The 113,287-nt window shown below is 73.2% G+C and carries 103 protein-coding genes, 6 tRNA genes and 1 pseudogene (1 of these 110 cut by a window edge); 32 read left to right on the top strand and 78 right to left on the bottom strand.

Translation table 11 applies throughout. From position 1 onward, the window contains the following. The 15 genes from ABD249_RS08865 to ABD249_RS08795 form a co-directional block, all read right to left on the bottom strand. Positions 1–380: the beginning of a cystathionine beta-synthase gene (locus ABD249_RS08865; RefSeq protein WP_344342722.1), read on the bottom strand. Its footprint begins 991 nt before the window's first position; 380 of the gene's 1,371 nt are visible here — the first part of the coding sequence; it begins with the start codon at positions 378–380; its stop codon lies beyond the left edge, outside the window. 104 nt (positions 381–484) lie between these two features. Then, positions 485–1,582 carry a substrate-binding domain-containing protein gene (locus ABD249_RS08860; RefSeq protein WP_344342721.1) on the bottom strand — a complete coding sequence of 366 codons (1,098 nt, stop codon included), beginning with the start codon at positions 1,580–1,582 and terminating at the stop codon, positions 485–487. 26 nt (positions 1,583–1,608) lie between these two features. Further along, a complete protein-coding gene (mmsB, locus tag ABD249_RS08855; RefSeq protein ID WP_344343912.1) occupies positions 1,609–2,829 on the bottom strand; it encodes a multiple monosaccharide ABC transporter permease in 1,221 nt (406 codons plus the stop codon). A gap of 47 nt (positions 2,830–2,876) precedes the next feature. After that, a complete protein-coding gene (gene mmsA, locus ABD249_RS08850; protein ID WP_344342719.1) occupies positions 2,877–4,394 on the bottom strand; it encodes a multiple monosaccharide ABC transporter ATP-binding protein in 1,518 nt (505 codons plus the stop codon). 135 nt (positions 4,395–4,529) lie between these two features. Further along, the gene (locus tag ABD249_RS08845; protein ID WP_344342718.1) at positions 4,530–5,696 is read right to left on the bottom strand and encodes an ROK family transcriptional regulator; all 1,167 of its coding nucleotides are present in this window, start codon (positions 5,694–5,696) and stop codon (positions 4,530–4,532) included. Between the two features lie 50 nt (positions 5,697–5,746). Then, positions 5,747–7,624: an ABC transporter ATP-binding protein gene (locus tag ABD249_RS08840; protein WP_425546309.1), complete on the bottom strand. Its 1,878-nt coding sequence runs from the start codon at positions 7,622–7,624 to the stop codon at positions 5,747–5,749. A 159-nt stretch (positions 7,625–7,783) separates the two neighbouring features. Next, positions 7,784–9,235, bottom strand: a complete 1,452-nt coding sequence (locus ABD249_RS08835; RefSeq protein ID WP_344342716.1) for a cryptochrome/photolyase family protein — start codon at positions 9,233–9,235, stop codon at positions 7,784–7,786. A 135-nt stretch (positions 9,236–9,370) separates the two neighbouring features. Then, positions 9,371–10,621 carry a kynureninase gene (locus tag ABD249_RS08830; protein WP_344342715.1) on the bottom strand — a complete coding sequence of 417 codons (1,251 nt, stop codon included), beginning with the start codon at positions 10,619–10,621 and terminating at the stop codon, positions 9,371–9,373. 223 nt (positions 10,622–10,844) lie between these two features. Continuing rightward, complete coding sequence (locus ABD249_RS08825) at positions 10,845–11,462, bottom strand: DUF1684 domain-containing protein (RefSeq protein ID WP_344342714.1); 618 nt, start codon at positions 11,460–11,462, stop codon at positions 10,845–10,847. 97 nt (positions 11,463–11,559) lie between these two features. Further along, positions 11,560–11,943 (bottom strand): 50S ribosomal protein L7/L12, encoded by a 384-nt coding sequence (gene rplL, locus ABD249_RS08820; RefSeq protein ID WP_344342712.1) that lies wholly within the window; start codon positions 11,941–11,943, stop codon positions 11,560–11,562. Positions 11,944–11,973: 30 nt separating this feature from the next. Continuing rightward, positions 11,974–12,492, bottom strand: coding sequence for a 50S ribosomal protein L10 (gene rplJ / locus ABD249_RS08815; RefSeq protein ID WP_344342711.1), 519 nt, complete (start codon positions 12,490–12,492; stop codon positions 11,974–11,976). Positions 12,493–12,732: 240 nt separating this feature from the next. After that, positions 12,733–14,361, bottom strand: coding sequence for a hypothetical protein (locus ABD249_RS08810; RefSeq protein WP_344342709.1), 1,629 nt, complete (start codon positions 14,359–14,361; stop codon positions 12,733–12,735). Between the two features lie 295 nt (positions 14,362–14,656). Then, a complete protein-coding gene (locus tag ABD249_RS08805) occupies positions 14,657–17,842 on the bottom strand; it encodes an Ig-like domain-containing protein (RefSeq protein ID WP_344342708.1) in 3,186 nt (1,061 codons plus the stop codon). Between the two features lie 170 nt (positions 17,843–18,012). Further along, a complete protein-coding gene (locus tag ABD249_RS08800; RefSeq protein ID WP_344342706.1) occupies positions 18,013–19,545 on the bottom strand; it encodes a sensor histidine kinase in 1,533 nt (510 codons plus the stop codon). Then, the gene (locus ABD249_RS08795) at positions 19,542–20,285 is read right to left on the bottom strand and encodes a response regulator transcription factor (protein WP_344342705.1); all 744 of its coding nucleotides are present in this window, start codon (positions 20,283–20,285) and stop codon (positions 19,542–19,544) included. Before ABD249_RS08795 ends, ABD249_RS08800 begins: the two co-directional genes overlap by 4 nt. A 188-nt stretch (positions 20,286–20,473) precedes the next feature. On the opposite strand from ABD249_RS08795, the gene ABD249_RS08790 reads away from it, so the two are divergent. After that, a complete protein-coding gene (locus ABD249_RS08790; RefSeq protein ID WP_344342703.1) occupies positions 20,474–21,076 on the top strand; it encodes a YqaJ viral recombinase family protein in 603 nt (200 codons plus the stop codon). A 28-nt stretch (positions 21,077–21,104) separates the two neighbouring features. Then, entirely contained in the window at positions 21,105–21,845 is a 741-nt protein-coding gene (locus tag ABD249_RS08785) for an alpha/beta fold hydrolase (protein WP_344342702.1), read from the top strand. 7 nt (positions 21,846–21,852) lie between these two features. On the opposite strand, the gene ABD249_RS08780 is transcribed toward ABD249_RS08785, so the two are convergent. Next, positions 21,853–22,539, bottom strand: a complete 687-nt coding sequence (locus tag ABD249_RS08780) for a DUF998 domain-containing protein (RefSeq protein ID WP_344342701.1) — start codon at positions 22,537–22,539, stop codon at positions 21,853–21,855. A gap of 67 nt (positions 22,540–22,606) precedes the next feature. Between ABD249_RS08780 and ABD249_RS08775 the strand changes: the two genes are divergently transcribed. Further along, a complete protein-coding gene (locus ABD249_RS08775; RefSeq protein ID WP_344342699.1) occupies positions 22,607–23,572 on the top strand; it encodes an NADP-dependent oxidoreductase in 966 nt (321 codons plus the stop codon). 129 nt (positions 23,573–23,701) lie between these two features. On the opposite strand, the gene rplA is transcribed toward ABD249_RS08775, so the two are convergent. The 5 genes from rplA to ABD249_RS08750 form a co-directional block, all read right to left on the bottom strand. Continuing rightward, a complete protein-coding gene (gene rplA / locus ABD249_RS08770; protein ID WP_344342698.1) occupies positions 23,702–24,391 on the bottom strand; it encodes a 50S ribosomal protein L1 in 690 nt (229 codons plus the stop codon). An 82-nt stretch (positions 24,392–24,473) separates the two neighbouring features. Continuing rightward, positions 24,474–24,905, bottom strand: coding sequence for a 50S ribosomal protein L11 (rplK, locus tag ABD249_RS08765; protein ID WP_344342696.1), 432 nt, complete (start codon positions 24,903–24,905; stop codon positions 24,474–24,476). Positions 24,906–24,964: 59 nt separating this feature from the next. Further along, positions 24,965–25,681, bottom strand: a complete 717-nt coding sequence (gene nusG, locus ABD249_RS08760; RefSeq protein ID WP_425546325.1) for a transcription termination/antitermination protein NusG — start codon at positions 25,679–25,681, stop codon at positions 24,965–24,967. A 1-nt stretch (position 25,682) separates the two neighbouring features. Further along, positions 25,683–25,970, bottom strand: a complete 288-nt coding sequence (gene secE / locus ABD249_RS08755) for a preprotein translocase subunit SecE (protein ID WP_344342693.1) — start codon at positions 25,968–25,970, stop codon at positions 25,683–25,685. Between the two features lie 66 nt (positions 25,971–26,036). Continuing rightward, positions 26,037–26,109, bottom strand: a tRNA-Trp gene (locus tag ABD249_RS08750). Between the two features lie 239 nt (positions 26,110–26,348). On the opposite strand from ABD249_RS08750, the gene ABD249_RS08745 reads away from it, so the two are divergent. After that, complete coding sequence (locus tag ABD249_RS08745; protein ID WP_344342692.1) at positions 26,349–27,542, top strand: pyridoxal phosphate-dependent aminotransferase; 1,194 nt, start codon at positions 26,349–26,351, stop codon at positions 27,540–27,542. Positions 27,543–27,605: 63 nt separating this feature from the next. Here ABD249_RS08745 and ABD249_RS08740 read toward each other — a convergent pair whose 3' ends face one another. From ABD249_RS08740 to ABD249_RS08710, 7 genes are all read right to left on the bottom strand, one after another. Continuing rightward, the gene (locus tag ABD249_RS08740) at positions 27,606–28,064 is read right to left on the bottom strand and encodes an SRPBCC family protein (RefSeq protein WP_344342690.1); all 459 of its coding nucleotides are present in this window, start codon (positions 28,062–28,064) and stop codon (positions 27,606–27,608) included. A 58-nt stretch (positions 28,065–28,122) separates the two neighbouring features. Beyond that, positions 28,123–29,256, bottom strand: a complete 1,134-nt coding sequence (locus tag ABD249_RS08735; RefSeq protein WP_344342689.1) for a UDP-N-acetylmuramate dehydrogenase — start codon at positions 29,254–29,256, stop codon at positions 28,123–28,125. Continuing rightward, complete coding sequence (locus tag ABD249_RS08730) at positions 29,253–29,660, bottom strand: MaoC/PaaZ C-terminal domain-containing protein (RefSeq protein WP_344342687.1); 408 nt, start codon at positions 29,658–29,660, stop codon at positions 29,253–29,255. Before ABD249_RS08730 ends, ABD249_RS08735 begins: the two co-directional genes overlap by 4 nt. Then, positions 29,657–30,103: an FAS1-like dehydratase domain-containing protein gene (locus ABD249_RS08725; RefSeq protein ID WP_344342686.1), complete on the bottom strand. Its 447-nt coding sequence runs from the start codon at positions 30,101–30,103 to the stop codon at positions 29,657–29,659. Before ABD249_RS08725 ends, ABD249_RS08730 begins: the two co-directional genes overlap by 4 nt. Before the next feature lie 376 nt (positions 30,104–30,479). Beyond that, complete coding sequence (locus ABD249_RS08720; protein WP_344342684.1) at positions 30,480–30,758, bottom strand: hypothetical protein; 279 nt, start codon at positions 30,756–30,758, stop codon at positions 30,480–30,482. Positions 30,759–30,890: 132 nt separating this feature from the next. Then, positions 30,891–30,964 (bottom strand) — tRNA-Met (locus ABD249_RS08715). Between the two features lie 38 nt (positions 30,965–31,002). Continuing rightward, positions 31,003–31,074, bottom strand: a tRNA-Thr gene (locus ABD249_RS08710). 116 nt (positions 31,075–31,190) lie between these two features. Between ABD249_RS08710 and ABD249_RS08705 the strand changes: the two genes are divergently transcribed. Beyond that, positions 31,191–32,189, top strand: a complete 999-nt coding sequence (locus tag ABD249_RS08705) for an epimerase (RefSeq protein WP_344342682.1) — start codon at positions 31,191–31,193, stop codon at positions 32,187–32,189. Between the two features lie 337 nt (positions 32,190–32,526). Here the strand turns inward: ABD249_RS08705 and ABD249_RS08700 are convergent, their stop codons facing one another. The 5 genes from ABD249_RS08700 to ABD249_RS08680 all read right to left on the bottom strand — a co-directional run bounded on the left by ABD249_RS08700 (position 32,527) and on the right by ABD249_RS08680 (position 38,514). Continuing rightward, positions 32,527–33,477, bottom strand: a complete 951-nt coding sequence (locus ABD249_RS08700) for a sugar ABC transporter permease (RefSeq protein WP_425546308.1) — start codon at positions 33,475–33,477, stop codon at positions 32,527–32,529. Between the two features lie 13 nt (positions 33,478–33,490). After that, positions 33,491–35,032 carry an ABC transporter permease subunit gene (locus tag ABD249_RS08695; protein ID WP_425546324.1) on the bottom strand — a complete coding sequence of 514 codons (1,542 nt, stop codon included), beginning with the start codon at positions 35,030–35,032 and terminating at the stop codon, positions 33,491–33,493. A gap of 126 nt (positions 35,033–35,158) precedes the next feature. Then, positions 35,159–36,427 (bottom strand): sugar ABC transporter substrate-binding protein, encoded by a 1,269-nt coding sequence (locus ABD249_RS08690; protein WP_344342680.1) that lies wholly within the window; start codon positions 36,425–36,427, stop codon positions 35,159–35,161. A gap of 141 nt (positions 36,428–36,568) precedes the next feature. Then, the gene (locus ABD249_RS08685; RefSeq protein ID WP_344342678.1) at positions 36,569–38,155 is read right to left on the bottom strand and encodes a solute symporter family protein; all 1,587 of its coding nucleotides are present in this window, start codon (positions 38,153–38,155) and stop codon (positions 36,569–36,571) included. After that, entirely contained in the window at positions 38,152–38,514 is a 363-nt protein-coding gene (locus ABD249_RS08680; RefSeq protein ID WP_344342677.1) for a DUF485 domain-containing protein, read from the bottom strand. The genes ABD249_RS08685 and ABD249_RS08680 overlap by 4 nt, the downstream gene beginning before the upstream one ends. Positions 38,515–38,682: 168 nt before the next feature. On the opposite strand from ABD249_RS08680, the gene ABD249_RS08675 reads away from it, so the two are divergent. Beyond that, positions 38,683–40,311 carry a glycoside hydrolase family 13 protein gene (locus tag ABD249_RS08675; protein ID WP_344342675.1) on the top strand — a complete coding sequence of 543 codons (1,629 nt, stop codon included), beginning with the start codon at positions 38,683–38,685 and terminating at the stop codon, positions 40,309–40,311. 210 nt (positions 40,312–40,521) lie between these two features. Here the strand turns inward: ABD249_RS08675 and ABD249_RS08670 are convergent, their stop codons facing one another. From ABD249_RS08670 to ABD249_RS08655, 4 genes are all read right to left on the bottom strand, one after another. Further along, positions 40,522–42,219 (bottom strand): peptidoglycan DD-metalloendopeptidase family protein, encoded by a 1,698-nt coding sequence (locus tag ABD249_RS08670; protein WP_344342674.1) that lies wholly within the window; start codon positions 42,217–42,219, stop codon positions 40,522–40,524. Between the two features lie 258 nt (positions 42,220–42,477). Beyond that, a tRNA-OTHER gene (locus ABD249_RS08665) sits at positions 42,478–42,566 on the bottom strand. 47 nt (positions 42,567–42,613) lie between these two features. Continuing rightward, a tRNA-OTHER gene (locus ABD249_RS08660) sits at positions 42,614–42,702 on the bottom strand. Positions 42,703–42,749: 47 nt separating this feature from the next. Beyond that, positions 42,750–42,831 (bottom strand) — tRNA-Tyr (locus ABD249_RS08655). A gap of 112 nt (positions 42,832–42,943) precedes the next feature. On the opposite strand from ABD249_RS08655, the gene ABD249_RS08650 reads away from it, so the two are divergent. Both ABD249_RS08650 and ABD249_RS08645 read left to right on the top strand, forming a co-directional pair. Continuing rightward, a complete protein-coding gene (locus tag ABD249_RS08650) occupies positions 42,944–43,432 on the top strand; it encodes a YajQ family cyclic di-GMP-binding protein (RefSeq protein ID WP_344342673.1) in 489 nt (162 codons plus the stop codon). Then, entirely contained in the window at positions 43,432–44,898 is a 1,467-nt protein-coding gene (locus ABD249_RS08645) for a phospholipase D-like domain-containing protein (RefSeq protein WP_344342671.1), read from the top strand. Before ABD249_RS08650 ends, ABD249_RS08645 begins: the two co-directional genes overlap by 1 nt. Before the next feature lie 94 nt (positions 44,899–44,992). On the opposite strand, the gene ABD249_RS08640 is transcribed toward ABD249_RS08645, so the two are convergent. Further along, positions 44,993–48,451 (bottom strand): bifunctional proline dehydrogenase/L-glutamate gamma-semialdehyde dehydrogenase, encoded by a 3,459-nt coding sequence (locus ABD249_RS08640; protein WP_344342670.1) that lies wholly within the window; start codon positions 48,449–48,451, stop codon positions 44,993–44,995. A 123-nt stretch (positions 48,452–48,574) separates the two neighbouring features. On the opposite strand from ABD249_RS08640, the gene ABD249_RS08635 reads away from it, so the two are divergent. Beyond that, positions 48,575–49,486: a LysR family transcriptional regulator gene (locus ABD249_RS08635; RefSeq protein WP_344342669.1), complete on the top strand. Its 912-nt coding sequence runs from the start codon at positions 48,575–48,577 to the stop codon at positions 49,484–49,486. A 9-nt stretch (positions 49,487–49,495) separates the two neighbouring features. After that, positions 49,496–49,900 carry a DUF3151 domain-containing protein gene (locus ABD249_RS08630; protein ID WP_344342667.1) on the top strand — a complete coding sequence of 135 codons (405 nt, stop codon included), beginning with the start codon at positions 49,496–49,498 and terminating at the stop codon, positions 49,898–49,900. A 15-nt stretch (positions 49,901–49,915) separates the two neighbouring features. Here the strand turns inward: ABD249_RS08630 and ABD249_RS08625 are convergent, their stop codons facing one another. Next, complete coding sequence (locus ABD249_RS08625; protein WP_344342665.1) at positions 49,916–50,728, bottom strand: DeoR/GlpR family DNA-binding transcription regulator; 813 nt, start codon at positions 50,726–50,728, stop codon at positions 49,916–49,918. A 118-nt stretch (positions 50,729–50,846) separates the two neighbouring features. Here ABD249_RS08625 and galT point away from each other — a divergent pair, with 118 nt between their 5' ends. Genes galT through galE form a run of 3 tightly spaced genes read left to right on the top strand, consistent with a single transcriptional unit; the run spans position 50,847 to position 54,095 of the window. Then, a complete protein-coding gene (gene galT / locus ABD249_RS08620) occupies positions 50,847–51,980 on the top strand; it encodes a galactose-1-phosphate uridylyltransferase (RefSeq protein ID WP_344342663.1) in 1,134 nt (377 codons plus the stop codon). After that, on the top strand, positions 51,973–53,118 hold the full coding sequence (gene galK, locus ABD249_RS08615) for a galactokinase (RefSeq protein ID WP_344342661.1): 1,146 nt from the start codon (positions 51,973–51,975) through the stop codon (positions 53,116–53,118). The genes galT and galK overlap by 8 nt, the downstream gene beginning before the upstream one ends. Continuing rightward, positions 53,115–54,095 (top strand): UDP-glucose 4-epimerase GalE, encoded by a 981-nt coding sequence (gene galE / locus ABD249_RS08610; RefSeq protein ID WP_344342659.1) that lies wholly within the window; start codon positions 53,115–53,117, stop codon positions 54,093–54,095. The genes galK and galE overlap by 4 nt, the downstream gene beginning before the upstream one ends. 312 nt (positions 54,096–54,407) lie before the next feature. On the opposite strand, the gene ABD249_RS08605 is transcribed toward galE, so the two are convergent. From ABD249_RS08605 to ABD249_RS08585, 5 genes are all read right to left on the bottom strand, one after another. Next, complete coding sequence (locus tag ABD249_RS08605) at positions 54,408–58,352, bottom strand: RICIN domain-containing protein (protein WP_344342658.1); 3,945 nt, start codon at positions 58,350–58,352, stop codon at positions 54,408–54,410. Between the two features lie 64 nt (positions 58,353–58,416). Beyond that, positions 58,417–60,444, bottom strand: a complete 2,028-nt coding sequence (locus ABD249_RS08600; protein ID WP_344342656.1) for a beta-galactosidase — start codon at positions 60,442–60,444, stop codon at positions 58,417–58,419. Between the two features lie 86 nt (positions 60,445–60,530). Beyond that, a complete protein-coding gene (locus ABD249_RS08595; protein WP_344342654.1) occupies positions 60,531–61,835 on the bottom strand; it encodes an ABC transporter substrate-binding protein in 1,305 nt (434 codons plus the stop codon). 65 nt (positions 61,836–61,900) lie between these two features. Then, on the bottom strand, positions 61,901–62,845 hold the full coding sequence (locus ABD249_RS08590) for a carbohydrate ABC transporter permease (protein ID WP_425546307.1): 945 nt from the start codon (positions 62,843–62,845) through the stop codon (positions 61,901–61,903). After that, entirely contained in the window at positions 62,842–63,738 is an 897-nt protein-coding gene (locus tag ABD249_RS08585; protein WP_344342652.1) for a carbohydrate ABC transporter permease, read from the bottom strand. Before ABD249_RS08585 ends, ABD249_RS08590 begins: the two co-directional genes overlap by 4 nt. A gap of 164 nt (positions 63,739–63,902) precedes the next feature. Between ABD249_RS08585 and ABD249_RS08580 the strand changes: the two genes are divergently transcribed. Next, the gene (locus ABD249_RS08580) at positions 63,903–66,041 is read left to right on the top strand and encodes an alpha-galactosidase (RefSeq protein WP_344342650.1); all 2,139 of its coding nucleotides are present in this window, start codon (positions 63,903–63,905) and stop codon (positions 66,039–66,041) included. Positions 66,042–66,056: 15 nt separating this feature from the next. Here ABD249_RS08580 and ABD249_RS08575 read toward each other — a convergent pair whose 3' ends face one another. The 3 genes from ABD249_RS08575 to ABD249_RS08565 are packed head-to-tail and all read right to left on the bottom strand — an operon-like array spanning position 66,057 to position 69,221. Next, positions 66,057–67,424 (bottom strand): FAD-dependent oxidoreductase, encoded by a 1,368-nt coding sequence (locus ABD249_RS08575; protein ID WP_344342648.1) that lies wholly within the window; start codon positions 67,422–67,424, stop codon positions 66,057–66,059. 34 nt (positions 67,425–67,458) lie between these two features. Further along, positions 67,459–68,466: a polyprenyl synthetase family protein gene (locus ABD249_RS08570; protein WP_344342647.1), complete on the bottom strand. Its 1,008-nt coding sequence runs from the start codon at positions 68,464–68,466 to the stop codon at positions 67,459–67,461. Then, the gene (locus ABD249_RS08565; RefSeq protein WP_425546306.1) at positions 68,463–69,221 is read right to left on the bottom strand and encodes a class I SAM-dependent methyltransferase; all 759 of its coding nucleotides are present in this window, start codon (positions 69,219–69,221) and stop codon (positions 68,463–68,465) included. Before ABD249_RS08565 ends, ABD249_RS08570 begins: the two co-directional genes overlap by 4 nt. Before the next feature lie 70 nt (positions 69,222–69,291). Here ABD249_RS08565 and ABD249_RS08560 point away from each other — a divergent pair, with 70 nt between their 5' ends. After that, positions 69,292–70,539, top strand: coding sequence for an isochorismate synthase (locus ABD249_RS08560; RefSeq protein WP_344342644.1), 1,248 nt, complete (start codon positions 69,292–69,294; stop codon positions 70,537–70,539). A gap of 107 nt (positions 70,540–70,646) precedes the next feature. Here the strand turns inward: ABD249_RS08560 and ABD249_RS08555 are convergent, their stop codons facing one another. From ABD249_RS08555 to ABD249_RS08540, 4 genes and pseudogenes are all read right to left on the bottom strand, one after another. Next, on the bottom strand, positions 70,647–70,898 hold the full coding sequence (locus ABD249_RS08555; protein ID WP_344342643.1) for a DUF1272 domain-containing protein: 252 nt from the start codon (positions 70,896–70,898) through the stop codon (positions 70,647–70,649). A gap of 488 nt (positions 70,899–71,386) precedes the next feature. After that, positions 71,387–72,217, bottom strand: a pseudogene (locus ABD249_RS08550) (PPK2 family polyphosphate kinase); the annotation flags it as partial. Positions 72,218–72,226: 9 nt separating this feature from the next. Then, positions 72,227–73,879, bottom strand: a complete 1,653-nt coding sequence (gene menD / locus ABD249_RS08545; protein WP_344342642.1) for a 2-succinyl-5-enolpyruvyl-6-hydroxy-3-cyclohexene-1-carboxylic-acid synthase — start codon at positions 73,877–73,879, stop codon at positions 72,227–72,229. Further along, a complete protein-coding gene (locus tag ABD249_RS08540; protein ID WP_344342640.1) occupies positions 73,872–74,333 on the bottom strand; it encodes a PLD nuclease N-terminal domain-containing protein in 462 nt (153 codons plus the stop codon). The genes menD and ABD249_RS08540 overlap by 8 nt, the downstream gene beginning before the upstream one ends. Before the next feature lie 66 nt (positions 74,334–74,399). Between ABD249_RS08540 and ABD249_RS08535 the strand changes: the two genes are divergently transcribed. Continuing rightward, positions 74,400–74,801, top strand: a complete 402-nt coding sequence (locus ABD249_RS08535; RefSeq protein ID WP_344342639.1) for a DUF4229 domain-containing protein — start codon at positions 74,400–74,402, stop codon at positions 74,799–74,801. A 15-nt stretch (positions 74,802–74,816) separates the two neighbouring features. Here ABD249_RS08535 and ABD249_RS08530 read toward each other — a convergent pair whose 3' ends face one another. The 8 genes from ABD249_RS08530 to ABD249_RS08495 are packed head-to-tail and all read right to left on the bottom strand — an operon-like array spanning position 74,817 to position 81,778. Beyond that, the gene (locus ABD249_RS08530; protein ID WP_344342637.1) at positions 74,817–75,818 is read right to left on the bottom strand and encodes a 1,4-dihydroxy-2-naphthoate polyprenyltransferase; all 1,002 of its coding nucleotides are present in this window, start codon (positions 75,816–75,818) and stop codon (positions 74,817–74,819) included. A gap of 54 nt (positions 75,819–75,872) precedes the next feature. Then, positions 75,873–76,898 carry an AMP-binding protein gene (locus ABD249_RS08525; RefSeq protein WP_344342636.1) on the bottom strand — a complete coding sequence of 342 codons (1,026 nt, stop codon included), beginning with the start codon at positions 76,896–76,898 and terminating at the stop codon, positions 75,873–75,875. Between the two features lie 13 nt (positions 76,899–76,911). Further along, a complete protein-coding gene (locus ABD249_RS08520; RefSeq protein WP_344342634.1) occupies positions 76,912–77,817 on the bottom strand; it encodes a 1,4-dihydroxy-2-naphthoyl-CoA synthase in 906 nt (301 codons plus the stop codon). A gap of 56 nt (positions 77,818–77,873) precedes the next feature. Then, positions 77,874–78,980 (bottom strand): hypothetical protein, encoded by a 1,107-nt coding sequence (locus ABD249_RS08515; protein WP_344342633.1) that lies wholly within the window; start codon positions 78,978–78,980, stop codon positions 77,874–77,876. Then, entirely contained in the window at positions 78,977–80,092 is a 1,116-nt protein-coding gene (locus tag ABD249_RS08510) for a Cif family virulence factor (RefSeq protein WP_344342631.1), read from the bottom strand. The genes ABD249_RS08515 and ABD249_RS08510 overlap by 4 nt, the downstream gene beginning before the upstream one ends. Next, positions 80,089–81,054 carry a hypothetical protein gene (locus tag ABD249_RS08505; protein ID WP_344342630.1) on the bottom strand — a complete coding sequence of 322 codons (966 nt, stop codon included), beginning with the start codon at positions 81,052–81,054 and terminating at the stop codon, positions 80,089–80,091. The genes ABD249_RS08510 and ABD249_RS08505 overlap by 4 nt, the downstream gene beginning before the upstream one ends. A gap of 56 nt (positions 81,055–81,110) precedes the next feature. Continuing rightward, positions 81,111–81,443 (bottom strand): hypothetical protein, encoded by a 333-nt coding sequence (locus ABD249_RS08500; protein WP_344342629.1) that lies wholly within the window; start codon positions 81,441–81,443, stop codon positions 81,111–81,113. Then, positions 81,440–81,778 carry a hypothetical protein gene (locus ABD249_RS08495; RefSeq protein ID WP_344342627.1) on the bottom strand — a complete coding sequence of 113 codons (339 nt, stop codon included), beginning with the start codon at positions 81,776–81,778 and terminating at the stop codon, positions 81,440–81,442. The genes ABD249_RS08500 and ABD249_RS08495 overlap by 4 nt, the downstream gene beginning before the upstream one ends. A 122-nt stretch (positions 81,779–81,900) precedes the next feature. Between ABD249_RS08495 and ABD249_RS08490 the strand changes: the two genes are divergently transcribed. After that, positions 81,901–82,884, top strand: a complete 984-nt coding sequence (locus ABD249_RS08490) for an o-succinylbenzoate synthase (RefSeq protein ID WP_344342626.1) — start codon at positions 81,901–81,903, stop codon at positions 82,882–82,884. Positions 82,885–82,900: 16 nt separating this feature from the next. Here ABD249_RS08490 and ccsB read toward each other — a convergent pair whose 3' ends face one another. The 6 genes from ccsB to ABD249_RS08460 form a co-directional block, all read right to left on the bottom strand. After that, positions 82,901–83,842 carry a c-type cytochrome biogenesis protein CcsB gene (ccsB, locus tag ABD249_RS08485; protein WP_344342625.1) on the bottom strand — a complete coding sequence of 314 codons (942 nt, stop codon included), beginning with the start codon at positions 83,840–83,842 and terminating at the stop codon, positions 82,901–82,903. 9 nt (positions 83,843–83,851) lie between these two features. Further along, complete coding sequence (gene resB, locus ABD249_RS08480) at positions 83,852–85,609, bottom strand: cytochrome c biogenesis protein ResB (protein WP_344342623.1); 1,758 nt, start codon at positions 85,607–85,609, stop codon at positions 83,852–83,854. Next, entirely contained in the window at positions 85,590–86,321 is a 732-nt protein-coding gene (locus tag ABD249_RS08475; RefSeq protein ID WP_344342622.1) for a cytochrome c biogenesis CcdA family protein, read from the bottom strand. Before ABD249_RS08475 ends, resB begins: the two co-directional genes overlap by 20 nt. Continuing rightward, positions 86,318–86,902 (bottom strand): TlpA family protein disulfide reductase, encoded by a 585-nt coding sequence (locus tag ABD249_RS08470; protein ID WP_344342620.1) that lies wholly within the window; start codon positions 86,900–86,902, stop codon positions 86,318–86,320. The genes ABD249_RS08475 and ABD249_RS08470 overlap by 4 nt, the downstream gene beginning before the upstream one ends. Next, entirely contained in the window at positions 86,902–87,537 is a 636-nt protein-coding gene (locus ABD249_RS08465) for a histidine phosphatase family protein (protein WP_344342619.1), read from the bottom strand. Before ABD249_RS08465 ends, ABD249_RS08470 begins: the two co-directional genes overlap by 1 nt. 67 nt (positions 87,538–87,604) lie before the next feature. Next, positions 87,605–88,144 (bottom strand): GIY-YIG nuclease family protein, encoded by a 540-nt coding sequence (locus ABD249_RS08460; RefSeq protein ID WP_344342617.1) that lies wholly within the window; start codon positions 88,142–88,144, stop codon positions 87,605–87,607. Between the two features lie 145 nt (positions 88,145–88,289). Here ABD249_RS08460 and ABD249_RS08455 point away from each other — a divergent pair, with 145 nt between their 5' ends. Beyond that, positions 88,290–89,144, top strand: coding sequence for a CPBP family intramembrane glutamic endopeptidase (locus ABD249_RS08455; protein ID WP_344342616.1), 855 nt, complete (start codon positions 88,290–88,292; stop codon positions 89,142–89,144). Positions 89,145–89,153: 9 nt separating this feature from the next. On the opposite strand, the gene ABD249_RS08450 is transcribed toward ABD249_RS08455, so the two are convergent. Then, the gene (locus tag ABD249_RS08450; protein WP_344342615.1) at positions 89,154–89,465 is read right to left on the bottom strand and encodes a biopolymer transporter Tol; all 312 of its coding nucleotides are present in this window, start codon (positions 89,463–89,465) and stop codon (positions 89,154–89,156) included. A gap of 123 nt (positions 89,466–89,588) precedes the next feature. Between ABD249_RS08450 and aspS the strand changes: the two genes are divergently transcribed. Further along, positions 89,589–90,890 carry an aspartate--tRNA(Asn) ligase gene (aspS, locus tag ABD249_RS08445; protein ID WP_344342613.1) on the top strand — a complete coding sequence of 434 codons (1,302 nt, stop codon included), beginning with the start codon at positions 89,589–89,591 and terminating at the stop codon, positions 90,888–90,890. Positions 90,891–90,972: 82 nt separating this feature from the next. On the opposite strand, the gene ABD249_RS08440 is transcribed toward aspS, so the two are convergent. From ABD249_RS08440 to ABD249_RS08430, 3 genes are all read right to left on the bottom strand, one after another. Continuing rightward, positions 90,973–91,224 (bottom strand): glutaredoxin family protein, encoded by a 252-nt coding sequence (locus ABD249_RS08440; protein ID WP_344342612.1) that lies wholly within the window; start codon positions 91,222–91,224, stop codon positions 90,973–90,975. Between the two features lie 80 nt (positions 91,225–91,304). Next, positions 91,305–91,403, bottom strand: coding sequence for a 30S ribosomal protein bS22 (locus ABD249_RS08435; RefSeq protein ID WP_021011861.1), 99 nt, complete (start codon positions 91,401–91,403; stop codon positions 91,305–91,307). Positions 91,404–91,534: 131 nt separating this feature from the next. Then, positions 91,535–92,131 carry an ArsR/SmtB family transcription factor gene (locus tag ABD249_RS08430; RefSeq protein WP_344342603.1) on the bottom strand — a complete coding sequence of 199 codons (597 nt, stop codon included), beginning with the start codon at positions 92,129–92,131 and terminating at the stop codon, positions 91,535–91,537. A 146-nt stretch (positions 92,132–92,277) separates the two neighbouring features. On the opposite strand from ABD249_RS08430, the gene ABD249_RS08425 reads away from it, so the two are divergent. Next, a complete protein-coding gene (locus ABD249_RS08425) occupies positions 92,278–93,714 on the top strand; it encodes a TrkH family potassium uptake protein (RefSeq protein ID WP_344342601.1) in 1,437 nt (478 codons plus the stop codon). A 52-nt stretch (positions 93,715–93,766) separates the two neighbouring features. Here ABD249_RS08425 and ABD249_RS08420 read toward each other — a convergent pair whose 3' ends face one another. Continuing rightward, complete coding sequence (locus tag ABD249_RS08420) at positions 93,767–94,531, bottom strand: hypothetical protein (RefSeq protein WP_344342599.1); 765 nt, start codon at positions 94,529–94,531, stop codon at positions 93,767–93,769. A gap of 69 nt (positions 94,532–94,600) precedes the next feature. Here ABD249_RS08420 and ABD249_RS08415 point away from each other — a divergent pair, with 69 nt between their 5' ends. After that, a complete protein-coding gene (locus tag ABD249_RS08415; protein ID WP_344342597.1) occupies positions 94,601–95,272 on the top strand; it encodes a potassium channel family protein in 672 nt (223 codons plus the stop codon). Positions 95,273–95,282: 10 nt separating this feature from the next. Further along, on the top strand, positions 95,283–95,663 hold the full coding sequence (locus ABD249_RS08410; protein WP_344342595.1) for a YchJ family protein: 381 nt from the start codon (positions 95,283–95,285) through the stop codon (positions 95,661–95,663). 5 nt (positions 95,664–95,668) lie between these two features. Here the strand turns inward: ABD249_RS08410 and proC are convergent, their stop codons facing one another. Beyond that, on the bottom strand, positions 95,669–96,511 hold the full coding sequence (gene proC / locus ABD249_RS08405) for a pyrroline-5-carboxylate reductase (RefSeq protein WP_344342593.1): 843 nt from the start codon (positions 96,509–96,511) through the stop codon (positions 95,669–95,671). Between the two features lie 24 nt (positions 96,512–96,535). Here proC and ABD249_RS08400 point away from each other — a divergent pair, with 24 nt between their 5' ends. From ABD249_RS08400 to ABD249_RS08390, 3 genes are read left to right on the top strand one after another with little or no spacing between them, the layout of a single operon-like run. Next, positions 96,536–97,498: a cation diffusion facilitator family transporter gene (locus ABD249_RS08400; protein ID WP_344342591.1), complete on the top strand. Its 963-nt coding sequence runs from the start codon at positions 96,536–96,538 to the stop codon at positions 97,496–97,498. 8 nt (positions 97,499–97,506) lie between these two features. Beyond that, positions 97,507–97,947 (top strand): hypothetical protein, encoded by a 441-nt coding sequence (locus ABD249_RS08395; protein WP_344342589.1) that lies wholly within the window; start codon positions 97,507–97,509, stop codon positions 97,945–97,947. Between the two features lie 9 nt (positions 97,948–97,956). Then, on the top strand, positions 97,957–98,208 hold the full coding sequence (locus tag ABD249_RS08390; protein ID WP_344342587.1) for a hypothetical protein: 252 nt from the start codon (positions 97,957–97,959) through the stop codon (positions 98,206–98,208). A gap of 9 nt (positions 98,209–98,217) precedes the next feature. Here the strand turns inward: ABD249_RS08390 and tadA are convergent, their stop codons facing one another. Further along, complete coding sequence (tadA, locus tag ABD249_RS08385; protein ID WP_425546305.1) at positions 98,218–98,751, bottom strand: tRNA adenosine(34) deaminase TadA; 534 nt, start codon at positions 98,749–98,751, stop codon at positions 98,218–98,220. Between tadA and upp the strand changes: the two genes are divergently transcribed. From upp to ABD249_RS08360, 5 genes are all read left to right on the top strand, one after another. Beyond that, a complete protein-coding gene (upp, locus tag ABD249_RS08380) occupies positions 98,728–99,363 on the top strand; it encodes a uracil phosphoribosyltransferase (RefSeq protein ID WP_344342583.1) in 636 nt (211 codons plus the stop codon). The genes tadA and upp overlap by 24 nt on opposite strands. A gap of 516 nt (positions 99,364–99,879) precedes the next feature. Then, positions 99,880–100,596 carry a winged helix-turn-helix domain-containing protein gene (locus ABD249_RS08375; RefSeq protein ID WP_344342581.1) on the top strand — a complete coding sequence of 239 codons (717 nt, stop codon included), beginning with the start codon at positions 99,880–99,882 and terminating at the stop codon, positions 100,594–100,596. Positions 100,597–100,693: 97 nt separating this feature from the next. Continuing rightward, positions 100,694–101,743, top strand: a complete 1,050-nt coding sequence (locus ABD249_RS08370; protein WP_344342580.1) for an NAD(P)H-dependent flavin oxidoreductase — start codon at positions 100,694–100,696, stop codon at positions 101,741–101,743. Between the two features lie 287 nt (positions 101,744–102,030). Further along, positions 102,031–106,578 (top strand): ATP-dependent helicase, encoded by a 4,548-nt coding sequence (locus tag ABD249_RS08365; RefSeq protein WP_344342579.1) that lies wholly within the window; start codon positions 102,031–102,033, stop codon positions 106,576–106,578. A 22-nt stretch (positions 106,579–106,600) separates the two neighbouring features. Further along, positions 106,601–107,425, top strand: a complete 825-nt coding sequence (locus ABD249_RS08360) for a DNA-formamidopyrimidine glycosylase family protein (RefSeq protein WP_344342577.1) — start codon at positions 106,601–106,603, stop codon at positions 107,423–107,425. A gap of 10 nt (positions 107,426–107,435) precedes the next feature. Here the strand turns inward: ABD249_RS08360 and ABD249_RS08355 are convergent, their stop codons facing one another. Together ABD249_RS08355 and ABD249_RS08350 are read right to left on the bottom strand one after the other, a co-directional pair. Then, positions 107,436–107,753, bottom strand: coding sequence for a hypothetical protein (locus ABD249_RS08355; protein WP_344342576.1), 318 nt, complete (start codon positions 107,751–107,753; stop codon positions 107,436–107,438). Between the two features lie 31 nt (positions 107,754–107,784). Continuing rightward, entirely contained in the window at positions 107,785–108,570 is a 786-nt protein-coding gene (locus ABD249_RS08350) for an alpha/beta fold hydrolase (RefSeq protein ID WP_344342574.1), read from the bottom strand. Between the two features lie 62 nt (positions 108,571–108,632). On the opposite strand from ABD249_RS08350, the gene ABD249_RS08345 reads away from it, so the two are divergent. Further along, the gene (locus ABD249_RS08345; protein WP_344342573.1) at positions 108,633–109,292 is read left to right on the top strand and encodes a hypothetical protein; all 660 of its coding nucleotides are present in this window, start codon (positions 108,633–108,635) and stop codon (positions 109,290–109,292) included. Positions 109,293–109,338: 46 nt separating this feature from the next. Here the strand turns inward: ABD249_RS08345 and ABD249_RS08340 are convergent, their stop codons facing one another. Together ABD249_RS08340 and ABD249_RS08335 are read right to left on the bottom strand one after the other, a co-directional pair. Then, positions 109,339–110,217 carry a carbohydrate kinase family protein gene (locus ABD249_RS08340; RefSeq protein WP_344342572.1) on the bottom strand — a complete coding sequence of 293 codons (879 nt, stop codon included), beginning with the start codon at positions 110,215–110,217 and terminating at the stop codon, positions 109,339–109,341. Then, positions 110,214–111,110, bottom strand: a complete 897-nt coding sequence (locus tag ABD249_RS08335; protein WP_344342570.1) for a pseudouridine-5'-phosphate glycosidase — start codon at positions 111,108–111,110, stop codon at positions 110,214–110,216. Before ABD249_RS08335 ends, ABD249_RS08340 begins: the two co-directional genes overlap by 4 nt. Before the next feature lie 122 nt (positions 111,111–111,232). Here ABD249_RS08335 and ABD249_RS08330 point away from each other — a divergent pair, with 122 nt between their 5' ends. Beyond that, positions 111,233–111,922: a type 1 glutamine amidotransferase gene (locus tag ABD249_RS08330; protein WP_344342569.1), complete on the top strand. Its 690-nt coding sequence runs from the start codon at positions 111,233–111,235 to the stop codon at positions 111,920–111,922. A 28-nt stretch (positions 111,923–111,950) separates the two neighbouring features. Here ABD249_RS08330 and ABD249_RS08325 read toward each other — a convergent pair whose 3' ends face one another. Beyond that, positions 111,951–112,907 carry an asparaginase gene (locus ABD249_RS08325; protein WP_344342567.1) on the bottom strand — a complete coding sequence of 319 codons (957 nt, stop codon included), beginning with the start codon at positions 112,905–112,907 and terminating at the stop codon, positions 111,951–111,953. A gap of 34 nt (positions 112,908–112,941) precedes the next feature. Then, positions 112,942–113,287, bottom strand: a 346-nt coding sequence (locus ABD249_RS08320) for a methylated-DNA--[protein]-cysteine S-methyltransferase (RefSeq protein WP_344342566.1), incomplete at its 5' end; no start/stop codon positions are given.

Below are 113,287 nucleotides of genomic sequence, written 5' to 3'. Positions count from 1 at the left end.
GACTCGGGGCTGTCGGGGGCGACGGACGTGGGGGTGACAACGACCTCGGCGCCGTAGGCGCGCAGCACGGCGCGCTTGTCCTCGGAGACCTTGTCGGGGCAGACGAAGACGCAGCGGTAGCCGCGCTGCTGGGCGACCATCGCGAGCGCGACGCCCGTGTTGCCGCTCGTCGGCTCGACGATCGTGCCGCCGGGCTTGAGGAGCCCGTCGCGTTCGGCGGCCTCGATCATCCGCTGGGCGATGCGGTCCTTGCTCGAGCCGCCCGGGTTCACGTACTCGACCTTCACGAGCACCGTCGCGCGGATGCCCTCCGTGACGTGGTTGAGCCGCACGAGCGGCGTGTCCCCGATCGTGTCGAGGATGGTCTCTGCGAAGCGCATCGCTCCCCTTCCGTACCGATCCACGCTATCCCAGCGCCGAGCCGCATGACGAAGGCGGGCGGCCCCCTCGAGAGGGTGCCGCCCGCCGTTCGCTCAGGGGTGGACTACTGCTGCGTGAGCGGCTCGAGGTCCGGGTTGTCGGCGTACGCCTCGGCGGCGTTCTCCTGGGTGACGATCACCGGGTCGAGCAGGTTCGAGGGAACCTCCACGGCGCCGTTGTCGGCCTCGCCGGTCGTGGTGACCTCCTCGCCAGCCTGCAGCTGCGAGACCATGTCGATGGTCGCGGCCACGAGCGCGCGGGTGTCCTTGTAGATCGTCGAGTACTGCTCGCCGGCGACGATCGACTCGACCGAGGCGACCTCGGAGTCCTGGCCGGTGACGACCGGGACGGGGAAGCCGGCACCCGTGGCCGACGCGATGATCGCGCGGGCCAGGTTGTCGTTCGGCGACAGCACGCCGTGGAGCTCGACGCCCTGGTACGACGACGTGATGATCGTGTCCATGCGGTTCTGAGCGTTCTCGGCAGCCCAGTCCTCGGTCGCCGTCTGCTGCACGGTGGTCTGACCCGACACGACGTTGAGGGTGCCGTCGTCGATCGCCGGCTGCAGGACGCTCATCGCGCCGTCGAAGAAGACGGCCGAGTTCGAGTCGTCCGACGAGCCCGAGAAGAGCTCGACGTTCCACGGCGACTCGCCGGGGAAGTTCGCCTCGAGGCCCTCGAGCAGCGACTCCGCCTGCAGGACGCCGACGTTGAAGTTGTCGAACGCGACGTAGTAGTCGACGAGGTCCGAGTTCTGGATGAGGCGGTCGTAGGCGATGACCGTGATGTCGGCGGCGTCGGCCGCCTCGAGCTGCGTGGCGAGCTGGTTCGTGTCGGCGGCGCCGATCACGATGACCTCGACGCCGGCGTCGATCATCTGCTGGACCTGCTGCTGCTGGTCGCCCACGGCGTTCGACGAGCCGGCGTACTGCACGTCACCCGTGAAGCCCGCCTCCTCGAGGCCGTTCTCGAACAGGTCGCCCGCGAGCACCCAGTTCTCGGAGGTGCGGTCGGGCAGTGCGACGCCGATGGACGCGTCGGCCGCGAAGCCGGCAGCGTCGTCGCCGCCGCCCTCTGCACCGGGCTCGGTGCGGCCGCAGCCGGAGAGCGCGACGGTGACGGCAGCGATGCCGGCCAGCGCCACGATGGCGGTCTTCTTCATGGGTTCTCCTTGGGTGATGTGGTGCGTCAGGGAAGGTCGGAGGTGCGGTCGCGGCGGAGGCCGCGGAGCATGAGGCCGATGAACGAGAAGCGGCCCTGCTGCTTGTTGATGACGTCGATCGCCACGGCGATGAGGAGCACGAGGCCCTTGATGACCGGGATCCAGTCGGAGCCGACGCCGATGGCGAAGAGGCCGTTCGTCAGCACGGCCATGACGAGGCCACCGATGATGGAGCCCGCGACGGTGCCGATGCCGCCCGCGACGGCGGCGCCGCCGATGAACACGGCCGCGATGGCGTCGAGCTCCCAGCCGCCGCCGTCCGCGGGGCCGGAGGCCTGGGCGCGGGCGATCCACAGCATGCCGGCGATCGACGCGAGGACGGACATGTTCGCCATGACGAAGAAGTCGACCCAGCGCGAGCGGACGCCCGAGAGCTCGGCGGCACGGCGGTTGCCACCCACGGCGTAGACGTGGCGGCCGAGCGACGTGTTGCGCGTCACGAAGGCGTAGGCGAGCGCGATGAGGACGAAGAGGATGCCCGCGTTCGGGAAGCTCGTGCCCTCGCGGCCGCTCGCGAACAGCAGCGCGGCGACGACGATGACGACGGCGACGAGCGCGAGGCGCGTGATGGCGACCCACATCGGCGGGACGGGCGCGCCGAGGCGGATGCGCTTGGCGCGGCCGCGCAGCTCGAGCACGACGACCGCGACGACCGCGAGCGCGCCGAGCAGCAGCGTCATGTTGTTGTAGCCCGTGTACGGCCCGACCTCGGGGAGGTAGCCGGCGAGCAGGTTGACGAAGTCGCGCTCGACGGGGATGCCGCGCGACTGGCCGACGATCTGGTTGAGGCCGCGGAACATGAGCATGCCCGCGAGCGTCACGATGAACGCGGGGACGCCGATGAACGCGACCCAGAAGCCCTGCCAGGCGCCCACGAGCGCGCCGAGGCCGAGGCCGATGAGGATCGTCAGGTACCAGGGCAGTCCCCAGTCGTTCATCGCGATGGCCACGACGACGCCGACGAAGGCGGCGACCGATCCGACCGAGAGGTCGATGTGCCCCGCGATGATCACCATCACCATGCCGACGGCGAGGATCAGGATGTAGGACTGCGACTGGATGATGTTGATGAGGTTGTTCGACGAGAGCGTCGTCCCCTCCGTCGCGATCTGGAAGGCGATCACGATCACCACGAGGGCGCCGAGGATGCCGAACTCCTTCAGCGAGCCCCGCTTGCCGAGGAGCATGCTGAGGTCTCCGAGCCGGAATCGGCTGGACTGCTGCGTCGCGTCACTCACGCGTCGTCACCCTTCGTCGGCGCCATCCGGCGCATGAGCGTCTCCTGGTCGGCGTCCGCAGCACGGATCTCGCCCGTGATGCGCCCCTCGAAGATCGTGTAGATGCGGTCGGCGAGCCCGAGCAGCTCGGGCAGCTCGCTGGAGATGAGGATGACGCCCTTGCCTGCATCCGCCAGCTCGCGCACGATCTGGTAGATCTCGGTCTTCGCGCCGACGTCGATGCCGCGCGTGGGCTCGTCGAGGATCAGCAGGTCGGGGTCGGTGAACATCCACTTCGCCAGCACGACCTTCTGCTGGTTGCCGCCGGAGAGCGTGTCGACGCCCATCTCGACCGTCGGCGCCTTGATGCGCAGCTGCTGCCGGTAGGCCTCGGCGATCGAGGTCTCCTCGAGGCTGTCGACGACGCCGCCGTGCGCGATCTTGCCGAGCTTCGCCGACACGATCGAGCGCTTGATGGTGTCGAGGAGGTTGAGCCCGAGCGCCTTGCGGTCCTCGCTCACGTACGCGATGCCGTGGGAGATCGCCTCGGAGACGGAGCGCAGCTGGATCTCCTGGCCGTCCTTCAGCACCGTGCCGCCGAGCCACGTGCCGTACTGACGGCCGAAGATGCTCATCGCGAGCTCGGTGCGGCCGGCGCCCATGAGCCCGGCGAAGCCGACGACCTCGCCGCGACGGACCGTGAACGACGACTGCTTGGCGACGAGGCGCTCGGCGGTCAGCGGGTGCTGGACCGTCCAGTCGCGGACCTCGAAGAACACCTCGCCCGCCTGCCCGGCGCGGTCCGGGAAGCGGTTGCCGAGCGTGCGCCCGACCATGCCGCGGATGATGCGGTCCTCGTCGACGGCGCCGTCGCGGATGTCGAGGGTCTCGATGGCCTTGCCGTCGCGGATGATCGTGATGGCGTCGGAGACGGCCTCGATCTCGTTGAGCTTGTGGCTGATCATGATCGACGTGACGCCCTTGGAGCGCAGGCCGACGAGCAGGTCGAGCAGGTGGCGCGAGTCGCCCTCGTTGAGGGCTGCGGTGGGCTCGTCGAGGATGAGGAGCCGGACGTCCTTCTCGAGGGCCTTGGCGATCTCGACGAGCTGCTGCTTGCCGACGCCGATGTTCTTCACCTGCGTGTCGGGATCCTCGTCGAGGCCGACGCGTGCCAGCAGCTCGCGGGAGCGTGCACGGACCGTGTCCCAGTCGATGCCGAGGAAGCCGCGCGGCTCGTTGCCGAGGAAGATGTTCTCGGCGATCGAGAGCTCGGGGATGAGCGCGAGCTCCTGGTGGATGATGACGATGCCGGCACGCTCGGAGTCGTTGATGCGGCCGAAGGCCACCGGCTCGCCCTGGTAGACGATCTCGCCGTCGAACGAGCCGTGCGGGTAGACGCCCGACAGCACCTTCATGAGCGTCGACTTGCCCGCGCCGTTCTCGCCGCAGATCGCGTGGATCGTGCCCTTCGCGACCTCGAGGGTCACGTCGTCGAGCGCGCGCACCCCGGGGAACTCCTTGGTGATGTGGCGCATCGACAGGATGATCGGCCTCGCCTGCTCCACGCTCGCTCCCTCGCTGGTCCAGCACCGATGGCGGACCTCGGGACACGATACGAGCGCGGCCGCCTTGTCGTCAAGTCCTGAACGCAGTGGCCGCCAACCGTGTCGTCACATGAACGCGGTGACGCGGGCGCCGTCGCGGGCCAGCACGAGGGCGCCGAGCACCTCGGCGCGCTCGCCGAGCGACGACGCGACGATCTCGGTCGACTCCGCCAGCGCATGGATCGCGAAGCGGCGGAAGCCGTCGCGCACGGGGTCGAGCAGCAGGTCGCCGACCGCGACGAGCGGCCCGCCGACGACGATGACGGACGGTGCGAGGAGGTTCGCAGCGTTCGCGGTCGCGCGGCCGATGGCGGCGCCCGCGTCCTCGATGACGCGCCGCGTCACGGGGTCGCCGCCGAGCGCCCCCTCGACGATGTCGGCCGTCGTCACGGGCCTCCGCAGCGCCGCCGAGAGCTCCTGCGTCATGATGCGCACCGACGCGAGGGTCTCGAGGCAGCCGCGGTTGCCGCACACGCACAGCGGCCCCTGGGGGTCGACCTGCACGTGGCCGAGCTCGCCGGCGATGCCGATGCTGCCGCGGTGCAGGCGGCCGCCGAGCACGAGCCCCGTGCCGATGCCGGTGCCGACCTTGACGAACATGAGGTCGTCGACGCCGCGGTAGGCGCCTGCCGTGCGCTCGGCGATCGCGCCGAGATCCGCGTCGTTCGCGACCTCGACGGGCAGGCCGAGGGCCTCCGCGACGCGATCCTGCGACACCCCGACCCACTCGGGCAGGATCGTGTGCCCCGCGATCGTGCCCGTGCGCATGTCGATGGGCCCGGGCACGCCCACGCACGTGCCGGCGATCCGGCCGCGGTCGAGCCCGACCTCCTCGAGCAGCTCGTCGAGCCGCGTCGCCGCGACCGCGAGGCTCTCGGAGGCGTGATGGCCGGCCGGCAGCGCCACGGAGTCCTCGGCGAGCGGCTGGAGGTCGGTGCGCGCGATGGCGATGCGCACGTGGCGCCTGCCGAAGTCGACGCCGACGACCGTCGGCCCGTCCTGCGCCTCGAGGGTCACGAGCGTCGCGCGCCTCCCGCCGTGCACGGTGGGCGAGGTCGACACGGATCCGCGCTCGCGCAGGTCCTTCACGATGTTCGACACCGTGGCGTTCGCGAGCCCCGTGCGATCGGCCAGCTCGGACTGCGTCGCCGGCCCGTCGCGGAGGACGTCGGCGACGCGAGCCTCGTTCGCGGCTCGGAGCGCCCCCTGGGAGCCGGGGCGTCGCCTGGTCATGACTCGATGGTGTCGAGCGCACGCCTTGTTGTCAAGAAATGAACGCAATCTCAGGCGTTGGCGCGCTGCTCCGAATGCAATGCGGCGTAGGCGCCACCCTGTGCGAGCAGCTCGTCGTGCGTGCCTCGCTCTACGATGCGACCGTGGTCGAGCACGACGATGACGTCGGCGTCGCGGATCGTCGAGAGCCGGTGCGCGATCGCGACGACCGTGCGTCCGCGGGCGGCGGCGTCGAGCGCGTGCTGCACGATGCGCTCCGACACGGTGTCGAGCGCGCTCGTCGCCTCGTCGAGGATGAGCACCGCGGGATCCTTCAGCAGCACGCGCGCGATCGCGAGGCGCTGCTGCTCGCCGCCCGAGAGGCGGTAGCCGCGCTCCCCCACCACGGTGTCGAAGCCGAGCGGGAACGACTCGATCGTCTCGAGGATGTTGGCGCCGCGCGCCGCCTCCACGAGCTCGTCGTGCGTCGCCTCCGGCTTGGCGTAGCGGAGGTTCTCGGCGATCGTCGCGTGGAAGAGGTACGCGTCCTGGCTCACGATGCCGATGGCGTCGGTGAGCGACGACTGGTCGAGGTCGCGCACGTCGACGCCGGCGAAGCGCACGACGCCGCCCGTGGCCTCGTAGAGCCGCGGCACGAGGTAGCCGATGGTCGTCTTGCCCGCGCCCGAGGCGCCCACGAACGCGACGAACGTGCCCGGCTCGACCTCGAACGAGACGTGGTCGAGCGTGGGCGGCTCCGACTCCTGCGCGTCGGGGTAGCGGAACACGACGTCCTCGAAGGCGATGGCGCCCAGTCGGTCGGCGGGCACGGTCACCGCGTCCGGCCGGTCGACGATCTGCGGGCGGAGGTCGAGGTACTCGAAGATGCGCGCGAAGAGCGCGCCGGAGGTCTGGAGGTCGAGCGCGACGCGCAGCAGGCCCATGAGCGGCATGAGCAGGCGGGCCTGCACGGTCGTGAACGCCACGAGCGTGCCCGCCGTCACGTCCTGCGCGCCGCCCGTGATCAGGAAGGCGGCGATGACGTAGACCACGGCCGGCAGCACCGAGATGAAGATCGACACGACGGCGAAGAACGTCTGCCCCGACATCTGCTGCCGCACCTGCAGGTCGATCTGCGTCGCGTTCTCGTCGGCGTAGCGACGCGACTCGTCGCCCTGCCTGCCGAACGCCTTCGCGAGCAGGATGCCCGAGACCGACAGCGACTCCTGCGTGATCGCGGTCATCTCCGACAGCGACTCCTGCGTCTTCGTCGCGATGCGCGCGCGGATCTGCCCGACGCGACGCTGGGCGATGATGAGGATCGGCGTGAGCAGGATCGCGACGATCGTGAGCTGCCACGACAGGATGAGCATCGTCACGAGGCTCGAGATGACGGTGACGGTGTTGCCGACGACCGACGAGACCGTGTTCGACAGCACGTTGGCGACGCCGCCGACGTCGTTCTGCAGGCGCGACTGGATGACGCCGGTCTTCGTGCGTGTGAAGAACGCGAGCTCCATGCGCTGCAGGTGGTCGAAGAGCCGCGTGCGCAGCGCCCCCATGACGCGGTTGCCCACGCGAGCGGTCAGGAACGCCTGCCAGATGCCCAGCAGGCTCGAGAGCACCCAGAGCGCCACCATGGTGCCCACGAGCATCCACAGCAGCGACATGTCGACGCCGCCGGTCTCGGGGAAGAGGGCGCGGTCGAACACCTGCTGCGTCAGCAGCGGCGGGAAGACGCCGATCGCGGCGACGATGAGCACGAGCACGATCGTGAGCGCGATCTGCGGCTTGTGGGGCCGGAAGAGGTCGAGGATGCGGCCGAGCAGGTTCGGGATCTCGGGTGCGTCGGCGTTGGCCGCCCGCTGCGCCGCCTCGTCGCGGCCGGAGACCCGAGCCGCGCCTCGGTGGCCGCCCCCGCCGCCGCCCGGGCCGCCCATCATGCTCATGGGATCACGCTACGCCCGCTCCCGGCGCGCGAGCGCCGCGTCCGCCGACGGCGCACGGCCGCCGGCGCGCTCGTGGGTCGGCAGGATGTGCGCGTGCCCGTCGCGGCAGGGGGGCATGCGGCCTCGCCTGCGCGCTCCCGTGCACATTCCGCCGAGCGCTCAGCCGCCCTCGCGCTCGGCGCGCCGCTGCCGCATCTGCGCGAGCGGCCGCGACAGACGGTGGTTGCCGCGCAGCGCGCCCTCGTGCCGCTCGAGGAACGCCCAGTACGCGTCGGTCATCGCCGAGTCGCGTGCCGCGCGATCCGACGACCACCACCGCCCCATGCGCTGCAGGTACGCGCCGCCCGAGACGTACGGCTTCGTGCCGACGAGGCCGCCGTCGGCGTACTGGCTCATGCCCATGACGTTCGGCACCATGACCCACTCGTACGCGTCGACGAAGAGCGACAGGAACCAGCGGTTGACGGAGGCCGGCGCGTAGCCCTGCATGAGCATCCAGCTGCCGAGCACCATGAGGCGCTCGATGTGATGCGCGTACGCGAGGGCGTGCACGCGCTGCAGCACGACGCGCACGGGCTCGGGCAGCGTGAGCGGCACGTCGTCGAGCGTGTACCACCAGTCCTCGAGCTCGCGCGTGAGCTCGAGCGCGTTGGCGTGCTCGAGCTCGGGATGCGCGCGGTACATGCCGCGCATGTGCTCGCGCCAGCCGACGATCTGCCGCACGAACCCCTCGAGGGATGCGAGCGGCACCTCGTCGCCGCGCTCGAGCGCGGCGTCGACCACCTCGCCGGGCGTCAGGAGCCCGACGTTGAGCATCGGCGTCAGCACCGAGTGGAACAGCACGGGCTCGTCGCGGTGCATCGCATCCTCGAACCTGCCGAAGCTCGGGAGCCGCTCCTCGACGAACCGCTGCAGCCAGTGCAGGGCGCTGCGGCGCGTCACCGGCAGCCACAGGTCGCGCGCATCGCCCGGATGGCCCGGGAAGCGGACGCGGACCTCGTCGATCGTCGCGCGCGTGAGGTCGTCCCGACGCGGATCGGGCAGCGGAGGCACGTCGATGCCGCCGCGCGGCAGCGGCTCGCGGTTGTCGTGGTCGAAGTTCCAGCGACCGCCGACGGGGTCGGTGCCGTCCATGAGGATGCCGGTGCGCTGCCGCTGCCACCGATAGAAGTCCTCCATGCGCGACTGCGGATGCTCGGCGTACCACGCGTCGACCTCGGCCTCCGGGGTCAGGAAGGCGACGTCGGCCACGGGATCCGCCACGATGCCGAGCCGTTCGCAGAGCCGGCCGAGGCGGTCGTCGGTGCCGCGATCGGCGGCGCGCATCCACGACAGCTCCGTGACGCCGTGCCTGCGCACGAGCGTCTCGACCCCCTCCGCGAAGCCGAGGTCCTCGTCGACCGCGATGGTCGCGACGGCGACGCCGCGCGACTCGAGGTCGCGCACGTGATGCCGCATGGCGGCGAGCAGGAACGCGATCTTGATCTGGTGGTACGGCAGCCGCTCGAAGAGCGCCGCCGACTCGACGACGAGCACGAGGTCGGTCCGCGGGTCGTCGACGGCCGGGTGGCGCGCCAGCAGCTGCGTGCCGAGCACGAGCGCGGCCCTCATCCTCGATCGCCCGTCATGCCTCGATCCTGTCGTGCGCCCAGCACCGCCGCGACCGCTTGCGCGCTCGTCGATCGGGCGCCCGCTCCCGGCGGCTCGCGCCGCGACGCGCACGAGCGCGCCACGGACGACGGGCGGTCAGGTGACGCGACCCCGCTCGGTCGAGTACCCGTGATGCGCGCCGATCCCGACGATCGTGCGCAGCCGATCGAGGCCCGTCCAGACGTCCTCGAACGACGTCGTGAGCGCGGCGAGGCCGATGCGCAGCCGGTCGGGCGTGCGGAAGTCCGGCACGACGCCCGCGTCGATCCACGCCTGGCACGCCTGCCACGCCTCGGGATGCTCGAGCACGACGTGCGCGCCGCGCAGCGCGTCGTCGCGGGGGCTCGCGACGCGGAACCCAAGGGGCTCGAGCCACGCGTCGGCGAGCGCGACGACGTACGCGCCGAGCGCGGAGCCCTTCTCGCGCAGCGCCTGGACGCCTGCGGCCTCGATCGTGCGCACGCCCTCGCGCACGGCGACGATGCCGCGCACGTCCGGCGTGCCGGCGGCGATGCGGTCGATGCCGGCGACCGGGTCGAAGCCGGGCGCCATCGCGAACTGGTCGGTCTGCGCGAACCAGCCCTGGATGGGCGAGCGCATGGTCGGCAGGAGGTCGGCACGGACGTAGGAGAACGCCGGAGCGCCGGGGCCCGCGTTGAGGTACTTGTACGTGCAGCCGACCGCGAGGTCGGCGCCGGAGGCGGCGAGCGGCACCTCGACGGCGCCGGCCGAATGGCACAGGTCCCACAGCACGAGCGCGCCGACGTCGTGCGCGAGCGCCGTCAGCCCTGCGAGGTCGAGCAGCGCGCCCGACCGGTAGTGCACCTGGCTGAGGCAGACGAGCGCGACCGTGTCGTCGAGCAGGGGCACCAGGTGCTCGTCGCGCACGCCGTCGTCGATCGGCGCGTCGATGCGGACGAGCTCCATGCCGTGGTCGCGCGCGACGCCGTCGAGCACGTAGAGGTCGGTCGGGAAGGCGTCGGCCTCCACGAGGATGCGCGTGCGTCCCGGCCGCGCACGCACTGCGGCCACGGCGAGGCGGTACAGGCTCACGGTCGTCGAGTCGCCCACGTGCACCTGGCCGGCGTCGACGCCGAGCACGACGCGACCGAGCAGGTCTGCGGTCGAGCGCGCCTCCTCGAGCCACGCGGGCCACGAGCGGATGAGGCCGGCGCCCCACTGCTCGCGCACGACGTGGGCGAGCGCGTCCGGCGTCGCACGCGGCAGGCGTCCGAGCGAGTTCCCGTCGAGGTACACGACGTCGTCGTGGTGCACGAAGCGGTCGCGGTGGGCGGCGAGCGGGTCGGCGGCGTCGAGGGCGCGCGCGTGCTCGAGCGTGAGGTCCATGTCCACGATCCTGCCCCCTCGCGACCCCTCACCCCCACCCCGCTCCCGACCAGTCACCCCCACCCCGCTCCCGACCAGTCACCCCCACCCCGCTCCCTGAGGTGCGAGCGCAGCGAGCCTCGAAGGGCCTCGCGAGTCGATGCCCACCGCTGCGGCCGACGATGCGGCGGCCGCCCGTCCGTCCCCGGCAGGTCGCCGACCGGCTGCGGCCCGCCTCACGACGTCAGGAGCGCGCCATCCGCAGCGGATGCCGCTCCCCGACGGGGATGGGCACGTCGACGCGGTTGCCCGCCGGTGGCAGCGGGCACGCCCACGCCGGGTCGTACGCGCACGACGGCGCGTACGCGAAGTTCAGGTCGATCACCATCGTGCCGTCGCCGCCGCCGAGGTCGGCGCCCTTCGCGGTGTCGACGAGGTACCGCCCACCCCCGTACGTGCCGCCATCCATGCCGGCGAGCGCGTCGTGCACGGGCACGAAGAGGCCGCCGCCGTACGAGCGCAGCCGCCAGACGTCGAGCCTGCCGACGCCGGGGATCGTCACGGTCGCGCACCGTTCGAACGGCACGAGGCCGTCGGTGCCGGTCTCCACGTCCCACCGCTCGCCGTCGGACGGCTCGAGCGCGCACGTGAAGCGCCAGGCCGAGTCGTACGGCGCGACGTCGGCACCGATCGCGCGGTCGCGCTCGTCGGCGAGCACGGGCGATGCCGGATGCGTGGTCAGCAGCGCGTCGCGCTCGGTGCGCCACAGGTCGTGCCCCGCCTGCGGGGACGCGGCGGCGCGGACGGCGGCGTAGAGCGCGAAGACGCGTCGTCGCCAGTCGACGATGTCGAGGGGATCCACGACCCGAGGCTACGCGCCGCGTCGGCCCGCATGGCGGCCCGGCACGCACGAAGCCCCGCACCACGGATGGTGCGGGGCTTCGCGAGGAACGAGGTGACTACTTGACGGTCACCGTCGCGCCGGCCTCCTCGAGGTCGGACTTGGCCTTCTCGGCGTCGTCCTTCTTGACACCCTCGAGCACGTTGGCCGGGGCGCCGTCGACGAGGGCCTTGGCCTCGCCGAGGCCGAGGGACGTGAGCGAGCGCACGACCTTGATGACCTGGATCTTCGCGGCGCCGGCGGCCTCGAGGACGACGTCGAACTCCGTCTGCTCCTCGGCGACCTCGGCCTCGCCTGCAGCAGCGGGGGCTGCGGCAGCGGCGACGGGAGCGGCCGCGGTGACCTCGAAGGTCTCCTCGAACGCCTTGACGAACTCGCTCAGCTCGATGAGCGTGAGCTCCTTGAACTGCTCGAGCAGCTCCTCGGTGGACAGCTTTGCCATCGGTTCTTCTCCTGTGATTCAGCCACAGCCCTACTCGGCTGCGGACTCCTGCTTGACCCGCAGCGCCTCGACGGTGCGAACCGCCTGGGCCAGGGGTGCCTGGAACATGTACGCCGCACCGAACAGCGAGGCCTTGAAGGCGCCCGCCAGCTTGCCCAGCAGCACCTCCCGCGACTCGAGGTCGGCGAGCTTGGTGACGTCCTCAGCGGTGAGCGGGTTGCCGTCGAAGTACCCGTTCTTCACGACCAGCTGGGGGTTCGCCTTGGCGAAGTCACGCAGCGACTTCGCGACGGCGACGGGGTCGCCGTGCACGAATGCGATCGCCGACGGGCCCTTGAGCCCCTCGTCGAACGCGGAGATCCCTGCCTGGTTGGCAGCGATCTTCGTGAGCGTGTTCTTCACCACGGCGTAGGTTGCGTGCTCTGCGATCGATCGACGCAGCGTCTTCAGCTGCGCCACCGAGAGCCCGCGGTACTCGGTGAGCAGGACGGCGGTCGAGGTCTCGAACAGGTTCGAGAGCTCGGCGACCGTAGTCTCCTTGTTCGCCATGGTGCTCCTTGATTGGATGCTGATCCGATGGCGCCAACGAGAGGAGCCCCGGCGCATGCGCACGGGGCTCGACCTTGTGGGGTTCTGCACCTGCGCGGGCCGGACGTCCTGTCGGAGTCACCTTCGCCGACATGCACCCGGGGGCGCACGCCGATGACCAGCGGTCTTCGGTATCGCCTCATGCTAGACGCAGCGAGCCGGCCCCCGCAACTCGGGGACCGGCTCGCATGCTGCGTCGGGTCAGCGCGTGACGCGTGCGCTGCGGCGTGCGGCCACCGCGCCCACGGCGACGAGCAGCATCGCGGCGAGCGCGAGCAGCACGCCGGGCTCCGCACCCGTCTCGGGCAGCGTGCCACCCGCACCCGCGACCGGCGGCGCGGTCGGCGCCGGCGCGACGACCGGCGCGTAGGTGACGACGTTGTCGACCGAGGTCGACGCGAGGTTGCCGGTGCCATCGATGTCGACGACCGAGCTCGCGGCGACCGACGCCGTGATGGTGCCCGCCTGGGCCGCGTCGGTCACGAGCACCCGGTAGAGCGTGTTCGGGGCGTCGCCCGGCAGCGCCTCGACCGTGACGGTCGTGGAGCCCGCGGTGCCGCCCAGCACGACGTCGGCAGCGACGAAGTCGTCGATCGGCTCGGAGAACGTCACGACGAAGGCCGCGGGCAGCGTGGTGGTCGGGTCGACCTGGTCGGCCGCCTGCTCCACCGTCACGCGGGGAGGCGAGGCGATGACGAGCTCGTACGAGATCGTCGCGACGTTCGAGGCGACGCTGGGCACCAGGATCTCCTGCGGCTCGCCCTCGCCGCCCTCGACGACGCGGACCGCCGTGGCCGCCTCGGCGGGCAGCGAGACCTCGATGGTGCCGAGCTGCGCGAAGTCGGTGACGGTGATGCGGTACTGCGCACCCTCGCCCGTGAGCTCGACGCCCGTCGCGCCGGCCGTGCCGCCGAGGATGACGTCGGAGGCCTCGAGACCGATGACGGGCTCCGTGAAGACGACGTCGAAGATGGCGGGCTCGTCGGTCACCGTGCCACCGCCGACGGGCGTGATGGTCGGGGTCGGGTCCGCCTGCAGGACGTCGACGTCGATCTCCTCGGACTCCGTGTGCGTCGACCCGCCCGCGGTCAGCGCCGCTCCATACGGGATCGCGATGTCGAAGTCGCCGAACCCGGTGGGTGTGAAGGCGATGGCGTACTGCGCGCCCGATCCCGTGACGACCGCGTCTGCTGCCGCATCGCCGAGGCCCAGGTCCGAGGCGTCGAAGCCCGTGACCGGCGCCGAGAAGGTCGCCGTGAGCCGCACGGTCTCGCCCTGCGCGATCGTGGCGTCCTGGCCCCCGCCGTCGAGCGTCAGCTCGACCGACTGCAGGGGACCGCGGATGGACCCGGAGTACGAGTAGACGGAGGCGTCGGCCGGGTTGCTGAACTGGGTGGTGACCAGCGTGTAGGTCGTGCCGGCAGCCAGCTCGGCGACGATGCGGGGCCGCAGGCTCCCGGAGCTGTCGTCGTCCGAGGTGATGCACGAGAAGCTCGCCGGGTCGAACGTGCCCGGGAACAGGTAGAAGTAGCCGTCCGTCGACGTGTCGACGTCGGTCGCGCCGACGAGGGAGTGCGCGTCCATGTCGATGCCGTACACGGCGGTCTCGGGCACCGTGAAGGTCAGCGTGTCGTAGTAGAGCTCGCGCTGAGGCACATCGCGCGGACCGGAGCACGCGCGGTCCCAGGTCGGGTCGCCGGCCTGCAGCGTGCCGCTGAAGACCTGACCGGAGTCGGCCTGCGCCACGGATGCTCCGAGGCCGACCACCCCCGCGGTCGCGAGGAGGGTGACGAGGCCGGCGGACAGCGCGCGGCGAAGGGGACGGGGCATGGCATCGCCTCAGAGTCAGGGGTCGCGCACGAGGGATCGACGTGCGCCGCCGACACGGTCGGCCTAGCAGGAGCATATGGGGACGCTGGGTGTCGAGCAAGTCTCACTCCGGGCGCAGCGCCTGCGGACGAGCCGGCCGAGGGATCCGGGACGGTGCACGCGGCCCGGGCCGCTGCTCGCGGCGATCCGTGCCGGGTGCGATCCAGGCTCCGCACGGCATGTGAGGCCGCGGTGCGATGCACGGCCGACAGGAGCGAGGCGGTGAGCGCCTCGCTCCTGCACGACCGTCGCGTCGTCAGCGGCGCGCGGCCCTGCGCGCTCCAGCGCCTGCCGCGAGCAGCAGCATCGCCGCGGCGAGCAGCAGCCAGCTCACGTCGGCGCCGGTCTGCGGGAGCGAGCCGTGCACCGCCGCCGGGGCAGGCGCGATGGGCGCGGGCGCCGCGGGAGCCGGAGCGACCGGGGCGGGCGCCACCGGCGTCGGCGCGACGACCGCGGGTGCGTAGAGCACCGTGCCGTCGACCGAGGCCTCGATCGCCTCGTTCGCGACGCCGTAGCCGCTCAGGACCGCGTCCTCGCGGATGGCGATGGAGACCGTGCCGTACGACGTCGCCCCCGAGACCCGCACGGTCCAGTCGTACAGCAGCTCGTCCGCAGCGACGACGTCGAGCGCGGTGGCCGCGTCGCCGCTCGACTGCGGCGTGCCGGCCGCCGACACCTCGACGACGGAGGCGCCGGTGTCGCCCACGACGATGACGTCGTCGACGTCGAGGCCGGAGACGGGTGCCGAGAACTCGACGTCGAAGACGAACGGCTGCGTGCTCGTGACGGCGGGCTGCGCGGCGTCGCGCGTGATGGTCGCCGTCGGCGCCGACGGCGCGAACTCGACCGACGCATCCGCCGACGTCGCTGCGAGGCTCTCGAGCCCGTAGCGGTCGACCGCGGCACCCGCGCCGAGCGCGACCGTGACCGTGCCCGGGCTCGTCATGTCGAAGACCGAGACGCGGTAGCTCGAGCCGGAGCCCTCGAGCGATGCCGAGGTCGCACCCGCGGTGCCGCCGACCACGAGGTCGGCTGCATCGAGACCCGTCACGTCGTGCGAGAAGGTCACGTCGAAGACGACGAACCCGAGCGACGTCGGATCCTCCTGCTCGGCACCCTGCTCCACCGTGGCCGTCGGCGCCGGCGGCGCGAACGTCACCTCGGCGTCGACCGACGTCGACGCGAGGCTCGCCGTCTCGAAGGCGCCGGTCGCCGCACCCTCGGGCAGCGAGAGCGTCACGGTGCCCGGGCGGACGGCACCGCGCACGGTCGCGACGTACGAGGTGCCATCGCCCACGAGCTCGACGGTCGTGGCACCCGCGGTCCCGCCGATGACGAGGTCGGACTCCTCGAGATCGGAGACGGGCATCGAGAGCACGACGTCGAACACGAAGCCGTCGACCTCGGCGGCATCCGCCTGCGCGGGCGACTGCTCGACCGTGACGGTGGGACGAACGGGCGCGAAGGTGACGGTGACGTCGTTCGACGCCGCGTTGGCGACCCCGTAGGCGTTCTCGACGGCACCTGCGCGCAGCGAGATCGTGAGGTCTCCTGCACGCTCGAGGTTCGTGAACGTCACGGTGTACGTCAGCCCGCCGTCCTCGCTCAGCACGGAGGCACGGCCGCCGACCTCCCCGTCGACGACGAGGTCCTCGACGCCGAGGCCGATGACGGGCTCCGAGAACGCGAGCTGGAAGGTCACGGTGCTCGAGGTGGTCGGGGAGGCCTGCCCATCGGGCACCGTCGCGACGACCGTGGGCGCGAGGGGCTGGAAGTCGACGCTCCCGTCGACCGAGGTCGCGGCGAGGCTCGTCTCCTGGAAGCGGCTCGTCGCCGCGCCCTCGGGCAGGGCGAGCGTGATGGTGCCGGGTCGCACGACGCCTGCGACGGTCGCGACGTACGACGAGCCGGAGCCCTCGAGCGTGACCTCGGTCGCGCCGGCGGTGCCGCCGACCACGAAGTCGGAGGCGCTGAGGCCCGTGACCTCCTCGGAGAGCTCGATGGCGAAGTCGGCCACGGGCGTCGTCGTCGGGTCGTCCTGCGTCGGTGCCTGCTCGATCGTCACGGTCGGGCGCGGCGGCGCGAAGGTCGCGGTCGCGACGCCGGACGCTGCGTTCGTCAGGCTGAAGCGGCTCGCCGCGATCGCGCGCACCTGCGCCGTGATCGTGCCCGCGGCGGCGGCGTCCGTCACGTCGACGGCGTAGCTCGCGCCCGAGCCGGAGACGGTGACGCCCGCGGGCGCGGCCGTGCCGCCGAGCAGCACGTCCTGCGCGTCGAAGCCCTCGACGGGACCGTCGAACTCGACCGAGAACCGCGCGGGCAGGGAGGCCGTCGTGGTGGCGATCGGCGCGATCGTAGCGACGGGCGCGTTCGGCAGGAAGGTGACCGAGCGATCCGTCGACGTCGCCTCGAGGGTGCCGCCGCCGAACGCCGTCTGCGCGACGTTCGCGGGGATCGCGACCTCGATGCTGCCGGGCCGCTGCGCGCCCGCGACGCTCACGACGTAGGAGGTGCCCGAGCCGGTCACGGTCACGGCGCCGCCGCCCGCGGTGCCGGACACCAGGACGTCGCCGGCGACGAAGCCCGTGACGGCCTCGGCGAACCGCACGTCGAAGGAGACGGGGAGGGTCGACGCCGCGTCGGCCTGGCCCGAGGACTGCTGCACGGTCACCGCCGACGGCGGGGCGTAGACCACGGACGCATCGACCACGGTCGGCGTCAGGGTCGCGAGGCCCGTCGCCGACGAGGACGCCGCACCCACCGCGACGGCGATGCCGACCCGACCGGAGGACTGCATGCCCGACACCTCGACGACGTACGACGAGGGGCCCCCGGCGACGATGGCCGTCGAGCCCGTCGGACCGCTGAGGATGACGTCGGAGGCGTCGAACCCGGAGACGGGCTCCGAGAAGTCCACCTGGAAGCGGACGGGCGACGACGTCGACGGGTCGAGCTGACCGGCCGCCTGGGCGATCGTGACGGCGGGTCCTGCGCCCAGGACGATCGTCCCGGGACCGTCCATGGCCGTCGTCCAGGTGGTCGTCGCGGTCGAGCCCGCGAGGTAGTTGGTGACGATGAGTCGATACAGCACCCCTGGCTGCAGCGTCGCCTCGACCGCAGGGCGGAGATCGTTCGTGTCGTCGTTGAACGCGAGGCAGCTGCTGCTGCCTGCCATGAGCGAGTACATCAGGTCGCCGGAGCTCATCGCCGTCATGGTGGCCGTGTAGACGCCGGGGGCCGAGACGCTGAACTGCTGCGTGGACGAGTGGCTGAGGGCCTGCGTCTCGCACACGTTCCCGACCTGCGGATCGGTCGGACCGACCTGCCCGCTGAACGACAGCGGTGCCGCAGTCGCGGGTGCGATGCCGACGGCGACGACGCCGCCGAGGGCGAGGGCCGCCGTGAGCGCGGCCGCGGCCGCTCGATGCAGGGTCCGACGCACGGTCCACCTCTTCATGCGGCCGAGCCGCTCCGGGCGCGGCCCGAGCGCCACGAATGGCTGGACCGCAGATGCCGGCGCGTCGTGGCCCGGATGCAGTGAGCCTATCTCAGAACTGAGCGGATCTCAGCACTGTTCGCCCCCCGAGCGGGGGACGGCGCGTCGGGGCGTCGTCAGCCCTGCTCGGACGGGGTGGCCGTCTCGGCCTCGGCCGCCACGAGCGGCAGCCGGATCGTGAAGACGGTCTCCCCCGGCTGGCTGCGCATCGCGATCGACCCGCCGTGCGCCGTGAGGATCGCGCGCACGATCGCGAGGCCGAGCCCGCTCGAGCCTGCAGCACGGGATCGCGACGCATCGCCGCGCACGAAGCGCTCGAAGAGCGTCGCCTGCAGCTCCTCGGGCACGCCGGGGCCGTCGTCGGCCACCTCGAGCACCGCCTCGGCGTCATCGGTCGCGAGGCGCGCCTCGACGTGCGTGCCGGGCGGGGTGTGGATGCGTGCGTTCGCGAGCAGGTTCGCGACGACCTGCTGCAGGCGCATGAGGTCGCCCACGACCTCGATGGGCTCGCCGGGCAGCTCGAGCGCGATGGGATGCTCGGGGCCGGCCGCCTGGGCGTCGGCGACGGCGTCGATGAGCAGCAGCGAGAGGTCGACCTCGCCGCGGTCGATCTCGGTGCCCTCGTCGAGCCGCGCGAGCAGCAGCAGGTCGTTGACGAGCGCCGACATCCGGTGCGCGGCCGCCTCGATGCGACCGAGCGACTCGCGTGCGTCGTCCGAGAGGGACGCGTCGTGCTTGCGGGTGATCTCGGCGTAGCCCTGCACGGCGGCGAGGGGCGTGCGCAGCTCGTGCGACGCGTCGGCCACGAACTGCCGCACCTTGCGCTCGGAGGCCGCGCGCGCCTCGAGCGACGACTCGATGTGCTCGAGCATGCGGTTGACGCTCTCGCTCACGCGCCCGACCTCGGATGCGGGGTCGACGATGACGACGCGGTTCGACAGCTGCACCTCGCCGGCGTCGAGCGGCAGCTGCGAGATGCGCTCGGTCGTGGCGATGACGCTCGTGAGCGGTCGCAGGGCTCGGCGGATGAGGACGTCGCCGAGCGCGACCAGGGCGAGCGCGGCGACGAACACCGATACCGCGATGACGAAGGAGAGCGCGAGGAGGGTCTGGTAGGTGCCGCGCAGCGGCAGGCTCACGAGCAGGGTGCCGAGCTCCTGGCCGTTCTGCGCGACGGCCACGTAGGCGCAGACGCGCTGGTCGCCCATGCCGCCCGTGAGCGCGACGGTCTGGCACGACCCGACCGTGGCCGCCTCCATGAGCCGCTCGACGTTGTCGTCCGAGATGGTGTCCGGCACGACGTCGGCGAGCGTGCCGGCGCTCACGGCCTCGCCGTCGCGCACGAAGACGAAGCTCGTGCCGGCGTACAGCTGCCCGGACTCGGGGCTCGCCTGGGCGCCGGGCACGTCGCCGTTCGAGATGACGTAGCTCAGCAGCACCGCCCGCATCGAACCCTTGATCTGGTCGTCGAGCTGGTTGGTGAGCACGCCGCGCATCGCGATGACGCTCGCGAGGGCGATGCACGACGTCAGGAGCACGAAGGCGGCGACGACCGCGACGAGCAGTCGTCGCCGCAGCGACCAGCGCGAGGTGACGCGCGTGCGTGCGACCGGCGCATCCGGAGCCGTCTGCGCCGGCCCGGCGATCACGACGCTGCGCGCAGCTGGTATCCGACGCCGCGAACCGTGTGGATCATGGACGGGCCGAGCGTGTCGATCTTCTTGCGCAGGTACGAGATGTAGAGCTCGACGACGCTCGCGCGGCCGCCGAAGTCGTACGACCACACGCGGTCGAGGATCTGCGCCTTCGAGAGCACGCGGCGCGGGTTGCGCATGAGGTACCGCAGGAGCTCGAACTCGGTGGCGGTGAGCTCGACGGGCGTGCCGCCGCGCTGCACCTCGTAGGAGTCCTCGTCCATCATGAGGTCGCCGACCCAGAGCACGCTCGACTCCTCGGCGGTCGTGGCGGTGCGGCGGATGAGGCCGCGCAGGCGAGCCACGACCTCCTCGAGGCCGAAGGGCTTCGTGACGTAGTCGTCGCCGCCGGCCGTGAGGCCTGCGACGCGGTCGTCGAGCGAGTCCTTCGCGGTGAGGAAGAGCACCGGCACGTCGAAGCCCGCGGAGCGCATGCGCTGCAGCACCGTGAGGCCGTCGAAGTCGGGGAGCATGATGTCGAGCACGACGGCGTCGGGACGGAACTCGCGCACGGCCTGGAGCGCCTGCTGGCCGTTGGCCGCGGTCTTGATCTCCCAGCCCTCGTACTTGAGACCCATGGCGACGAGGTCGGCGAGGCTCTGCTCGTCGTCGACGACGAGGACGCGGATGGGCGAGCCATCGGGCCTCGTGAGGCGCGGCTGCGCCCGGAGCTGCTGCTGAGCGGTGTCCATCATGCTCTCCATCCAGCCAGAGGTGCCTATGCGGTGGGCATGTCCTACTCTATGCCGTTCCTATGCGGATCGGATGCGCGCTGCTCGGTCGCTGCGCCGAGCCTGCGCGGGAGGCGGCGAGGCGACGTCGCCGCGCCGCGCCGACGGCGCGGCCGCGCGCCGACGTCCGCGGTGGGTGGGACGATGGACGCATGGAACACACCGTGCTGAGCCTCTTCGAGGAGGCCCCCCGCACGGTGTCGCATCGCGACCGCATCCTCTGCCGCTCGAGCGACCGCATCGCGTGGCTGCGCGCCCGCGCGCAGGGCGTCACGGCGACCGACGCCGCACGCATGGCCTCCGAGCGCTCGATCGCCGCCGTCGTGCTCGAGAAGCAGGGCCGCGGGCCCTGGTTCAGCGGCAACGCCGCGACGCAGCACGGCCGCATGCGCGAGCCGCACATCGCTCGCTGGGTCGCCGACCACTTCTCGATCGCCCCGTCGGACGCCCTCTTCCACGCGAGCGTCGACCGCAGGCACCTCGCGACGCCCGACGGCGTCGACGACCACGGCCGCGTGCTCGCCGAGATCAAGACGACGACGAAGGACCTCACGCGCATCCCCCGCCCGTACCTGCGGCAGATGTGGTGGCAGCAGCACGTGCTCGGCGCCGAGCGCACGCTCTTCGTCTGGGAGCAGCACGACGAGTACGTGCCCGTCGGCCCGCCGCGGTTCCAGTGGGTCGAGCGCGACGATGCCGAGATCGCCCGCCTCGTCGCGACCGCCGACCGGCTGCTCGAGCTGCTCGCGGCGTGAGGCCTCGCGCGGTGGGCTGGGGCCGAGCGTGACCATCCTGGCGCTGCACGGCCTCGGCGGCTCGCGTGCGAGCATCCTGCGCTCCCTGCCCGACGGGCTGCGCAGCCACGTCGTCGCCCCCGACGTGCGCGCGCACGGCGCGAGCACCCTGCTCGGCGAGGGCGACGACTTCGCGCTCGAGGCGCTCGCCGCCGAGTGCGCGGATGCCCTCGCGGCCGAGCACGACGGCTCGCCCGTCGCGATCGTCGGCGTCTCGATGGGTGCGGCGATCGGGCTGCGGATCGCGCTGTCCGGCCGATTCCGCATCGACCGGGTCGCGTTCCTGCGCCCGTCGTTCACGCACGAGGCCATGCCGGCCAACCTCGCGGTCTTCCCGGTGATCGCCGAGCTGCTCGAGCGGCACGGGCCGCGCCGGGCCCTGCCGGCGCTCCGCGCCTCCGGCTCGTACGACGCGATCCGCAGCCTCTCCCCCGTCGGCGCCGAGGCGCTCGAGATGCAGGTGACGCAGCCGCTCGCGTGGGAGCGCCGTGCACGCCTGCTCGAGATCCCGCGCGACCCCGCCTACCGGCACGGCGAGCTCGGCACGCTCCGCGCCCCGACGGTCGTGCTCGCGAGCCCGCGCGACCCCGTGCATCCGCTGCACGTCGCGGAGGAGTGGGCGGCGGGCCTGAGGTGCCGACTGCTCGTCTCCCCCGCGCGCGACGACGGCGCCCCGGCCGTCATGGCCTGGTACCGCGAGCAGCTCGGCTCGTTCCTGACCGGGCTCTGACGACGCGTCAGCCGACGGCGGCGGGCTCGCGCTCCCGCTCGGCGCCCTCGACGACGAGCGTCGCGGGCCCCTGCCAGACGTGCACGGCCGTGACCGTCACGAGCCATGCCACGCCGATCGCCGCCGCGACGTACTCGAGCGTCGACCCGACGTCGGTGTTGCCGCGCGCGAGCGAGATGAGGCCGCCTGCGGCGGCCGTGCCGGCGACGAGCACGCCGCCGATCGCGGAGATGCGCCGCATCCACCGATCGGTCGCCGTCGCGAGCTGCAGCATCGCCCACGCGCCGGCGGCGAAGCCGAGCACGGCGGCGGCGATGTGGATCGCGTCGCGCGCCGTCGCGTCGCGCGTGAACGGCGCGGGGCAGCCGTCGGTGCAGTTGACCTGCGAGGCGACGAGGAACCACGCGGCCGAGGCGAGCAGCGAGAGGGCGGGTCGCCACCGGTCGAGCACGCGCCCGCGAGATCGCACGTCGCGCACGACCCAGGCGACGAGCGCGATGCCGACGACGACGAGCACGAAGCCCCAGCGGAACCACTCCTCGCTGCGCATGTACACGGCGCCGAGCTCGGAGATGTAGAGGAAGCGCTCGTAGCGTGCGCGCTGCGTGCCGATGATGACGGCCCCGGCCACGAGCGCCAGCACCGCGAGCGCGCCGACGACGCGATCGGATCGAGCGGCGCGCGGTCGGGGCATGCAGCCAGGCTAGCGATCGCAACACGTCCGAGACGCCGCCGTCACATCCCGCGGATAGGTTCGCCGCATGGAGTCGGGACGCATGCGCGCGGTGCTCCTCGACGAGCACGGTCAGCCCGGCCCCGCGCGGGTGGGCGAGGTGGACGCGCCCATGCGGCTCTCGTCGGAGGTGCTCGTCGACGTGCGCGCCGCAGGCGTCGAGCCCGTCGACGCGGCGATGCGCGCAGGGGCGGGCGACGCCGTCGGCATCCAGGGCTTCCCCTGGGTCGGCGGGCACGACCTCGCGGGCACCGTCGCCGAGGCCGCCTACGAGCTGCACGAGCTGCAGCCGGGCGATGCGGTGTTCGGCGTCGCGAACCCCGCCCGCGGCTGGGGCTCGTTCGCCGAGCGGGTGGCGGTGTCGTCGCTGTGCCTCGCACGCAAGCCCGCCTCGCTCACGTGGGAGGAGGCGGCGGCGGTGCCGCTCGCGGCGCTCGCCGCGTGGGACGCCGTCGTGCGCGTGGCTCGAGCCCATGGTGGGCAGCGCATCCTCGTGCACGGCGGAGCGAGCGGCGCCGGCCACTTCGCGGTGCAGCTCGCGCGGTACTTCGGCGCTCGGGTCGTCGCGACGGCGCCGGAGGCGAGCATCGACCTGCTGCGCGAGCTCGGCGCCGACGAGGTCGTCGACCACGACGGGCGGGGGTTCGCGGACTCGATGCAGAAGGTCGACGTCGTCATCGACCTCGCGGGCGACGTGGTCGGCGCGTGGGGCGCGCGGTCGCTCGCGGCGCTGCGCCCCGGCGGCCTCCACGTCGGCGTGCCCACGGGCTCATGGCCCGGCGCCGCCGCGGACTGCGCGGCGGCCGGCATGCGCTCGACGAGCCTGCGCGTCGAGCCGGACGGGGCCAACCTCGGCATCGTCGGTCGGCTCATCGACGCGGGTGACATCCGCGTGCGCGTCGACTCGATCCATCCGCTCGGCGCGGCGGCCGACGCCTTCGCGCGCGTCGAGAGCGGGCGCGCTCGAGGCGCCGTCGTCCTGCGCATGCGCTAGCCCGCCGGATCCACGCCTGAGCGGCGCGTCGCGCGCCATGCGCACCTCGCGCCGCGCTGGGGCGTGGATGCGGCGGAGACGACGAAGGGCCCCGCCGTGCGGCGGGGCCCTTCATGCGACGCGGAGGCGTCAGACGGTCGCGACGTCCACGGGGATGCCGGGGCCGAAGGTCGTCGAGACGGACGCCTTCTGCACGTAGCGGCCCTTCGAGGACGACGGCTTGAGGCGCACGATCTCGTCGAGCGCGGCGCGGATGTTCTCGTTGAGCTGCTCCTGCGAGAACGAGGCCTTGCCCACGACGAAGTGCACGTTGGCGTGCTTGTCGACGCGGAACTCGATGCGGCCGCCCTTGATGTCGGTCACAGCCTTCGCCACGTCGGGCGTGACGGTGCCCGTGCGGGGGTTCGGCATGAGGCCACGGGGGCCGAGGACCTTGCCCAGTCGGCCGACCTTGCCCATGAGCTCGGGGCTCGCGACGGCGGCGTCGAACGACGTGTAGCCGGCGGCCACCTTCTCGATGAGCTCGTCCGAGCCCACCTCGTCGGCGCCCGCGTCGAGCGCGGCCTGCGCGGCTGCACCCTGTGCGAACACGATGACGCGCTGCGTCTTGCCGGTGCCGTGGGGAAGAGACACGGTGCCACGGACCATCTGGTCGGCCTTGCGGGGGTCGACGCCGAGCTTGAGCGCCACCTCGACGGTGGAGTCGGTCTTGGTGGAGCCCGACTCGCGTGCGAGCGCGACGGCCTCCTCCGGGGTGTAGAAGCGGTCGGCCTCGAGCCGCGCCGCCGCGGCGCGGTACGCCTTGGACTTCTGTGCCATGTGATTCTCCTTCAGAGTTCGCGGTGCGCGCCTGGCAGGCGCTCCCACTGATGGGGCTCGCGCCCCGGATGTGCTGCTGTGCTCAGCCCTCGACCGTGATGCCCATCGAACGGGCGGTGCCCGCGATGATGAGCTTCGCGCCGTCGAGGTCGTTCGCGTTGAGGTCCGCCATCTTCTGCTCGGCGATCTCGGCGACCTGTGCGTCGCTGATCTTGCCGACCTTCTCGGTGTGCGGGACGCCGGAGCCCTTCTTGACTCCTGCAGCCTTCTTGATGAGCTCCGCAGCCGGCGGGGTCTTGAGCACGAAGTCGAACGAGCGGTCCTCGTAGACGGTGATCTCGACCGGGATGACGTTGCCGCGCTGGTTCTCCGTCGCGGCGTTGTACGCCTTGCAGAACTCCATGATGTTCACGCCATGCTGGCCGAGCGCCGGACCGACCGGGGGCGCGGGGTTCGCGGCGCCGGCCGAGATCTGGAGCTTGATCAGGCCCGTGACCTTCTTCTTGGGTGCCATGTCTCTTCCTTCTTGTCTTCTCGCCGGCACTCGGGCCGGCATCCCAGCCCTCGCGGGGGCTAGAGCTTGGTGACCTGTCCGAACCCGAGCTCGACGGGCGTCTCGCGCTCGAAGAGGCTCACGAGCACGGTGAGCTTGCCCGAGGCGGGCTGGATCTCCGAGATCGTGCCGGGGAAGCCCGCGAACGAGCCCTCGGTGATCGTGATGGTCTCGCCGACCTCGTAGTCGACGTCGGTGACGACGGTGCGCTCCTGCTGCGGGGCGCCCTGCTGCTGCTCGGCGAGCTCGGCGTCGGCGATCGGCTTCAGCATCGTGAACGCCTCGTTGAAGCGCAGCGGTGCCGGGTTGTGGGCGTTGCCGACGAAGCCGGTCACGCCGGGCGTGTGGCGGACGACCGACCAGGTGTCCTCGTCGAGGTCCATGCGCACGAGCACGTAGCCGGGGACGCGGACGCGGTTGACGCGCTTGCCCACGCCGTTCTTCACCTCGAGCACGTCCTCGGTCGGGACCTGGATCTCGTAGATCCCCTCGACCTGCATGTTCTCGGCGCGGCTGGCGATGTTCGCCTTGACCTTCTTCTCGTAGCCGGCGTACGAGTGGATGACGAACCACTTGCCAGGACGCATGCGCAGCTCGCGCTTGAAGTCGGCGTACGGATCCGCCTGCGGCTCCTCGGCCTCGGCCGGCTTCGACGAGATGTCGTCGAGCGCCGTCTGCAGGTCGCGGTCGATGTCGTTGGCGTCACTCATTGCGTTGCTCTCCCCCACTGGTCCCAGGTCAGGCCTCGAGCGGCGAGACGCCGGCGAAGATCCACCGGACGACGCGGCCGAAGACCTGGTCGAACCCCGTGACGAGCGCCATCATGATGACGACGAACACCAGCACGACGAGCGTGTAGCTCAGCAGCTCGCGCCACGTCGGCGTCACGACCTTCCGCAGCTCGTCCATGACCTGCTTGAGGAACAGGACGATGCCACCGAAGAAGCGGCCGATCGCTGCGAAGGGGTTGGCTCGGCGCGGGCGCTTGGTCGACGGGCGCTGCTCGTCGATCGCGTTCTGTGCCACGGGGACCCTTCTTCTTCCACTCGACGGACGCTCGGACCGCCGACGCCCGTCGAACGACGGGCCCAGCAGGGCGGACAGGACTCGAACCTGCAACCTGCGGTTTTGGAGACCGCTGCTCTACCAATTGAGCCACCGCCCTCGGCGGGTGATCGACTCCATGGCCTCGCCGATCCGATGGGGCTGGACCGTGCCTCGAGGGCGCGCGAGATCATGGCGGATGTCAACCACCGACGGTCAAGCATACGTGCCCGTCGGACGTCGTGTCCACCTGGCGCCGCCCGGCCCGGCGCGCCGTCGCGGCGCTCGTCGACGGATCCCCCGTGGACCGATCCCTCGCGTCGATGGCCAGGGCATGCCCGCGCGGCTAGCCTTGGGCCCGTGAGCCGCATCTCCCAGCGCATCGCCGCCATCAACGAGTCCGCGACCCTCAAGGTCGACGCGAAGGCCAAGGCCCTCAAGGCCCAGGGTCGAGACGTCATCTCGTATGCGGCGGGCGAGCCCGACTTCCCGACGCCCGCGAACGTCGTCGAGGCGGCCGCCCGGGCGGTCCTCGACCCGGCGAACCACCGCTACACGCCCGCGGTCGGCCTCCCCGACCTGCGCGAGGCCATCGCGGCGAAGACGCTGCGCGACAGCGGCACGAGCGTCGAGACGAGCCAGGTCGTCGTCACGAACGGCGGCAAGCAGGCGGTGTACCAGGCCTTCCAGGTCATCCTCGACCCGGGCGACGAGGTGCTCGTGCCCACGCCGTACTGGACGACCTACCCCGAGGCGATCGCCCTCACCGGCGGTCGGCAGGTCGACGTGTTCGCCGGCGCCGAGCAGGGATACAAGGTCACGGTCGAGCAGCTCGAGGCCGCACGCACGCCGCAGACGAAGGCGCTGCTGTTCGTCAGCCCGTCCAACCCGACGGGCGCGGTCTACTCGCCCGACGAGGTGCGCGCGATCGGCGAGTGGGCGGAGGCGAACGGTCTGTGGGTCGTGAGCGACGAGATCTACCAGAACCTCGTGTACGACGGCGTCCGCGCCGTGTCGATCACCGAGGCCGTGCCGGCGCTCGCCGACCGCACCATCCTCGTGAACGGCGTCGCGAAGACGTACGCGATGACGGGCTGGCGCCTGGGCTGGATGGTCGGTCCGAAGGATGCGATCGCCGCTGCCGCCAACCTGCAGTCGCACATGACGTCGAACGTGAACAACGTCGCGCAGCGTGCGGCGATCGAGGCGCTCACCGGTCCGCAGGACGCCGTCGAGGAGATGCGCCTGGCGTTCGACCGGCGACGTCGCGTCGCGGTCGACGAGCTCTCGCGGATCGAGGGCGTCACGGTGCCGACGCCCGAGGGCGCCTTCTACGTCTACGCCGACGTGCAGGGGCTGCTCGGCCGCGAGTGGGCGGGCAGCACGCCGACGTCGTCGCTCGAGCTCGCCGACCTCATGCTCGAGCACGCCGACGTCGCAGCCGTGCCGGGCGAGGCGTTCGGGCCGTCGGGCTACCTGCGCTTCTCGTACGCGCTCGGCGACGCTCCGCTGCTCGAGGGCATCCAGCGCCTGCAGCGACTCTTCGCCCGCTGACGCGATGAACGCCCCCTCCGTCGGGAGGGGGCGTCGTCGCGTGGTCGTCTTGACGCGGTCGCGTCAGACGTGCGTGGCGTGGTCCGCGAAGCGCTGGAGCGCGCGGCTCCACTCCTCGAGGAGGGCGCCGTCGTCGTCGGTCGACTCCCACGGCTCGTGCTCGACCTCGACGACGGTGCCGCCGTGCTCGCCGGCGGTGAAGCGCACGGTGACGACGGCCGTCTCGGTCTCGCTCAGCCGGTAGCTGTGGCGGATCAGGTCGCCCTGCTCGACCTCGAGCACCTCGCCCCACGGCTCCTCGGTGCCGTCGGCGTGGTGCTCGACGATCGCGCCGCCGGGCACGGCGTCGACGCGCAGGCCCGTGCCGCGCGTGCGGCCGCGGTGCCACCAGACGTCGAGATCGCGCACGTAGGCGTCGAACGCGCGGGAGTGGCTGACCGCGACGTCCACGCGGTACGCGCCGTCGGCACCGCCCGTCGTGGTCTCGGCGGTGGGGACGGTCTCGTCGGTGTCATGCTCCATGGGCTTCGCAGTCTCGCAGCGTCGCCCCGGCCGCACAACCGGTTGCGATGGCCGCCGGTCAGACCTCGAGGCCGACGAGCACGGGCTCGGGCACGAGGTGCACGCCCAGCTCGCTCTCGACGCGCGTCTGCACGAAGCGCGCGAGATCGGCGACCTGCTCGCCCGTGGCGCCGCCGCGGTTCGTGATCGCGAGCGTGTGCCGACTCGAGATCGCCGCCTGCGAATGCGGCAGCGCGTAGCCCTTGCGGATGCCGGCGCGCTCGATGAGCCAGGCGGCCGACAGCTTGACGCGCGGCTCCGCGGGCTCGTGCACCGGCACGGGCGTGTCGGCGTCGAGCGGCACGACCGTCGCGGTCGGCTCGGGCGACGTCGACCAGCGGGGCGCGTCCTGCGGGAGGCTCGCGGCGAAGCGGCCGGAGACGATGGGGTTGGTGAAGAAGGAGCCGGCCGACCACGAGTCGCGATCCTCGGACAGCACCATGCCCTTCGAGCCGCGCAGCGCGAGCACGCTCTCGCGCACGGCGTCGAGCGGCACGCGACGGCCGAGGTCGACGCCGAGCGCCTGCGCGAGCTGCCCGTACGCGATCGGCTGGCTCAGCCCGTCCTCGGCACGCCGCAGCCGCAGGTCGACCGAGAGCACGAGGCCCTGCAGGTCGCCGCGCTTGAGGGCGCTGTCGCGGTAGCCGAGCCGCAGGTGCGATGCCGGCACCGAGCGCACCTCGAGGGTGTCGGCGTCGAGCAGCTCGACGCCGACGAGGCACGCGCCGATCTCCTGCCCGTAGGCGCCGATGTTCTGGATGGGCGCGGCGCCGACGGAGCCCGGGATGCCGCTGAGCGCCTCGATCCCCGCCCAGCCCTCGGCGACGGTGCGCTCGACGAGGGCCTCCCACGACTCCCCCGCCTCGACGCGCACGACGATCCCGCCGTCGTCGTGCTCCTCGTCGCCTGCGGGTCGCTCGCGGCGCGCTGCGGCGGCGAGCGGTCGGATGCCCGTGGTGCGCATCCGCAGCACCGTGCCCTCGAACGGCTCGTCGGAGGCCACGGTGTTCGACCCGCCGCCGAGGAGCACGTGCGGCTCGTCGTCGCGGACGATCGCCGAGTACGCCTCGATCGCCTCCTCGCGACTCGACGCGTCGATCCAGCGATCGGCCTCGCCGCCGACCCGCATGGTCGTCGCATCCGCGAGCCTCATGGCAGCCGCACCACGACCTGCGCCTTCGCGAGCACCGTCTGCCCGCCGAAGGTCACCACGAGGTCGATCCTGGCCGTGCCGTCGCCCGGCAGCGTGCCGACCTTCGCCTCGACGTGGACGTCGGCGCCCGCCTCGGGGTCGACGACGACGGGGCGCGTGAAGCGCACCTGGTAGTCGAGGACGCGGCCCGGGTCGCCGATCCAGTCGACGACGGGCTGCACGGCCTGGCCCATCGTGAGCATGCCGTGCGCGAGCACGCCCGGCAGGCCGACGGCTGCGGCGACGTCGTCGCGGTAGTGGATGGGGTTGAAGTCGCCGGACGCGCCGGCGTAGCGCACGAGCGACTCGCGCGTCAGGTGCACGTCGCGGGTCGCGACGACCTGGCCGACCTCGAGGGCGCTCATGCGCCGCCTCCCACCACGAGGCTCGAGAAGGCGGTCGCGACGAGCGCGCCGCCCGCATCCGTGATGCGCGCCTCGGTCGAGACCATCGCGTTGGCGCCGAGCGCCCGCACGGCCGTGACGCCGAAGGCGACCTGCAGCTCGTCGCCGGCGACGATCGGGCGCTCGAGGGTGAAGCGCTGGTCGCCGTGGACGACGCGCGAGAGCTCGATGCCGGCCGTCTCGTCGGCGAGCAGCTGGTCGAGGCCGCGCTGCGACACGACGATCGCGAAGGTCGGGGGTGCGACGACGTCGGCGTAGCCCGCGGCGCGCGCGGCCTCGACGTCGTGATGCACGACGTGCTCCGCCCCGACGGCTGCGGCGAACTCGCGCACCTTCTCGCGCCCGACCGCGTACGGTGCGGTCGGCGGGTAGGTGCGCCCGGACAGATCGGCTGCGAGAGGCACGGATCGAGCCTACCGAAGCGTGGTGGGCGAGGTTCGGTCGGGCCTCGGGCGGGTGCCTCGACCGGTCACGTCCTGCGCCGACCGGTCACGTCCTGCGTCGACCGGTCACGTTCAGCGCCGACCGGTCGCGTTCCGCGCCCGAACGGCCTGCGTCGACTGGTCGCGTTCCGTGCTCGAACGGCCACGTCCTGCAGCGACTGGTCACATCCTGCGCCGACTGGTCACGTTCAGCGCCGAGCGGTCACGTCGAGTGCCCGAACGGTCCAGATCTGGACCGCTCGGCCGTCGAACGGTCCAGATCTGGACCTCTCGGCCCCGGCCGCAGGGCGGGAAGAGGGGCGCCTCACGTCATCGGTGCGTCATGCAAGCCACCGACTCACGCGCGCTGCCGCATCACGCGGGCGTGCTGGGCGAGGCTGGCATGCACGCCGCTGACCACGACGCCCAGCAGCGTCGCCAGGATGCCGATCGGCACGAGCGCCCCGCCGACCCAGGCGAGCACGAGCCTGAGCGCGTACTCCTCGAGCGTCGCGTCGGCGAAGCTCGCAGCGTCTCCGACGACGAAGATCGCGATCACGGCCAGCCCCGTCCCGCCGATGAGCATGAAGATCCCGACGATCGTGAGCGATCGCGCGTAGCCGTTGCCGTCCTGCATGGTCGAACCCTGTCACGCGCGGGCTGAGCACCACCCGATCGGTGGCGACGCCGCAGCGATCGGACGGGACGCAGCCCACGCGACCGCAGGCAGCACGAAGCCCCCAAGATGGCGAGATCTTGGGGGCTTGCGTAGCGAGGGCGGGGCTCGAACCCGCGACCTCACGATTATGAGTCGTGCGCTCTTACCAGCTGAGCTACCCCGCCGCTGCGCCCACCCGAGCACGAGGCGTCAAGCAGGAGCGAGCCCCGGGCGAGGATTGAACTCGCGACCCCCTCCTTACCATGGAGGTGCTCTACCACTGAGCTACCGGGGCGAAGCCGGCGCACGTGATCGGCGCAGGCAACCGGACGATCATAGCACCGGCGACGCGCGACACGTCACGTGCGCGGCAGACCCGCGGCGCGTCCCGCAGCACGGCACGATGGGGACATGTCAGGTCGCGTCGTGCTCGCCGGGGGATCCGGATTCATCGGTGGCGCCATCGCCGCCCGCATGGCCGCGGAGGGCCGCGAGGTGCGCACGATCGGCCGCGGACCCTCGGCGGATGCGCGCTGGGGCGACCGCGACGGCATCGCTCGCGCCCTCGACGGCGCCTCGCTCGTCGTGAACCTCGCCGGCCGCAGCATCGCGTGCCGCTTCACCGACGCCAACCGGGCCGAGATCCTCGACTCGCGCGTCGACACCACGCGCGAGCTCGGCGCCGTGATGGCGACCGTCGCCTCGCCGCCGCCGCTGTGGATGAACGCATCCACCGCATCCGCGTACTCGACGAGCACCGAGCAGCCGCGCACCGAGACCGACCCGCTCGACGAGGAGGGCTTCTCGGAGGACGTCACACGCCTGTGGGAGGAGGCGCTCGCCGAGGCCGAGCTGCCCGGGACGCGACGCGTGCCGATGCGCATCACGGTCGCGCTCGGCGCGGAGGCCCCGGCGACGCAGATCCTCTTCCGCCTCGCGCGGCTCGGTGCCGGTGGTGCCCAGCACGACGGCCCCTGGTTCCCGCACGCGCGCTACCGCGGCGTCGGGGTCGCGAAGGACGATCCCCGAGCGACCGCGCCGTCGCAGGGCCACCGCACGGGTGGTCGGCAGCGATTCTCCTGGATGCACGTCGACGACGTCGTGGGCGCGATCGAGCACGTCGAGCAGCATCCCGAGATCGACGGACCCGTGAACTTCGCGGCACCCGGCCCGGTGACGAACGCCGAGCTCATGGCGCTGCTGCGCTCGACCGTGGGGATGCCGATCGGCATCCCCGCCTGGCGCTTCATGCTCGAGCCGGCGATGGCGGTGCTCGGCACCGAGAGCGAGCTCGTGCTGAAGTCGCGGTGGGTGCTGCCCGGCGTGCTGACCGACACCGGCTACGTCTTCCGGCACCCGACCCTGCGCGGCGCGCTCGCGGACGTGTGGTCGGAGATGCGCGCGCGCTGATCGCGCGAGGGCGTCCGGGCGTCTGGGGGCGACCGGCGCGTCCGGGCGTCCGGGGGCGACCGGCGTCCGGGGGCGACCGGCGTCCGGTTCGATCGAGCTCGATCGGTCACGTTCTGCGGCGACCGGTCACGTCCTGCGCGCTGCGGCCGTCGAATGGTCCAGATCTGGACCGTTCGACGGGCGGGAGGTCCAGAACTGGACCACTCGATCGCAGAACGCGACCACTCGCCGCAGAACGCGACCAGTCAGTGCAGAACGCGACCGGTCGGCGCAGAACGTGACCAGTCGAAGCAGGACGTGACCAGTCGCAGCACGACGCGACCAGCCGGACCCTCCCCTACTTCACCGAGCCCGCCGTCAGGCCCGCGACGATGTACCGCTGCAGGTAGAGGAAGAGCGCGACGACCGGGATGGCCGCGAGCACCGCGCCGGCGGCGAAGACCGGGTAGTTGGTGCTCGTCTCCTCCGAGACGTAGCGGAAGAGGCCGATCGCGAGGGTGAGGTTCTCGGGGCTCGTGAGCAGCGCCGACGAGATGACGAACTCGCTCGTCGTGCCCACGAACGACAGCAGGCCGATGACCGCGAGGATCGGCGCGACGAGTCGCAGGATGATCGTGAAGAAGATGCGCGCATGGCCTGCGCCGTCGATCTTCGCCGCCTCGTCGATCGACGCCGGCACCGTGTTGAAGAAGCCGTACATCAGGTACGTGTTCACGCCCAGCGCGCCGCCGAGGTAGACGAGGATCAGGCCCGCGAGCGAGTCGAGGCCCAGCAGCGGGAAGACCTCGCCGACGCCCTGCATGAGCAGGTAGATCGCGACGACGGCGAGCAGCTGCGGGAACATCTGCACGAGCAGGAGGCTCAGCAGGCCGATGCGGCGGCCCGTGAAGCGCATGCGCGAGAACGCGTACGCCGCCAGGGCACCGAGGAAGACGGTGCCGACGCTCGTGACGACGCCCACGACCATCGTGTTGAGGAACCAGCGCGCGTACGGCCTGCGCGGGTCGGACAGCAGGTCGACGTAGTTGGCGATGCTGATCTCGCGGAAGAGGGCGTTCGAGCCCGTGAGCGTGCCGCCCGGGTTCAGCGACGCCGACAGCACGTAGATCAGCGGGAAGGTCGCGAACACGACCACCGCGAGGCCGACGACGTGCCGCCAGCCGATCTCGGCGATCCACCGGCCCGGGCGCATGCGCGGCTGGCGCAGGCGCGCGATGCGCTCGGCATCCGACGGCGCGGCCGGGGGCTGCGCCGTCGCGCCGACGGGGATGGGAGGCGTCGTGCTCATCGGTGCGTCTCCATCAGTTGAGATCCTCGAGCGCTCGGGTCTGCCGGAACGAGATCGCGGAGATCACGGCGACGATGACGAAGATGATGATCGCGAGCGCCGAGGCGAGGCCGTAGTCGGCTCCCTCGCCACCGAACGCGACCTTGTACACGAGGGTGATGAGCAGGTCGGTGTGGCCGACGTTCTGCTCGACGCCGCCCATGCGCGGACCGCCGCGCGTGAGCATGTAGATGATGTTGAAGTTGTTGAAGTTGAACGCGAACGACGAGATGAGCAGCGGCGCGATCGACACGAGCAGCAGCGGCAGCTTGATGAGGCGGAAGATCGCCCATCCGCGTGCGCCGTCGACCGTCGCGGCCTCCGTCACCTCCTCGGGGATCGACTGCAGCGCGCCCGTGCAGACGAGGAACATGTACGGGAAGCCGAGCCACACGTTCACGACGAGCACGCTGATCTTCGCGATGATCGGATCCGACAGCCACGGCACGCTCGCGCCGCCGAGCAGCACCTGGTTCACGAAGCCGAACTCGGTGTTGAGGAGCCCGAGCCACACGAGCGCCGAGAGGAACGACGGGAACGCGTACGGCAGGATCGCGAGCACGCGGTACACGTTGCGACCGCGCAGCCTCGGATCGTTGAGCGTCACCGCGAGCGCGAGCCCCAGCACGAACGACAGGCCGACGGACAGCGCCGCGAACGCGAACGTCCAGAGCGTGACGCTCAGCAGCGCCTCGCCGAACGACTGGCTCGTGAACGGGTAGGCGAAGTTCTCGAGGCCGACGACGACCTGCCAGCCGGGCCGCAGCTCCTCCCCGTCGGGGCTGACGAACGCGCCGTCGCCGCCGTCGACGTACACGACGCCCGTGTCGGTGTTCGTGAGGGTGTCGGCCTCCTCGTCGTACGACAGGTTCGAGACGAAGACGTAGCCGTTGCGGGCGTCGGCGGTGACGAGGAAGCCCTCGTCGAGGTCGTCCGAGAACGGCACCTGCAGGTCGGCGATCTCGGACTGCCGCTGCACGATCTCGTTCGTCGTGAGCGTCGTCCAGCCGTCGGCCGCGACGGCGACGCCGCCCTCGTCGTCGTACTGCCCCTCGTCGAGCTCCTGCAGCGGCTGCTCGGGGCCGCCGACGGAGACGTCGCCGTCGGGGCTCGTCGCGAGCAGCCCGAGGCCACCGGCGCCCTCGACGACCGTCACACGGTACGCGGGCGAGTCCTCCACGCGCGACGTGTTCTGCTCCACGAGCTGCGAGATCGCGTCGTCCTTCGACGAGTTGTGGCCGAAGCCGTAGTTCGTGAAGGCGATGTAGCAGGAGAAGAGGACGACGAACACCTGGAAGACGCCCAGGAGCACGAGGCCGGGCGTGAGGTACTTCGCCGGCAGGAACCTGCCGGGCAGCAGGTAGACGACGTTGACGACCACCGTGACGAGGGCGACGACGGCGACGACGATCCAGCTGCCCTGCCCGGCGAGGAGCAGGATCGCGAAGACCGCGAGCGCGTCGACGATCGCGAGCAGCGCGATCTTGGCCACGAGGCCGAGCGTGCCGGACAGCATGCGGGGACGGACGCGGGCGGGGGCGGATGCAGCCACCGGGCTCCTTCGCTCGGGGAGGCGATCAGGGATGCGGGCGGGGCGCCCGGCGCACGGCCGAGGCCCCGCCCGCACGGGAGGGTCGGACGGTCAGGAGCCGTCGATGGTCGACTGGATCGCGGTGGACATGTCGGTCCACAGCTGCGTCGGGTCTCCCTGGCCGCCGATGATCTGCGCCTCCGTGGCGCCCCACTGGTCCCAGATCGCCGCCATCTCGGGCACGTTCGGCATCGGCACGGCGTCGCTGCCGATCTCGCCGAAGGCCGTCGTGGGCGAGTCGGCCGGCATGGCCTCGAACGCGGCCGTCAGCGCGGGGGCGCGGTCGCCGGCCTCGTAGATGGCCGTCTGCGCGTCCTCCGAGGCGATGTAGTCGGTGATGAACTGCGTCGCGACGATCGAGTTCTCGCTGTACGACGAGAGCATGAAGCCCTGCACGCCCACGAGCGGCGTCGCCGGCAGCGAACCCGCCGACGGGATGGGGTCGACGGCGTACTCGATGCCGGCCTCGTCGAACTGCTCGAGGCTCCACGGACCCGTGATCGTGTACGGGCTCGCACCGGCAGCGAACTGCTCCTTCGCGATGTCCTGCGAGATCGAGAGGTTGAGGACGCCCGAGGTGCCCCACTCCTGCAGCGCGGACGCGAACTCGAGGTTGCCCTCGTTGCCGATCTGCAGGTCGCTGCCGTCGTACGTGCCGTCCTCGTTGAGCGCGAAGAGCGGACCGCCGAACGACGCCTGCAGCGGGTACAGGTGGTACGGGTCGGCGTTGTTCGGGTCGAGGCCGACGAGCAGCGGGTACTGCGCAGCGCCCGATGCGACGGCCGCCTGGCCGGTCGAGACGAGGTCGTCCCACGTCGCGGGAGCCTCGGGGGCGAGCGCCGTGTTGCGCACGAGCGCGAGGTTCTCGATCGACACGGGCACGCCGTACACCGAGCCCTCGTAGCTCATCGCCTCGATGGCGATCTCCTGGAAGTCGCCCGCGGCGTCGCCGAGCTCGATGGGCGAGACGACGCCGTTCGAGACGAGGTTGCCGAGCGCGTCGTGCGGGGCGAGGACGACGTCGGGGCCCTCGCCGGAGGGCGCCTGCGTGACGAAGTCGCCGGCGATGTCGCCGAACTCCTTGATGACGACCTCGACGGTCGTGCCCGACTCCTCCTCGAACGCCGCGATGACGTCCGCGAGCGCGTCGGCGCGGTTCTGGTCCATCCACACCGTGATCGTGCCGCCGCCCTCGCCGCCGGACGCGCCGGCGTCGTCGTCGCCGCCACCGCCGCCCGAGCAGGCGACGAGCATCATGCCCGTCGCACCGATGGCTGCGAGCTGCAGCAGCCTCCTGGATCCACTGGTGATGGGTCGCATGCAAGTGCCCTTCATCGTCGAATGCACCGCGCGTCGTCGCGCGTGCCCCGATTGAAGCGTGGAGGGTGCGCCTCGGCAAGCCGACGGCACCCTGCGGCGGCGATCGTGGCCGGATCGTGATCGACCCGGCCACGCCCGTCGCTAGTGGTCGCTCGCCTTCTCGGCGTTCGCGCCCGTGAAGGACCGCACCTCCATCTCCGCCTGCTTCGCGTCGTGGTCCGCCTCCGGCTTCGACAGCAGCGTGCCGACGATGCCGAGGAGGAACGCGAGCGGGATCGACACGATGCCGGGGTTCGACAGCGGGAAGAGGTCGAAGTCCAGCGCGGGGAACATCGACTTCGGTCCGCCCGACACCGCGGGCGAGAAGACGATGAGCAGGATGCAGCTCGTGAGCCCGCCGTACATCGACCACAGGGCGCCCGTGGTGTTGAAGCGCTTCCAGAACAGCGAGTAGAGGATCGTCGGCAGGTTCGCGCTCGCCGCGACGGCGAAGGCGAGCGCGACGAGGAACGCGACGTTCTGCCCCTGCGCGACGATGCCGCCGATGATCGCGACGACGCCGATCACGACGACGGTGCGCCGCGCGACCTTCACCTCCTGCTTCGGGTCGGCCTGACCCTTGCGGATGACGGAGGCGTAGATGTCGTGCGCGAACGACGTCGCTGCCGTGATGGCGAGGCCGGCGACGACCGCGAGGATCGTCGCGAACGCGATGGCGGAGATGACCGCCATGAGCACGGGGCCGCCGATCTCGAGCGCGAGCAGCGGTGCTGCCGCGTTCTGCCCGCCGGGCGTGGCCGGGTCGGTGAGCACCTCGGGCCCGACGAACGCGGCGGCGGCGTAGCCGAGCACGAGCGTGAACAGGTAGAAGATGCCGATGATCCAGATCGCCCAGACGACGCTGCGACGCGCCTCCTTGCCCGTCGGCACCGTGTAGAAGCGCATGAGCACGTGGGGCAGGCCCGCCGTGCCGAGCACGAGCGCGAGGCCGAGCGACAGGAAGTCGACCGGGTTCGGGTACTGCAGGCCCGGCGCGAGGATCGCCTCGCCCTCGGGCGACGCGTCGACCGCCATCTGCAGCAGGCGCGAGAAGTCGAACCCGACCATGGCGAGCACGACGATGGTGAGGATGCCGGCGCCGGCCACGAGCAGCACGGCCTTGATGATCTGCACCCACGTGGTGCCCTTCATGCCGCCGACGATGACGTAGACGATCATGACGACGCCGACGATCGCGACCGTGATGCCCGTCGGGACCGGACCGGACAGGCCGAGCAGCAGCGCGACGAGGCCACCGGCGCCCGCCATCTGCGCCACGAGGTAGAAGAAGCAGACGACGAGGGTCGCGAGCGCCGCCGCCATGCGCACCGGTCGCTGCTTGAGGCGGAAGCTCAGCACGTCGGCCATCGTGAAGCGGCCCGTGTTGCGCAGCAGCTCGGCGACGAGCAGCAGCGCGACGAGCCACGCGACGAGGAAGCCGATCGAGTAGAGGAAGCCGTCGTAGCCGGCGACGGCGATCGCGCCGCAGATGCCGAGGAACGACGCGGCCGACAGGTAGTCGCCGGCGATCGCGACGCCGTTCTGCGGGCCGGAGAACGAGCGCCCGCCCGCGAAGAACTCCGTCGCGGTCGCGTTGCGCTTCGAGACGCGGAAGACGATCACGAGGGTCGCGACGACGAAGATGCCGAAGACGACCATGTTGATGACCGGGTTGATCTCGTCGCTCATCGCGCCGCCTCCTCGTTCGCGTCGCCCGTGAGCTCGCCGCGCTCCATCTCCTCGCGGATGGCCGCCGCATGGGGGTCGTACCTGCGATTGGCCCACGAGCGGTAGGCCATCGTGATGCCGAACGTCGTGACGAACTGGCCGAGGCCGAACAGCAGCCCGACCGTGATGGTCGAGTCGCCGATGCGCGTCGCGAAGAGGTCGGGCGCGAAGCCCGCGAGCAGCACGTACGCGAGGTACCACAGGAGGAACAGCGCCGTGAGCGGGAGGATGAAGCCGAAGAAGGAACGCCGCAGCCCTTGGAACTCCGGGCTGCGTTGGACCGCGATGCTGCGGTCGGCGAGGTGGTCGGGGGTCGTCATGATTCGCTCTCTCCATCGAGGGCGCCGAGCGACTCGGGTGTCGTTCGGCTCTGAACTACCGATGGCACCGTACCCCGAGCACGTGCGGATGCGCATCGATCGATCCACCGGGTCGCGATGGCCGCCCGTCGCGACGTCGCGCGATGGATCGCCCCGTAGCCTGGGTGCATGTCCGATGCGACGACGACGCAGCCCGGCGCCGAGTGGTGGCGCACCGCAGTGATCTACCAGGTGTATCCGCGCAGCTTCGCGGACGCCTCGGGAGACGGGGTCGGCGACCTCGCCGGCATCGCGGACCGCCTGCCGCACCTGCAGGCGCTCGGCGTCGACGCCGTGTGGCTGAGCCCGTTCTACCGCTCGCCGCAGCACGACGGCGGCTACGACGTCGCCGACTATCGCGACGTCGACCCGCTGTTCGGCACGCTCGCCGACGCCGACCGCCTGCTCGCCGAGGCGCACGACCTCGGGCTCAAGGTCGTCGTCGACCTCGTGCCGAACCACACCTCGAACGAGCACGAGTGGTTCCAGGAGGCGCTGCGCGCCGCCCCCGGATCGCCCGAGCGTGCCCGCTACATCTTCCGGCCCGGCACGGGCGACGGCTCCGAGCCGCCGAACAACTGGCAGTCCGTCTTCGGCGGCCCGGCCTGGACGCGCGTCGCCGACGGCGAGTGGTACCTGCACATCTTCGACACCTCGCAGCCCGACCTCGACTGGCTGAACCCCGAGGTCCCCGCGATGTTCGACGACGTGCTGCGGTTCTGGCTCGACCGCGGGGTCGACGGCTTCCGCGTCGACGTCGCCCACGGCCTCATGAAGGCACCGGGCCTGCCCGACGTCGACGAGGACGCCATCACGACCGGCTCGATGGAGTCGCCGTTCTTCGGCCAGGAGTCGGTGCACGAGGTCTACCGCCGCTGGCACGAGGTGCTCGCCGAGTACGACGGCGACCGCATGCTGTGCGCCGAGGCATGGGTGCACCCGCTCGAGAAGATGGCGCGCTTCGTGCGCCCCGACGAGATGCACCAGGCGTTCAACTTCGTCTACCTCGAGACGCCGTGGGATGCCCGTCGCCTGCGCCAGGTCATCGACGAGTCGATCGCCGAGTTCGGCGCCGTCGGCGCTCCCTCGACGTGGGTGCTGTCGAACCACGACACCATCCGCCACCGCACGCGCCTCGCCCTCGTGCCGCAGCCGCCGCACGGCGTGGGCATCGGCCCGACGAGCGTGTCGAAGGCCGACGCCGAGGTGTCGCTGCGCCGCGGTCGCGCCGCGACGGCCCTCATGCTCGCGCTGCCCGGCGGCGCGTACGTCTACCAGGGCGAGGAGCTCGGGCTGCCCGAGGTCGTCGACATCCCCGCCGAGGCGCGGCAGGACCCGACCTTCCACCGCACGAACGGCGAGATGTGGGGCCGCGACGGCTGCCGCGTGCCCATCCCCTGGGAGGCCGACGCCCCCGGCTACGGCTTCTCGCCGAACGGGGCGTCGTGGCTGCCGCAGCCCGCGTCGTGGGCGACGTACGCCCGTGACGCGCAGGTCGGCGTGCCCGGCTCGACGCTCGAGCTGTACACCGAGGCCCTCCGCCTGCGGCGCGAGCACGCCCTCGGCGCCGGCACGGTCGAGTGGATCGACGCGGGCCCGGACGCCGTGGCCTTCCGCAACGGCGACGTCGTCGTGATCGCGAACGTCGGCCACGACGCGATCGACCTGCCCGCGGGCGAGCTGCTGCTCGCGTCGACCGAGCTGCACGCTGCGTCGCTGCGCGCCGACGAGACGGCCTGGGTGCGCGTCCCGCGCTAGCGGTCGCCTACTCGATCGCCCTGGCCGTCTGCGCTTCGCAGGCGATCGGCCGGCCGCGAGGGGGATGCTCCCTCGCGCATCGCCGATCGCCCGCGAAGCGCGCGCGTGTCGGCGACGTGGTCGCGCCTGCGACGTGGTCGCGCCGAATGCGTCGCAGCGATCGACGCCGCCCCCGCGCCGGCTGGCGCGAGCGACGGGATGCTGCGGCGCCTAGGGCTCGAGGATCTGCTCGCGCGTGGCGAGCCAGACGAGCGGGTCGACCGAGATGTAGTCGCCGTTCTTGATCTCGAGGTGCAGGTGGGCACCCGTCGAGCGGCCCGTGGAGCCGACGGCGCCGAGCTGCGTCGTGATGTCGACGACCTGGCCCTCCTCGACGAGGATCGAGCCTGCCGTCATGTGCGGGTACCAGGACTGGAAGAACTGGCCGTCGATGTTGTGCTCGACGATGACCTCGTAGCCGCCGCCACCGGGGTTGTTGCCCTGCCAGACCGCGACGACGACGCCGTTCGCGATCGGGAAGACGGGCGTGCCCGCGCCGGGGATGAGGTCGACGCCGCCGTGGAACGAGCCCCAGCGGTAGCCGAAGCCGCTCGACACCGGCACCTCGGCGAGCGACGGGAACGGCGACTGCGTGTAGCTCGTCTCGAGCTGCGCCCACACGTTCGGCATCGAGGGCTCGCCCTCGTAGTACGGCCCGATCGTGTCGGTGTCGGCGACGGCCTGCAGCTGCGCCAGCTCGTCGGCGTCGAGGCGCGTCGAGGCGATCTCGTCGGCGACGTTGAAGTCCTCGCGCGTGAGGACGGCCGTGACCTCCTCGTCGCCGTGGGCGCCCGACCCCGACGTCACGTCGAGCTGCTGCTCGACCTGCACGTCGCCGTAGGCGGGCGGCGCCTCGGGTGCCGGCGAGAGCGCCTGGGCGGGCAGCGAGGTCACGGCGACGAACGAGCCGATGCTGAGGATGACGCCCGCGGCGCCGAGTCGCTGCACGGCCTTGCGCGCGGCGCTCGAGCGCGCCCTGCGGCTCGGGCGCACGACGGGCGCGACCGACACGGGGCGGCGGGCGACGACGGCGGGACGCGGCGGGCGCGTCTCGCGGCGGAGGGGGCTGCGGACGGGGGTGGACGCGGCGTCGGCCTGCTCGGCACCGAGCACGGCGGCGACGGCTGCCGACACCTCGGCGCTGCCGGCGGCCTGCGCCGCGCGACGCTCGGCGCGCGTCATGGCTCGCTCGGCCTGCGGGGCGTCGGCGGCGGGTGCGGATGCCGCGACCGAGGCGGCGGCGGTCGCGACGGGGGTCGGCTCGGGGGATGAGGGCGTCGAGGCTGCGGCGGTCGTCGGGGACGCGTCGACGACGATCGAGGAGCCCTCGGGCTCGGGTGCCACGACCGACGCCGCGATGCCCGTCTCGTCGGCGCTCGGGGCGGTCGACTCCTGCGGCGCTGCGGCGGGGCGCGCGCGGCGCGTGGCCTGCTCGCCGGCGACGGCCGGCTGCTCGTCGGCGACGAAGGCCGCGCCATCGGCGGCGCGGCGGCCGCGGCGCGCGGTCGTGGCCTGCGGCGTCTCGACCGCGGCGTCGGCTGCGGTGGACGCGGGCTGCTGCAGGGCGCGACGCGCTCGGCGGCTCTCGGCGTCGACCGGGCGCACGGTGGCAGCGTCGGCCTGCGCGAGCGTGGGCTCGACGATCACGGGGAGGTCACGGGCGAGCCGCGATGCGGACTCGCGCATCTCGCGGCGCGTGCGGTAGATCGGCGATCCGCCGTCGACGACGCGCATCGCGGACGAGGTCTGACCGGAGTCGGCGTAGAGCGCGCGGGACTGGGCCTCGCGCTCGCCCTCGCGGCGGCTGCGACGGGTCGACGGCACGCCCTGGTCCGCGTCGGCCTGGGCCGACTCGTCCTGTCGTGTCACGTGGTGAGGTCCTTCGACTGCTGCTGGGAGATGCCGTCTGCCTCTCGAGGGTATCGAGAACCCGGGGGCAGGGCAGCGTCCAAGGTAACAGAACGGTAACGAGCAGGGCAAGGAAGTCGACCGCCCACGGGAGTCCTCGCCAGGCCTTGACGCGTGTGCGGATCTTCGTGTCGACGATGCCCGAGCGTCCGCTGGGGCCGAGGAGCGGGTCGGTGCCGTGAACGAAGAAGGCCCCACCTCGGAAGGTGGGGCCGAACGTGGCGAGTGAGGGATTCGAACCCCCGAATGCTGAGCAGTCTGATGTACAGCCGCTCGCGCCTGGATGCACCGCACCCCGACTGCGCGCCTGGCCCGTGAACGAGGAAGGCCCCACCTCGGAAGGTGGGGCCGAACGTGGCGAGTGAGGGATTCGAACCCCCGAATGCTGAGCAGTCTGATGTACAGCCGCTCGCGCCTGGATGCACCGCACCCCGACTGCGCGCCTGGCCCGTTAACGAGGAAGGCCCCACCTCGAGAGGTGGGGCCGAACGTGGCGAGTGAGGGATTCGAACCCCCGAATGCTGAGCAGTCTGATTTACAGTCAGATCCCTTTGGCCGCTTGGGTAACTCGCCATCGCCCCGAAGGGCAGAAGCCAGGATAGCGTGCCGCGCGGGATCCGGCGTGCACGCGCCGCGATCCGGCCTCCGGGCCGCTGCCGGGGCGGCATCCGGCATACTCGATCGCATGGCAGATTCCTCGTTCGACGTCGTCAGCAAGGTCGATCCCATGGAGGCCGAGAACGCGGTCAACCAGGCCCGCAAGGAGGTCGAGCAGCGCTACGACTTCAAGGGCGTCGGTGCCGACGTCGCGTGGCAGGGCGAGCGCATCCTCCTCAAGGCCTCCTCGAAGGAGCGCGTGGAGGCGGTGCTCGACGTCGTGCAGTCGAAGTTCGTGAAGCGCGGCATCGAGCTCAAGCAGCTCGACGTCGGCGACGCGTATCCGTCCGGCAAGGAGCACCGCATCGAGGTGGGCCTGAAGAACGGCATCAGCACCGAGGACGCGAAGAAGGTGCAGAAGATCATCCGCGAGCAGGCGCCCAAGACGGTGAAGAGCCAGATCCAGGGCGACGAGCTGCGCGTGCAGTCGAAGTCGCGCGACGACCTGCAGCAGACCATCGCGCTGCTCAAGGGCTCCGACGTCGACATCGCATTGCAGTTCGTGAACTTCCGCTGATGCTCGACCTCCTGCCCGACACCGGGCTCGGGCAGGGGCTCACCGTCGCCATCGTCGTGGTCGACGTCCTCCTGCGGATCGCCGCCGTCGCGGTCGTGCCGTACAACCGTCGCCCGCCCGCCGCGATGGCGTGGCTGCTGCTCATCATGGTGCAGCCCATGCTCGGCTGGATCATCTTCGCGACGCTCGGGCACAACCGGCTGCCGCGCGGGCGTCGCCGCAAGATGCGCGCGCTGCAGGGCGTCATCGGCGAGGTGACGCGCGACATCCCCGACGAGGAGGATCCCGAGCGCTCGGTCGAGTGGCTGCCCGGCGTGCTGCAGATGCTGCGGGCGCAGACGTCGCTCCCCCACCTCGGCGGCAACGCGTGCGTCGTGCACGACGAGTTCGACGACCAGGTCGCGTCGATGGTGCGCGCGATCGACGGTGCCGAGCGCTACGTGCACGTGGAGTTCTACCTGATCGTCGCGAGCGAGCGCACCGAGCCGTTCTTCGCGGCGCTCGAGCGCGCCCGCGGGCGCGACGTCGACGTGCGCGTGCTCGTCGACCACGTCACGAGCGTGCGATACCCGCGCCGCAAGGAGACCGTCGACCGGCTCGAGGCGATGGGCGCGCAGTGGCAGGACATGCTGCCGCTGCGTCCGCTGCGCGGCCAGTGGCAGCGCCCCGACCTGCGCAACCACCGCAAGCTGCTCGTCGTCGACGGCGACGTCGGCTTCATGGGCTCGCTCAACCTCGTCGATCCCACCTACCTGTGGACGAAGAACGTCAAGCGCGGCCTCGAGTGGAAGGACACGTGGCTCGAGGTGCGCGGCCCCGTCGTGCGCGAGATCGACGTGCTGTTCCTCGCGGACTGGTGGGCGGAGACGAACGAGCTCGTCGACCAGGGCCAGGGCGACCCAGGGCGACCCGGCGAGGTCGAGGCGTCCGTCGTGCCGAGCGGCCCCGGCTTCGAGGGCGAGAACAACCTCCGGCTGTTCCTCGAGTGCATCCACGCGGCCGTCGACCGCATCACGATCGTGAGCCCCTACTTCGTGCCGGACGATGCCATGTCGTACGCCATCACGTCGGCGGCGATGCGCGGCGTGCGCGTCGAGCTGTTCGCGAGCGCGATCGGCGACCAGTTCTGGACCTTCCACGCGCAGCGCTCGTACTACGAGTCGCTGCTGCGCGCCGGCGTGCGCATCTGGCTGTACCGCGAGCCGATCGTGCTGCACTCGAAGTTCATGGTCTTCGACGGCCAGCACTCGATCTTCGGCTCGTCGAACATCGACATGCGCTCGTTCGGCCTGAACTTCGAGATCTCGATGCTGCTCGAGGGGCCGGAGATGGCCGAGCGGCTGCGCGAGGTCGCCGAGCGCTACCGGCACGCGTCGAGCGAGCTCACGCTCGAGGCGTGGCTCGAGCGCCCGCGCATCGGGCAGATCTTCGACAACGTCGCCCGCCTGACCTCCGCGCTGCAGTAGTCGCCGCGCCCGCGCGCGCATCGCAGGTGGCCCGGGTCGCGAGGGAGCATCCCCTCGGCCACCACGGATCGCCTGCGATGCGGAGCCGCGGGCGTCAGACGGACGCGGCCGGGGCGAGCGCGGGCACCTCGTGGCGGCGCGGCGTGCCGAAGCGGTGCGCCGAGATCGACACGGCCTGCTCGCGCACGAACGTCAGCAGCTCGACGCGGCCGGCCGAGAGCACGGGCCCGCGGTAGAGGGCGACGGCGGGCGAGCCGCCAACGGCGTCCGCCGTCGCACGGGCGTCGCAGCCGACGAGGCGCACGCGCCCGCCACCGGCGACGAGGCCACCGGCCCGCGCCGCCCACGCCTCGGCATCCTCGAGGACGGCCTGCACGCCGCCGTCGCGCAGCCAGGCGCCGACCTCCGCGGGCAGCGCATCCCGCGTGCTGAGCACCACGCTGCCGCCGACGCGCATGCCGGCGGCCGCGATGCGCACGACCTCGGCGACCGACGCGCCCTCGGCGCGCACGACGGCGGGGACGGCCTGGTGGCGCAGGACGTTCTGCTCGGTCTCGAGGCCCGTCGCGTCGTGGACGGCGCCGAGCTCGCGCCACGCCTCGACGTCGGTCGCGAGCGCGCCGCGCAGCCAGGCGAGGTCCTGCTCGGATGCGCTGGCGGCCGCGGCGGCGACCGCCGCCGCGCCCAGGCCGTCCACCTCGCCGGTCGAGGTCGGCGCGTCCTCCCAGTCGGTCAGGCCGACGAGGTAGCTCGGCCCGCCGGCCTTCGTGCCGGCACCGACCGCCGCGCGCTTCCAGCCGCCGAACGGCTGCCGACGCACGATCGCGCCCGTCGTGCCGCGGTTGACGTAGAGGTTGCCCGCCTGGACGCCGGCGAGCCAGCGCTGCACCTCGTCCTCGTCGAGCGCGTGGATGCCCGACGTCAGCCCGTACTCGATGGCGTCGACGAGGGCGATCGCCTCGTCGAGCGTCGCGGCCGTCATGATGCCGAGGACGGGCCCGAAGTACTCCGTGAGGTGCAGCGGCGAGCCGGGCTGCACGCCCTCGCGGATGCCGGGACGCCAGAGCGCACCGGCGTCGTCGAGCCGCTCGGGCTCGAGCACCCACCGCTCGCCGGGCTCGAGGGTCGTGAGGGCGCCGAGCAGCTTGCCCTCGGCGGGCCCGATGAGCGGGCCCACCTTGCTCGTGGCCTCCCACGGCATGCCGATCGGCATCGAGCGGACGGCGTCGACGAGCTGCCTGCGGAAGCGCTTCGAGGTCGCGACGGAGCCCACGAGGATGACGAGCGACGCCGCGGAGCACTTCTGGCCCGCGTGCCCGAAGGCGGAGGCGGCGACGTCGCGTGCGGCGAGGTCGAGGTCCGCGCTCGGCGTGACGACGATGGCGTTCTTGCCGCTCGTCTCGGCCAGCAGCGGCAGGTCTGGGCGGATGGCGCGGAATCGCTCGGCCGTCTCGTAGCCGCCCGTGAGGATGACGCGCTCGACGGCCGCGTGGCCGACGAGGTGGCTGCCGAGCGACTGCTCGCCCAGCTGCACGTACCGCAGCACGTCGCGCGGCACGCCCGCCTCCCACAGCGCCTCGACCATGACGGCGCCGGAACGACGGGCCTGCCGCGCCGGCTTCACGACGACGGGCGAGCCCGCCGCGAGCGCCGCGAGCGTCGAGCCCGCGGGGATCGCGACGGGGAAGTTCCACGGCGGGGTCACGACCGTCAGCCCGACGGGTGCCGGCGTCGCGCCCGGGATGCGGGCGATGGCGATGCCCTGCTCGGCGTACCAGTGCGCGAAGTCGATCGCCTCCGACACCTCGGGGTCGCCCTGCTCGAGCACCTTGCCGCACTCGGCGCCCATGACCTCCAGGAGGTCGGCGCGGCGGCGCTCGAGGACGTCGCCTGCACGGTGCAGGATCTCGGCGCGGGCCTCGGCGCCGAGCGCGCGCCAGGTCGCCCCGGCCTCGACGGTCTCGGCGACGAGCGCGTCCAGCTGCGCGGCGTCGCGCACGACGCCGGCCTCCGCCGTCTCGATCCCGAGGCGGGATCCCGCCATGCGGGCGCGGATGCCGTCGCCCCATGCGCGGTTGGCCGCGAGGCTCGGATCGGTGTCGGGGGCGTTGTCGAACGTGCCGCGCGGTGCGGGTGCCGGCGGCAGCGTGCGGTCCTGCGTGCGGGCGGGCGGAGGCGTCGTCGCGGGCATCGCCGCGATCGCGGCGAGGAAGCGGTCGCGCTCGCGGGCGAACAGCGCGTCGTCGTCGCCGAGCTCGAACACGGCCGACATGAAGTTCTCGTGCGACGCGCCCTCCTCGAGCCTGCGCACGAGGTAGGCGATCGCGACGTCGAACTCCGCGGGGTGCACGACGGGCGTGTAGAGCAGGAGGGAGCCGACGGTGCGACGCACGACGGCGGCCTGCGCCGTCGCCATGCCGAGCAGCATCTCGACGTCCATGCCGGCCGAGGCGCCGCGTCGCTCGGCGAGCAGCCATGCGAGCGCGACGTCGAAGAGGTTGTGGCCCGCGACGCCGATGCGGACGTTCGCGACGTGCTCGGGTCGCAGCGCGTAGTCGAGCACGGCCTTGTACGACGCGTCGGTCTCGAGCTTCGAGCCCCACGTCGCGAGCGGCCAGCCGTGCACCTCGGCGTCGACGCGCTCCATCGGCAGGTTCGCGCCCTTCACGACGCGCACCTTGATGGCGGCGCCGCCGGCGGCGACGCGCTCGGCCGCCCACGCCTGCAGCCGCTGCATGGCCGCGAGCGCGTCGGGCAGGTACGCCTGGATGACGATGCCGGCCTCGAGCGCCTCGAGCCCGGGCGCCTCGAGGATGCGCATGAAGACCGCGAGCGTGAGGTCGAGGTCCTTGTACTCCTCCATGTCGAGGTTGATGAAGCAGCCGCCGGGCGTCTCGGCCGCGAGGCGGTAGAGCGGCAGCAGCGCCTCGACGGCGTCGTCGACCGCGGCGTCGAACGCCCACGGCGTGTGGGGGGCGACGGTCGAGGAGACCTTGATCGACACGTAGTCGACGTCGGGCCGCTCGAGCAGCCTGCGCGTGCCCTCGAGCCTGCGGGCGGCCTCCTCGTCGCCGAGGATCGCCTCGCCGAGCAGGTTGACGTTGAGGCGCACGCCGTCGGTGCTGCGCAGCGTGCGGATGCTGCGGCCGAGGCGCGCGTCGGTCGCGTCGACGACGAGGTGGCGCACCATCGAGCGCAGCACGCGTCGCGCGACGGCGACGACGGGGCGCGGGGCGAGCGGGGCGACGGCGCCGCCGAGCGCGATCGCCCACCGCAGCGGCGCCGGCAGGAAGCGGGGCGTGAGCGGCACGAGGTCGCGCAGCGCCCGCGCGGCGACCGCAGGGTCCTCGGGCCGCACGACGCCGTCGACGAATCCGACGGTGAAGGCGAGGCCGTGCTCGTCGCCGAGCACGCCCGCGAGCCTGCTGGCCGCGGCGTCGACGGGCTCGTGCCTGCTCTCGTCGAGCCACCTCCGAACGAGGGCGATCGCCTCGTCGGCGAGGCCTGCGACCTCGTCGGCGGGTCGGTCGGTCCGAGGCTGCGTCGTCGTCATGATGCCTGTCGCTTCCCGGGTCGCGCGCGCGTCCCTCCTCGCAGCGTGCACCCGAGCGACCCATCGGCAACAGCGACCATCTGCGATGATGACCGTTCGAGATCATCGAACGATGGGAGCGGCATGCTCGAGCTGCGACGACTGCGCCTGCTGCTCGAGCTCTCGCAGCGGGGCACGATCGCGGCGGTCGCGGCCGCCCTGTCCTACAGCCCGTCGACGGTGTCGCAGCAGCTCGCCCTGCTCGAGCGCGAGGCGGGCGCGGCGCTCACCGAGCCCGACGGCCGCAGGCTGCGACTCACCGACGCCGGCCGACTGCTCGCCGAGCACGCCGCGCGCGCCCTCGCGCTCGACGAGGAGGCGCGCGTCGCCGTCGCCTCGGCGTCGACGACGGCCGTCGTGCGCATCGCCGTCATGCCGACCGCCGCCGAGATGCTCGTGCCGCCCGCGCTGTCGCTGCTCGCCGGCAGGCATCCCGGGCTGCGGGTGACGATGACCGAGCTGCCGCCCGAGACCGCGCTCGACGAGCTCGCCGCGCGCGCGTTCGACGTCGTGGTCGCGGAGCAGTACCCCGGGCACGCGCGCCCGCTGCGCGACGGCATCGATCGCTCGCCGCTCGGGCACGACCCCATCCGCATCGCGGTCCCGCCCGACGATCGGGCGACGTCGATCGCCGACCTCGCGGACCGCGCCTGGGTGCTCGAGCCCGAGGGCACCGCCGTGCGCGCCTGGGCGACGCAGCAGTGCCGCGCGGCGGGCTTCGAGCCCGACGTGCGGTTCGAGGCGACGGACCTCGCGGCTCACGCGCGCCTCGTCGCCGCCGGGCACGCCGTCGCGCTGCTGCCCGACCTCGCGCTCGCCGCCGGCACGCTCGGCATGCGCCTGCTCGACCTGCCGGGCACCCCGGTGCGCGAGGTCTTCGCCGCGACGCGCACCGCCTCGCGCGGCGACGAGGCCGTGCACCTCGTGCGGGGCGCGCTCGGAGCCGTCTTCGCCGCGCTGCCGACGCCCGGCAGCGCCCGCTCGACGCCGCCGTAGGCTCGACGCATGCAGAACCTCCTCGACGGCCCGCCCGAGACCCTGCTCCCCGCCGACCCGGGAGCCGCCGCGATCGGCCACGGTGCCCACGAGCGGGAGGTCGCGGTCGCGCACCCCGACTCGGTGCTCGCATGGGCGATGCTCGCCGAGGAGGCGCTCGCCTCCGGCGAGACCGTCGAGGGGTACGCCTTCGCCCGCACCGGCTACCACCGCTCGCTCGACGCCCTGCGCCGCAGCGGCTGGAAGGGCCACGGGCCCGTGCCGTGGTCGCACGAGCCGAACCGCGGCTTCCTGCGCTCGCTCGCGGCCCTCGCGCACGCCTCCGAGCTCGTCGGCGACGACGTGGAGGCGCAGCGGTGCAGGCAGTTCCTGCGCGACTCGAGCGACGAGGCGGCGGCCCAGCTGCTCGACTGACGCGACGCCGCGTCGTCAGGCGCGGCGCACGGATCCCGTCGCCGGCTCGACGAGGAGCACGCGCTCGACCTGCTCGGCGAGCGTCCCCACGTGCGCGTCGGCGAGGGCGTCGTCGGTGACGAGGACGTCGATCTCGTCGAACGGCGCGAAGGTCGCGAGCCCGGCGACGCCCCACTTCGTGGCGTCGGCCAGCACGACGGTCGTGGCGGCCTGCGCCATGAACGCGCGGTTGGCCTCCGCCTCGAGCAGGTTGGGCGCCGTGGCGCCGCGCTCGGGGTCGATGCCGTGGCAGCCGATCACGAGGGTGTGCAGGTTGAGCTGACGGATGCCGCTCGTGGCGATGGGCCCGACGAGGGCGCCGGAGATCGTGCGCACGCCGCCGATGAGGATGACGGTCACGGCCTCGACGCCGCCGAGGACGTCGGCGACCGCGGGCGCGTTCGTGACGACCGTGAGGCCGTCGAGGTCCTCGCGCTCGGCGAGGACGCGCGCGAGCTCGAGCGTCGTCGTGCCCGAGCCGATGCCGATGGCGGTGCCCGGCACGACGAGGTCGGCTGCGGCGCGCGCGATCGCGTGCTTCTCACCCGGCTGCAGGAGCGCCTTCTGCTGCGGCTCGGGCTCGGCCTGCTCGTGCAGGAGCGGCAGGCGCGCGCCGCCGTGCACGCGCTCGACGACGCCGTCCGCCTCGAGCGCCTCGATGTCGCGGCGGACGGTCATGGGCGAGACGCCGAAGTCGTCGGCGAGCTCGGAGATGCGCACGGCGCGCTGCCTGCGGAGCAGGTCGAGGATGCGATCGCGACGGTCCGTGGCGAGCGGGACGTGCACCATGCGTGCTCCTTCGAACAGATTCGCCCACAAAGTCACACAAAAGCGAACAGAATGTCATAGTATCGGTCCATCGCATCGTTGCGCATCCTGCGCGCGACCGCGTCGAGGAGAGAGATCGATGACACGAGTGACGGCAACCACGCTGGCCGACGGTCGCGAGCTGCTCTACTTCGACGCCGACGGCAGCCCGGACCGCACGCCGAGCCCCGATCGCCGCCCCCTCGACGCGCGGCCGGCGACGCCGGCGCTGCGCCGCGATCCCCTCACGGGCGAGTGGGTCACCTTCGCCTCCGCCCGCCAAGGCCGCGTGCACCTGCCGCCCGCCGACCTCGACCCGCTCGCGCCGCAGTCGCCGACGAACCCGAGCGAGATCCCCGACGTCTACGAGGTCGCGGTCTTCGAGAACCGCTCCCCCGCGTTCGGCCCCGCGCTCGGCGAGGCCGAGGTCGGCGGCAGCGCCCTCGAGCAGCAGCAGACGGCGATCGGCCGCTGCGAGGTCGTGTGCTTCAGTCCCGAGCACACCGGATCGTTCGCGACGCAGACGCTCGAGCGCGCCCGCACGATCATCGACGCGTGGGCGCACCGCACCGCCGCCCTCAGCGCCATGCCGGGCATCGAGCAGGTGTTCGTCTTCGAGAACCGGGGCGTCGAGATCGGCGTGACGCTGCACCATCCGCACGGGCAGATCTACGCGTACCCGTACGTCACGCCGCGCACGCAGCAGCTCGTCCGCGCCATCCACGAGCACGGCGGCGACCTGCAGGGGGCCGTCCTCGAGTCCGAGCGCGACGGCGCCCGCCTCGTCGCCCAGACCGAGCACTGGGTCGCCTACGTGCCCTTCGCCGCGCGCTGGCCGCTCGAGCTGCACGTGCAGCCGCGCAGGCACGTCCCCGACCTCGCCGCCCTCGACGACGCCGAGCGCGACGACCTCGCCGCGCTGTCGCTGCGCTTGCTGGGCGCCGTCGACGCGCTCTACCCGACGCCCACGCCGTACATCGCCGCCTGGCACCAGGCGCCCGTGACCACCGATCGCGAGCTCGTGCGCCTCACGTGGCAGATCACGTCGCCGCGCCGCTCCGCCGACCGGCTGAAGTTCCTCGCCGGCTCGGAGGCCGCGATGGGCGCGTGGGTCGGCGACACGACGCCCGAGGACGGCGCGCAGCGCCTGCGCGACGCGCTCGCCCGGGTCGATGCCCGCGACGACGCCGCCGCCGGCTCCGTCCGCACCGAGCGGGAGCGCGCGAATGCGTGACGCGGCCGCCGGCTTCCTCGCCGCGTACGGCCACGACGCGACCGGCGTCTGGTCGGCGCCCGGCCGCGTCAACCTCGTCGGCGAGCACACCGACTACAACGGCGGCGCGAGCATGCCAATCGCGATCGACCGCCGCGCCGTCGTGGCGGCGTCGCTGCGGCACGACGACCTCGTGCGCGTCGGCACGGCCTTCGCCGACGGCGTCGTCGAGGTCCGCATCGCCGACCTCGCGGATGCCACGGGCTGGAGCGCCTACCCGCTCGGCGTGCTGTGGGCGCTGCTCGATGCGGAGGGCGCCGCCGACCGCGTGCGCGGCCTCGACCTCTTCATCGACTCCGACGTGCCCGTCGGCGTCGGCGTCTCCTCCTCCGCCGCCCTCGAGGCGGCCGTGTGCGTCGCCGCCGTCGAGCTGTGGGCGCTCGACACGACCCGCGAGGCGATGGTCGTCCTCTGCCAGCGCGCCGAGAACGTCGTGGCCGGCGCCCCTACCGGCACGCTCGACCAGTCGGCGGCGCTCCTGTCCCATGCCGACGCCGCCCTGCTGCTCGACTTCGGCGCCGGCTCGGTCGACGTCGTGCCGCTCGGCCTCGACGCCGCAGGCCTCGCCGTGCTCGTCGTCGACTCGACGGTGCGCCACGACCACACGACCGGCGGCTACGGCATCCGCAGGCGCGAGTGCGAGGAGGCCGCGGGCCTGCTCGGCGTCGCCCTGCTCGCCGAGGTGCCCGTCGACGGGCTCGAGGACGCCATCGCTCCCCTGCCGGACGCGCTCGCGCGTCGCGCACGCCACATCGTGACCGACACGCAGCGCTGCCTGGATGCCGCCGAGGCGGTCCGCTCGGGCCGCCCGCGCGACCTCGGCCCCATCCTCACCGCCGCGCACGCGTCGATGCGCGACGACTTCGAGGCCTCCGTGCCCGCGGTCGACGCCGCCGTCGACGCCGCGATCGCCGCGGGCGCGCTCGGCGCGCGCATCACCGGCGGTGGGTTCGGCGGCGCGTGCATCGCCCTCGTCGACGTCGACCGCGCCGACGCCATCGCGGCGGCGGTCGCCGAGCGCGTCGTCGCCGAGGGGCACCCCGAGCCCGTCGCGTTCGCGGTGCGCGCGAGCGCCGGCGCCTCGCGAGCAGACCGATGACGCGCTGGCTCGTCACGGGCGGCGCCGGCTACATCGGCGCGCACGTCGCCGAGGCGCTGCTCGCGTCGGGTCGCGACGTCGTCGTGCTCGACGACCTCTCGAGCGGCCACCGGGCGTTCGTGCCCGACGGCGCCGAGCTCGTCGAGGGCTCGCTGCTCGATCGCGCCGCCCTCGATCGCGCGCTCGCGGGCGACGTCGCGGGCGTCGTCCACCTCGCCGGCTACAAGTACGCGGGCGAGTCGGTGCGCAGGCCGCTGCACGCCTACCGGCAGAACGTCACCGCGACCGTCGAGCTGCTCGAGGCCATGCGCGACGCCGACGTGCGCCGCATCGTCTTCTCGTCGAGCGCCGGCGTCTACGGCACGCCCGACGTCGACCGCGTCACCGAGTCGACCGCGACGGCACCCGAGTCGCCGTACGGCGAGACGAAGCTCGTCGGCGAGTGGCTGCTCGCCGACGAGCGCGCCGCCGCGGCCCTCGAGGGCCGCGCGTTCGCGAGCGTCGCCCTGCGCTACTTCAACGTCATCGGCTCCGGCAGCGACCGCATCCGCGACACGAGCCCGCACAACCTCGTGCCCAAGGTGCTCGCGGTGCTCGCCGAGGGCAGGACGCCGCAGATCAACGGCGACGACTACCCCACGCCCGACGGCACGAACGTGCGCGACTACGTCCACGTCGCCGACGTCGCCCTCGCCCACGTCGCCGCGGCCGAGCGCCTCGAGCGCGGCGAGCCGCTCGAGCCCGTCTACAACCTCGGCTCGGGTGCGGGCGCCTCGAACCTCGAGCTCATGCGCGCCATCGCCGCCGCGACCGGCATCGACTTCACGCCCGGCATCGCCCCGCGACGCGCAGGCGACCCCGCCTCGATCGTCGCCGACGGCACCCTCGCGGCCCGCGACCTCGACTGGCGGATGCGGCACACGATCGACGCGATGGTCGCGTCGGCGTGGTCGGCGGCGCAGGCCGCGTCGGCCTGACGCACCCGCCCGCGCCTTCCGCCCGCACCCTCCGCCCGCTCCCTGAGGTGCGCCCTTCGAGACGGCTGCGGCTCTGCCGCGGCCTCCTCAGGATCCGCGAGCCTCGAAGGGCCGCGACGCGCGAGCGCCCGCCCGCTCCCTCTACCCGCTCCCTCCCCCCGCTCCCTGAGGTGCGCCCTTCGAGACGGCTGCGGCTCTGTCGCGGCCTCCTCAGGATCCGCGCCGCGAGCCTCGAAGGGCCGCGACCATCACCGCGCACGACGACGGGGCCCGGATCCGTGGATCCAGGCCCCGTCGCCGTGCAGCCTGGGCTCAGCCCTCGGCGCGACCTCGCGAGCGCGCGCCGAGCGCGAGCCCGAGCATCGCCAGCACGAGCGCGGCCGTCAGCAGCGCCGGCGTCCACGCGGCGTCGGCTCCCGTCACCGGGAGTGCCCCCGCACCGGAGCCTGCACCACCGGGCTGACCGGGCTGACCGGGACCGCCTGGCTGACCGGGCTGACCCGGCTGACCGGGCTGACCCGGCTGACCCGGCTGACCCGGCTGCCCGGGCTGCCCCGGCTCGCCCGGACCGGGCTGCTCCGGCTCCGGCTCCACGGGCGCCGCCACGACGATGCCCGCATCGAGCACGCGCACCTCGCTGTCGGCGAAGCCCTCGGCCGATGCGACGACCTCGGCGGTCAGTCGCGCTCCCACGGCGTCGCCGGGCAGCACGACGCCGGCCGACTCCGCCGCGGCGGCGTCGCCGGCGGCCGCGAGCGGCTCGCCGTCGAGCAGCCACCGCACCGCGATGGTCGCGTCCGCCGGGTCGGTCGCCGCGGCGACCGCGACGGTCGAGCCCGCGACCGCCTCGCCGACGAGCTCGACGCCCGTCACGACCGCGGAGCGCGCGAACGCGACGGTCGTCGTCTGCGTCTGCGTGCCGTCCGCCGACACGACGACGACCTCGGCGATCCCGTCGCGCTCGTCGGTCGCCTGCGTCACGGTGACGCTCGCGGCACCGTCGAGCGCGAAGGCGTCCAGGCGGGGGTAGGCCGAGCCCGCCACGTCGACGTCGTAGGCGAGCGTCGCCGGGTCGAAGCCCGCGATGGGCTCCCCGTCGACGCGCAGCTCGACGAGCGACGCCGTCGACGCCGGGGCGACGAGCAGCCCGCGCACCTCGACCTCGGCGACGACCATGTGCGCGTTCGGCTGCGCCGTCATGACCACGCGGACCGCGTCGGCGGTCACGCCGCCGAGGTCGACCTCCGCGAACGGAGCGCCGGAGCCGGGCACCGTGACGGGGGTCGGCCCGCCCACCGGCGTCCACGCACCGTCGACGCGCGCCTCGAACTGCACGCTGCTCGCCCACGACGTGCCGTCGCGGAAGAACGTGACGCGGACGTCGACGAGCTGCGCGGGCTCCACGAGCACGTACGAGAGCGTGTCGCTCGCGCGCTTCGTGCCGCCCACCCAGTTCGACCAGCCCTTGTCGGTCAGGTCGCCGTTCCGCGTCGCGTTCGCCGAGTAGTTCGGCTCGGTGAACGTCGCGGAGGCGACGACGCCGTCGATCGTCAGCAGGTTGGCAGGCGCACCCGCGGTGACGAGCACCGAGAGCGTCGCGGGCAGCGGCGTGCCGTCCGCATCCGCCGTGCCCGAGACCGTCACGACGCCCGGCTGCGCGAGCGCCGCGTCGTCGACGGTGGACAGGTCCCACGTGACCGGCACGTCGAACGCCGAGGCCGAGGCGGCCACGCGGGCCGGCACCGTCGACGGCACCGCCGCGGCGAGCTCCGCCGCGGTCGTGCCCTCGACGACCGTGATCGAGACGGGATCGGTGCGCGTCAGCGCACCCACCTCGACCGTCGCCTCCACGGCGAGCGGCTGGCCGTACAGGTCGGTGGCGCTGCCCTGCACGACGACCGTGCCCGGCTGCGACCAGTCGAGGCCCTCCGTGCTCCACGTCGCCGCGACGGGGGCGCCGGCGCCCCATGCGTAGATGGGCTCGACCGTGGCGGGCAGCACCGGGGCGACGCCGACGGAGGTGCGCACGGCGACGTCCGCGGCGCCGAGCGCCGTGAGCGTTCGCGGCACCCACCGCTGGTTCTCGGCATCGGCGGTCGTCCAGACGCCGACGGCCGTCCCGGGCGTCCTCCCCTGGCCGTTCACGTCGAGCACGCGGCCCGTCGCGACGTTGAGGAAGGAGAACGTGACGCCGTCGCGGGTCGTCGTGACCCAGGTCGTCGCCGCCTGCCCGACGGCCTCGGCCTCGGTCCAGGCGACGAGCTGCGTGCCGGATGCGCCGGCGGCGAGGAACCGCCCGTCGCCCGACTCGATCGCGAACCGCAGGTCGTTCGGCCTCCCCGGGGCGGCGGGTGCCGCGTGGAAGGTGAACGCCTGGGCCTGCGCGGCCTCGACGGTCGTGGGCAGGCCCTGCAGCGAGAGGGCGTTGCCGCTCGTCGCGGGCGCCTGCGCCGACAGGGGCAGGCCGCTCTGCACGCCGGCGAGCGAGACGGCGTCGCCGTCGTCGAACGCGAGCGCGTCGTCCGCGACGCCCGAGACGCCGTCGACGACGAAGGTCGTGACGGAGCCGGCGGGCACCTCGAGCGTCGCGGTCATCGTCGTCGGGTCGATCGCGACGGGCGCGCCCTCGACGAGCGCGTTCGACGACGGAGCGTCGATCGAGTCCGCCTCGGTCGTCACGACGGGCGTGACCGTCGCGCCGGGTGCGAGCGCGCCGAAGCGCGACAGGTCGAGCGTGACCGTGCGGGCCTCGCCGGCGTTGACGTGCACGATGGCGGCGCCGTCGCCCTCGGGCGTGATGGCCGAGGTCGTCTGCGCGTCGTCGGTCGCGATGATCGTCGAGCCGGGCTGGATGTAGTGGGTGAAGTTGCGCAGCGTGTCGAACTTCGAGTTCGTCACGACCTGGCAGCGTGCCGACTCCGGCAGCGCGTCGCCCTCGGTCCATCCGGCGTCGTCGAGCCGGCGCACCGAGTAGCCCTCGGTGCCGGGCTCGGCGCAGTCGAAGTCGATGAAGACCGAGCCCCAGTTGAGCCGCTCGACCTGCTCCATGTTGTAGAGGTCCTCGACCTCCTGCCACAGCACGTACGCGTCGGGCTGCAGGATGCGCAGGTCGTTCGTGATGTGCTGCGCGATGCCGAGGCCGCCCTCGATCGTGAGCGGGTCGAAGCCCTCGCCGCTCACCCAGTTGCCACCGACCTCGCTCATCCACAGCGGCAGGCCCTCGGCGCGCGCGATGTCGCGCGTCACCTCGCGGCCGCCCGTGCCGTAGGTGTGCACGTTGATCTGGTCGACGTCGTCGCGCGCCTCGGCGGAGTAGCCGTTCCAGGCGGTGTTGAAGCGTGCCGGGTTCGTCTCGTCGTTCGACGAGATGTCGGTGTCGAGGCCCGCGTCGACGAGCGCCTGCTCGACCTCGGCGAGGATCGCCTGCTGCTGCCCGGGCCCGGGGCCGGGGCAGATCTGCGCGCCCTCCTGGGTGCGTCCGCCGAGCGTCGGGAACTGCGCGCCCGCGGGCACGCTCGTGCCCCAGTAGCCGTTGCAGGGCTCGTTGAAGGGCGCGAGCGTCTGGAAGTCGATGCCGTGGTCCGACTCCATCTCGGCCACGACGGTCGCGAGATAGGTCGCGAAGGCCTCGGCGACCGCCGGGTCGGGGATGACCGACTCGTCGGTCGACGTGAGGCTGCCCGTCGCGAAGCCGCTGTTCGTCATGAAGTACGGCGGGGAGTTGCTGAACGCCTCCCAGACCATCTCGTCGCCCTGCTCCTCGGCGATCGCGTCGACCCACCAGCGCTGGGTGGCGTCGGCGTCGAGGTCGTAGGAGGCGGGGTCGGACGGGTCCCACTCGGCGAGGAAGTCCGCGCGGTCGTCGTAGGTCGACGTCGCACCTGCGGCGGGGTCGAGCTGCTCGGCCCACCAGCCCTCGACGGCCGCGCCGGGGCGCAGGTAGTCGGGCACGTCGCTCGCGTTGCCGCCGCCGATGTTGTAGCGGGCGACGTTGAGGTCGAGCCCCTCCTCGCCGAACAGGCGGTCGAAGAGCTCCTGCCGCAGCTCGGGCGGGTAGTCGCCCGTCGCGTTGGCGAACCAGACGAGGGAGGTGCCCCACCCCTGGAAGTCGCTCAGCCGGTAGGCGGGGTTGGGCGTGATCGTGACCTCGGTGGCCGCGGACGCGGGCGGCGCCGGAGCGGTGACGAGCACCCCTCCGGACACCGCCGTGGCGATCGCGAGCGCGGCCGCGAGGCCGCGTCGTCTCGGTGCGTGCATCGTCTCGACTCCTTCGTCGGGATGGTGGGATGGTGGCGCCGGGCGCCGTCGTGGGTCGGGTGGGTCAGTCCTCGCTGCGCAGCACGAGCACGCCGCGCGCGGGCACGACGCGGTCGTGCGAGCCGTCGGAGGCGACGTGCACGGCGCCGAGGGCGTCGTCGTCGAGGGCGATGGGCTCGGCGCCGCGGTTCACGAGGAAGCGCCACGCGCCGGCCTCGCCACGCTCGACGAGCTCGACGCGGCCGCGCAGCGACGCCGGCAGCGTGCTCGCGACGCCGGCGGCCTCGAGGACGTCGGCGAGCAGGCGTGCGCGCAGCTCGATGCCGGGGATGGTCGCGACGTAGGCGGCGACGCCGCTGCCGTCGGCGCCGCGGCGCAGCGTGGCGGCGGGTCCGCCCGCGGCCGGGCCGTCGTCGAAGGTCGCGAGCACCTCGGTGCCCTCGGCGAGCTCGACGCGCTCGCTCCAGAGGGTCGCCGTCGCGCCGTCGACGTGGATCGTGTCGAGGCCGAGCACGGGCAGCAGCTCGTCGACGCGCACGCCGAGCAGGTGACGCAGGCGTCCGGGGTAGCCGCCGAGCTCGGTGTGCAGGCGCTCGTCGGCGATGCCGGCGTACGCGGTGACGAGCACGGATCCGCCGGCGGCGACGTGCGCGTCGAGCCGGGCGCGCACGGCATCGGTGACGATGTGCAGCATCGGCACGATGACGAGCCCACCGGCGGGGAGCGTCGCGCTCGTCGGCACGACGTCGGCGCGGACGCCAGCGTCGAGGAGCGCGGTGTACCAGTCGAGCGCCTCCTGCTTGTAGCGCAGCAGCGACGAGGGCTGCGAGTCGAGGTCGACGGCCCACCACGACTCCCAGTCGAAGAGGATCGCGACGTCGGCAGCGTGGCGCGGGGAGCCCGCGACGTCGGCGAGCTCGTCGAGCACGGCGCCGAGGCCGACGACCTCGCGGAAGATGCGCGAGTCGGAGCCGGCGTGCGGCACCATCGCGGAGTGGTGGCGCTCGGCGCCGCCGCGCGACTGGCGCCACTGGAAGTACGCGATGGCGTCGGCGCCGTGCGCGAGGTGCGCGAGCGCGTCGCGGGCGAGCTCGCCCGCGGGCTTCGCGACGTTGACGTGCTGCCAGTTCACCGCCGACGGCGAGTGCTCCATGAGGTACCAGGGCGCGCCGCCCGCGACGCCGCTCGTGAGGTTCGCCGAGAAGCTCAGCTCGTCGAGGTCCTGCGGGCCGGGGTGCCGGTAGTGGTCGTTCGAGACGAAGTCGACCTCGGCGGCCCAGTCGGCGTAGTCCATCGCCTTGGTCTCGCCCATGATCATGAAGTTCGTCGTGATCGGCATGTCCGGCGTGATGGCGCGCAGCACCTCGCGCTCGGCGACGAGGTACTCCTTGAGGGCGTCGGACGAGAAGCGGGAGAAGTCGAGCTGCTGCGTCGGGTTCGCGAACGACGTCGTGGCGCGCGGGGGCAGCACCTCGGCGAAGTCGGCGTAGCGCTGCGACCAGAAGGTCGTCGACCATGCGTCGTTGAGCGTCGCGACGTCGCCGTAGCGGTCGGCGAGCCAGACGCGGAACGCGTCGGCGGCCTCGTCGGAGTAGTCGTGCACGTTGTGGCAGCCGAGCTCGTTGCTGACGTGCCACGCGGCGAGCGCCGGGTGGGTGCCGTAGCGCTCTGCCATGCGCGTCACGAGCCCGAGGGCGAGCTCGCGGAAGATGCGGGAGGTGGGGCGCCAGTGCTGGCGCGCGCCGGGCGAGAGCACGACGCCGCGCTCGTCGACCGGCAGCACCTCGGGGTGGAGGCGCGTGAGCCACGGCGGCGGGGACGCCGTCGCGGTCGCGAGGTCGACGGCGATGCCGGCCTCGTGCAGGAGGTCCATGATCTCGTCGAGCCAGCCGAAGTCGAACCGGTCGGGCTCGGGCTGCAGCATGGCCCAGGAGAAGACCCCCACGGTCACGATGCTGACCCCGGCCTCGCGCATGAGCGCGACGTCCTCGGGCCAGACCTCGCGGTCCCACTGCTCGGGGTTGTAGTCGGCGCCGTAGCCGATGCGGGCGCGGCCGTCCGGCCAGCGCACCCAGCGCTGCACGTGGGTCATGGGGGTCCTTCCGAGGGGTCGAGGGGGCGGACGAGGTGGCTCGGGGGCGGGCGCTGCGACAGCCGCCCGCCCCCGAGCCGCACGGGTCACTCGATCGTGAAGCCCTGCTCCTCGCCGTACGCGTCGATCTGCTCCTGCCATGCGGCGAGCCCGTCGACGATCGTCGTGTCGCCGACGTACGCCTGGCCGACGGTGTCGTTGAAGATCGAGTTCGCGTAGACCTGGTACGGCAGGTAGCTCCAGCCGTCGACGACGTTCGCGGACGAGTCGGCGAAGACCTGGTTGGCCTGCTGGCCGCCGAAGTACTCGAACTCGACGTCGAGGAACTCCTGCGACTCGAGGTCGGCGGTCGTCGCGGGGAAGGCGCCGGCGTCGAGGCGGATCTGCACGCCGTCGCCCGTCGTGGCGTACTCGAGGAAGTCGTACGCCAGCGCGGCCTGCTCGCTGTCGGCGGTCACCGCGAGCGACGAGCCACCGTTCTCGGCCGAGGCTGCGCCACCGGCCTCCCACTGCGGCATGGGTGCGACGCGCCAGTCGCCTGCGGCGTCCGGAGCACCCGTCTCGAGGTTGGCCGGCATCCATGCGCCGGTCGTGATCGACGCGATCGTGCCGTCGTTCATGCCCGCGAACCACTCGTCCGACCAGCTCGTGACGGGGGCGAAGAGCTCCTCGTCGATGAGCGGCTGCCAGATCTCGGCGTAGCGGGCGGCGTCGCCCTCGAGGTCGACCGCGACGGTCGTGCCGTCGACGGCGAAGGGCTCGGCGCCCGACTGCCACATGAGGCTCGTGGCGAGGCCGGCGTCGCCGGTGTCGTTCGTGATCGAGACGGACGGGTCGGCGGCGCGCAGGTCGCGGGCGGCCTGCACGTACTCCTCCCACGTGGTGGGCACGGCGACGCCGAGGCGCTCGAAGACGGCCTCGTTGTAGAACATGGCCATGGGGCCGGAGTCCATCGGCATGCCGACGATGGCGTCGCCCTGCGAGACGGCGTTCCACGGGCCCGGGGCGAAGGTGCCGTCGAGGTCGGCGGCACCCAGGTCGGAGATGTCGGCGAGCGACTCGGCGATCGCGAACTGCGGCACGGCGAAGTACTCGATCTGCGCGACGTCGGGCACGCCGCTGCCCGCCTGGATGGCGTTCTGCAGCGCGGTGTACTGGTCGTTGCCGGTGCCGGCGTTGACGAGCTCGATGTCGACGCCCTCGTTCTCGGCCTCGTAGGCCTCGACGACGGCCTCGAGCGTGGGCTCCCATGCCCAGATGGTGAGCTCGCCGCCTGCCTCGGCAGCGGCGTCGGGGTCCTCGGCTCCTCCTGCGGAGCAGCCTGCGAGCGCGATCAGGCTCGCGCCGGCGATGGCTCCTGCTCGCAGTGCGGTGCGGTGGTGGTGCTTCATGGCATGCCCTCGTCTCTCCATCGGGGTGGGCGCCGATCGATGCTGCGATCGGGTGTCTGGGGTGCTCATTCCTTGACGCTCCCGGCTGCGAGCCCCGACTGCCAGAAGCGCTGCAGCAGCAGGAACAGGGCGATGAGCGGGATGATCGCCAGGAGCGAGCCGGTGATGACGAGATCGAAGATCGCGTCGCCGCCTGCGGTGGTGGCCTGGTTGTTCCAGGAGTTCAGCCCGATGGTCAGCGGGTACCAGTCGGGGTTCCTGAGCATGATGAGCGGCAGGAAGTAGTTGTTCCACGTCGCGACGGTCGTGAAGAGCAGCACCGTGACGATGCCGGGACCGAGCAGCGGCATGCAGACCGAGGCGAAGATGCGCAGCTCGCTCGCACCGTCGACGCGCGCGGCCTCGATGAGCTCGTCCGGGATCGACTCGCTCGCGAACACCCACATGAGGTAGAGGCCGAAGGGCGAGATGAGCGACGGCAGGATCACCGCCAACGGGGTGTCGGTGATGCCGATCCGCGCGAACATGAGGAACGTCGGCACCGCGAGCGCCGTGCCCGGGATGGCGACGGCGCCGAGCACGACGGCGATGGCCGCCGAGCGGCCGCGGAAGCGGAACTTCGCGATCGCGTAGCCGCCGAGCGTCGCGAGGAGCGTCGCACCGCCCGCACCGACGACGACGTAGAGCAGGGTGTTGAGCAGCCAGCGGCCGAAGATGCCGTCGCCGTAGGCGAGCACGCGGCCGATGTTGTCGAAGAGCGCGAACTCGCCGCCGAACCAGAGCCCGAAGGTCGAGAACAGGTCGGCCTGCGTCTTCGTGGCGTTGATGAGGAGCCACACGAGCGGCAGCAGCGTGTAGACGACCGCGACGCCCATGAGGATCGTCAGCGGCACGCTGCGGCGGCGGTGTCGCATGCCCGCGGGGCGGCGGCGACGGGCGCGCTCGGACGTGGGCCGCAGCGACGACGGCCGACGACCGGTGACGCCGGGGACGATGACGGGTGCGCTCATCGCTGCTCCCTCCGCATCCCGCGCAGCTGCACGAGGTAGGCGATGACGGCGGTCAGGATGCCCATGAGGATGGCGACCGCGGCGGCGAGCCCCTGCTGCTGGCCCGAGAAGGACAGCTCGTACGCCCAGAGGTTGGGCGTGAAGTAGCTCGTGATGGCGTTGGGGGCGAGGTTGCGCAGGATGCTCGGCTCGTTGAAGAGCTGGAAGCTGCCGATGATGGAGAAGATCGTCGCGATGACGAGCGCGCCGCGGATGGCGGGCAGCTTGATGGCGGTGACGACGCGCAGCTCGCCGGCGCCGTCGATCTCGGCGGCCTCGTAGAGCGAGGCGGGCACCGTGCGCAGGGCGGCGAAGAAGATGAGCATGTTGTAGCCGACGAACTGCCACGTGACGATGTTGCCGATGGCGGCGAGCACCGTGTCGGGCGCGAGCGGCGAGGAGACGGAGGTGCCGAGCAGCTCGTTGAACCCGCGCACGAGGCCGAAGCGGTCGCCGTACATGAAGCCCCACATGAGCGTCGCGACGACGGCGGGCACGGCGTAGGGCAGGAAGATCGACAGGCGCACGAAGGCGGCGCCGTGGACGCGGCCGGAGTCGATCGCGAGTGCGACGAGCAGCGACAGGAAGAGCATGATCGGCACCTGCACGAGCAGGAAGAGCGCGACGTTGCCGACGCCCGACCAGAAGCGGGGGTCGCTCAGGATGCTGCCGAAGTTCTCGAGGCCGACGAACTGCACGCCGCCGACGAGACGGTCGGCGAAGAGGCTCAGGAAGAGCGCGTACGCGATCGGCGCGAGGAACACGAGCGCGAAGACGATGGCGAAGGGTGCGAGGAAGCCGAGCCCCGCCAGGCGCGGGGCGCCTGCGCGTCGGGCGCGCGTCGTGCTCGTCATCGAACCTCCTCGACCCGCTGCGTCGCGGCGTCGTCCGTCTCGCGCGATGATCGAGCGAGGGTCTCGCGGCGTCTCCGCTGCGATGGCGCTAACCTATCAGAAGATAACGGAAACGCACAATAGCGAAGAGAAGTGAACACGCGGGCCGCGAAGGAGCACCCACCATGATGACGCCCATCGACCACGAGGACGCCGTCCTGCACCTGCGCGCCGGCGGCACGAGCGTCGTGCTCGACGTCGCTGCCGGTCGCCTGCCCGCCATCGTCCACTGGGGCCAGGACCTCGGCGACCCCTCCCCCGCGCTCCTCGCGGACCTCGCGGTCGCCGCCCGTCCGCAGCGCATCTCCGGCGGACTCGACCGGCCGGGCAGGCTCACGCTCGTGCCCCAGGAGTCCGACGGCTGGCTCGCGACCCCGGGGCTCGCGGGCCATCGCGCCGGACGCGGCTTCACGACGGCGCTCTCGACCACCGGGATCGACGCCGACGCCTCGAGCGCGACGGTGCACGCCGCCGACGAGCGCGGCGGGCTCGCGGCCGAGATCCGCCTCGAGGTCACCGCCTCCGGCGTGCTGCGCTCGCGCATCCGGCTGACGAACGCCGGCGACGACGACTACACGCTCGACGACCTGCACGTCACGCTGCCGCTGCCCGACGACGCCGACGAGATCCTCGACACCACGGGCCATCACCTGCGCGAGCGCGCCCCGCAGCGGCGCCCCCTCACGATCGGGTCGCACGTGCGCGAGAGCCGTCGCGGCCGCCCCGGCGCCGACTCGACGCTGCTGCTCGCGGTCGGCACGCCGGGCTTCGGCTTCGAGCGCGGGCTCGTCCACGCGGTCTCGCTCGCGTGGAGCGGCAACCATCGCATGCTCGCCGAGCGCACGGTCACGGGCGAGTCGCTGCTCGCCGCGGGCGAGCTGCTGCTGCCCGGCGAGGTCGTGCTCGCATCGGGCGAGACGTACGAGACGCCGTGGGTCGTGGCGAGCTGGGGCGACGGCCTCACGATGCTCTCCGGCCGCATCCACGACGACCTGCGCGCCCGCCCGCACCACCCGCGTCGCCCGCGACCCGTGACGCTCAACACGTGGGAGGCGGTCTACTTCGACCACGACCTCGAGCGGCTCACGGCGCTCGCCGACCGCGCCGCCGCCGTGGGCGTCGAGCGCTTCGTGCTCGACGACGGCTGGTTCCTCGGACGCCGCGACGACACGGCGGGCCTCGGCGACTGGCTCGTCGACCCGATCGTGTGGCCGCGCGGCCTCGGCCCGCTCGTCGACCACGTGCGCGGCCTCGGCATGGAGTTCGGACTCTGGGTCGAGCCCGAGATGGTCAACCCCGACAGCGACCTCGCGCGCGAGCACCCCGAGTGGCTGCTGCGCGGCCGCGACGACCTCCCCGTGTCCGCCAGGCAGCAGCAGGTGCTCGACCTCGCGAACCCCGACGCGTGGACCCATCTGCGCGACCGCCTCGACGCGCTGCTGACCGACCACGACATCGCGTACCTCAAGTGGGATCACAACCGCGACCTGCTCGAGGCGGGCGACGGGCCCGGCGGGCGTGCACGCGTCCACGACGGCGTCGTCGCGCTCTACGCGCTGCTCGACGACCTCCTCGCCCGCCACCCCGGGCTCGAGATCGAGTCGTGCGCCTCCGGCGGCGCGCGCGTCGACCTCGGGATCCTCGAGCGCACGCATCGCGTGTGGACGAGCGACACCCTCGACCCCGTCGAGCGGCTGCAGATCCAGCGCCACACGGGCCTCGTCGTGCCGCCCGAGCTGCTCGGCGCGCACCTCACGAGCCCCGTCGTCCACTCGACGGGCCGCACGGTCTCGCTCGAGCTGAGCGCGGGCGTCGCGCTGCTCGGGCACCTCGGCATCGAGTGGGACCTCACGGCGCTCGACGACGCCGGGCTCGAGCGCATCGCGTCGTGGGTCGCGCTCTGGCGACGGCACCGCGCCATGCTCGCGACGGGCCGCGTCGTGCACGCCGACCTCGCCGATGCGAGCGTCGACGTGCGGGGCGTCGTCGCCGCCGACGGCGCCGAGGCGCTCGTCACCATCACGCAGGTCGCGTCGAGCCGATCGCATCCGGGCGCGCGGGTGCGCATCCCCGGCCTCGACGCCGATCGCGCCTACCGCGTCACGACCCTGAGCCCCGACGACGCGGCGACGCCCGGGCAGTCGCCGCTGCAGTGGGCGAGCGGCGTGACGCTCACCGGTGCGACGCTCGGCGTCGTCGGCCTGCGTGCGCCCGCGCTCCTGCCGCAGCAGCTCGCGCTGCTGCACCTCGAGGCGACGACCTGAGGCGGCCGCGGCCCGTCAGCGCTCGGCGGGCTGCGCCGCGCGCGAGATCTCGAGCATGTCCTCGCGCGGCACGACCTTGATGCGGGCGCGACCGTGCGGCTCGCCGAGCGACATCTCGTGGGCGTCGAGGCGGATCCAGCCGTCGATGTCCGTCCAGTCGACGCCGCGCTCGGCCAGCAGCGCCGGGATGGCCTCGGGGCTCGCGTCCTCGGGCGACCACCACGACAGCTCGTCGGCGAGCAGGTGCTCGACCGTCTCCTTCGCGTCGGACTTCGTGTGGCCGATGAGGCCGACGGGACCGCGCTTGATCCAGCCCGTCGCGTAGACGCCGGGCAGCGGGCGCATGCCGTCGAGGACGCGGCCCGCCTCGTTCGGGATGACGCCGCGCAGCTCGTCGAACGGCACGCCCTGCAGCGGCGACGAGAAGTAGCCGACCGCGCGGTACACGGCCTCGACCGGCACGTCGCGCAGCTCGCCCGTGCCCTCGATGCCGCCCTCGCCGTCCGGACGCGTGCGCTCGATGCGCAGGGCCGTCACGCCGTCGTCGCCGACGATCTCGACCGGACGCGACCAGAAGTGCAGGTGGAGGCGACGCGACGCCGCACCCGTCTCGCGCTTCCGCCACTGGTCGAGCACGCGCGAGATGACGAGGATCTGCTTGTTGGCCTTCCGCGCCTCCTCGTCGGGATCGACGCCGAAGTCCTCGTCGTGCAGCACCATGTCGACGTCGCGCAGCTCGCCGAGCTCGCGCAGCTCGAGCGGCGTGAACTTCACGTCGAGCGGGCCGCGGCGACCGAACACGTGCACGTCGGTCACGGGCGAGGACTCGAGGCCCTCGTGCACGTTCGCCGGCACCTCGGTCGGCAGGAGGTCCTCGGGATGCTTCGCGAGCATGCGCGCGACGTCGAGGGCGACGTTGCCGACGCCGAGCACCGCGATGCGCTCGGCCTCGAGCGGCCACGTGCGCGGCACGTCGGGGTGGCCGTCGAACCACGACACGAAGTCGGCCGCGCCGTACGAGCCCGGCAGGTCGATGCCGGGCACGTCGAGCGGCGCGTCCTTGATCGCCCCGGTCGCGAAGATCACCGCGTGGTAGTGGCGGCGCAGGTCGTCGAGGGTGATGTCCTCGCCGAAGCGCACGTTGCCGAACAGTCGCACGACGCCCGACTCGAGCACCTCGCGCAGCGCCGAGATGATGCCCTTGATGCGCGGATGGTCGGGGGCGACGCCGTAGCGCACGAGGCCGTACGGCGCGGGCAGTCGCTCGAACAGGTCGATCGAGACCTCGCCGCCCGCCTCCGCGACCGATCGCTTCAGGATGTCCGCGGCGTAGATGCCGGCGGGGCCTGCGCCGACGACGGCGACTCTGAGTGCAACGGGCACGATGATGGTCCTCTCCTGCGGCGCGGGCACGCGCCTACCTGGTGCGGGTGACGAGCGAGGCGGCGAACGCGTCGAGCGCATCGCGGGCCGCGCCGGCCGGCAGCGCCGTGAGCGCCTCGTGCGCACCGGCGCGCCAGCGCTCGGCCTCGGCGAGCGTGTCGAGCGTCGCCGGGTGCTCGCGCAGCCTGCGCACGGCATCCGGGAAGTCGTCGCCCTTGCGGTCGATGTCGGCGAGCAGCGACGCCGCGTCGGCGTCGGTCACGGCGGCGGCGCGCAGGCGCAGCAGCGGCAGCGTCATGACGCCCGTGCGCAGGTCGGTGCCGGCGACCTTGCCGGTCTCCGGGGACGACGACAGGTCGAGCACGTCGTCGACGAGCTGGAACGCGACGCCGATGCGCTCGCCGTAGTCGCGCAGCGGCTGACGGTACGACGGGTCGGCGTTCGCCATGAGCGCGCCGAGCTCGGCGGCGGACGCGATGAGCGAGCCCGTCTTGTCGGCGAGCACGCGGATGTAGTGCTCGACGGGGTCGCCGTCGCGCGCGCCGAGCGTCTCGTGCAGCTGCCCGAGGCACATGCGCTCGAACGTGTGCGCGTGGATCGTCGCGAACTCGGAGCCGAGGCTCGCGCCCACGGCACCCGCACGCGCGAACAGCAGGTCGCCCGCGAGGATCGCGACGGAGTTGCCCCACACCTCGTGCGCGGCGGGCACGCCGCGACGCATCGACGCCCGGTCCATGACGTCGTCGTGATACAGGCTCGCGAGGTGCGTGATCTCGACGACCTCGGCCGCCGCGACGACGTCGTCGGTGATGCCGTCGCCGAGCTGCGCCGCGAGCATCACGAGCATCGGTCGCGTGCGCTTGCCGCCGGCGTCCTTGAGGTAGCGCGTCATCGACGCCGCGACGGGGTCGGTGAGGGCGACGTCGCGCTCGAGCGCGAGCTCGACGCGGCGCAGGCCGTCCTCGAGGGCGTCGACGAGGTCGCGCTGCTCCCCGGCGGCCTCGTCGAGCGTGATCCCGAGCGAGGCGGCGAGGCCGCTCACGCCCCCGTCTCCTCGGCAGCGGGGCGCTCGATCGTCGCCATGCGCATCGTCTGCTCCGTCGGCTTGCGGCCGCGATGCAGTGCGACCGCGCCCATCGTGAGGTTGCGGTGGGCGACGCGCGTGAAGCCGGCGCCGCGGATCCATCGCGAGAGGGTCTCCTGGTCCGGCCACGCCTCGATCGACTCGACGAGGTAGCGGTAGGAGTCGGGGTTCGAGGATGCGAGGCGGCCGACGACGGGCACGGTGCGCAGGAAGGCGGCGTGGCCGACGCGGGCGATGCCGAGGGGCGGCTTCGACGCCTCGCACACGAGGAGGCGACCGCCGGGCTTCAGGACGCGGAAGAACTCGGCGAGCGCGGCCTTCGGGTCCTGCACGTTGCGGAAGCCGAACGAGATGGTGACGGCGTCGAACGTGTCGGCGTCGAACGGGAGGTCCTGCGCGTCGCCGTGCACGAACTCGAGCTCGGGGTAGCGCCGCCGGCCCTCGTCGATCATGCCCTGGCTGAAGTCGAGCGCCGTGACGAGCGCGCCGGCCTTCGCCATCGGCACCGACGAGGTGCCCGTGCCCGCCGCGACGTCGAGGATCCGCTCGCCCGGCTGCGGCGCGACGGCGCGCGTCATCTGCAGACGCCACAGCCGATCGTTCCCGAGCGTGAAGAGCCCGTTCATGCGGTCGTAGCGCTTGGCGGTCGCGTCGAACATGCCCGCGACCTCGCTCGGGTCCTTGCCCAGGTCCGCTGCCCCCACGCGCCCCATCCTACGGGGGTCCGCATCCTCCCGTCGGGCCGAGCCCGCATCCGGCCTCGGCGAGCGTAGGCTGGCGTGCGTGCGGACCCAGCGACGACTGCGCGTCGTGACGACGCGCGCCGCCCACGGTCGACTCATCGCCCACTCGGACGCAGGCGCGCCGCTCGCCTTCGTGCGATCGGGCGACGGGCTCGTCGGCGTGGGAGAGGCAGTGCGCATCACGGTGTCCGGAGCGACCCGCCTCGCGGATGCCGCCGCCGCGTGGGACGAGCTCGTGGCCGCCGCCGACGTCACCGACGAGGTCGACGCGCACGGCTCGGGCCTCGTCGCGTTCGGCACGTTCGCGTTCGCCGACGACTCCGCGGCCTCGAGCGTGCTCATCGTGCCGCGCATCGTGCACGGCCGCCGCGGCGACGACGCGTGGACGACGCGCATCGCCGTCGACGACGAGCCGCTGCCCGAGGTGCTGCCGCAGCGCGCGATCGACGACGTCCGCGTGACGCTCTCCCCCGGTGCCATCGGCCCCGAGCGCTACCTCGCGATCGTCGCGGAGGCCGTCGCCGGGATCCGGGCGGGCGAGCTCGAGAAGGTCGTGCTCGCCCGCGACCTCGTCGGCACGCTGCCCGCGGGCGCGGACCAGCGCAGCGCGCTGCTCGGGCTGCGCCGTCGCTACCCCGACGCGATCACCTACGCCGTCGACGGCCTCCTGGGCGCGAGCCCCGAGATGCTCGTCGCCGCGCGCGACGGTCGCTGCTTCACGCGCGTGCTCGCCGGCACGGCGGCGCGCGGTGCGACGCCCGAGCTCGACGGCGAGGCCGCGGAGGCGCTCGCCGTGCACCCGAAGGACGTCGGCGAGCACCGTCTCGCCGCCGAGTCGGCGCTCGAGTCGCTGCGCCCCATCTCGCACGACCTCGCCACGAGCGGCCCGTACCCGCTGCGCCTGCCGAACCTGTGGCACCTCGCGACCGACATCACGGGCACGCTCGACGGCACGGTGCTCGACGCCCTCGCGGCGCTGCACCCCACGGCGGCCGTCGCGGGCACGCCGCGTGCGACGGCGCTCGAGCGCCTCGCCGCGCTCGAGGGCATCGATCGCGGACGCTACGCCGGACCGGTCGGCTGGCTCGACGCCGACGGCGGAGGCGAGTGGGCGATCGCGCTGCGCGGCGCGCAGGTCGCGGCCGACGGATCCATCCGCGCCTTCGCGGGGGCGGGCATCGTCGCCGAGTCGGTGCCGGAGGACGAGCTGGCCGAGACCGCGATCAAGCTGCGCCCGATCGTCGACGCCTTCGGCGACCCGCTGCCGCCGCGCCCCGTCCTCGAGTAGTCGCGGGCGCTCGCCGCCGCATCCACGCCCCAGCGACCCGCCGACGACGCATCGCAGCCGACGCCCCGCTCAGGCGTGATCCCGGCGGCCGCCTAGCCGACGGCCGCTCAGCCGGCGGCGGCCAGGCGGTCGGCGCAGCCGGGCGCGACGACGCGGACCGTGGACGCCGGATTCGAGGCCAGGAGGTGCGCCGGACGGATCGGGCGCCGGACGAGGTCGCCCCCGCAGTTGGGACACGCGAACGCGAAGGACTCGGTGCACGACGGGCACCAGGTGCACTCGAACGTGCAGAGGTACGCCTCGGCGTCGGGCGGCAGGTCGCGGTCGCAGCACTCGCAGCCGGGTCGCAGCTCGAGCATCAGAGGGCGGACGTCGTCCCGGACGTCGCGGCCACGCGCTTGCCGCCCTTCGCCGTGCCGGCCTTCGCCTTGGCGCCCTTCACCTTCGCGCCCTTCGCCTTGGCGCCCTTCACCTTCGCGCCCTTCGCCTTGGCGCCCTTCACCTTGGCGCCCTTCACCTTCGCGGCCTTCGCCTTGCCGGCCTTCGCCTTCGCGCCCTTCGCCTTCGCGCCCTTCGCCGTGCCGCCCTTCGCCTTCGCGGCCTTCGCAGGCTCGTCCCCGGCGCCCTCCGCCTTCGTCCGCTCGCCCGTGCCGGCCTTCGCCGTCGCGAGCTCGCCGACGCCGACCACGTCGTCCGCCCGCGCGACCGCACCGTCGCCCACGTCCGCACCGTGGCCGGCGTCCGTGCCGTCGCCCGCACCGTCGCGAGCACCCGCGCCGTCCGCATCCGCCGCATCCGCGCGCGCCTCGAGCGACGCCGCGAGCACCTCCGCATCGATGCCGCCGAGCGCCACGAGGCGCTCGCGCTCGGCATCGACGTCGTAGTCGGCGGCCGGCCACTGGGGGTCGATGCGCTCGAGCGCGTCGATCAGCAGCTCCTGCACCGCGAGCCGCGCGTACCACTTGCGATCGGCGGGGACGACGTGCCACGGGGCCGCGGCGCGGGCCGTCCGGTCGATCGCGATCGCGTAGGCGCGCTGGTAGTCGTCCCACAGCATGCGCTCGTCGACGTCGCCCGGGTTGTACTTCCAGTGCTTGTCGGGGCGGTCGAGGCGTTCGAGCAGGCGCTCGCCCTGCTCCTCGTACGAGATGTGCGGCATGACCTTCACGAGATGGATGCCCGCGTCGGCGATGCGACGCTCGAACTCGACGATGCGCCCGTAGCGCTCCTCGATGACCTCGGGCCTCGACAGCCCTCGCACGCGGTGGATGAGCACGTCCTCGTAGTGCGAGCGGTCGAACACGCCGATCTGGCCCGGTCCGGGCAGCGCGCGCTCGATGCGCCACAGGAAGTCGTGGCGCCGCTCGGCGCGCGTGGGCGCCTTGAACGACGTGATGCGCACGCCCTGCGGGTCGACCTCGCCGACGACGTGGCGCACGAGCCCGCCCTTGCCCGCGGTGTCCATGCCCTGCAGCAGCAGCAGCACGCTGCGACCGTCGCCGGCCGACGACGCCGCGAAGAGCCGCTCCTGCAGCTGCGCGAGGTGCTCGGCGCGCTCGGCGAGCAGCGCCTTGCCGGCGGCCTTGTCGCCGTCGAACCCCGGCGTGGAGCGCGGGTCGATCTGCGCGAGGCGGACGCCGCGGCGGACGTGGCGGACTGCTGCGGCGATGTCGCTCATGGCGTGAGCCTAGTCAGCGGGCTCCGGGTCGACCTCGGCGTCGTCGGCCTCGTCGTCGGCGAGCCGCACCTCGATGAGGCACGTCGCGGCACCGGTGAGCGCCCGCTCGAGGCCCGCGCGGTCCTGCACGAGCACGTGCTGCCAGCCGTACGCCGCAGCGAGCGCGCCGAGGTCGACGGACTGCGGCGTGCGCTGCACGCGCGCGAAGTCGTCGGGCTCGGCGGTGGCTGCGACCTCGAGGTCGTCGAAGATCGTGCCGCCGCCGTCGTTGCCGACGACGAGCTGCAGTCGCGGCCGCGGCTCGTCGGACGGCACGTGGAGCCCACCCGCGTCGTGCAGGAGCGTGAGGTCGCCCATGAGGGCGCGCGTCACGCCGCGTCCGCCTGCGCGGTCGTGCGCGAGGGCGACGCCGATCGCCGTCGACACGGTGCCGTCGATGCCCGCGAGCCCGCGATTCGCGTGCACGGTGACGGGCTTGCCGCCCACGACGCGGTCGAGCACGCGGATGAGCCGCGATGCGCCGAGCACGAGCCGGTCGTGCGGCCAGGTGTGCTCCCACACGGCCTTCGCGAGCATCGCGCGCGTCACGGGTCGCCTCGCGTCCTCGAGCACGGCGCGCGCATACCGCTCGCGGGAGAGTCCGGCGCCGGGGATGGACGCCGTCGTCGCGTCGAGGATGGCCCGCGAGGCGTGCACCCAACGGCCGACCCACGCGCGCGCCCAGTCGCCGGGCTCGCCGTCGGCGACGAGGTCGCCGGCGACGACGGTGCCGCGCACGTTCTCGAGCCCGCGACGGCCGGCGACGACCACCTCGACGTCGGTGCGACGCACGAGGCCCGTCACGAGGCGCGTGAGCGTGGGATGCCCGACCACGACGACGCGCCGCACCTCGGCGACGAGGTCGGTGGTGAGCACGTCGGGCACGACGAGGTTCGGCCCGAAGCGCGCGTTCGACGACGGCTCTGCGACGAGCGGCGCGCCGAGGGCGATGGCGAGCGCCGAGGCGTCGGCGCCCGCGTCGGCACCCGCGACGACGACCGTGCCGGGCTCGGGAGCGATGGGATGCGTGGGCCGCGGGACGGGGACGACGGCGTCGACGTGCGCGTGCGGATGCGCCGCCCCGCCCGAGAGCGGATCGCGCAGCGCCACGTTCAGCTGCACCGGGCCGGGCTCGCGCAACCCGTGCGCGCCGAGCGCCTCCTCGACGGCGCGCACGGCGTCCGCCTCCGGCTGCGCGTGCTCGTCGGCGATCGCCTCGACGACGACGCGGGCCGCGTGGGCGTAGATGCCGGGCTGCGTCGTCGTCTGGTTCGAGCGGATGCCCTGCAGCTCGGGCGGCCGGTCGGCCGTGATGGCGATGATCGGCACGTCGGCGTGGTGCGCCTCGAGCATGGCGGGGTGCAGCTCGGCGACGGCCGTGCCGCTCGTCACGACGATCGCGACGGGCGCGCAGGTCTCGCGTGCGAGGCCGACGGCGAGGAAGCCCGCCGAGCGCTCGTCGATGCGCACGTGCAGCGTGAGCGCGCCCTCGCGAGCGAGCCTCGCCGCCGCGAGCGCGAGCGCCTGCGAACGCGAGCCCGGGCACACGACGACGTCGCGCACGCCGGCATCGGCGAGGGCTGCGACGAGACGATCGGCGTAGACGGCCGCGCCGTCAGCCACGGCGCGTGTCGTCGTCGTCCGGAGACGGGCGCGGCTGGTCGGCCGGCGGCTCGTCGGCGACCGGCGGCTCGTCGCTCGCGCCGGGCTCCTCGGGCACGACGTCGACCTCGCCGGTGCGCGCGCGGTCGGCCTCGGCCTCCGAGTCGAGGGCGGCGAGCTGCTGCTCGAGCTCCTGGATGCGGCGGTCCGACTCGTCCGCGCTCACCCACGTGCCCATCTGCGTGCGGAACGCCGGCGAGTCCTCGGGCCCGGCAGGCGGTGCCGCCGACCGCGGGGCCTTGCCCCACAGCAGCCAGCCCAGCGGGCCCACGACGGGCACGAGGACGATGAGCACGGCCCAGAGGACGCGATTGAGCCTGCGGATGCGGCGATCGTCGGTGATCGTGAGGTCGACGATCGCGTACACCGCCATCGCGACGGCCAGGATGCCGCCGATGATGAGGTAGCGCGCCATGCGGCACACCCTACGCGTCGCGCCTATGCGCTGCGCCCCGTTCCGCCGCCCGCGTACGCTGGGCACGTGCGCGCCATCGTCTCCTACGCCCTCCTGCGTGCGGCGCTGTTCGTCGCCCCGTTCGCGATCCTCGTCGCCGCGCAGGTCGAGTGGTACGTCGCGCTCGTCATCGCGCTGCTGTTCGCCTTCGCCGCGAGCGCGGTCTTCCTGCGCCGCTTCAAGCTCGCGGCGGTCGCCGAGATCGCGCGGATGCGCGGCGAGCGCGGCGAGGTCGACGACGAGGACGCCGAGGACGCGGCGGTCGACCGCGACCGCGACCGCCGCTCGGTCGCCGACGAGGAGGCGGAGGACGCCGCGGTCGACGGCACCGTCGCGACGACGACGACCGACCCCGACCTCGTCGCGGACGACGACGTCGACGCGTCCGCTCGTGCAACCGACGCGCGCGACGACCGCACCGACCGCTGAGCGGCGCGCTCGGCGTCAGCCGAGCATGAAGCCCGTGATGCCGCCCCACAGCGCGACGGCCGTGCCGAGGCCGAACAGCAGCGTCGTGAGCGCCGTGAGCCCGAGCGCCGTGACGTAGTCGCGGGTCGTGCGGCCCATCGCGACGATGACGACGGCCGGCACGGCGGCCGCGAGCGTCAGCAGCACGAACGGCCCGTAGGCGAGGGCGAGCGCGTAGATCGCGAGGATGCCGAACGGCACGAGCATGAGGATGCCGTAGAGCACCTTCGCCGCGACGCGCCCGATGAGGGTCGGCACGCTGCGCTTGCCCGAGGCGCGGTCGGAGTCGATGTCGCGGATGTTGTTGACGAGCATGGTCGCGGCAGCGAAGCAGCCCATCGCGGCGCTGAGCACGAGCGAGTCCTCGGTCCATCGCCCGAGCGTCGCGAACACCGTGCCGTTGACGGCGATGAGCCCGAAGACGACGAAGACGACGACCTCGCCGAGCCCGTAGTAGCCGTAGGGGTGCTTCCCGCCGGTGTAGAACCAGGCGAGCGCGACGCACACGGCGCCGACGACGAGCAGCCACCACTGCTGCGACACGATCGCGAGCGCGACGCCCGCCGCGGCGCCGAGGCCGAGCAGCACGAGCGCGACGGTGCGCACGGTCCGCGGCTCGACGGCGGTCGCCGTCGTGATGCGTCGCGGGCCCTGGCGGTCGCGGTCGGTGCCGCGGATGCCGTCGGAGTAGTCGTTCGCGACGTTGACGCCCATCTGCAGCAGCACGGCGACGGCGAGGCACAGCAGCGAGATGCCGAGGTGGTAGCCGGCGGCGGCGTACGCGGCGCCCGTGCCGACGGCGACGGGTGCGATCGACATCGGCAAGGTGCGGGGGCGCGTCGCGCCGATCCAGTCGCCGAGCGTCGGCGGACGCTTGCCCGGCCGCACCGTCGACCCGCGCCTGGCGGGGTTGCCCGAGCGCTCGCGCACGCTCGCGTCCTGCTTGCGGCCGCCCTGGGCCTGCCTCGTCTTCGCCACGCGTCGAGCGTACCCGCGACGCCTCGGCGTCCTCCCCGAGCCGCGCGCGGCCTCTCAGCGCGGGCGCGGAGCGCTCGGCGTCGAGCGACCCCACAGCGATCGCCGCTGCCGCATGCGGCTCGCGACGAGCCGCGCGAGGCGCTTGCGATCGGGCTTGCCGGTGTGGGTCGTGGGGATGACCGAGACGGTGACGACGTGGTTGGGGCGCGCGTACTTGCCGAGCGCGTGCTGCACCGCCTGCCGCATCTCGGCGAGGTCGGGCCGCAGCGTCGTGACGACGACGGGCACCTCGCCCCACTCGGCGTCGGGTCCGGCGACGACCACGGCGTCGGGCGCGAAGACCTGCACGACGTGCTCGACCGCGGCGAGCGACACGTTGACGCCGCCCGAGACGATGACGTCGTCGATGCGCCCCGAGACCTGCAGCTGGCCGCCGATGAGCGAGCCCGCGTCGCCCGTGCGGAACCAGCGCGTGCCGCTCGCGTCCTCGACGAATCGGCGCGCGGTGAGCTCGGGATCCGTGTAGCCGTCGGCGAGATGCGGGCCGGAGATCTCGATCTGGTCCGTCAGCCGCACCTTCGTGCGCCCGAGCGGCCTGCCGTCCCACACGCATCCGCCGCACGTCTCGGTCATGCCGTAGGTGCGCGTGACCTTCCAGCCGAGGCGCGCGGCGCGCTCGATGAGGCCGATGGGCGCGCGCTGGCCGCCGAGGAGGATGCGATCGAGCCTGCGGATGGGCGCGATGAACGAGCGGTCGAGCTGCGCGGCGTCGACGAGGCGGGCGAGCTGCGTGGGCACGAGCGAGGTGTAGCGACGCTCGTGCTCGAGCGACTCGACGGCCGTGACGAACGCCTCGGCCGTGAAGGAGCCCTCGGTGCGCACGAGCTCGGCGCCCGACGCGGCGTTGCGCCACACCACGTTGCGGCCGGCGACGAACGTCTCGGGCAGCGACAGCACCCACTGGCCCGCGCCGCCGAGCGCCTCGTTCGCGGCCTCAGTCGACGCGGCGATCGCCTCGTCCGAGAGCACGACCTGCTTCGGCACCCCGGAGGTGCCGCTCGTCGCGACGATCTCGGTCATGGTCGCGCTCGCATCAGAACGCCCACGGGAAGGGCGACCAGTCGGCGTCGCGCTTCTCGAGGAAGGAGTCGCGACCCTCGACGGCCTCGTCGGTGCCGTAGGCGAGGCGCGTCGCCTCGCCCGCGAAGAGCTGCTGCCCGACGAGGCCGTCGTCGACGGCGTTGAAGGCGTACTTGAGCATGCGGATGGCCGTGGGGCTCTTGCCGAGGATCTCGCGCGCCCACTCGATCGCCGTCGACTCGAGCTCGGCGTGCGGCACGGACGCGTTGATCGCGCCTGCGGCGAGCGCCCGGTCGGCCGAGTACTCGCGAGCGAGGAAGAAGACCTCGCGCGCGAACTTCTGCCCCGTCTGCCGCGCCATGTACGCGCTGCCGTAACCGGCGTCGAACGAGCCGACGTCGGCGTCGGTCTGCTTGAAGCGCGCGTGCTCGGTGCTCGCGATCGTGAGGTCGCACACGACGTGCAGCGAGTGCCCGCCGCCCGCTGCCCAGCCGGGCACGACCGCGATGACGACCTTGGGCATGAAGCGGATGAGGCGCTGCACCTCGAGGATGTGCAGCCTGCCGGCACGCGCGGGGTCGATCGACGCGGCCGACTCGCCCTCGGCGTAGCGATAGCCGTCGCGGCCGCGGATGCGCTGGTCGCCGCCGGAGCAGAACGCCCAGCCGCCGTCCTTCGCGCTCGGGCCGTTGCCCGTGAGCAGCACGACGCCGACGCGCGAGTCGAGCCTCGCCGCCTCGAGCGCGCGGTACAGCTCGTCGACCGTCGCCGGCCGGAAGGCGTTCCGCACCTCGGGCCGGTCGAAGGCGATGCGGGCGATGCGGCCGTCGTGCGAGCGGTGCGACGTGATGTCGGCGAAGCCCTCGGACTCGGGCGAGACCACCCATGCGCTCGGGTCGAACAGCTCGGAGACGGTCACGGGTCCAGCCTACTTCGAGGCTCCGACGCGGCTCGCCGTGCCAGGGCCTCGGGAGGTCACGACCCCGACAGCCTCGGCACCACCTCGAAGGACTGCAGATCCTCGTCGTAGGACGCCGCCACGTCGATCGGCCAGCGATCGGGCGCGCCGCCTGCACGCCGCACGGTGACGGCGAGCACGAGCTCGAGACCGAACTGGTAGGTCGTGGCGCTCGACTCGACCACCTCGAAGACCTCGCCCGGTGCGAGCGGCGTCACCTCGGGGCATCCCTCCGCCGCGGTCTCGCCGCACGCCGCGACGTAGTCGACGGCCGCGGCCGTGAGCTCGCCGCGGAGGTCCGAGCTGGGCTGCAGACCGCCGAGCCACAGGAATCCCTCGCCGATGACGCCCAGCTGCGAGGGCGAGCTCTCGAGCCGCGACGCGGGCGTCAGATCCAGCTCGTACGAGCCCGGGTACAGCCAGAGCGGGTCGTCGGCGGCATCGAGGTCGTCCGGCACGTCGACCCCGCCGATCGCGTCGACGCGAGCGAGCTGCACGAACAGCGGGGAGGCGACCGCGAGCCCCGTCTCGATGCGCCAGGAGCCGTCTCGGACGACCTGCATGCGGATGGGGGGCGCGCTCGAGCCGATCCCCTGGACCTCGATCTCGCACGAGACGGTCGCGCGCGCGTCGCCGACGTCGGGCTCGTCGCACGCGATGCCCGCGGGGGTCGACGGCGCGGCCGCGTCGAGCACGGCCGCGTCGGCGTACGCCTCGTCGATCGGCACCAGCCGGGTCGCGGTCGCGAAGTCGCCGATCCGGACGGCGTCGACGTACTCCGCGACGACGCGATCGAGCTCGGCCCTCGATCCCGCCTCGACCTGTCGATCGATCGCCGGAGCGATCGCGAACGCCGCCGCGACGAGCACCCCGCCGGCGACGAAGGCGGCGACGGGGTTGCGGGCGAGGGCGAGGATGCCGCGCGGTCGCGCCGGCCCACCGACGCGCGTCGCAGGCTCGTCGGCCGCGGGCTCCGCTGCCGGCGGCGTCGGGCGACCGCGCCCGTCCTCGGCGCGCATCCGCTCGCGATCCGCGGCCTCGCGGGCGTCGTCCTCGATGCTCGCGCGCTCGCGCGCGACGTCGTCGTCGCTCGGCATCGCGAAGTCGGGCATGCGCGCGCTCACGGGTAGCCCTGGCCGATCCCGATCGCCGTCGCCTCGTACACGTCCCAGTCCTCCGAGAACGCGACCTCGACCTCCACGACGGTGCCCGCGGGCGATCCGAGGCCGTCGATGCGCACGGGCTGGATCATCGTGCGGTCGGCGCTCGGGTACCACGACGGCTCCGCGGCAGCCGCGAACGGCCCCGCGCGATCGGCCGGCAGCGCGTCGCAAGCGACGTCCGTCGACGCGTCGGCCGCGCATGCCTCGACGAGGGCGAGCGCCGCCGCCTCCATCGCCGCGACGACCTCCTCACCGGGCTGCACGACCGCGGTGAGGTAGCCGAAGCCGTCGGCGACGACGAACGCCCCGTCGTCCTCGACCTCGAGGTGCTCGGACGTGCCGGTGTCGACGTCGTACGAGCCCGGCAGCAGCCACGCGCGGTCCTCGCTCGACACGAGACCCTCGAGCTCGGTGCCCTCGATGGCGACGATCTCGAGCATCCACCCGCGCAGATCGGCGCGCATCTCGAGACCCGATGCGATGCGCCAGGCACCGTCCACCAGCGCGAGGCGGATCTGCGGACGCGTCCCCATGCTGCCGAAGTCCTCGACGTTCACGTCGCAGGTGACGACGGCCAGGTCGCCGTCGCCGTTCGGCTCCGCACGATCGCAGTCGACCGCGGGCGGCATGCTCGCGCCCACCCCGGCCCCCATGAGCGCGAGCGACCCGGCGCCGTCGTCGGGGCGATGCATCGCGAGCGCCGCGGCGACGTCCCCGTCCTCGACGGCGTCGACGTAGGCGTCGAGCACGCGCTGCAGCTCGGCGACGCTGCCGCGCTCGGACCACTCCGCGAGCGCGGGCACGCCGACGAAGCCGACCGAGACGACGGCGGCACCGGCGACGAACGCGACGATCGGGTTGCGAGCGAGCGTCCTGGCACGGTCGCGCGCGGGCGCCTCGGGTCGCGTCCCACGCGCCTCGGGCGTCGAGGGGATGCGGGTCGCAGGGTCCGGAGGCGGCGGCACGGGCCGCGCGCTCGGCACGGCCGCGCGCTCCTCGGCCGCTCGCCGTGCACGGTCGCGCGCGAGCTCCTCGTCCGAGGGCATCGCGAAGTCCGGCATTTCCTCGGTCATGGCAGCTGCCCCGAGGCAGGGGTCTGCTCGAAGGCGACCGCCCCGAGGTCGTCCGCGAGGGTCACGGCGAAGCGCATCGGCGTCGTGACGAGCTCCGCGCTCCCCGCGGCCTGCGCCGCGACCGACGACGTCACCTCGACGTCGAGCGTGCCCGAGCGGGCGGCGAGGTCGATCGACCACCCCATGAACGGCGGCACGTCGCTCGGCGTCGCCCCGACCGGCGGGCAGCCGTCCGCGGGCGCGAGCGCGCAGGCCGCGAGCACGGCCTCGATCCGGTCGAGCGCGGCGCTCGCCGTCTGCACGGAGGGCACGGCGTCGAAGGTCGGCGCCGGCAGGGTCGCCCCGAGCGGCGGCGGCACGATCGCGAAGGCGGCGGGCACGAGGTCGACGGCGCCCAGCCCCACGGTGCCGAGGTCGTAGCGGCCCGGCAGCAGCCAGGTCGGGCCGGGCTGCACGTCGCCGCCGAGCACGCGCGCCACGACGTCGTCGACGTCGGTCAGCGCGAGCAGACCCTCGACGACGCGCCATCCGTCCCGATCCTCGAGGCGGACCTCGGCGGATCCGCGGTCGGGGCCGACGGCATGCGCCACGCGCACGATCGCCTCGTCGCCGTCGACGCGCACGAGCGACACGCCCTCGACCCGCAGCCCCGACGCGGGCACGACGACGTCCATCGCCGCGACGTCGCCGCGCTCGTCGATCGTCGGCATCGCCGCCAGCACGGCGTCGACGTCGCCGTCCGCGACCGCGTCCGCGAGGCGCTCGACCGTCGCGACGGCGTCGCGGCCGCGCTGCTGGTCGACGAGCGCCGGCACGCCCACGATCGCGAGCGCCGAGACGACCGCGACGACCACGGCGACGCCCACGCCGCGGCGCAGCCGAGGCCCGCGCGGCCGCAGCGGCACCGCACGGCGCGGCGCGTCCTCCTCCGGCATCGCGAAGTCGGGCATCGGCGTCGACATGAGCGAGAGTGTCGCAGACGCACCCATGCGGGCGCTGGGGCGCGTGTCCGGCCGCGTCAGAAGATCGCGAGCGAGCGCCACAGGAAGAGGCTCGCGAGGAGGAAGAGGACGAGCGTCGCACCGCCGAGCGCCGCGCCGAGCGCCCCCGTGCGGCGCCCGTTCGGCGACGAGGCCGCGACGAGCCCGCAGCCGACCCCGAGGACGCCGAGCACCGTCACGCCGACGAGCAGCGCGATGACGCCCGGCCGCTCCCCCGCGACGGGCGAGAAGAGGTGGGTGACCTGCTGCAGGAGCGAGACGACCTGGCCGAGGATCGCGACGGGGACGACGAGGAGCGACAGGCGACCGAGGCCGCGTGCACGAGCGTGGATCGCGTCGGCGACGCTCACATGCCCAGCGCGACGACGACGATGAGCGGGATGAGCGGGTTCGTCAGCACCACGAGGGCGAGCGACGAGATGCCCAGCGCGACGTTGAGGCGTCCGCGCCGCACGAGCGCGCTCACGGCGCAGCCCACGGTGCCGAGCGTCAGGATGCCCCACACCGGCAGGAGCGTGATGAGCAGCCCGCCGAGCGGAGTGAAGAGCAGCACCATCGACACGAGGAAGATGATGGCGCCCAGCCCGGCGCCCACGGCGGCGAGGATGCCGAACACGGGGCTGCGCCTGGGCTGCTGGCCGGGGGCGAGCCGCGTCTCGGTGACCCACGGCATCTCGGTCGTCATGTGACCAGTGTGCCGTACGCGCCGGGGCGACGGCTGATGCGCAGCCGCACGTCGCATGCGGACGCGCTGCGGGCGTCGGATCCGCGGTCGACGTCCGGGGTCCGCTGGGCCAGGCTGGGGGGATGCTCCCGCCCATCGATGCGCTGCTCGAGTCCCTCCACGTCGTGCGACTGCCGCTCGCGACGCGGTTCCGCGGCGTCACCGAGCGGGAGGCGGCCCTCGTGCGCGGTCCCGAGGGGTGGGGCGAGTGGAGCCCGTTCCTCGAGTACGACGCCGAGGAGGCCGCGACGTGGCTCGAGGCGGCGATCGAGGATGCATGGACGCCGCGCCCCGCCGCCCGTCGCGAGCGCATCCCGGTCAACGCGACGCTGCCGGCGGTCGCTCCGGGCGAGGTCGCGGCCGTGCTGGCCCGCTTCGACCGCTGCCGCACCGTGAAGGTGAAGGTCGCCGAGCGCGGCCAGACGCTGCACGACGACGTCGCCCGCGTGCGCGAGGTGCGCACGCTGCTGCCCGACGTGCGCATCCGCGTCGACGCGAACGGCGGCTGGAACGTCGACGAGGCCGAGACCGCCATCCGGGCGCTCGAGCTGCTCGACCTCGAGTACGTCGAGCAGCCGTGCGCGACCGTCCCCGAGCTCGCCGAGCTCCGCGGGCGCATCCACCGCCTCGGCGTGCCGATCGCCGCCGACGAGTCGGTGCGCAAGGCCACCGACCCCATGGCCGTCGTCGCAGCCGGCGCCGCCGACGTGCTCGTCGTGAAGGTGCAGCCGCTCGGCGGCGTCCGCCGGGCGCTCGCGATCGTCGAGGCCGCGGGGCTGCCCGCCGTCGTGTCGAGCGCGCTCGACACCTCCGTCGGCCTCTCGCACGGCGCGGCGCTCGCCGCGGCCCTGCCCGAGCTGCCCTACGACTGCGGGCTCGGCACGGCCGCGCTGCTCGAGGCCGACGTCGCCGCGCCGCTGACGCCCGTCGACGGCTCGATCCCCGTCGGTCGCGTGACCGTCGACGAGCACCGGCTCGCCTGGCACGCGGCATCCGAGGAGCGCACCGCATGGTGGCGCGAGCGGCTCGTCGCCGCCCACGCCGTGCTCGAGGCCGCCGAGCGCTGAGCCGGCGGCCGCGGGCTCACTCGAGCCCGGAGTAGGTGTGCAGGCCCTTGAAGAACACGTTGACGATCGTGAAGTTGAAGAGGATCGCCGCGAAGCCGATGAGCTGCAGCCACGCGGAGCGCGTGCCGCGCCAGCCGCGCGTCGCTCGGGCGTGGACGTAGCCGGCGTAGACGACCCAGATGACGAACGTCCACACCTCCTTCGTGTCCCAGCCCCAGTAGCGGCCCCACGCGTGCTCGGCCCAGACGGCACCGGCGATGAGCGTGAACGTCCAGAAGATGAAGCCGATGACGCTCACGCGGTACGAGAGGTCCTCGAGCGCGGAGGCGCCGGGGAGGCGGTCGACGAAGGCGAGGCCGGATGCGCGCGAGCGCAGCAGCTGCAGGATGCTGAGGCCGGACCCGAGGGCGAAGAAGCCGGTGCCGAGCGCGGCGACGAAGACGTGGATGACGAGCCAGTACGACTGGAGCGCCGGCGGCAGCGGCGTCGGCGAGACGTAGAAGTTGACGGTCGCGACGCCGAGGAACACCGTCGCGAGACCCGTGATGTAGACGCCGAGGAAGCGCAGGTCGCGCCACAGCTGCACGAAGACGAAGATGCCGACGATGATCGCGATCGACGTGAGCGCGAACTCGTACATGTTGGCCCACGGCACGCGCTCGGCCGCGATGCCGCGCATGACGGTGCCGGCGGCGTGCAGCACCCAGGCGAGCACCGTGAGGGCGAAGCCGACCTTCGCGAGGTTGCGGCGAGCGGGGCGCGCCGTCGTCGCGGGCGCCGTCGTCGTGGGTGCGGAGCCGCCACCTGCCGTGACGAGCTCGCGCTCGTGCGCGCGCTGCTCCTCCGGGTCGCGGCGGCGGGCCACGTCGAAGGCGAAGGCGATGAACGCGATGGCGTAGACGGCCATCGAGGAGTAGACGGCGAGCAGGGAGTACGAGTCCCACGAGACGTCGGGCATGGTTCGATCCTACGCTCGGGGGTCGCCGGCGGGTTCGCCGGTCGAGGGGGGCTCGTCGCTCGCATCTGCGGCGCCGGGCGACGCGCGCCCGTCGCCCTGCCGTGCGGCAGGGGCGTCGTCGTCGCCTCGGAGCCGGCGCGCGAGGTCGTCGACCGCGGACTCGAGCCGAGGGTCCTCGCCACGGGCGAGGCCCGCGACCTCGAGGCCGGCATCCGTCGCCTTCACCCACAGGCGACGGCGCGGGATGAGGAGGCTCGCGAGCAGGCCCGCGACGAGCGCGATCGCGCCGGCGAGCACCCAGCCCTGCGTCACGTCGCGGTGCACGTCGATCACGGCGTAGCGGCGCACGCCGTCGAACGAGATCGTGCCGAGGCCGTCCGGCAGGTCGACGGTCTCGCCCGGCCCGATGAGCAGCGGCGGCTCGGGGGCGTCGCGGCCCGCGACCTGGGTCATGTCCTCGGTGTCGAGCTGGTACACCGACTGCGGCACGCCGGAGTCGAGGCCGAGGTCGCCCGTGTACACCTGCAGCGTGAGCAGCGGGTTGAGCACGTCGGGGAAGTACGAGGCGTAGGCGCCCGTGTCGAGCTGCGCCGCCGACGGGTAGAAGAAGCCCTGCAGCCCCACCTGCTCGGCGAGGCCGTCCGGCAGCTTGATGACGCCGAGGCTCGACATGTTCGGGTCCTCGCCGGCGAGGAACGGCACGATCTCGTCGAACACGACCGTGCCCTCCGCGTTCGTGACCGTGACCTCGGGCGCGTAGCCGTTCGAGATGAGGTACAGGTCGCTGCCCTGCACCTGCAGCGGCTCGTTGACGCGGATCTGGCCCGGGTGCGTCTCGCCGTCCTCCGTCACCTCCACGAACGCCGTGAAGTCGATCGGCTGGCCGATGGCGTCGGGATTCTCGGTCTCGTAGACGACGTCGAGCTCGTCGAGGTGCACGCCGAACGCGGGCAGGTCGTCGGCGGAGACGAACTGGCCCGTCGTGAGCGTGTCGAGGCTCGCGCCGGCGAGCGAGAAGCCCTCGCCCTCGACGACGAGCCGCTGGCTCTGGAAGCCGAAGCCGCTGCCCGCGACGATCGCGACGACGATGACGACGATCGAGCCGTGGAAGACGAGGTTGCCGGTCTCGCGCAGGTAGCCGCGCTCGGCCGAGACGGAGTCGGCGTAGCGCTCGGTGCGGTAGCCGAGGCGCTTCAGCACGCCCTCGGCGCGCTCGACGTCGGCGGCGTCGCCCGGCACCGTCTGGAAGCCGACGAGCCGCGACAGGCGCGCGGGCGTGCGCGGCGGACGCGAGCGCATCGCCGCCCAGTGGTGCCGCATGCGCGGGATGACGCAGCCGACGAGCGAGACGAGCAGCAGGATGACGATCGCCGAGAACCACGGGCTCGTGTAGACGTCGTGCAGCTGCAGCGCATCGTAGAGCCACACGAGGTCCGGGTTCGCGTCGCGCACGGCGATGACGCCGTTGGGGTCGCTCGAGCGCTGCGGCACGAGGCTGCCGGGCACGGCCGCGAGCGCGAGCATGAGCAGCAGCACGATCGCCGTGCGCATGCTCGTGAGCTGCCGCCATGCGAACCGCAGCCAGCCGATGGGTCCGAGCCGAGGACCGCCCGTCGCCTCGGCGGGTGCCGTCGAGTCGACGTGGTCCGACGGCCGCATGGGGTCGTGCCCCGCGTCGTCCCGTGCCGACCTCGCCGCGGCGGCATCCGCGCGCCGGTCGGCCTTCGCGGCCGCTGCGGCCGCCTGGTCAGAGGATCGTGACGACATCGCCCACCCATCCCTGGATCGCGTCCGAGACCTGCGTCCACACGCCCGACAGCATGAGGATGCCGAGGGCGATGATGAGCACGCCGCCGACGACGTTGATGGCGCGGATGTGGCGCCGCACCCAGCCGACGCCGCGCGACGCCCAGCCGAACCCGAGGGTGATGACGAGGAACGGGATGCCGAGGCCGAGCGAGTAGACGAGGCCGAGGAGCGCCGCCTGCCACGCCGTGCCCGAGTCGAGCGCGAGCACGCTGATCGCGGCGAAGGTCGGGCCGATGCACGGCGTCCAGCCGACGGCGAAGACGATGCCGACGAGCGGCGCCGCCCACATGCCGCCCGTGCGCACCTGGCGCGGCTTCCACATGCGCTGCAGCACCGTCAGCTGCCCCACGAACACGAGGCCCATGACGACGAGCACGCCGCCGAGCACCCGCATGAGCACGTCGCGGTACCGCAGGAGGAACTCGCTCGAGGCGCCCACGACGAAGGAGCCGAGCACGAACACGAGCGTGAAGCCCGCGACGAAGAGCGCGACGCCCAGCAGGAGCCGGCGGCGCGACTCCTGCCCGCCGGCGAGCGACGAGACGAGGCCGAGGTAGCCGGGCACGAGCGGCAGCACGCACGGCGACGCGAAGGCGATGACGCCCGCGAGGAGCGCGATGGGCATCGCGAGCAGCAGCTGGCCGCCCAGGATCGGGTCGGCCGGATTCATCCGAGCTCGTCGAGGATCGTGTCGAGGATGCTGACGTCGGCCTCCGGAACGGCGCCGATCACGCGTGCGGCGATGGTGCCGTCGGAGTCGATGACGAGCGTCGTGGGCACCGCCGTCGGGGTGATGGTGCCCGCCTCGACGAACGCGAGCTGCACGGCGCCGCCGTCGGCGTCGAGGAGAGACTCGTAGGGGATGCCGAAGCGCTCGTCGAACGCCTCGGCCTGCGCCGCGCCGTCGCGCACGTTCACGCCGATGAAGGTGACGTCGTCGTGCTCGGTCGCCAGCTCGGCGAGCATCGGCGCCTCGACGCGGCACGGCGGGCACGCGGCGTACCAGAAGTTCACGACCATGACCTCGCCCGCGTGGTCCTCGGACGACCACTCGTCGCCGCTCGACAGGGTGCCGCCGAAGGCCGGCGCGTCCTGACGCTCGTCGGCGGGGAACTCCTCGACGGCGCCACGCCCCGAGATGTAGCCCGTGTCGCCCTGGTTCGCGACGCCGTCGTCGGAGGCGCAGCCCGCGACGCCGACGACCGCGAGGGCGGCGGCCGCCGCGAGGAGTGCTCGGAGGTTCGCGCGCATCACACCGCTCCCAGGTCGATGGCGTCGATCGACGCCGCAGGATCGTCGTAGCCGACCTCGACGAGGCGGTCGCCCGAGCGCTCGAAGGTCGTGATGGACGAGAGCGCGCACCGGCGGGCGCGCGGGTCGTGCCAGAGGCGCAGGCCGGCGAGGTGCCTGTGGGTGATCCAGATCGGCGCCTGGTGGCTCACCATGACGACGTCGCCCGGCTCGCCCGACTCCTCGAGCTCGTCGAGCGCATCCGTCATCGCCGCCTCGACGCGCGCGGCGATCGCCCGGTACGGCTCGCCCCACGTCGGCAGGAACGGGTTCCAGACGAGCCGCAGCATGCGGGGGTCGCGCAGCGCGCGGATGCTCGCGAGCGTCCTGCCCTCGAAGGCGTTGACGGGCTCGATGATGCGGTGCTCGGTGCGCAGCTCGACGCCCGCACGCTGCGCCCACGGCGCGGCCGACTGCTGCGCCCGCTCGAGCGGGCTCGCGTAGACGCGCGCGATGGGCCCCGTCGTGCTCTCGGCCGCCATCGCCGCCATGCGGTGGCCGCGCTCGGTGAGCGGGTAGCCGGGCAGCCGGCCGTAGAGGATGCGCTCGGGGTTGTCGACCTCGCCGTGACGCACGAGATGCAGGCGAGCGGACATGGCCGTCATGGTACCGAGCGCACCTATGCCTTCTCACCGCGGCCGAGCCGCCGGCACGGGCCCTCGCTCAGCCGCGCAGCGCGAGCGCCTCGCTGCGCCAGCGCGCATGCAGCGCCCATGGGTCGCGGCCGCCGGCGACCCGCTCGACGTGGGCGACGACGGCATCGGTCATGCGGAACCACTCGGTGCGCGCGATGCGAGCCTCGGCGAGGTCGGCGTGCCGTCGGCGCTCGAGGGTGCGGTCGCCGCGCTCGAGCGCCACGAGCTCCTCGTGCCAGATCGCGCCGAGCCGCTGCCGGAGGTTGGCGGTCGTGCCCACCTTCACGCGGTCGTCGAACCGCAGGTAGTAGACGACGTCGACGCGCGGCGCGACGAGGTCGGCGTCTGGCCACGTGCCCTGCCGCCACTCGCACGTCGCGCACAGCATGCCACCGGGCAGCCGAAGGCCGTGGCGCGAGCCGCACGCCGGGCACGGTTGCGGCAGCACGTCCTCCCCCACCCCCGAGTCGGCCGCGAGCGCGAGGTGGTGCGCGCAGAGGGCGACGAGCGCATCCGCGTCGGCGCGCGCCTCGCACGCGGGCACGAGGCAGGCGGGCTCGGTCGGCATGTCGCGAGGCTACGGGGCACCGCCGACGCGTCCGTGCGGTCCGCCGGCGCTCGTCCGGTCGGACGCGCACGGCGATCGTCGCCGGCGCAGCCCGTCCATCCTTCGGCGGATGCGGCGGCACGTGCCTCCGCCCGAGGCTCGAGGCATGACGACCTCGCGCACCGCCGTGCTCGGCCGCGCGGCGCTCGTCGCATGCGCGGCGATCGCGCTCGCCTCCCTCGCGACGGTGCTCGTCGCGCTGCCGGGCGGCGCCCCCACCTCGGCGGACCCCGGCGCGCCCGCCGTCGCATGGTGGGTCGTGCTGCTGCCCGCCGTCGCGGGCATCGCCCTCGCGCTCGTGCTGCCGAGGCGGGCCGCCGCGATGCCCGCGATCGTCACGGACGCGAGGCGGCTGCACGCGTCGACGGCCGTGCTCCTCGCGTGCGCCGTCGCGCTGCCCGTCCTCTCGGGCGCGCTGTCGCTCGCCGGTGGCGAGGGCTACGTCCTCGCGAAGGTCGTGCTGGTCATGCTCGTGCCCGGGATCGCGGTCGCGGTGCTCGGCGGCGTGCGGATCCACCGCGTGCGCGGCGCGTGGCGGTGGTGGGCGCCCGCGGTCGTCGTCGTCGTCTGGACGCTGCTGTCGCAGGTCGCGCCGTGGAATCCCGCCCACGACCTGTCCGGCGTCGATCCCGTGCTGCTCGTGGTGGCGGCGAGCGCGACGGCCGTCACCGCGGGGCTCGGCGAGGAGCTGCTCTTCCGCAGGTGGCTCCAGACGCGCCTCGAGGCCGCGCTCGGCGCCTGGCCCGGCATCGCGCTCGCGTCGCTCGCCTTCGCGCTCATGCACCTCGGCTCGCACGCGACGGGGTCGCCCGTGCTCGACGTCGCGCGCGTCGTCGTCGCCCAGGGGTCGTTCGGCCTCCTCATGGGCGTGCTGTGGTGGCGCCACCGGAGCCTCGTGGCGATCGTCGCCGCGCACGTCGTGAGCAACGGCTGGGCGGTCGCCGCGCACCTGCTCGGGTGACGGCGCCGCTCAGCCGAGGGCGTCGAGCTCGCGGATCGCCGCGTTCGCTCGGGCGATGCGGTCGTCCTCCGGCTCGTCCCACCAGCGTGGCCCGCGCTCGCCGAGGCCGTGCTTCGCGAGGTCGACGCGGCGCCTGGCGGCCGCCTCCGCCCGCGGGTCCTTCGCGGCCTTCGCCGCACGCACGGCGCCCCTGCCCCTGCCCAGGTGGGAGCGCAGCGCGGCCTGCACGTCGTCGGGCAGCGCGGGATCCGTGCGGCGCCAGCGGCGCCCGTCGATGACGAGCCAGCGCTCGCCGTCGGTCGTCGCGTCGTCGATGGTCATGCCCTGCATCCTGCGCGCGCGCGGCGGCGTGCGGCAGGGGGTGGACAGCGGCCCGCTCGGCGTCCCGGGCCGCGGCGCCGCCCGGATGGAGGACCCGCACGTGCACGCCCGTAGGCTGTAGCCGTGACTGCACGTACCCTCATCGCCGACCTCTCCACCCACGACGCCGGACCGGTCAAGGTCCAGGGATGGGTCGAGACGGTGCGCGATCAGAAGCGCGTCCAGTTCGTCATCCTGCGCGACGAGTCGGGCTCGGCCCAGCTCGTGAACCCCGTCAACGACGACTCCGCCGAGACGGCCGCGTCGATCTCCGCCCTCATGCACGGCTCGTTCGTGACCGTCGAGGGCGAGCTCAAGCACGACGAGCGCGTCAAGCTCGGCGGTCTCGAGGTCAAGGTCGCCTCGCTCTCGGTCGAGACGACGGCGCTCGACTCCCCCATCGACGCCGACACGGGCATCGACAAGCGACTCGACTACCGCTTCCTCGACCTGCGCCGCCCCGAGGCGCAGCTCATCTTCCGCGTCCAGACGGCGATCGAGCACGCCTTCCGTCAGCGCTGGATCGACGAGGGCTTCATCGAGATCCACACGCCGAAGCTCATGGCCTCGGCATCGGAGTCGCGCGCCGAGCTCTTCGAGGTGCCGTACTTCGAGACGACCGCCTATCTCGCGCAGAGCCCGCAGCTGTTCAAGCAGATGGCGCAGTCGGCCGGCTTCGGCAAGATCTTCGAGATCGCCTCGGCCTTCCGCGCCGACCCGTCGTTCACGTCGCGCCACGCGACGGAGTTCACGTCGGTCGACGCCGAGCTGTCGTGGGTCGACTCGCACGAGGACGTCATGGCGCACCACGAGGCGCTCCTGGCCGACGCGGTCGCCGCCGTGGTCGAGCGCTACGGCGACCAGGTGCGCGAGGCGTTCGGCATCGAGCTGACGGTGCCGACGCTGCCGTTCCCGCGCATCACGCACGCCGAGGCGAAGCGGATCGTCGAGGAGCGCGGTCACACGATCGAGCGCGCCGACGGCGACCTCGACCCCGAGGCGGAGCGCCAGGTGAGCGCCCACGTCGCCGAGACCCTCGGCCACGACTTCGTGTTCGTGACCGACTACCCCGACACGGTGCGGCCGTTCTACCACATGCGTCAGGGCGAGGGATCGACCAGGTCGTACGACCTGCTCTACAAGGGCACCGAGATCGCGACGGGCGCGCAGCGCGAGCACCGCATCGACGTGCTCGAGGCGCAGGCGCGCGACAAGGGCGTCGACCCGGCCGAGATCGAGGGCTACCTCGACTTCTTCCGCTACGGCACGCCGCCGCACGGCGGCTTCGGCATGGGCCTCGCCCGCGTCGTCATGCTCATGCTCGGCCTGCCGTCGATCCGCGAGACGACGTTCCTCTTCCGCGGCCCGACGCGCCTCGAGCCCTGATCGCTCGGCGGGATGCGCGCCTGAGCGGGGCGGCGAGGCCGATGCGGCCTCGCCTGCCCGCAGCGGCGCGCATCTCGCCGGATCAGGCGAGCGCGCGGCCGATGCGGTCGCGCAGGCGCGCGGCGTCGACGCGCCACGACGCGTGCGGGCGACCGTCGACGAGCACGACGGGCACGTCCTCGCTCCAGCGCTCCGCGAGCGCGGCATCCGTCGTCATGTCGAGCTCGAGCAGCGTCGCGCGGCCCGCGAACTCGCCGACGACGGCCTCGACCACGGGCCTGGCGACGTCGCATAGGTGGCAGCCGGGCTTCGCGACGAACGTGACCTCGACCATCGTCCCAGCGTAGGCCGAGGCGCGCGGCGGGCATGACGAAGCGCCCGGCACCATGGGTGCCGAGCGCTCATCGAGTGCCGCTACTTGCGGTTGCGACGCTGGTGACGCGTCTTGCGCAGCAGCTTGCGGTGCTTCTTCTTGGCCATGCGCTTGCGGCGCTTCTTGACGACCGAACCCATTGCGGTCCCTCGCTTCCCGATGTCGTTTCCGTCTCTCGACCGCGGGGACCGCGGGAGAACACTGCCCACCAGCCTATCGCACGCGGAGCACCCTCGATGCGTGCGGCCGGTGGAGCCGCCGTGCGCGAGGGTCAGTCGCGGCGGCGGAGCCGGTCGCGCGCCGACTCGATGGCGCGCGACGCGTCGCCGCGACGCTCGTCGAGCCGCGACTGCAGCTCGTCGAGCCAGGTCTGCAGCTCGGCGGCGCGCTGCCGGGCCTCGTGCGCCGCGTCCGCGACGCGGCGCCCGAGGGACTCGCCGACGGGCGCGGGGTGCTCGACCATCGAGTTCGCGCGCTCGAGCGCCTGCTCGGCCGCGGTGCGCGCCTGGTCGGCCGCCGTCTTGAACGAGACGTTCGCACCCGCCCACGCCGCGAAGGCCGCAGCGCCGAGGCCGCCCTCGTGCCCCTGGTCGTCGCCCGCGAACACGAACGGCATGAGCCAGTCGTCGACCTCGTCGAGCGGTGCGGGGTCGATGCGGTAGAAGCGGTGCTGGCCCTCCTCGCGCACCTCGACGAGCCCGGCGTCCCGCAGGGTCTTCAGGTGCTTCGACACCGTGGGCTGCGCGACGCCGAGCGCCTCCACGATCTCGCTGACGCTCGCCTCGCCCGTCGTCGCGCGACGGTCGAGCAGCACCCCGAGGATCTCGCGCCTCGTGGCATCGGCGATCACGCTGAAGATGTCGGCCATGGCGACATATTGCCAGCGCGGCATGCGTCGCGTCCAACGCCGGTCGCGAGCGCCTCGTGCGCGGGGGTGCGCGACGTGCGGGACGCGGGCGCCGCTCGGGGCTACGCTCGGGGGCGCACCGCGGGTGCCCCATCGTGAGGAGCGGGATGTCGCAGGCGACCGTGCACCGGGATCAGACCCCGCTGCTGGCACGACTGCGCGACCGCGTCGAGGCCTTCGCGAGCCAGTACCCCGCGCGCTTCGCGATCGTCGTGTTCGCGACCATCAACGTCATCTGGACGCTGCTGTTCATGACGCCGCTCGCGACGCGCGGCGACGAGCCGCCCGCGACGTTCATCGACGCGCTCTTCACCGCCGTGAGCGTGATCTGCGTCACCGGCCTGACGACCGTCGACATGGCGACGCACTGGAGCCCCTTCGGCAACGCGCTCGTGCTCGTCGGCGTGCAGGTGGGCGGCATCGGCGTGCTGACGCTCGCGTCGCTGCTCGGCATGACGGTCGCGCGCAGGCTCGGCCTCAAGCAGCGCCTCATGGCGGCAGGCGACACGAACCCCTCGCGCGTGCGCCGCGGCGTCGTGAAGGAGGGGCAGGCCATCCGGCTCGGCGACGTCGGCAGCCTGCTGCGCATCATCGCGATCTCGGTGCTCGCGATCGAGGCCGTGCTCATCCTGCTGCTGCTGCCGCGCATCCTGCTGCAGGGCGTGCCCTTCTGGGAGGCGCTGTACCAGTCGGTCTACTACGCGTTCATGGCGTTCACGAACTCCGGCTTCATCCCCACGGTCGAGGGCCTGACCCCGTACGCGACCGACCCGTGGTTCCTCGGCGTCATCATGACCGGCGTCTTCCTCGGCGCGCTCGGCTTCCCCGTCTACTTCGTGCTGCTGCGCAACCTCAGGAACCCGCGCCTGTGGCCGCTGCACGTGAAGCTCACGCTCTTCGGCTCGATCGGCCTGTTCGTCGTCGGCGCCCTCGCCTACCTCGTGCTCGAGCTCGGCAACGCCGACTCGTGGGGCGACGCGGATCCCGGCCAGCAGCTGCTGCAGGCGATGTTCATGTCGTCGATGTCGCGCTCGGGCGGCTTCGCCGTGCACGACCTCACCGACCTCAACAACTCGAGCCTGCTCGTGACCGACATGCTCATGTTCATCGGTGGCGGCTCGGCGTCGACCGCCGGCGGCGTCAAGGTGACGACGCTCATGATCCTGTTCCTCGCCGCGATCGCCGAGGCGCGCGGACGCACGTCGATGGAGGCGTTCGGCCGCCGCATCCCGTCCGACGTCCTGCGCCTGGCGGTCTCGGTCGTGCTGTGGGGCGCGACGATCGTCGCGGTCTCGACGATCGCGCTGCTGCAGATCACCGGCGAGCCGCTCGACTACGTGCTGTTCGACGTCGTGAGCGCCTTCGCGACGTGCGGGCTCTCGACGGGCTTCACGCACGGCGACCTGCCGTGGGCGGCGAAGGCCGTGCTCGCCGCGACGATGTTCGTCGGTCGCATCGGTAGCGTTACGCTCGCCGCGGCCCTGGCAGCAAGCCAGACCACGCAGCTGTTCACCCGTCCCGAGGAGAGGCCGATCGTTGGTTGAGCGTCGGCGCTGACTGCGCCAGCGGCTACGCCGCCGTCCGGTCTCGGCGAAGCTAGGAACGCGAGTCGAGAGCCACGAGGATTCGATCGAGGCTCACCGGCCAGAGACCAGGTGCGTACAGCGGGCCGCCGAACATGGATCTGGCCACCTTCCGGAGCTCCGCCGCCACCTCCCGACCGCTCGGACCCTCTTGAACCTTGTGGTTCAGCGGATGCTCGACCAAGGAGCCGCACAGGTCCGCGATGGCATCGGCTGCCGTTCGATCGCGTCGGCGCAAGGCCCTGACCCACACCGATCTCTGCCTGCGAGGCGCGAGCGATCGAGCGGCCTGGACGACCTGCGCATCGTCAGCGTCGAGCATGCGGCGGAGCACCGCGTCGACCTTGGAGCTGCGTTCGGACGGGTCCCACCGATACCGCAGCAGGGGGGACGTCGCGAGACTTCGCCCGATCCAGTCGTCACCCGGTCGCACGCCGTCGACGGCCGACCGCACCTCGCGACCGGGCTTCCATTCCATGACGTCGCACCAGAAGTAGTCGGTGGGCTGCTCCGGGAACAACGTGACCGTGATGGCATCCCAGAGTTCGCGCGGCGCGACCTCGACTCCATCCCTCTGCAGCGATCCAGCGGTCGCGCTGCCGTCTCCACAGCGGAAGTTGAGTCCCGAGAACCAGACGGCGGCAGCCCCCTGCCAACCCGATTCGTCGGTGAAGGCGAGCACGACGGAGCGCTCCTTCGGGTCAGCCGCCTCAGGCTCCGAGAAGATGAGCCCGGCCTCGAGCTTCACTCCCTCGTCGTCCTGGCGACGTCGTCTCATGGCACGATGCTCGCACGGCGAGCACGGACACCGAGCGCCGCCCCGCGCGAGGCCCGTAGTCTTTGGCGCATGGTTGAGCGCATCCCGCACGACGCCCCCGTGCTCGTCATCGGCCTCGGCCGCTTCGGCGCAGCGACCGCCGGGCAGCTCGCGCGCCTCGACCGCGAGGTGCTCGCGATCGACGACGACATCTCGCTCGTGCAGAAGTGGTCCGAGCGCCTCACGCACACCGTGCAGGCCGACGCGCGCTCGATCGACGCGCTGCGGCAGGTCGGCGCGCAGGACTTCGCGATCGCCGTCGTCGCCGTCGGCTCGTCGATCGAGGCCTCGGTGCTCATCACCGCGAACCTCGTCGACCTCAAGATCCCGCAGATCTGGGCGAAGGCCATCAGCCAGTCGCACGGCAAGATCCTCAGCCGCATCGGCGCCAACCACATCGTGTACCCGGAGGCCGAGGCCGGCGAGCGCGTCGCGCACCTCGTGTCGGGCCGCATGCTCGACTACATCCAGTTCGACGACGACTTCGCCATCGTGAAGATGTACCCGCCGAAGCACCTGCGCGACGTGCCGCTCGCGCAGTCGCGCATCCGCTCGAAGTACAACCTCACGGTCGTGGGCGTGAAGAGCCCCGGCGGCGCCTTCACGTACGCGACGCCCGAGACCGTCGTGTCGGCCCACGACCTCGTCATCATCTCCGGCAACCAGGCCGACATCGAGCGCTTCGCGTCGCTCGGCGCCTGAGGCGGGCCGCATGGCGACGCTGCGCTGCCCCTGCTCGAGCGGCCTGCCGTACGCCGAGTGCTGCGGCCCCGTGCACGACGGCGAGCGGCTCGCGCCGACCGCCGAGGCGCTCATGCGCTCACGCTACTCGGCGTTCGCCCTGCGTCGGCCGGACTGGCTGCGCGCGTCGTGGCACCCCACGACGCGGCCGGCCCGGATCGAGCCGGGCGACGAGCGCTGGATCGGCCTCGAGATCGAGTCGACGGAGGACGGCGGGCCGTTCGACCGCGCCGGCACGGTGACCTTCCGGGCGTCGTACGTCGAGGACGGCGAGCGCTTCGTCGTCCACGAGCGCTCGCGCTTCGTGCGCGACGACGCCTGGCGGTACGTCGACGGCGACCAGCTGGCCTGAGCCGGTCAGGAGGCGGCGATCTCCGCCGCTCGCGCCGCCGCGGCCGCCGTCGCGCGATCGAAGAGCGCACCGAGGTCCGCCTCCTGCAGCACGCGGACGGCCTGCTCCGTCGTGCCCTTGGGGCTCGTGACGCGCCTGCGCAGCTCGGCGGGATCGATGCCGGGCTCGCTCGTGCGGGCGTCGGCGAGCAGGGCGCTCGCGCCCGCGAACGTCTCCTGCACCATCGTCGCCGCCTGCTCGGCGGTGAAGCCGAGGCGCTCGGCAGCGCCCGTGAGCGCCTCCATGAGCAGGAAGACGTAGGCGGGGCCCGATCCCGAGATCGTCGAGAGGGCGTCGATCTGCGCCTCGTCGATCACGAGCACCTCGCCGACGACGCCGAAGACCGCCGCGGCGAGCGCGACCTGCTCGTCGCTCGCGCGCGAGCCGCCCGCGACGCCCGTGACGCCGCGGCCCACGTTCGTCGGCGTGTTCGGCATGGCGCGCGCGACGGCGATCGACTCGGGCAGCAGCGCCTCCATCGCGGCGCATGTCGTGCCGACGGCGAGCGAGACGACGAGCGTGCCCGGCCGCAGCGCCGGCGCGATCTCCGCGAGCAGGTCGGCCACCATGTACGGCTTGACGCCCAGCACGACGACGTCCGCGGCCGCGGCGGCCTCGACGTTGCCGCGCGGCTCGTCCTCGAGGGCGATCGAGCGCACGCCGGGTGCCGCCGCGGCCTCGGCCTTCGCTCGCGACCGGTTCGTCGCCGCGAGCGAGGCGGCCGACCCGTCGGCCACGAGCCCCGACAGGATCGCACCGCCCATCGAGCCTGCTCCGAGGATGGCGATGGACGGCAGCGAGGAGGTCATGCGGCCAAGCGTAGACTCGCGGCCGTGAGCGAATCCCATGGCACCAAGGCGGTGATCGCCGCATTCCTCGCCAACACGGGGATCGGCATCACGAAGCTCGTCGCGTGGCTCCTGTCGGGCTCCGCATCCATGCTCGCGGAGGCCATCCACTCCTTCGCCGACTCGGCCAACCAGCTGCTGCTGCTGCTGGGCGGCAGGCTCGCGCGGCGGAAGGCCGACCAGGAGCATCCCTTCGGCTACGGCCGCGAGCGGTACGTGTGGGCGTTCATCGTCGCCCTCATCCTCTTCTCCGTCGGCGGCGTCTTCTCGATCGTCGAGGGCATCGAGAAGCTGCAGGAGCCGCACGAGATCACGAACGCGTGGATCCCGCTGCTCGTGCTCGGCATCGCGATCGTGCTCGAGTCGTTCAGCCTCCGCACCGCGGTCAAGGAGTCGAACCTCGTCCGCGGCAAGGCGGGCTGGTGGACGTTCATCCGCACCTCGCGCTCGCCCGAGCTGCCCGTCATCCTGCTCGAGGACGTCGCGGCGCTCACGGGCCTCGTGCTCGCCTTCTCCGCCGTCGGCCTCTCGGTGCTCACGGGCAACCCGGTCTTCGACGCGTTCGGCACGCTCGCGATCGGCGCGCTGCTCATCGTCGTGGCGATCATCCTCGCCATCGAGATGAAGTCGCTGCTGATCGGCGAGGGCGCGACGCCCGAGGACCACCAGCGCATCCTCGCCGCGTTCAACGCCTCGGAGGACGTCGAGGCCGTCATCCACATGAAGACCCTGTACCTCGGCCCCGACGAGATGATGGTGGCCGCGAAGGTCGCCTTCCCGCCGACCTCGACCCTCGAGGACGTCGCGCGATCGATCGACGTGCTCGAGCGCCATGTGCGCGAGGCCGTGCCCGTGGCGCGCGTCATCTACATCGAGCCCGACATCTACGTCGCACGGCCCGACATCGCGCCGTCGACCGACCACATCGTCATCCAGAGCGGCAACTAGGCCCCGCCGTGGACCTCGTCTACGACCTCCTCGTCGCGACGCACCTCATCGGGGTCTCGCTGCTCGTCGGCACCTTCCTCGTGCAGCTGCGCGCGCGGCTCGGATTCCGGTTCTCGCTGCTGCTGCTCGGCGCGAGCATCCAGCTCGTCAGCGGCGCCGCCCTCTACGGCCTGCAGATCGCGTACGACGACCCGAACCACATGAGGCTCGGCATCAAGTCGCTCGTGGCCGTGGTCGTCTTCGCCGTGTCGCTCGCGGGCTTCCTGCGGCAGCGCGGCATGCAGGCGACGCGCGCCGGCCTCGTCGCGACCGCCGACGGCGGCATCGCGCGGGTGGCGGGCGGCCAGGGCATCGTCGGCGTCGTCGACGACTCGCGCCTCAAGCCGCTCTTCCACGTCGCCGGCGGGCTCTCGGTCGTGAACCTGCTCGTCGCGACGCTCTGGCGCTGAGGCGCGGCGATGGAGTGGCTGCCCTGGCTCGTGCTCGCCGTCGGCGTCGTCGCGATCGCCGTGCTCGCGCCGCGCCTGTACCGGCGCGAGCGCACGCGGCAGCGCGAGCGCGGCACGATGCCCGGCGGGTTCGGCGTCGTCGACGAGGCGTGGCGACCGACCGAGCACGCCGCCCGGCTCGAGCGCGAGCAGCGCGAGGAGGCGGGCGCCGAGTCGCACCTGCCCGGCGAGCCCGAGGATCGCGAGCGCGGCACCCGCTGAGCGACCTCGCTAGCGACGCTCGCCGAAGAAGCCCGTGAGCAGCGCGGCGCACTCCGTCTCGAGCACGCCCGCGACGACCTCCGCACGCTGCGGCAGGCGGCGCTCGCGCAGGACGTCGAGCACGCTGCCCGCCGCGCCCGCCTTGTCGTCCCACGCCCCGAAGACGACGCGCGGGATGCGGGCGGCCAGGATGGCGCCGGCGCACATCGGGCACGGCTCGAGGGTGACGACGAGCGTGCAGTCGTCGAGGTGCCAGTCGCCGCGCGCCGCCGCCGCGGCGCGGATCGCGACGATCTCGGCGTGCGCCGTGGGATCGCGATGCAGCTCGCGCTCGTTGCGGCCGGTCGCGACCACGGTGCCGTCCCGACCGAGGAGCACGGCGCCGACGGGCACGTCGGGGCGATCGGCGGCCGCCGCTGCCCGCGCCTGGGCGATCGCGAGGCGCATCCACGCCTCGTGGTCTGGTGCGTGACGCACGCGGGCTCCTCGAGCGGTCCGTCGGATGGGTAGCCTGAGCCTATGCGAGTGCACGTGGCCGACCATCCGCTCATCACGCACAAGCTCACGGTGCTGCGAGACCGCGACACCCCGTCTCCCACGTTCCGTGCGCTGACGAACGAGCTCATGACGCTGCTCGCCTACGAGGCGACGCGCAACGTTCGCGTGGTCGAGAAGCGCATCGAGACGCCCGTGACCTCGACCGTCGGCGTCGCGATCGCCGAGCCGCGTCCGCTCGTCGTCCCCATCCTGCGCGCGGGCCTCGGCATGCTCGACGGCCTCATGCAGCTGCTGCCGACCGCTGAGGTCGGCTTCCTCGGCATGGCGCGCAACGAGGAGACGCTGCAGCCGTACACGTACGCCGAGCGCCTGCCCGACGACCTGTCGGACCGCCAGTGCTTCGTGCTCGACCCCATGCTCGCCACGGGCGGCTCGCTCGCGGCGGCCATCCACTTCCTCTTCGATCGCGGCGCCGTCGACGTCACCGCCATCTGCATCCTCGGCGCGCCCGAGGGCATCGAGCGCGTCGAGCGCGAGGTCGAGGGCCACGACGTGACCCTCGTGCTGGGAGCGCTCGACGAGCGCCTGAACGAGCAGGGCTACATCGTCCCCGGGCTCGGCGACGCGGGCGACCGCCTCTACGGCACGGTCGACTGACCGATCCCGTCCGGCCGCGCGGCGCATCCCCCCGCGTTCCGAGGTACGCATCCTGCCGTGAGGCACCCACCGCGCGTTCCGAGGTACCCGTCTCGACGCGAGGTACCGCGATCGCAGCACCCGACGTCGAGATGCGTACCTCGCAACGGATGACGGCGACGGCGGAGTGGGTGCCGCGCGCGCAGCGTCACACTTCGTCACATGCGGGGCACGCCCGTCTTGACGCATTCGTGCGTGCGATGCAAGGATCGTGCGCATGACGACGAACCTCTTCCTCTCGACCACCGTGGTGGCCCGGGGAGATGCCGGCATGATGATGCCGGCCGTCGCCATGTGTCGAATGTGTGCGTGAGGCTCGTTCCGCCCCGCACCATGCCCGTCTGACGCAGCGGTCGCTGCCGTCGACTCCGAGCGCTCGCATGAGCCGCTCGCCCGAGGCTCCTCGGGTTCAGCAGCACCTCGACACCCCGCGTGCGAGACCGACGTCGGTCGCACGCCCAGCCGGAAGGCATCGCGATGTCCATCGCCATCACGCACATCCAGACCAGGCAGTCCCCCGCGACCGAGGGCAACCTCGCCCTCGCCCCGCGCCCCGCGGCACCGGCCGCGCCTGAGCGCCGCTCCCCCGTCCGCGCCGTCCCCGACGGCACCGAGGCCCGCGGCTTCGTGCTGTACGTCGGCCTCGGCGAGGACGCATCGGACGCGGACGGCATCGAGCTCGCCGAGCTCGTCGGCGAGCTGAAGCGCCTCACGGCGCGCCTCTCGCCGTCGGCGCAGACCCACGCGGCCGTCGCCCTCGCCCCGGCGGGCGCGGGCGGACGCGACGTCGACGTCGTGCGGCGCGCGCTGCAGGACCCGTCGCTGCGCAAGGCCGAGGCCCCGGTCGACGAGCCCGCGCTCGACGTCACGATCGACCTGTCGCGCAAGCGCGTCGCGATCGGCGACGACATCGCGCCGCTCACCTACAAGGAGTTCGAGCTGCTGCAGTTCATCGTGCTCCGCGAGGGCCGCACGGTCGAGCGCACCGAGATCATCGACGCGCTGTGGCCCGATGCCGACGACGCGGCACGGCCGAACGAGCGCACCATCGACGTGCACGTGCGACGCCTGCGCTCGAAGCTCGGCGACTGGGCCGACGTCGTGCGCACCGTGCGCGGCGCCGGCTACCGGTTCGACCGCCACGCCGACGTCACGGTGCTCGCGCCCCACGCCGCCTCGCCCGACCGCTTCTGACGCGCGGCGCCGCGCGGCTCGTTGCGGTGGGCGATGCCAGGTGCTGCAGTGGAGCCATGAGCACCGCGCATCTCCTCCCCGACGTCGCGACCGCACGATGAGCGGCGGCGGCAGGCTCGAGCGCCTCCTCGGCATCGACCACCCGATCGTGCTCGGCGCGTTCGGGGGGATGTCGTCGGTCGCGCTGACCGCCGCGGTGTCGAACGCCGGCGGGCTCGGATCGTTCGGGCTCTACGGCTACGACGCGGCGCGCATCGCGGAGACGGCCGACGCCCTGCGTGCAGCGACCGACCGGCCCTTCGCCCTCAACCTCTGGCTGCCCATCCCGGGCGAGCCCGATCCCGCGCCCACCGACGCGGAGCTCGCGCAGCACGTGCAGGCCCTCTCGCCCTACTTCGCGGAGCTCGGCCTGCAGCCGCCCGAGCTGCCGGACCGCTTCGCGCCGAGCGTCGACGAGCAGCTCGACGCCGTGCTCGCGGCGCGACCGGCGGTGCTCAGCGTCGTCTTCGGCGTGCCGAGCGAGCGACTCGTCGACGCGGTGCGCGCCGCAGGCATCCGACTGCTCGGCACGGCCACGACCGTCGACGAGGCCGTGGCGCTCGAGGCCGCGGGCGTCGACGCGGTGGTCGCGAGCGGCTCGGAGGCCGGCGGGCACCGCGTCTCCTTCCTGCGACCCGCCGAGGAGTCGCTCGTCGGCCTCGTGTCGCTGCTGCCCCAGGTCGTCGACGCCGTGGACGTGCCGGTGATCGCCGCAGGCGGCATCGCCGACGCGCGCGGCGTGCGCGCGGCGCTCGCGCTCGGCGCCGACGGCGTGCAGGTGGGCACCGCCTTCCTCGCCGCGCGGGAGTCGGCCGCCGCCGACGCCTACCGGGCCGCGATCCTCGCGGCGGGCGCCGCGGACACCGTGCTGACGCGCGGCCCGAGCGGTCGCCTCGCGCGCGGCCTGCCGAACCGGCTCACGCGCGAGCTCACGACCCCCGCGCCCTTCCCCATCCAGAACTGGCTGACCGGTCGATTCCGCTCGGTGGCGGGCGAGCGCGGCATCGTCGACCTCATGTCGCTGTGGGCGGGGCAGTCGGCGGGGCTGTCGCGAGGCGGCTCCGCCCATGACGTGATGGCCGAGCTGCTGCGCGGCGTCTCGCGCTGACGCGATCGACCAGCGCGAAGAGACACAGCAAAGGCACAGCGTCCTGATGCCCCACTCGTTACCGATCCGTTATAGCGTGTGCAGCACGTCGATGGTTGTGCTGTGGTCATCGGCGGAGGGTGCGATCCACGATCCACCCTGGTGCAAGGGACTGGGGCCGGTCGAGTGAACTCGACCGGCCCTGTGCACGTCCCGGGGCATCTCGCGGCCTGACCGGCACCACCGCCCGGCAGGGGGCGTCTGCGCAAGCCCGCGCTCATGTCGGAGGCGTGGGATTGGATGGGTGGATGCCCGACGCGCTCGATGCCTTCGGCCCCGCGACGGCCGCATGGTTCCGTGGCGCGTTCGCGGCGCCGACGCCCGCGCAGGAGGGCGCGTGGGAGGCGACGCGCGCCGGCGGCAGCGCCCTCGTCATCGCGCCGACGGGCTCGGGCAAGACGCTCGCGGCATTCCTCACCGCGATCGACCGGCTCGCACGCGAGCCCAAGCCCGAGGATCCGCTCCGGCGCACGCGCGTCCTCTACCTCTCCCCGCTCAAGGCGCTCGGCGTCGACGTCGAGCGCAACCTGCGCAGCCCGCTCGTCGGCGTCGCACGCACGGCGGCCGAGCTCGACCTGCCCGCGCCCGACATCACCGTCGGCGTGCGCTCGGGCGACACGCCGCAGGCCGAGCGCAGGCAGCTGCTGCGCACGCCGCCCGACATCCTCATCACGACACCCGAGTCGCTCTTCCTCATGCTCACGAGCGCCGCACGCGAGACGCTCGCCGGGGTCGAGACGATCATCGTCGACGAGATCCACGCCGTCGCCTCGACGAAGCGCGGTGCGCACCTCGCCGTCTCGCTCGAGCGCCTCGACGCCATGCTCGAGCGGCCCGCGCAGCGCATCGGCCTCTCGGCCACCGTGCGCCCGCCCGAGGCCGTCGCGCGGTTCCTCGGCGGCCCGCATCCCGTCACGATCGTCGCCCCCGAGTCCCGTGGCCGCGTCGAGCTGCAGGTCGTCGTGCCCGTCGACGACATGAGCGACCTCGGCTCCGCGCCGCCGCGCGAGGGGGCCGCGAGCGCCGCGACCGACCAGACCGACGTGCAGCAGCGCTCCATCTGGCCGCACGTCGAGGAGGCGATCGTCGACCGCGTCGTCGCCCAGCGCTCGACGATCGTCTTCACGAACTCCCGGCGACTCGCCGAGCGCCTCACCTCGCGCCTCAACGAGATCTGGGTCGAGCGCCAGGCCGAGGCCGCCGAGCACGAGGGTGCCGACGCGCGCCCGACGCCCGCGGCCGATCGCATCCCCGCGCAGATGATGGGGCAGTCGGGCCAGACCTCCGGCGCCGAGCCCGTGCTCGCACGCGCCCACCACGGCTCGGTGTCGAAGGAGCAGCGCGCCCAGATCGAGGACGACCTCAAGCGCGGCACGCTGCGCTGCGTCGTCGCGACGTCGTCGCTCGAGCTCGGCATCGACATGGGCGCGGTCGACCTCGTCATCCAGGTCGAGTCGCCGCCGTCGGTCGCGTCGGGCCTGCAGCGCGTCGGCCGCGCGGGGCATCAGGTGGGCGAGGTGTCGCGCGGCGTGCTCTTCCCCAAGCATCGCGCCGACCTCGTGCACGCGACCGTGACGACCGAGCGCATGCGCGACGGGCAGATCGAGCGCATCGCCGTGCCGCAGAACCCGCTCGACATCCTCGCCCAGCAGACCGTGGCGCACACCGCGCTCGGCCCGGTCGACGTCGACGACTGGTTCGAGATCGTGCGTCGCAGCGCGCCGTTCGCGTCGCTGCCCCGCAGCGCCTACGAGGCCACCCTCGACCTCGTCTCGGGCCTCTACCCGTCCGACGAGTTCGCCGAGCTGCGGCCCCGCGTCGTCTGGGATCGCGTCTCGGGCACCCTCACGGGCCGGCCGGGCGCGCAGCGACTGGCCGTCACGAGCGGCGGCACGATCCCCGACCGCGGCATGTTCGGCGTCTTCCTCGCCGGCGCCGACCGCGGCGGGCGCGTGGGCGAGCTCGACGAGGAGATGGTCTACGAGTCGCGCGTGGGCGACGTCTTCGCCCTCGGCGCGACGAGCTGGCGCATCGAGGACATCACGCACGACCGCGTCATCGTCACGCCCGCCTACGGGCAGCCCGGCCGCGTCCCCTTCTGGACGGGCGACGCCATGGGCCGATCGGCCGAGCTCGGCGCCGCCATCGGCGCGTTCCTGCGCGAGGCCGGCTCATGGACGCCCGACGAGGCCTCGGCCAGGCTCGCGCAGGCGGGGCTCGACGCGCGGGCGGCGCAGAACCTCACGGCGTTCCTCGCCGAGCAGCGCGCGGCCACGGGCCAGCTGCCGTCGGATCGCACGCTCGTCGTCGAGCGCTTCCGCGACGAGCTCGGCGACTGGCGCGTCGTGCTGCACTCGCCCTACGGCAATCGCGTGCACCAGCCGTGGGCCCTCGCCATCACCGCGCGCATCCGCGAGCGCCACGGCTTCGACGGCGGCGCGATGGCGTCCGACGACGGCATCGTCGTGCGCCTGCCGGACACCGACGCCGACCCGCCCGGCGCCGAGCTCTTCGTCTTCGACCCCGACGAGCTCGAGGCGATCGTCACCGAGCGCGTCGGCGACTCGGCGCTCTTCGCCTCCCGCTTCCGCGAGTGCGCCGCTCGCGCGCTGCTGCTGCCGCGCCGCAACCCCGGCCGCCGGTCGCCGCTGTGGCAGCAGCGGCAGCGCGGCGCGCAGCTGCTCGAGGTCGCACGGCGCTACCCGTCCTTCCCCATCGTGCTCGAGACGGTGCGCGAGGTGCTGCAGGACGTCTACGACGTGCCGGCGCTGCGCGAGGTCGCGCAGTCGATCGCGAGCCGCGGCATCCGCCTGCTCGAGGTCGAGACGGCCGACGCATCGCCCTTCGCGCGCTCCCTGCTCTTCGGCTACGTCGCGTCCTTCCTGTACGAGGGCGACGCCCCGCTCGCCGAGCGTCGCGCCGCGGCCCTCTCGCTCGACACGACGATGCTCGCCGAGCTGCTCGGTCGCGCAGAGCTGCGCGAGCTGCTCGACCCCGACGTCATCGCGCAGACCGAGGCGCAGCTGCAGCGGCTCGACCCCGAGCGGCGGCTCAAGGGCCTCGAGGGCGCCGTCGACCTCCTGCGACTCCTCGGGCCGATGGATGCCGCCGCGCTGCGCGAGCGGCTCGATCCGGCGTCCCTCGCGGACGTCGACCTCGAGGCGGGGCTCGAGGGGCTGCGTCGCAGCCAGCGCATCATGCGGCTCACGATCGGCGGTGCCGAGCGCTGGGCCGTCGTCGAGGATGCCGCGCGCCTGCGCGACGCGCTGGGCGTGCCCCTGCCCGTCGGCCTGCCCGAGGCATACCTCGCGTCCGTCGACGATGCGGTCGGCGACCTCGTCGGCAGGTACGCGCGCACGCACGGACCGTTCCAGCCGGCCGACGCCTCGGCGGCCATCGGGCTCGGCGTCGCCGTCGTGCACGATGCGCTGCGCCGACTCGCGGGCACGCGCCGCGTGCTCGAGGGCGAGTTCCGGCCAGGGTCGGTCGGCACCGACTGGTGCGACGCGGAGGTGCTGACCCGGCTGCGATCCCGGTCGCTCGCCGCGCTGCGCAAGGAGGTCGAGCCCGTCGAGCCCGCGCAGCTCGCGCGCTTCCTACCGGTGTGGCAGCACGCCGACCGCTCGCTGCGCGGCGTCGACGGCGTGCTGCAGGTCGTCGAGCAGCTCGCGGGCGTCGCCGTGCCCGCGAGCGCGTGGGAGTCGCTCGTGCTGCCCGCACGGGTGCGCGACTACCAGCCGTCGATGCTCGACGAGCTCACGAGCACCGGCGAGGTGCTGTGGAGCGGCGACGGCACGCTGCCGGGCTCCGACGGCTGGGTGCGCCTGCACCTCGCCGAGACGGCGCACCTCACGATCGACGCCCCCGCCGAGGCGCCGGACGTCGCGGGCCAAGCGGTGCTCGAGGCGCTCGGCGCCGGCGGCGGCTGGTTCTTCCGGCAGCTGCAGCAGTCGCTCGACGTGCCCGACGCCGAGCTCACGAGCACGCTGTGGCAGCTCGTCTGGAGCGGCCACGTCACGAACGACACCCTCGGCTCGCTGCGCATCCGCACCGGTGCCTCGTCGCGCCGCGCACGGCAGCCGACGCGCACGCGCGCCTACCGCGGCCGCATGCGCCCGCGCGGCACGACCCAGGCCGCGGCGCCCGAGGTCGGCGGCCGCTGGACGCTGACGCCCGCCCCCGAGGCGGATGCGACGGTGCGCCGCCTCGCCACGGCAGAGCAGCTGCTCGAGCGACACGGCATCGTCACGCGCGGCGCCGTGCAGTCCGAGCAGGTCCCTGGCGGCTTCGCCGCCGCCTACCGCGTGCTCACGCAGCTCGAGGAGGCCGGGCAGACGCGCCGCGGCTACTTCGTCGCCGGGCTCGGTGCGGCGCAGTTCGCGACGCCCGCGACCGTCGACCGCCTGCGCGCCTTCGGCGTCGACCCCGATCAGGCACCGCCGCTCGTCGCCCGCACGTACGCCGCGACCGATCCGGCCAACCCCTACGGCGCCGCGCTCGGCTGGCCGCAGCGCGACGAGGGGCACCGCCCGGGCCGCAAGGCCGGCGCGCTCGTGACGCTCGTCGACGGTGCGCTCACCCTCTTCGTCGAGCGTGGTGGTCGCACCCTGCTCACCTTCGACGACGAGCCGGCGCGCCTCGCGGCCGCAGCGGCATCCCTCGCCGCCGTCGCGCCCGCGCTCGGACGCATCGCCGTGCACCGCGTCGACGGCGAGGGCGTGCTCGGCTCGACCCTCGACCCCGTGCTGCGCGAGGCGGGCTTCGCCGTGACGCCCAAGGGTCTGAGGATCGGCTGATGCGCACCGCAGGGAGGCGCTGATGCCCGAGGGCGACACCGTCTGGCGCACCGCGCGATCGCTCCACGAGGTGCTCGCCGGCCAGGAGCTCACGCGCTTCGACCTGCGCGTGCCCCGCCATGCCACGGCCGACCTCGCCGGCCGCACGGTGCTCGAGGTCGTCAGCCGAGGCAAGCACATCCTGCATCGCATCTCGGACGACGACGATCGCGGCGGCTGGACGCTGCAGACGCACCTCAAGATGGACGGCTCGTGGCATCGCTACCGCCGCGGCACGCGGTGGCAGCGACCGGAGCACACGGTGCGCGCCGTGCTCGAGACCGAGCAGTGGCAGACGGTGGGCTACCTGCTCGGGGTCGTCGACCTCGTGCGCACCGTCGACGAGGGCACGGTGGTCGGGCACCTCGGCCCCGACCTGCTCGGGCCCGACTGGGATGCCGGCATCGCCGCGGCGAACCTCGCCCGCGAGCCTGCGACGCCCATCGGCATGGCGCTGCTCGACCAGCGCAACCTCGCGGGCCTCGGCACGATCTACCGCGCCGAGGTGTGCTTCCTGCGCGGCCTGTCGCCATTCCTGCCCGCCGGCGAGGTCGACGACCCGCGCGCGCTCGTCGTGCTCGCGCGCCGCGTCATCGGCGCCAACCGCGATCGCGTCGAGCGCACCTTCACCGGGTCGCTCCTCAAGGACCGCTACTGGGTGTACGGGCGCGAGCACGAGCCGTGCAGACGCTGCGGCACCGCCATCCGGAAGGCGGAGTTCGGACCGCTCACCATGGAGCGGATCGTCTACTGGTGCCCCGTGTGCCAGCCCGGCGACGAGCCGACGAGCTCGCCGACGGTCGGCTGACGGCGTCGCATCAGGGCACGACCCAGTGCGTCGGGCTTGCCGGCGGCTCGAGCAGGTACTCGTCGTCGTCGGGATAGGTCAACGCCACCGCGAGGCCGGCGCCGGCGAACGCGCGGATCGCCGCCTCGTCGCGCCAGCACGACTGCACCCGCACGATCGAGCGGCCGTCGCCGAGCTCGCGCGTCATGATCGTGGTGCCGAGGTTGCCGTCGAGCGCCATGTAGTCGTCGTAGCTCGTGCGGCGCATGTGGCGGAGATACTCGGTGACGCGCACGCTCTCGACGAGCAGCACCGCCTCGCGGACGATGGAGCCGGAGGGGTAGCGCACCTGGCAACCGTGCCATCTTCTCGGCGTGCCCTCAAGTGCCCGCGCGGGCGGCGTGCTCGGCGAGGAAGGCGAGCGCCTGCTCCTTGTAGGGGCGGGAGGTGACGGCATCGATGTGGTTGCGGCCCGGGATCGGCGCGAATCGGCCCTGCGGCAGGGCATCGACGAGCGATGCGGTGTCGGGTGCGTGGACGTCGCGGTCGCCCGTCATGAGCAGCGTCGGCGCCGTCGGCGCATGGTCGGCCGGAGCGAACGGGGTACGCGAGACCTCGCTCGCGAGGGCGACGAGCGCCGCTGGGTCGTTCTCCGGCAGCGCCGTCGCCAGGCGGACGACGAACGCCGCGGCACCCGTCGGCTCCGCCTCGCCGGCGAGCGCTCGGCGCGCGAGGTCGCCGTCGAGGCCCCGGAAGGGAGCGCCGGCCGGGAGTCCGCCGAGCGCGAGCGCCGAGAACGCGTCGGGGTGCAGCGCGGCATGCCTCCAGCCGAGCCTCGAGCCCATCGAGTAGCCGAGGTACCCGGGCCGGACGAGGCCCGTCGCCGCGAGGACGACGTCGACGTCCGAGAGGAAGCGCGAGACGTCGTATCCGCCCGGGCCCGGCCGCTCGCTGTCGCCGTGGCCGCGCAGGTCGAGGGCGACCCCGCGCAGCCCCGCGGCGACGAGCGCGCGGTCCCAGCCGGCGTCGATCCAGTTGCGACGCGTGCTCGACGAGAAGCCGTGCACCATGAGCACGGGCGCCCCGCCCGGATCGCCGAGCTCGTGGACGGCGAGTCGCGTCCCGTCCTCCGCCACGACGATCTCGGGTGCTGCGCGCTCTGCCATGCGTCCATCCTCGCGCGTCCGCCTGGCGGATGCCGCACACCCGACGGCGCTACGGTGGCGACATGGCCGCGCACGCTCGTCTCGCGCTCGCCGACGTCGTCGCCGAGGTGGGGCGCTCGCGTCACGGGGCGACGCACGCCGCGAGCGCGCGCGCCGCGCGAGCGCCGATGCTGCTGCGCTCCGCCCTGCCCGCGGTGCTCGTGGGCACGCCGATCGCGCTCGACCTCGCGAGCGTCCACATCGAGTCCGCGCTCGTGTCCGCGGCGACGATCGGACCGTCCGCGATCGGGCTCGCCGTCGTGGTGGTGCTCGGTGCCGTGCGAGCGTCGCGCGGCGACGTCGAGGTCGCCGACGGCGGCGTGCGGGTGCGCGGCTGGCCCGCCTTCGCCGTCGCAGACGTGCACGAGGTGCTGCCGGTCGCCTGGCGCGACCACACCGCGGAGCGGAGGGTCGACCTCGCGGTCATCGCCGCGGACGGCTCGCAGCTCGCGCAGCTCGACGGTGCGCGCTACCGCCGCGACGACCTCGTCGCCGTGCTCGGCACCCTCGCGGGCCGCGTGCGCCCGGCGGTGCGCACCCACCTCGGCAGCGCCCGCCGGCTGCGTGCCGCGCATCCGCAGGCCGTCGACCATCGCGACGCCCGGCTCGCCGGCATGCAGTGGTTCGCGACGGCCGTGGGGCTGCTCGCCTCGGCCGTGTCGTCGTTCGTCGTCCTCGCCTGAGCGCGCGCTCGAGCGTCGCGCGGTCGCTCGCGCCCTCCGCTGCGCCTCAGACGCTGCGCGACGGCCGCGCGCCCGCGACGGACACGGCCTCGGCGGCCATCGCGACGCCTCGGCGCGCGGCGCTCACGGGATCCGCGCCGCTCACGACGCTCGCGACGAACATCGCCGTGAACGCGTCGCCCGCACCCGTGGGGTCGACGAGCCGCGCCTCGACCGCCGGCACGAACTGCCTGTGCCCGTGGTCGATGACCACGACGCCCGTGTGCCCGAGGGTCAGCGCGACCACGGGCGCGAGGCCCGCGAGCGCCGCGCCGATGTCGGCGGCGCCCTCGCGGCCGGTGATCGTCGCCCCCTCGTCGAGGTTCGCGACCATGACGTCGACGCCGTGCAGCGCGTCGAGCGCCACCTCGACGCCCAGGTCGGCGATCGACCCCGCGGAGCCGATGGTGCACGACACCACGGCGCCGAGGGCGTGCGCGCGGTCGACGAGCCTGCCCACCGCCTCCGCGTGGCCCGACAGGAGCGAGTAGCCCGTCACGTGCACGACGTCGACCGCGAGCAGGGCGTCGTCGATCGAATCGGGGTCGACGAGCGCGTTCGCACCGCGGTCGGTGAGCATCGTGCGCTCGTCGCGGTCGACGAGCACGACGATCGTGCCCGTCTCGTGCTCGGGATCGCCCTCGATGCGCGCATCGACGCCGTGCTCGGCGAGCAGCGCTACGTGGCGATCGACGTCGGCGGCGCCCGTGCGCCCCACGAACGTCGTGCGCACGCCCGCACGCCCCATCCAGGCGGCCGTGTTCGCCGCGCTCCCGCCTGCCCGACGCACGATGCGGGCGTCGGTGTCCGTGTCGGCGCGGATGCGGCCCTCGGGGAACACGAGCACGTCGTCGATGACGTCGCCGAAGGTCAGGGCCCGGATCATGCCGCGGCGTAGGCGGTCGCGATGGCGGCGGCGACCCGGATGTTCGAGCGGACGAGGTCGAGGTTGACCTCGAGGCTGCGACCCGACGACAGCTCGACGATGCGACCGAGGAGGTACGGCGTGACGGCCTTGCCGTGGATGCCGTCGCGCTCGGCCTCCGCACGCGCCTGGGCGACGACCGCGTCGTGCTCGGCCGGGTCCCACTGCAGGTCCTCGGGCAGCGGGTTCGCCACGACGAGGCCCGCGCCGGCCCGGGCGGCGTCCTGCTCGCGGAGGATCGCCGCGACCTCGTCGGCCGACTCGACCCGCCAGTCGAGGTCGTGCTCGCTCGACGAGAGCCAGAACATCGGGAAGCGCCCCGTGCGCCAGCCGACGACGGGCACCGACAGCGTCTCCATGCGCTCGAGCGTCGCGCCGACGTCGAGCACCGACTTCACGCCCGCGCACACGACGGCGACGGGATGGCTCGACAGCGCGGCGATGTCGGCGGACTCGTCGAAGGAGGTCGACGCCCCGTGGTGCACGCCACCGAGCCCGCCGGTCGCGAAGACGCGGATGCCGGCCCGTGCCGCGATCGCGACGGTGCCCGCGACGGTCGTCGCCCCCGTGCCGCCGCGCGCGCAGAGGATCGGGATGTCGCGCACGCTCGCCTTCGCGACGCCCTCGCCGGCGATGCGCGCGAGGGCATCGGCGTCGAGGCCCACCCGCGCCACGCCGTCGACGATCGCGATGGTCGCCGGCACGGCACCGGCGTCGCGGACGATCTGCTCGAACTCGCGCGCGGCCTCGAGGTTGCGGGGCCGCGGGAGGCCGTGGCTGATGATCGTGGACTCGAGGGCGACGATGGGCGTGCCGGCGTCGCGCGCAGCGCGGACCTCGGGGGCGATGTGCATGGCAGCAGGGTAGCCGCGCTCGCCTGGATGCGAGGAATCGTCAGCATCTTGCGTCGCGGTCGCGGACGTCCCGACGGGGAGGTGCGCGGGACGCGTGGCGCGAGTCGTGCGACGATCGCAGCGTGCAGCGATCCGTGCTCCTCGTCCACCACCTCGACTACGAGACGGGCGGGCACGCCGCGCGCCTCGTCTCGCACCTGCCGACGGAGACCGTCGCCTACCCCGATCGGGTCCCGGAGCTCGACGCCGTCGCGGGCATCGTCGTGCTGGGCGGCGAGATGAGCGCGGTCGACGTCGACGCGCATCCGTCGCTCGCGATCACGACGGATCTCGTGCGTCGCGCCGTCGAGGCCGACGTGCCCGTGCTCGGCCTGTGCCTCGGGCATCAGATCCTCGGCGTCGCGCTCGGTGCCGAGCATCGCGCGGGCGCCGTCGCCGAGACGGGGCTCGTGCCGGTCGACGTCGTCGCCGCCGACCCGTGGCTCGGCGGGCACACGGGCACGCTGCGACCCATGCAGTGGCACACCGACGTCGTCGGCCTGCCCACCGGGGCGACGCTCGTGGCGACGAACGACGCCGTGCCGGTGCAGGCGTTCCGGTACGGCTCCGGCCTCGGCCTCCAGTTCCACCTCGAGGTCGACGAGGAGGTGCTGCGGCGCTGGAGCACGGAGCCGACGCCGACGCTCGGCGAGGCGCTGCCGGACGGCGACGTCGCGGGGCTCGTCGCCGCCTACCGTGCGGATGCGGTGCTGCGCGACGTGGCCGAGCGGGGCTTCGCAGCCTTCGCGGCGTCGTGCCGCGAGCGCGTCTGACCCGCGCTCGCCGGTCGGATCGTCGCGGCTAGAGCAGCGGGCGGACGCGACCGACGACCGCCGAGCCGCCGTGCTGCAGGAGGCCGAGCTCGCCCTCGACCGCGGCGAGCGAGCCGGTCGGCAGGGCGCCGGCCTGCTCGAGGAGCGCGATCGCGACGGGTGCGCCCGCGCGCCGCGCGCCGTCCGCGACCTTCACGACGACCGCCGTGCCGTCGGGGGCGACGATGACCTGCGTGCCCTCGGCGCCGAACTTCGCCGTGACGCCCAGCCGTTCCATGAGCACGGTGTCGGGTGCCCCGGGGCCCTCGACGAGCCACGGATCGGTGCGCATCGCGAGGCCGACCGCCGCGAGCGCCTCGTCGTCGCCCGTGGCCGCGAGCCCGCGGACGGCGCGCGCCATGCCGAGCACCGACGACGCGTAGACCGGCGCCGAGCATCCGTCGGTCGCGGTCGCGGTCGACGTTACGCCCGAGCGCGCCTCGACGGCGGCGCGCAGCTCGCGCTGCAGCGGATGCGCCGGGTCGGTGTACGCGAGGCCCGCCGCATCGTGCGCGAGCGCGGCGGCAGCGGCGAGCACGACGTGCTTGCCGGCGCAGATGGCGGCGAGCCGCGTGGGCGCGTCGATCCAGCGCGTGCGACGCGGCGCGCACAGCAGCGCACCGGGCTCGACCCCGAGCCGCTGCGCCATGGCTGCCGCCACCTCGACCTGCTCGGCTCGACCGACGATGCTGCCCGAGGCGATCGCGAGCTCGCGCCCCGCGAGCCCGAGGCGCTCGGCGACGGTCGCGGCGAAGAGCGGCTTGAGTGCCGAGCGTGCGAGGAACGGCGCGTCGACGTCGCCGGCCGTCGCGAGCACGGATCCGTCGGGCGCGACCATCGCGACGATGCCCTCGTGCCGGGATTCGACGAAGCCGTCGCGCTCGACGACCGCGATCGTCGCGGTCGAGGCCATGCGGAGGTCGGACGCGGGGGTGGGATGAGGCACACGGCGACGCTAGCCGACGCCCGAGCCTCGTCGGTCAGGCGCCGAGCGCCCCCTCGGCCTCGAGCAGCAGCCGCTTCGCCGCCTCGCCGCCCGCGTACCGGCCGAGGGAGCCGTCGCTGCGCACGACGCGGTGGCAGGGGACGACGATGGGCAGCGGGTTGAGACGGCACGCGGTGCCGACGGCGCGGACGGCACCGGGCGACCCGAGCGCGCGTGCGACGTCGCCGTAGGAGCGCGTGGTGCCGTACGGGATCTCCTGCAGCGCACGCACGACCTCGCCGCGGAAGCCGACCGCGAGCGCGAGGTCGAGCGGGCCGTCGAACGCCCGGGCGCGCCCGTCGGCGAGCGCCTCGACGCCGCGCGCCGCGGCGTCGAGGCCT

The organism is Agrococcus versicolor, assembly GCF_039531815.1.
Classification (GTDB): domain Bacteria; phylum Actinomycetota; class Actinomycetes; order Actinomycetales; family Microbacteriaceae; genus Agrococcus; species Agrococcus versicolor.
Note: the sequence above shows the minus strand (reverse complement) of the source record. Positions and strands in the feature narration are given on the sequence as shown.

Bases quoted from the DNA above. Each gene is read 5' to 3' on its own strand.
- ABD249_RS08585 (WP_344342652.1), bottom strand. From the start codon at position 63,738: ATGACGAGCACGACGCGCGCCCGACGCGCAGGCGCCCCGCGCCTGGCG.
- ABD249_RS08675 (WP_344342675.1), top strand. From the start codon at position 38,683: ATGTCCGATGCGACGACGACGCAGCCCGGCGCCGAGTGGTGGCGCACC.
- ABD249_RS08775 (WP_344342699.1), top strand. From the start codon at position 22,607: ATGGAGTCGGGACGCATGCGCGCGGTGCTCCTCGACGAGCACGGTCAG.
- ABD249_RS08465 (WP_344342619.1), bottom strand. From the start codon at position 87,537: ATGTCCGCTCGCCTGCATCTCGTGCGTCACGGCGAGGTCGACAACCCC.
- ABD249_RS08350 (WP_344342574.1), bottom strand. From the start codon at position 108,570: ATGGCAGAGCGCGCAGCACCCGAGATCGTCGTGGCGGAGGACGGGACG.
- ABD249_RS08835 (WP_344342716.1), bottom strand. From the start codon at position 9,235: ATGAGGGCCGCGCTCGTGCTCGGCACGCAGCTGCTGGCGCGCCACCCG.
- ABD249_RS08735 (WP_344342689.1), bottom strand. From the start codon at position 29,256: ATGAGGCTCGCGGATGCGACGACCATGCGGGTCGGCGGCGAGGCCGAT.
- rplA (WP_344342698.1), bottom strand. From the start codon at position 24,391: ATGGCACAGAAGTCCAAGGCGTACCGCGCCGCGGCGGCGCGGCTCGAG.
- mmsB (WP_344343912.1), bottom strand. From the start codon at position 2,829: ATGCTCCTCGGCAAGCGGGGCTCGCTGAAGGAGTTCGGCATCCTCGGC.
- ABD249_RS08590 (WP_425546307.1), bottom strand. From the start codon at position 62,845: ATGAGCGCACCCGTCATCGTCCCCGGCGTCACCGGTCGTCGGCCGTCG.
- ABD249_RS08720 (WP_344342684.1), bottom strand. From the start codon at position 30,758: ATGCAGGACGGCAACGGCTACGCGCGATCGCTCACGATCGTCGGGATC.
- ABD249_RS08730 (WP_344342687.1), bottom strand. From the start codon at position 29,660: ATGAGCGCCCTCGAGGTCGGCCAGGTCGTCGCGACCCGCGACGTGCAC.
- rplK (WP_344342696.1), bottom strand. From the start codon at position 24,905: ATGGCACCCAAGAAGAAGGTCACGGGCCTGATCAAGCTCCAGATCTCG.
- ABD249_RS08425 (WP_344342601.1), top strand. From the start codon at position 92,278: ATGTCGCAGGCGACCGTGCACCGGGATCAGACCCCGCTGCTGGCACGA.
- ABD249_RS08505 (WP_344342630.1), bottom strand. From the start codon at position 81,054: ATGTCGACGCCGATGCCCGACTTCGCGATGCCGGAGGAGGACGCGCCG.
- ABD249_RS08375 (WP_344342581.1), top strand. From the start codon at position 99,880: ATGTCCATCGCCATCACGCACATCCAGACCAGGCAGTCCCCCGCGACC.
- ABD249_RS08455 (WP_344342616.1), top strand. From the start codon at position 88,290: ATGACGACCTCGCGCACCGCCGTGCTCGGCCGCGCGGCGCTCGTCGCA.
- ABD249_RS08435 (WP_021011861.1), bottom strand. From the start codon at position 91,403: ATGGGTTCGGTCGTCAAGAAGCGCCGCAAGCGCATGGCCAAGAAGAAG.
- ABD249_RS08705 (WP_344342682.1), top strand. From the start codon at position 31,191: ATGTCAGGTCGCGTCGTGCTCGCCGGGGGATCCGGATTCATCGGTGGC.
- ABD249_RS08845 (WP_344342718.1), bottom strand. From the start codon at position 5,696: ATGACCAGGCGACGCCCCGGCTCCCAGGGGGCGCTCCGAGCCGCGAAC.
- rplJ (WP_344342711.1), bottom strand. From the start codon at position 12,492: ATGGCGAACAAGGAGACTACGGTCGCCGAGCTCTCGAACCTGTTCGAG.
- ABD249_RS08420 (WP_344342599.1), bottom strand. From the start codon at position 94,531: ATGAGACGACGTCGCCAGGACGACGAGGGAGTGAAGCTCGAGGCCGGG.
- ABD249_RS08640 (WP_344342670.1), bottom strand. From the start codon at position 48,451: ATGACGACGACGCAGCCTCGGACCGACCGACCCGCCGACGAGGTCGCA.
- ABD249_RS08810 (WP_344342709.1), bottom strand. From the start codon at position 14,361: ATGCCCCGTCCCCTTCGCCGCGCGCTGTCCGCCGGCCTCGTCACCCTC.
- ABD249_RS08650 (WP_344342673.1), top strand. From the start codon at position 42,944: ATGGCAGATTCCTCGTTCGACGTCGTCAGCAAGGTCGATCCCATGGAG.
- ABD249_RS08840 (WP_425546309.1), bottom strand. From the start codon at position 7,624: ATGAGCATGATGGGCGGCCCGGGCGGCGGCGGGGGCGGCCACCGAGGC.
- ABD249_RS08690 (WP_344342680.1), bottom strand. From the start codon at position 36,427: ATGCGACCCATCACCAGTGGATCCAGGAGGCTGCTGCAGCTCGCAGCC.
- rplL (WP_344342712.1), bottom strand. From the start codon at position 11,943: ATGGCAAAGCTGTCCACCGAGGAGCTGCTCGAGCAGTTCAAGGAGCTC.
- ABD249_RS08410 (WP_344342595.1), top strand. From the start codon at position 95,283: ATGGCGACGCTGCGCTGCCCCTGCTCGAGCGGCCTGCCGTACGCCGAG.
- ABD249_RS08860 (WP_344342721.1), bottom strand. From the start codon at position 1,582: ATGAAGAAGACCGCCATCGTGGCGCTGGCCGGCATCGCTGCCGTCACC.
- ABD249_RS08390 (WP_344342587.1), top strand. From the start codon at position 97,957: ATGGAGTGGCTGCCCTGGCTCGTGCTCGCCGTCGGCGTCGTCGCGATC.
- galT (WP_344342663.1), top strand. From the start codon at position 50,847: ATGACACGAGTGACGGCAACCACGCTGGCCGACGGTCGCGAGCTGCTC.
- ABD249_RS08740 (WP_344342690.1), bottom strand. From the start codon at position 28,064: ATGGAGCATGACACCGACGAGACCGTCCCCACCGCCGAGACCACGACG.
- ABD249_RS08600 (WP_344342656.1), bottom strand. From the start codon at position 60,444: ATGACCCACGTGCAGCGCTGGGTGCGCTGGCCGGACGGCCGCGCCCGC.
- ABD249_RS08365 (WP_344342579.1), top strand. From the start codon at position 102,031: ATGCCCGACGCGCTCGATGCCTTCGGCCCCGCGACGGCCGCATGGTTC.
- tadA (WP_425546305.1), bottom strand. From the start codon at position 98,751: ATGGTCGGCCACGTGCACTCGCATAGGCTCAGGCTACCCATCCGACGG.
- ABD249_RS08685 (WP_344342678.1), bottom strand. From the start codon at position 38,155: ATGAGCGACGAGATCAACCCGGTCATCAACATGGTCGTCTTCGGCATC.
- ccsB (WP_344342625.1), bottom strand. From the start codon at position 83,842: ATGCCCGACGTCTCGTGGGACTCGTACTCCCTGCTCGCCGTCTACTCC.
- galK (WP_344342661.1), top strand. From the start codon at position 51,973: ATGCGTGACGCGGCCGCCGGCTTCCTCGCCGCGTACGGCCACGACGCG.
- ABD249_RS08360 (WP_344342577.1), top strand. From the start codon at position 106,601: ATGCCCGAGGGCGACACCGTCTGGCGCACCGCGCGATCGCTCCACGAG.
- ABD249_RS08605 (WP_344342658.1), bottom strand. From the start codon at position 58,352: ATGCACGCACCGAGACGACGCGGCCTCGCGGCCGCGCTCGCGATCGCC.
- ABD249_RS08795 (WP_344342705.1), bottom strand. From the start codon at position 20,285: ATGATGGACACCGCTCAGCAGCAGCTCCGGGCGCAGCCGCGCCTCACG.
- ABD249_RS08635 (WP_344342669.1), top strand. From the start codon at position 48,575: ATGCTCGAGCTGCGACGACTGCGCCTGCTGCTCGAGCTCTCGCAGCGG.
- ABD249_RS08335 (WP_344342570.1), bottom strand. From the start codon at position 111,110: ATGCACATCGCCCCCGAGGTCCGCGCTGCGCGCGACGCCGGCACGCCC.
- ABD249_RS08595 (WP_344342654.1), bottom strand. From the start codon at position 61,835: ATGAAGCACCACCACCGCACCGCACTGCGAGCAGGAGCCATCGCCGGC.
- ABD249_RS08430 (WP_344342603.1), bottom strand. From the start codon at position 92,131: ATGGCCGACATCTTCAGCGTGATCGCCGATGCCACGAGGCGCGAGATC.
- ABD249_RS08460 (WP_344342617.1), bottom strand. From the start codon at position 88,144: ATGCCGACCGAGCCCGCCTGCCTCGTGCCCGCGTGCGAGGCGCGCGCC.
- ABD249_RS08540 (WP_344342640.1), bottom strand. From the start codon at position 74,333: ATGGCGCGCTACCTCATCATCGGCGGCATCCTGGCCGTCGCGATGGCG.
- ABD249_RS08510 (WP_344342631.1), bottom strand. From the start codon at position 80,092: ATGACCGAGGAAATGCCGGACTTCGCGATGCCCTCGGACGAGGAGCTC.
- ABD249_RS08565 (WP_425546306.1), bottom strand. From the start codon at position 69,221: ATGGGGCGCGTGGGGGCAGCGGACCTGGGCAAGGACCCGAGCGAGGTC.
- ABD249_RS08525 (WP_344342636.1), bottom strand. From the start codon at position 76,898: ATGACCGAGATCGTCGCGACGAGCGGCACCTCCGGGGTGCCGAAGCAG.
- ABD249_RS08680 (WP_344342677.1), bottom strand. From the start codon at position 38,514: ATGACGACCCCCGACCACCTCGCCGACCGCAGCATCGCGGTCCAACGC.
- ABD249_RS08625 (WP_344342665.1), bottom strand. From the start codon at position 50,728: ATGGTGCACGTCCCGCTCGCCACGGACCGTCGCGATCGCATCCTCGAC.
- ABD249_RS08450 (WP_344342615.1), bottom strand. From the start codon at position 89,465: ATGACCATCGACGACGCGACGACCGACGGCGAGCGCTGGCTCGTCATC.
- ABD249_RS08490 (WP_344342626.1), top strand. From the start codon at position 81,901: ATGCTCCCGCCCATCGATGCGCTGCTCGAGTCCCTCCACGTCGTGCGA.
- ABD249_RS08780 (WP_344342701.1), bottom strand. From the start codon at position 22,539: ATGCCCCGACCGCGCGCCGCTCGATCCGATCGCGTCGTCGGCGCGCTC.
- ABD249_RS08630 (WP_344342667.1), top strand. From the start codon at position 49,496: ATGCAGAACCTCCTCGACGGCCCGCCCGAGACCCTGCTCCCCGCCGAC.
- ABD249_RS08440 (WP_344342612.1), bottom strand. From the start codon at position 91,224: ATGGTCGAGGTCACGTTCGTCGCGAAGCCCGGCTGCCACCTATGCGAC.
- ABD249_RS08830 (WP_344342715.1), bottom strand. From the start codon at position 10,621: ATGGACCTCACGCTCGAGCACGCGCGCGCCCTCGACGCCGCCGACCCG.
- ABD249_RS08580 (WP_344342650.1), top strand. From the start codon at position 63,903: ATGATGACGCCCATCGACCACGAGGACGCCGTCCTGCACCTGCGCGCC.
- resB (WP_344342623.1), bottom strand. From the start codon at position 85,609: ATGTCGTCACGATCCTCTGACCAGGCGGCCGCAGCGGCCGCGAAGGCC.
- ABD249_RS08370 (WP_344342580.1), top strand. From the start codon at position 100,694: ATGAGCGGCGGCGGCAGGCTCGAGCGCCTCCTCGGCATCGACCACCCG.
- ABD249_RS08645 (WP_344342671.1), top strand. From the start codon at position 43,432: ATGCTCGACCTCCTGCCCGACACCGGGCTCGGGCAGGGGCTCACCGTC.
- mmsA (WP_344342719.1), bottom strand. From the start codon at position 4,394: ATGCGCCACATCACCAAGGAGTTCCCCGGGGTGCGCGCGCTCGACGAC.
- ABD249_RS08475 (WP_344342622.1), bottom strand. From the start codon at position 86,321: ATGAATCCGGCCGACCCGATCCTGGGCGGCCAGCTGCTGCTCGCGATG.
- ABD249_RS08470 (WP_344342620.1), bottom strand. From the start codon at position 86,902: ATGCGCGCGAACCTCCGAGCACTCCTCGCGGCGGCCGCCGCCCTCGCG.
- ABD249_RS08790 (WP_344342703.1), top strand. From the start codon at position 20,474: ATGGAACACACCGTGCTGAGCCTCTTCGAGGAGGCCCCCCGCACGGTG.
- galE (WP_344342659.1), top strand. From the start codon at position 53,115: ATGACGCGCTGGCTCGTCACGGGCGGCGCCGGCTACATCGGCGCGCAC.
- ABD249_RS08495 (WP_344342627.1), bottom strand. From the start codon at position 81,778: ATGACGACCGAGATGCCGTGGGTCACCGAGACGCGGCTCGCCCCCGGC.
- ABD249_RS08700 (WP_425546308.1), bottom strand. From the start codon at position 33,477: ATGAGCACGACGCCTCCCATCCCCGTCGGCGCGACGGCGCAGCCCCCG.
- upp (WP_344342583.1), top strand. From the start codon at position 98,728: ATGCGAGTGCACGTGGCCGACCATCCGCTCATCACGCACAAGCTCACG.
- ABD249_RS08340 (WP_344342572.1), bottom strand. From the start codon at position 110,217: ATGATCCGGGCCCTGACCTTCGGCGACGTCATCGACGACGTGCTCGTG.
- ABD249_RS08415 (WP_344342597.1), top strand. From the start codon at position 94,601: ATGGTTGAGCGCATCCCGCACGACGCCCCCGTGCTCGTCATCGGCCTC.
- ABD249_RS08345 (WP_344342573.1), top strand. From the start codon at position 108,633: ATGGCCGCGCACGCTCGTCTCGCGCTCGCCGACGTCGTCGCCGAGGTG.
- ABD249_RS08695 (WP_425546324.1), bottom strand. From the start codon at position 35,032: ATGCTGTCCGGCACGCTCGGCCTCGTGGCCAAGATCGCGCTGCTCGCG.
- proC (WP_344342593.1), bottom strand. From the start codon at position 96,511: ATGACCTCCTCGCTGCCGTCCATCGCCATCCTCGGAGCAGGCTCGATG.
- ABD249_RS08555 (WP_344342643.1), bottom strand. From the start codon at position 70,898: ATGCTCGAGCTGCGACCCGGCTGCGAGTGCTGCGACCGCGACCTGCCG.